Below are 111,460 nucleotides of genomic sequence, written 5' to 3'. Positions count from 1 at the left end.
GGGTGAGGACCCGGCGACGGTGATCTCCCGTATCGAGGAGCACCTGGCGCAGCTGCGGGCCGAAATCCAACAGGAGGACCCGGCCGCAGACATCCGGATGGAGCCACGGGGTACGGTCCCGGGGCTCAGCCCGGAAGGCCCGCGCGCCGCCCTGGAACTGGCCCAGCAGCTCAGCGGACACGCCGTCGAAGAGACCGTGGTCTACGCCACCGAGGCGGGACTTTTCCAGCGGGCCGGCATCGACACAGTGGTCTGCGGTCCCGGCAACATGGACCAAGGCCACACGGCCAACGAATACATCGAGCTCTCCCAGATCGCCGCGTGCGAGGGCTTTCTGCAGGCACTCTTCGCCCACCTCTCCCCAACCGAACGGACTGCCCAGCCATGAGCCATCAAACTGCCCCCAGCCTCGGTTCCGGTGACCAGGCTACCGGCCAGCGCCCGCCGGCCACCCAGGCGCTGGAACAAAAAAATGCCCGAAAAGCCGTCGTCGCCGCCTCGATCGGCAACGGACTGGAGTGGTTTGACCTGATTGTGTACGGCACGTTCGCCGTCACCATCTCCAAGTTGTTCTTCCCCACCAGCAATGAAGCCGCATCACTGCTGTTGACCTTCGCCTCGTTCGGGGTGTCCTTCATCATGCGCCCGCTGGGCGGCATCATCATCGGCCGTTACGCCGACAAGGCCGGACGCAAGGCCGGCATGCTGGTGTCCATCCTGGTGATGTTTGTTGGCACCTTACTGATTGTGGTGGCACCCACGGCCGCCGCCATCGGGGTCACCGCCAGCATCCTGGTGCTGGTCGCCCGGCTGCTCCAAGGCTTCGCCACCGGCGGGGAATTCGGCACGGCCACGGCCTACCTCATCGAATACGCGCCGAACCGGAAGGCGTTCTACGGCAGCTGGCAGGTGGCCACCCAAGGCGCCGGCATCCTGCTGGCCGGAATCTTCGGTTTTGTACTCAACTCCTACCTCAGCACCCAATCGCTCGAGTCCTGGGGCTGGCGGCTGCCGTTCATCTTCGCGCTGGCCATCGGACCCGTGGGCTGGTACATCCGGTCCAAGATGGAGGAAACCCCGGAGTTTCTCGCCACCGAAAAGTCCACTTCGCCGCTGCGGGAGACGTTCATCGGCAACGGCGGCCGGCTCTGGGCGATCGTGGGCGTTGTATCGCTGGGATCCGTGGGCGTCTACATTGCCCTCTTTATGCCCACCTACGCGATCGTGAACCTGGGGATGCCGAAATCCGTGGCCTTCCTCTCCACCCTGATCTTCGGTGTGGTCATGAGCCTGGGTTCGCCGTTCATCGGCATGCTTGCGGACAAAGTGGGGCCGGCCCGGGTGATGACCTGGGCTGCTGCCGGCACAATCGTCGTCGGCATCCCGGCGTTTATGCTCCTCATCGCCGCGCCGGCCCTGCCCACCATGGTCGTAGTGGAACTGGTGCTCTCGGTATTGGCCACCAGCTACTTTGCACCGCTGCCGGCCATTATGTCTTCGATGTTCCCGGCCCGCATCCGCTCCACAGGGCTTTCCCTCGGCTACAATATCGGCGTCACAGTCTTCGGCGGATTCGCGCCCTTTATCCTGACCTGGCTGATCGGCACCACCGGTTCCCTGCTGGTGCCCGGGTTCTACCTGGTGAGCATAGCGGTCCTCGCCGCCGTGAGCCTGACCATTGCGCGGAAGGTCTACCGCCAGGCCTGAGCACTACCCGCCCGGGCCTGGCCGGGACTATTTCGCGCCAAGGTGCAGTTATGGAATCGGAGCCGGAACCGGTTTCGGCTGCTACGCGGTTCGGCGCGGACGGGAAGAGACGATCACGTGAAAACAACACTTGCCGAGGGAGTCGGCTTCCGCTCCAAACGCGGGCCCATCCTGATAGCCCTGATGCTTTCGACCGGCCTGGTGGCGATCGACTCGACGATCGTCGCGACCGCCGTGCCCTCGATTGTGCATGACGTTGGCGGATTCACGTCCTTTCCGTGGCTCTTTTCCGCCTACCTGTTGGCCCAAGCCGTCTCGGTGCCCGTCTATGCAAAGCTCTCCGACATCGTGGGCCGCAAACCGATCATCCTGATCGGGATCGGGTTGTTCCTGCTCGGTTCGATCCTGTGCGGGCTCGCCTGGAGCATGCCGGCCCTCATTGCGTTCCGTGTGCTGCAGGGACTGGGCGCCGGGGCGGTCCAGCCGATGGCCATCACCATCGCCGGCGATATCTACACACTGACCGAACGGGCCAAGGTGCAGGGCTACCTGGCCAGCGTCTGGGCTGTCTCCTCAGTCGTGGGTCCAACGCTCGGGGGCGTGTTTTCCTCGCTGGGCATCTGGCGGGGGATCTTCCTGGTGAACATCCCGCTGTGCCTCCTGGCCGGGTGGATGCTGATCCGGTCCTTCCACGAGGACATCGAGCGGGTGAAGCACCGCGTTGACTACTTGGGGGCGGGGTTGCTGACAGTCTCGCTCAGCCTGATCATCCTCGGCGCCCTCGAGGGCGGCCAGGCGTGGGCCTGGAACTCCGCGATCAGCATCGCCGTTTTTGCCGCCGGCGCAGTCTTGTTCGCAGCGTTTATCCTCGTTGAGCGGCGGGCAGCGGAACCGGTCCTGCCGCCGTGGGTGGTATCGCGGCGTCTGCTGGCGACGACGGCGATGATCTCCTTTGGCGTCGGAGCCATCATGCTGGGCCTCACCTCCTACGTGCCGACGTTCCTCGAAGGTGCCCTCTCCACCTCCCCGATCCTGGCCGGCTTGGCGCTGGCGGCGCTCACGATTGGCTGGCCGATCAGTGCCTCCCAGTCGGGCCGGGTCTATCTTCGGATCGGGTTCCGGCGGACCGCCATGATCGGCGTCGCGGTCACGGTCATCGGCGCAGCGGTGCTTGCCCTGACCGCCTCCACACCCAGCATTCTTTTAGTCGCCATAAGTTGTTTCATCGTCGGGCTCGGTCTTGGGCTGGTCGCGACCCCAAGCCTCATTGCCGCCCAGTCAAGCGTCGAATGGAACGAGCGCGGGGTAGTCACCGGCACCAATCTCTTCGCCCGCTCGATCGGCAGCGCCATCGGAGTGGCAGTCTTCGGGGCGGTTGCCAACGCGATCTACTCCGGCACCCCGGGCGGCAGCACGGATCCGCACACCATCGTCTCGGCCTCCGGGGCAGTGTTCCTCTCGGTGCTGGTCGGGGCAGTGCTCACGGTGATCGCCGTCATCGCCATGCCGGCCACCAGCCACAACGCAGGTTCAGCCGGGCAGCACCGCCGCGCCGAGGCAATCGAAAACTAGCCGGCGGCATCGGTTGTCCCAGCTGGTCACAGGGGGCTGAAATACTGGGCCCATGATGCTCGCCGCACTGGACCTGCCCGGTGGACCCTTTACGATCCGGAAAGCCGAACCCTCCGACGTCGGCCCGATTTTGCGGCTCCTGGCGGACGACCAGCTCAGGGCCTCCACCGACTCGGTAGCGGCCGAGGCCCGGGGGCCGTACGATCGCGCCTTTCAAGCCATTGACGCCGATCCTGCGCAACTGCTGGTCGCCGTCGTGACGACTGATCGGGAGGTAGTTGGGACGATGCAGCTGACATTCATCCCCGGACTCGCCCGTGGTGGGGCGACTCGACTGCAGATTGAGGCGGTGCGGGTCCGGGCGGACCTGCGGAGCAACGGACTCGGGGGCGCCATGATCAGCTGGGCTGTCAACGAAGGCCGCCGGCGAGGCGCAAGACTGGTCCAACTCACGTCCGACGGCTCCCGGGTCGCGGCGCACCGGTTCTATCAGCGGCTTGGCTTCGAAGCGTCGCACCTCGGTTTCAAACTTATGCTCTGAGGGCCCGCTTCGAGTCTCTTAGCCGACCAGGCTCAGTACCGCCTGCGCAAACGCGTCCGGGTCCTCCTGCGGCACGTTGTGCCCAATGCCCGGAAGGACCCGGTGGCGGTAAGGGCCGGTGAAGTGCCCCCTGCCGGCTGCCGCCGCGGGGCCGCCGACTCCGTCGTCCCCGCTTTCGAGTATTACCGTTGGAACGCTGATCTGCGGCTCCCGGGCGATCAGCTCCTCAAGCCCTTGGTACCGGGGGTCGCCGTCGACCAGCCCGTAGCGGTGGCGGTAGGAGTGGATGACAACGTCGACGAAGTCGGGGTTGTGCAGGCTCGGGGCGCTCGCGGTGAAGGCCTGCCGCGCACCATCCCAGCCGGGCGACCAGGTACGCCACAACAGCCCGCACAATTCCTCGCGGTTTAGTTCCAGCCCGCGGCGCCCCCGCTCCGAGTGGAAATAGTACTGATACCAGTAGCTTCGCTCCCATTCCGGGAGGGCAGGCTCGCCGGACCGGGCAAGGTTGTGCATGTTGTAGCCGCCCACGGAGACGAGGCCGGAAACCCGTCCGGGCTCCAGGGCCGCCACGACGCAGGCCGCCCTGCCGCCCCAGTCGTAGCCTGCCACGACGGCCTGGCCGATGCTGAGGGCATCCATAAAGTCGATGAGATCCTGGCCGAGGGCGGCCTGTTGGCCCGAGCGGATGGTCGTGGGGTCGAGGAACCGGGTCGGACCGAACCCGCGGAGGTAGGGCGCGAGCACATACGCGCCCTGGCCGGCGAGGACCGGAGCGACGTCGTCGAAGGCCCTAACGTCATACGGGAATCCGTGCAGAAGGATGACCGGGGTCCCGCCCGGGTCGCCCGCGGACTCGTATCCGATGTCCAGGACGGGCGTCTGAACGCGGCCGGAGGATAAAAAGCTCATGGTGCCATTCTGGCCCCGGCGGGGCGTTGCCCCCGGAACCTGCCGTGGGCGCGCCTGCCCGCCGATGGGATCGGGGCGGAGCCCCTGCCCCGCCGGAGTTCTCCTGCTGCCCGTGGAGTTATATGCGCCCCTTGAGGATCAGGTTCCAGTACATAAACGGAAGCCCGTAGCGCTTCAGCAGCCACATGTCGCTGCGTTCCTTCGTGGTGTCGATGAACGGAATGCTGGGGGCGGGCTGCAAAGTGTAATCAAACTCCGCCAGCAGCATTTTCCCCCGCGCCGTGGTCAGCGGGCAGGAGGAGTACCCTCCGTACTGGGCGGCCGGGGCTTGCCCTTCAATGGCAGCCAGCAGGTTCTTCACCAGCACCGGGGCCTGCTTGCGGATCGCAGCGCCGGTCTTCGAGTTCGGTGTAGACCCCGCGTCGCCCAGGGCAAAAACTTCCGGGTACCGCTTGTGCTGCATGGTGTGCTTGTCAACGTCCACGTAGCCGGCGGGGTTGGCCGGGTCCGCCAGCGGGGTGCGCTTGAGCCAGTCCGGCGCAGACTGCGGCGGCACAACGTGGAGCAGGTCGTAGTGCAAGGATTCCTGGGAGCCTGCCGCATTGTCAGTAATCACTGCCACGCCAGCGGCCGGGTCCACAGAGGTCATCTCGCTGTTGAAGCGGACTTCGATGCCGTACTTGGCCACCACCCGCTCAAGCTCATCGGCGAACACCTTGACCCCGAACATACCCGGCGTCGGCAGAACCATCACGACCCGGATCTTGTCCAGCACCCCCTGCTTTTGCCAGTAATCGGCGGCCAGGTACGCGATCTTCTGCGGCGCGCCGGCGCATTTGATCGGCCCTGAGGGCTGGGTGAAAACGGCCGTTCCGGACTTCAGGTTCCTGATCATGTCCCAGGTCTTTGGTGCCAAGTCGAAGCGGTAGTTGCTGGAGACGGTCGGCGACTCCAGGGCCTGGGCCATGCCCGGAATCTTGTCCCAGTCCAACTGGATGCCGGGACAGACCACCAGATAGTCATAGGTGACGGATCCGCCGGACGCCAGTGCGACGCTTCGCCGCTCAGGGTCAATATCCGTCGCGGCGTCCTTGATCCACGCAACTCCCTGCGGCATTACGGTTGCCTGTGGACGGACCGACTCCGTCTGGCTGGCCGAACCGCCTCCCACCAGGGTCCATAACGGCTGATAGTAGTGGTGCTCGCTCGGCTCAATCAGGCCGATATCAGTCCGGCCAGCATGGCGGAGCCGGGCGGCGACACTCAGTCCCGCATTGCCGCCTCCGACGATCAGGATCTCGTGATGCATAGTCATGGATAAGACGCCTCTCTCGAACCGGGCGTCGCTTCAGCGCGGACGCCGTTCTCTTCGTGTTGCTACACACTGTGATGCCAACCACTCTATACCCTGGGGGGTATTTTTGCATAGCTTCACCAGAGGCGTGAACCGGAAGATCCTCCCGGCCTGATCCGGGGCCGCTGCGGGCGCCTACGCCTGCCTGACGATATCGACCGAGATCTCCACCGCCGGAGCGGCCCCCCTGTTCTCCAGCCAGTGAATGGTGTTCCCGTCCTCGGGCCAACCCATTCCCGGGCCATAGTCCGTGGCCGCTCCATTGCGATGGTCGGTGATGGTTCCTTGCAGGATGTAGACCATGCCGGGCCGGTCTTTATGGTCATGCACAGGGCCGAAGACGCCTCCCGGCTCGATGGTCACCATCCGCATCCGGAGCAGGCGTCCTGCCATGCCTTCGATCTCGGGCCCCAGGTCAACCGTTCCCAGCAGCTGCGCCGCAACACCTTTTGTCTTCGGTGCCGCCTGCTCTTCGCTCATGGTGCTCTCCTCTGTCCTTGCTGTTGCGCCCGCCGGCACCCGGAGTCTGCACGGCTACGGCAAGGACCTCTCGGCCCGGGCGACGGACTGTTGGCTGTATTAGCTGGTCTACTCCGAAAACGGTTCCTGCATCAAGACCGCCTGCCAAGGAAAAGGAACCGCCTCCGGCGCGTGGCCGGAGGCGGTTCCTGGGGGTGCTGTGTTGAGGACGCGCAGGGACTGCGCGAGGGTGCCTACCTCTCGTCGTCCCTGCCGTGCTTTTCGTCATCGTCGTTCCTTTTTGTGATGGAGGCGACGGCGCCGGTGTTTTCGTCGAGCAGGACCTTGCCGGTGCGCTGCTTGTGGAAGTTGAACATCTCGTTCAGCGAGCCGGCCGCGGAGTCGGCGGAAGCGTCACCGATCCGTCCGGTCTGCCAGTTGTCCTCGATGAAGCGCAGGATCGAGGTTTGATCGGTCTCGGTGTGGTCTACGAACTTCTTCTTTGCGTAGGGGGAGATGATCACGAGCGGCTGGCGTGGGCCGGGTCCGCAGCGGTCAGCGTAGCCGCCCGCCAGCGGAACTCCGCTGGCGGCGGCGTCCGTGCACCAGGCGGCGTCGTCTTCAGTGTTGGAGGAGTTCTTCACCTTGGCGGCGACATGGTCGTACCAGCCGTCCGAGTCGTCGTAGGCGAGCACCACGGCCGTATCCTCCCAGTTCTTGGAATTCTGGATCTGGTTGACGGTGCTGGTAATGAAGTTCTGCTCGTCGATGGGGTCGGAGTAGGCGGCGTGGCCGTCCTGGTACATGCCCGCCTTTAGGAAGGACACGGCGGGCATGTTGTCGGTGTTGACCACCGTGTTGAACGCCGTGAGGTCGTACTGGTGGTTGGCCTGGCCGTTGTGGCCAATTTCCGCGTCCGACGCCGGGGCGACGTGGTGCGGGTTGGCGGTGGAAGCGTAGTACTGGAACGGCTGGTGGTGCGGGGAGTAGTCCACGACGTCGGCGCCCGCGGCGTTGGTGTGGCTGGACAGGCACGATGCAGGTGTGCTCCCGGACGCCGGGGTGGTGGGCGCGAAGCCGCCCTGGAACCAGCCCCAGGACGTGCCGTTGGAGTTAAGTAGGTCGCCGATGTTCTTGCCGTCTAGGCCGGCCAGGTTGTTGGTTTTGGCGTGGCTGTTGTTGGAGCAGTCGTCGTAGACCGGGTCCGGGTCGTTGATGATGGTGCCGACGCCCTTCGCGTCCGGCCGGCGGACGGTGTAGTCGCTGGCCGCCGGTTTAACGGGCTGGCCGGCCGCCGTGTATTCGGTGGCTCCGTGGGTCTGGCCGGAGACCAGGTTCAGCGCACCCGGAGTGGACGGTCCGAAGACGGTGCTGAAGTGGTTGTCGCTCATGGCGTAGTTCTGGGCGTAGTTCCAGATGCCGGTGACGGTGTTTCCGTCGTAGTAGTCCATTGTCAGCCCGCTGCGGCCGTACTGGTTGGTGCCGCAGGCGTCCCGGCTGGTGAACTCAACAAACTTGTCCATCAAGCCGCCGTTGTATGCCTTTTGCTCGGCGCCATAGTTGTGGTCCTGGTCGCAGGTGACGGCCTGCAGGGGCGAGAGGCGGGCCGGCTGGGCAGTATTGGGGTTGTTCGGGGCTAGCAGGCCCGCGGTGGCCAGGGTGTCGATTTTCTTGGGCGTGCTCTTGGCGGCAGTGAAGGTGGCCGCCGGGGTGCCGGTGCCCTGTTGGGTTTCGCCGGGAATATTCGCGGCCTCCGGGTAGGTGGCGAAATAGTGGTCGAAGGAGACGTTTTCCTGAAAAATCACCACCACATGTTTGATCGGGGTCGCGGTTTCAGCGTGCTTATCTCCGGCCGAGGCCGGGGCGGCGCCGACGCCGATCAGGCCGGCTGCCAGCGTCGACGCGGCCAGAGCCGCGGCGCCGGTGACGGCGGCGAGGCGTTTTCGGGTGGAGCGTGCTGGATGAGGCATAGGGTGTCCATTCATTTATAGGAGGTGCAAGGGGCTTACTCGGTTGCGGTAACGGTGGCCTCGTAGCTGAGGATTTCGGTGCCGTTGCCCTCATCGCCGTTGTCGGGAGCCACCCTCATGGTGAGGTGGTCGCCGTCGGCGGTCATTTTGAACGGGTTGCGCGTCGCCGCGTGACCGGCGGTGGACCACTGCTGGAAGGGGACGTCGCGGAGTACACTGCGGGATTTGAGGTCGATCATCGCCATTCCGCCGAGTTCGTAGCTTGCGCCGGCTCCGCCGGACTGCGTGGCCTGGGGGAGGTTGGTGATCCCGCCGCAGAGCATTTTTGAGTTCGGCACGTACTGGCAGTCCTGGTAGTCGATGAAGTAGTTCGGGTTCTGCCAGCTAGCGAGCTGCCGGCCGTGCAGGTCCCATTCGGCGAAGCGTCGCGACCCCCAGGTGTTGCCGACGAGGTGGCCCGTCTGCTTGTCCATCACGATGCCGCCAAAGTGGTCCTTGACCTCGAATTGCTTGTGCACCTCGAGGCTGCTCGCGTCCACCCGGTAGACGATGGCGCTGCTGTTGGGCCGGTACTGGGCAACCGGCACCCAGACGTTGGTGCCGTCGAAGTCGATGCCGCCGGGGTGGTACATGTCGCCCTCGCCAAGGATGATGTCCTTCTGGAGGTTCCCGGCGTTGTCCATCACAAACAGGTGGCCGACGCCCTTGCCGGGCGTACGGTCAAAACCGTCCTGTGTGGCGGGCAGCTTGGTGGTCGGTTCCAGGATCTGGACAGCCGAGAGGAAAATGTGGTCCTCACTGAAGGCGATTCCTTCGGTGTGGTACGTGGGAAAGTCCAACTTCAGCTTGCCGGTCTGCTGCCAGGCTGTGGCACGGTCGACGCCGCTGAACGCCTCGGACAGTGCCGTGTCAGTTACGTGGTGGCTGCCGGCGTCGCCCCCGCCGTGCTGATCGTTGTTGCCGGCGGCCTGGGCGGCCTGGGCGGCCGCAGTGCCGCCGATTGCGGCCGCTGTCAGGACGATGGCTGCGGCTGCCGTGAGGATGCCTCGGGTGCGAGTCGTGCTCATGGGGGAGCCTTTCAAAGGGTGGATCTCAACAGGACCCGGCCAACGTACTCAGTGGTAATGAACCCATTGTGGAGTGGCGGTGAACGGCAGGGATCGACGATTGGCCAGTATCCGGGCCGTACAGCAGCCGGAAACACAAAAGCAGGAACCGGGAGTCCTTCCGGTTCCTGCTTTTGTGCCGTGCATCAGCGGCTGGAGCCGAGGGCTGCCCGCGCCTCCTGTTTGCGTTCAGCGAGTTCCTTGCGCGCCACCAGCGCCTCGTCCTGGCTGACGGCAACGAATCGGGTGGAGGTCCCGGGAGCGGCACGGGCAACCAGATCCATGTCGGCGCTGATGACGGTTCCCACCATGGCGTAGCCGCCGCCGGAGACAGCATCGCGATGCAGGATGATCGGCTGGGTACCGCCGGGAATCTGGATGGAGCCGACGGCGTAGCCGGCGTCCACAATGTTGGACGGATCGGAACCGGCCCCAAAAGGCTGCTCGCGCTCTATCCATTTCACGCCGGGGCCGGAGTACCGCAAGCCCATCCGGTCAGCCACCGGGGTCACTTTCCACTCGCCGTTCAGGAGATTGTCCAGTCCTTCGGCGGTGAGGCGGTGGTCGTACAGGCCAAGGACTATCCTGACGTCCTGTTCTTTTGCGAACCCTGGACGGAATTCTTCCGGAATCGTGTCGCCGTTGGGTACAACACCGCCGTTCAGCGGAATTCCGACCGGAACCTGGTCGCCGGCCTCCAGCTTGCGGCCATGGAAGCCGCCGATCGCGCCCAGGCTGTAGGTGGACCGGCTGCCGAGCACCTCGGGAACGTCGACGCCGCCCTGGACAGCGATGTAGTAGCGCGTCCCGCCGCGGATAACCCCAAAGCTCAGCTCATCTCCGGCGCCCAGCCGCAGCCGCGTCCACTGGGGGCGGGCTTCGCCGTTGACTTTCACCTCCACTGGAGCCCCGGTGATGGCGACGACGGCGTCCTCGCCGGTGGTCAGCACCGGGCCCAGATACGTGCATTCCAGGACTGCTTCCCGGGCGGTGTTGCCTACCAGGGCATTGCCAAGTTCGGCAGAGTACTGGTCCATGGATCCGCTCTGCGGGATGCCCACGTTGTAGTGGCCGGTGCGGCCCTGGTCCTGGACCGTGGTGGCAAGCCCGGGGTTCTTGATATCAAATGCCATTGAGGGCCCCCATAAGTTCCTGGTTGTACGCTTCGGGATGGGCCAGCGCCTTGGACACATCGAATGTCACGGGCGCCTGCCGGTAGCGGAAGGTCCCCGCCGAGATCTCGGCCTGGATGGTGTTGTATTCGGCTTCCGTGACCGGCTTGAACTTCACGATGTCGCCCGGCCGGAAGAAGACCATAAAGTCCTTGAAGTCAGCCAGTGCCTGGGCCGGATCGAAAATCGGCGCGGCGGCTACCCCGAACATCTGGTAGCCCCCGGCACCCCGCACGGAGTAGATGCAGCCGAAGCAGCCGCCGTGGCCCACCGTCAGCTTGGGCGTATCGGTGCGGGGACTCAGATACTTTGGCACTTCCAGCTGCTTGTCCTGCTCAACTAGCTGGAACAGGAACGGCAAGCCGGCGACGAATCCAACCATGGTGACAAGCCACGGCTGCTCATGATGGCGCTGGATGAATTCGGCGGCGTCCTTGAGGTTGTTGACCTTTGCTGCGTAGTCGATGTCCGTGCCGTCCGGCTCCTGATGGAAGCCTTCGCGGAACCGCCCGGCCACCTCTGCGGTGAAGGGATCGTCGTACCAGACCGGGACTTCGACGATCCGGGTTTCCAGGGCCCGATCCTCCTGATGGGACAGGTCCCCTTCAATAGTCCGGACGGTCTTTTCCAAGGTCGACGGCGGCAGGACGTCAGGATCGAACCGCACCAGCAGCGAAGCGTTGGCAGGACAGACATCCACGATGCCCGGCAATTCCATGGCTGAAAGCTTCGCGGCAATGGACATCACCTTGAAATTGGCGGCCAGGCTCATGGACTCCGAAACTTCAACGAACAGGAATTCGTCCCCGCCCCAGGTGTAGCGAGCCTCCGGTACTGCAGGTGCGGGGCTATTCATGGCGCCTCCATTAGATCGGCAACGGTTTCTATGAACTTCGAGTGGTGGCTGACCGCGGCGAATTCGGGCCTGGCCAGCAACAGCTTGTGCACCGGGATCGTGGTTTTGACCCCTTCGATCACGGTCTGGTCCAGCGCAGCCAGCATGGCCTCAATGGCGGAGTCGCGGCTTTCCGCATGGACTATCAGCTTGGCAAGCATCGAGTCGTAGTAAGGGCTGACCGTGGATCCGGCCTCGACGCCGGTGTCCACCCTGATGCCGCCGCCTGCGGCCCAGTCCAAGGCGGTGATGAGGCCGGGGCTGGGGAAGAAGTTGTTCTCCGGGTCCTCGGCGTTAATGCGGCACTCGATGGCGTGGCCGGCAAACGTGATGTCCTCCTGCCGCAAGGACATCTCACCGGTGAATGCGATCAGCAGTTGTTCGCGGATCAGATCGACGCCCGTGATTTGCTCGGTGATCGGGTGCTCAACCTGAATTCTGGTGTTCATTTCGATGAACGCAGCTTCATGATTGACCGGGTCGTAGAGGAACTCGACTGTTCCGGCGCCGCTGTAGCGGCAATCGCGGGCGAGCTCCACGGAGGATTCCCGGATTCTTTCCCGGACAGTGTCCGGGAGGTCCGGCGCCGGAGCCTCTTCAATGACCTTCTGCGAACGCCGCTGCATGGAGCAGTCCCGGTCCCCGAGATGGATGAAACGCATTCCGTCGCCGAGGATCTGTACTTCTACGTGCCGGGCGTGCTGCACAAAACGTTCCAGATAGACTGTCGGGTCCCCGAATACGGAGGCCGCTTCGCCGCGCGCGATCTCGATGGTGTCCAGGAGCTCATCTTCGCTGTGCACAAAGCGGATGCCCCGGCCGCCGCCGCCGGCGGAGGCTTTGACGACGAGCGGATAGCCGACCCTGCGGGCGACCTCCACGGCGTCGGCATTCGGCTCCAGGGGTCCGTCCGACCCCTGGAGGACCGGGACGCCGGCTTTGCGGGCGGATTCCCTCGCCAAGGACTTGTTGCCCATCATTTCGATCGCGTCGGCATCCGGCCCCACCCAGATCAGGCCAGCAGCTGCGACCTTCCGGGCGAATACCGCGTTCTCGGAGAGGAACCCGTAGCCAGGGTGGACAGCATGGCAGCCGGTCTCCAGCGCCGCAGCGATGATGGCATCCTGGTTCAGGTAGCTGGCGGGGGCAGGAGCCGGACCCACCACAATCACGTGGTCGGCGGTCCGGGCAGCCAGGGACTCGACGTCGGCTTCGCTGGCAGCCAGGACCGTCTCGATTTCCATTGCACGGGCGGTTCGGGCAATCCGCACCGCGATCTCGCCGCGGTTGGCGATCAGCAGTTTCCTCATGGCTATCCCTCCCGGATGATAACGACGGCGTCGCCCGGGTTGACCATGTCGCCTTCCTTGACTTCAAAGGATTCCAGTGTTCCGGCGACATCGGACTGGATTTCGGTGAACTGCTTCATGATCTCGATAATGCCCAGGGTTTGTCCTACCTCGATGGTGTCGCCCTCATTGGCGAAGGGCGGCTTGCCCGGACCGGGCTTGCGGTAGAAGATGCCGGGAAGCGGGGAAATGATGGTTGCCACGGGGTGCTCTCTTTCGGGAAGTTGGATACTGCGGTTCAGGCCAGGACCGCACGAACGGCGCCGGCCACTGCAACGGAGTTGGGCGCGTCGGAGTGGACGCAGACGCTGCGGAAGGTGATGTCCAGTTCGGTTCCGTCAACGGCCAGGACGGGCCGTCCGGCCAGCGCCCCGCGCACCCGCTCGGCGGCGGCGTCGGGGTCGGTCGGAGCCGGGCGGCGTTGGATCAGCAGCTCCCCGGACGGACCGTAATTGAGGTCAACGTAGAGTTCGGGCACGAACTCGACGCCCATGGCCCGGCACACGGTTTCGTGGGCCGTCCCTGCAAGTCCGAAAAAGGGGACGCCGAACTGCGAAGCGGTTCCGGCGGCGGCCTGCATCAGTTCCTCGTCGCCGGCCAGCATTCCGTACAGGGCGCCATGGGGCTTGATGTGGTTTAGTTCCAGCCCGTGCTTTGCGAGGAACGCAGCCAGGGCACCGGTCTGGTAGAGGATGATCGACTCGACTTCACCGGGGCTCATGGTCATACGGCGGCGTCCGAATCCGACCAGGTCAGGGAGGCCAGGGTGCGCACCGACGGCCACGCCGTGCTCTGCGGCCAGCGCAACGGTCCGGTTCATCACGTCCGGATCGCCCGCGTGGTAGCCGCAGGCCACATTGGCGACGTCGATGATCCGCATAAGTTCTTCGTCGTTGCCGAACTCGTGGAGGCCCACGCCTTCGCCCATGTCGGAGTTCAGCAGCACCCGGCCTGGCGGGTAAGCGGGGGTGTCGGGAGTCACATTGCTTTGCATGGGTGCAACGCTACTCAGCATCGGGGCTCACGGATATTGTGCAGCTCGCTGAATTTGATTCCCTCACTTATGCTTACCGCACTAGCCAAAGATCTTGAGCCTGCCGTTCCTGGAGGATCCTTGCGAATTTCAGACCTGGTCGGAGATCCCGACCTCAACATCCGCCTGCGTGTTCCGGGCGGCGCCGGACGGCTGGCCAGGCCCATCACCTGGTGCGCCCCTACCGAGCACATGGACCCCACGCCGTTCCTCAGCGTGAATGCCCTGGTGCTGACCAACGGGATGGGCCTGAACGTTACAGACTTCAGGATCTGGGACGCCTACGTGGAACGGCTGGTCGCCGTCCCGGTCTCCGGACTGGCGTTTGGGCTGGGCGCCGCGCACCGCGAGCTGCCGGTCGGCCTGGTCCGGGCCTGCGAGACCCATGGCTTGCCACTGCTGGAACTCCCGCCGGAAGTGCCGTTTGTGCTGATCATGCGCCACGTGGACCGGGTGATCGCCGCCGAGCGCTACGAGGAGTTGCGCAAGGGCTGGGAGCTGGCGGATGAATGCACCCGGTTGGCCGCCGACGGGCATTCCCTGGCCGAGGTTTTGGAGCGGGTGGCGGACGCCGTCGACGCCAGGGTAGCGGTGATCGATCAAAATGCCTTCGAGCTCGTTGCCGCGGGCACGGCTCATGGCGGGACCACCCGGACCGCGCTTCGGCTGCCCAGCGGTGAATCCGCTCAATTCCGGCTGGCCATTGAGGGTATCGGGAGCAATATCGTCCTGCAGCCGATCCTGGGTCCGGTGGCTGCCGTCATTGGAATGCAGCTGAGTTATACACTCGGGTCGCATTCGCCACTGCATTCCGTCGAAGCCGCGCGGTTTATGGAGGCCCTCTACGAGGATCGCGGTGATCCTTCTACCCCGCTGCGACGCTATGCCCTCGAATCCGGCTGCGATCCCGACGGCGGCTGGGACACTGTGCTGGTCGGAAGTTCCGGCGAGGTGGCGCCCGCCAGGCTTCGTGCCATCGCCTGGCGGGCCCGGGTGGGCTTGCAGGGCGCCTATGGCACGGTCAGGTTTATGGAGGAGTCCGGGCTCACCACATTGCTGCTGCAGCATCGGCACGGACCTGCTGATCTGCTCGCTGCCGTCAGTGAGTTCTTTGTGGATGCCCCGGAATTGTCCGTCATCGTCGCGGAGTCCGCGAGCCTTGGCGAACTGCCGCTGACTCTGCAGCTGGCCCGGCGTCAGATGGGGCGGCCCGGGGTCCATCACGCGCCGCCGGCCGATCTCGCCGGCATAGTGCAGGGGCTGCCCAGCCCTGGTCTGGTGGCAATGTGCCAGCGGCTTCTGGCACCCTTGGCCGCCGATGGTGGTGGCGCCCTGCACGAGACCTTCGACGCCTACCTCCGCCACAGCGGAAATTCCGCCAGGATCTGCGATGAGCTTTTTATCCACCGAAACACCCTCAGCTACAGGCTGCGGAAGATCGAGGCGCTCCTGCAGCTGGATTTGTCCGACGGAGAGGTCCGGGCCACCTGCATGCTCGCCCTCAGCATCGTTGCCTCTTTGCAGCTCGACGCAAAGCTCGTCTAGTCCGGCGACGACGGCCGCGCGGACGACCCCGCACCGTTGGCGAGTCGTTTCTGCGCTGGTTTAGGCGCTGCTTTCCCGGACGCACAAGGTCGGCACCAGCTTCACGGACTCGACGTGTGCGCCGTCGAGCACCCCCTTTAGCAGCTGCACCGCCGTACGTCCGATATCCAGCATTGGCGAGCGGACGGAGGACAGCGGAATGGGCAGCTCCGCGGCCAGTGACGTGTCATTAAAGCCGACCACTGCCACATCGGTACCGACGGTGAGGCCATGGGACCGCAGCGCTCCCATGGCCCCGATCGCGGCGAAGTCATTCACGGCGAAAAGCGCCGTCGGGCGGGGACGGCAGTGCGTCAGGATGGTCTCGGCCGCTTCACGGCCCCCGGCAGTATCGAACCGGGACCACACCACGGCGTTCCCGGGCAGCTTTCCCCCCAGCGAACGCCAGCGGTCGACGAAACCGGCCGTCCGGTCGACAGCCGTGCTGGCGTACGGCTCGCCGGCGATCACCGCGACATTCCGGTGCCCGGTCTTCCACAGGTGCTCGGCCACAAGCTCCCCGCCCAGGACGTCGTCGCAGGTAGCCGCCGGGTAGCCCGGGACGCGGCGGTTCATCAGCACAAACGGCACCTTCCGGTCGGTCAGTTCCACCAGCAGCCCAGTGTCCAAATGGGCGTCACCGATGATCAGCCCGTCCACCCGCCGGGCGAGCATGGTGTCCGTCTTGCGTCGCTGTTCCTCAGGGTCATCGCGCGAGTTCATCACAAATGTCGAATAGCCCAGTTCCGCCGCGGCCTCGTCGATGCCCTCGTACATGATTGCCAGGACAAGGTCCGAAAGCCGGGGAACGATTACGCCCATGAGCCGGGTCCGCCGTGTCCGGAGGCCAGCCGCCTGGGGGTCGGGGGAGTAGCCGCGCTTCCGCGCCAGATCACGCACCCGCTCGGCCGTCGCCACGGAGGCGGCCCCCCGCGCAACGTCAGTGCCCGAGTGCAGGATCCGGGACACCGTCGACGGGTGGATCCCGAGCTCGTTGGCAAGATCCTTCAGCGTGACGGCCCGGCCATCGCCTGCGGCTTCGTTCATTCTTTCCCCCTGGCTCGGCTCATAAAGACGTCATCACCAAGACTGCCCGAAAACGTGCGGATCCCTGCTTCGTGAGCTCTTGACGTGCCGCACATCACATTCTATAGTCATCTCACCGGCTAACCCAATCGATTGGGTACCGAGCAGGCCGGAATCAGGCTGCGCAGTGTTTACACCCTCGAAACACCCGGAAGCATTTAGCCGAAACATCGCGGCGATAACTTTTTAGCCAACTACCCAATCGATTGGGTGCGCTTCAGGCATCAGGCGCTTAACTAACGGAGTGGAAATGACTGTCACAGATCTGCAGGGCCCCCACGTGGTGCTGTTGGCCACAGGAGGAACAATTTCTTCCCGCGCGGCCGAGGCCGGGGGTGCCGCTGTGGCGTCGGACACGGGCGAGCAGGTGTTCGCCGGCATGGGGATTCCGGCCCGGCATCCGGTCCGTGTGGTGGATGTTTTCCGGAAAGGTTCGTACCTGCTGACGGTTGAGGACATGATCGCCATCTGCGCCAAGGTCCGGCAGGCCCTTGCTCACCCGCAGGTTCTGGGAATTGTGGTCACCCACGGGACGGACACCATGGAGGAGACCGCCTACCTGATGGACCTCACCCACGATGATCCCCGGCCCGTCGTCTTTACCGGAGCGCAGCACCCCGCCGACTCCCAGGCACCGGACGGTCCCGACAATCTCGCCCGCGCGATTGCAGTCGCCGGCTCCCCGCAGGCGCGTGGAAAAGGCGTACTGCTCGCCTTCGCGGGGACCATCTACCCCGCGGCGGGAGTCCGGAAGAGCCACACAACGAGGCTCGATGCCTTCGCCAACCCGGACTTCGGCACGGCAGGATCGGTATCCGGTTCAGGTGACGTCAGCCTCGACCGTGCCCGGCCCGCATACGACCCGTTTCCCTTGCCGGGAGCGGCGGCCGGTTCACCCCGCGTGGACCTCATCGCCGCTTACCCCGGGTCCGACTCGACCCTGTTGCGGGCCAGCCTCCAGGCCGGGGCGGCGGGCATAGTGCTCCAGGGGACGGGTACTGGCAATGCCAACCGCACGATGTGCCGGGCAGTAGCGGACGCCAGCGCGGCCGGCGTCGTGGTGGTGACGAGCACGAGGGTGGAGGCCGGCGCCGTTGTGCCCAGGTACGGCGACGGCGGCGGTGAAGATCTGCGTGCCGCAGGCGCCATTTCCTCCGGCCTGCTCAGGCCATCCCAGTCCCTGGTCCTGCTCAGCCTGCTGCTCAGGCTCGGTACTCCCCAGCACCGCATTGCGGACACCTTCGCCCTCCGGGGCAAGGTCCCTTGACAGTTACCGCACCGAACCAAACCCCAATAACCAAAACCCAAGAAAAAGCGCAGTGAAAGGTTGATCTCATGACTAAGGACATCCAAGTCGCGTTCGGCGTCGACGTGGACGCCGTTGCCGGAATGCTCGGTTCCTACGGCGGCGAAGACTCCCCGTGTGATATCTCCCGGGGCCTGTTCAGCGGGGAAGTCGGCGGCCCGCGCCTCATCCGTCTTTTTGAGAAGTACGGACTTCCCGCCACCTGGTTCGTGCCCGGTCACTCGATCGAGACATTCCCGGAGCTGACCCGGATGATCGTGGACGCAGGCCACGAAATCGGCGTGCACGGGTACTCGCACGAGAACCCCATCGCCATGACCCGCGAGCAGGAGACGGCCATCCTGGACCGGTCCATCGAACTCATCGAAAAGGTCTCCGGCCGCCGTCCCACAGGCTATGTCGCACCCTGGTGGGAATTCTCCGGGGTTACCAATGAGATCCTCCTGGAACGCGGGATCAAATACGACCACTCCCTGATGCACCGCGACTTTGAGCCCTATTACGTCAGGGTCGGCGACAGCTGGAAGAAGATCGACTACACCAAAGACGCCGAAACCTGGATGGAACCGCTGGTCCGGGGGCGCGAAACCGACCTCGTGGAGATCCCGGCCAACTGGTACCTCGATGACCTGCCTCCCATGATGTTCATCAAGGCATCGCCAAACTCGCACGGCTTCGTCAGCCCCCGGGACATCGAACAGATGTGGAAGGACCAGTTTGATTGGGTCTACCGCGAAATGGACCAGGCGGTCTTCACCATGACCATCCATCCGGACGTCTCCGGCCGGCCCCAGGTCCTGCTGATGCTCGAACGCCTCATCGAACACATCAACTCCCACGAGGGCGTCAGCTGGCACACATTCGACCAGATCGCGGACTCCTTCCTCACCCGCAGCCCCCGAAAGGAAAACCAGTAATGACCATCCAGCAGCCTGCCGTCGATCTGACGCAACCCGCACCCGATGAGAAGCGCCGTTTCCCGGTCTTCTCCAAGCGCCACACCACCACAGCCACCGTTCTTGCCCTGCTCGCCTGGACCGTGGCCGTCTTCGACTACGGGCTCTTCGGCACCCTCTTGCCGGCCATGCAGGAGGAGTTCGGCTGGACGGCACCCGAAGCCTACGCGATCAACACCTGGATCGCTGTCGGCACCGCAGTCGTTGCTTTCGGGATCGGACCTGTTATTGACCGGCTCGGCCGTCGCAAAGGCATGATGGTCACCGTCGGCGGCACCGCCGTCGTCTCCGGCCTGACGGCTCTGATTCCGACTGGCATCCCGTTTCTGAGCAACGGGCTGCTGGTCCTGGTCCGTTCCTTCGGTGGGCTCGGATTCTCGGAACAGGCCGTCAACGCGACGTACATGAACGAGGTCTACCAGGTGACCGAGGTCGCCGATAAGCGCAAGCGCCCCGGCTTCCACTACTCCTTCATCCAGGGCGGCTGGCCGCTGGGCTTCCTGCTCGCCAGTGCCCTCGCCCTGGCCTTCCTGCCGACCCTCGGCTGGCGTGCCCTCTACCTGATGGCCACCGTTCCGGCAGCCATCATTGTGTGGGTCATCGCCCGGAAGCTCAAGGAGACCCCCCAGTTTGAACTGCACCACAAACTGACCGAACTGGAGAAGAGCGGCAAGTCCGCCGACGCCCACTCCTTGGCCCACGCCTACGGCGTCGAACACTCTTCCGCGGCACCGCTCAAGCGGATCTGGGAGCCGCAGCTGCGCCGGAACACCATCGTGTTCTCCCTGGCCTGGATCGTAAACTTTTTCGGCATCACCATCTTCAGTGTCCTCGGCACTTCCGTCCTGAAAAACGCGAAGGGCGTGGAACTCTCCGACGCTTTCTGGATGCTCATCGTGATCAACCTGCTGGCGTACTTCGGCTACGTCTTCCACGGCTGGCTCGGGGACAAGATTGGGCGCAAGCGGACCATCATCGGCGGCTGGATCCTCTCCGGCATTTCCTTCACGATCATGCTCAGCCCCATCGCCACGAGCCCGTTCATGATCATCCTCACCTACGGCGCCGGCCTGTTCTTCCTTGTCGGCCCGTACGCTGCGATCCAGTACTTTATGGCTGAGTGCTACCCCGTCAGTTGCCGAGCCACCGGCACCGCTTTCATCGGCGCCATGAGCCAGCCGGGCACCATCATCGGCGGGGCCATCTTCACCGCAATTGCCGCCGGAAGCGGGACCGGCACCGCAGCCGTCTGGGTGGGTGCGCTGGGAACGCTGGTTTCCGGCCTCCTGATGATCGCCGCTAAGCCGCCAACGGAGGCCTTGATGGAGGACCACCCGCACGAGGTCGGAGCATGAGCGCGGGAAAGGTCGCGATAATCACCGGGGCGGCCAGCGGAATCGGACGCGCGCTTGCCGTCTACTACGCCGGACACGGGGTGCGGTCGGTTATCGGAACCTTTCCCGGCGACCCGCACGACCCGCAGGAAACCCTCCGCTTGGTGCATGCGGCAGGGGGTGCGGGCGTCATCCACGAAGTGGATGTCCGCAGCACCCCTTCCGTCGATGCGTTCGCCGAACGCGCCGTCGAGGAATACGGGCGGCTGGACTTCGCAGTGGCGAACGCCGGAATCCTCCGCAACTCGCCCCTGGGCGAGATGACCGACGAGCGCTGGCACGACATGCTCGACGTAGACCTCACCGGCGTGCTGCGAACCCTGCGGGCCGGGGCGGCGAAGATGACCGACGGCGGAGCAATGGTTGCGGTGTCGTCGATTGCCGGCGGCGTCTACGGGTGGGAGGAACATGCCCACTACGCGGCCGCCAAGGCCGGTGTGCTCGGGTTGATCCGCAGCGTGGCCGCGGAGCTGGGGCCGCGCGGCATCCGCGCCAACGCTGTCATCCCCGGGCTGATTGAGACGCCCCAGTCCCTGGACCCGGTGAACTCCCTTGGGCCCGACGGCCTGCAGCGTGCCGGACGGGAGATCCCCTGGGGCCGGGTCGGCCGGCCGGAAGAGGTTGCCAGCGTGATCGGCTTCCTGACCTCCGATGACGCTGTTTACGTTACCGGCCAGTCGCTGATCGTCGACGGCGGTCTCACCATCAAGATGCGTGCCTGAGAGGCATTGGAGGGAAAGCATGAACAACACTGACACCTCCCCTAGGGCGTCGGGCCGGGCTGTGGTGGTTACGGGCGGAGCCAGCGGCATCGGCAAGGCCATCGCCGAAGCCTTTGCCGCCAATGGAGACAGAGTGGCTGTCCTGGACCGGTCCGGCGCGGCGGGAACCATCGCCGTCGACGTCTCAGATGAAGCAAGCGTAAAAGCCGCTTTTGCGGCGGCGCGCTCGCAGCTCGGCAGCATCGACATTCTCGTCAACAGCGCGGGCCTGCTGACCGAATCACGGCTGGAAGACATGACCCTGGCCATGTGGAACGAAACGGTTTCCGTTGACCTGACCGGGGTCTTCCTCTGCTGCCGCGAAGTCGTGGGGGAGATGCGGCAACAGAAGTGGGGCCGCATCATCAACATCGCCTCCCAGCTGGCCATCAAGGGCGGAACCGGGCTCAGCCACTACAGTGCAGCCAAGGCTGGGGTGGTGGGGCTGACCAAGGCCCTGGCCCTGGAAACCGCCGGCGACAATGTGCTGGTCAACAGCATCGCCCCGGGGCCCATCGAAACGCCGTTGGTGGAAGGAATTTCAGCGGAGTGGAAAGCCGCCAAGCGTGCCGAACTCCCGTTGCTGCGCTTCGGGCTCCCGGCCGAGGTAGCTCCCACTGCGTTGCTTCTCGCGAGCGATCCGGGCGGCAACCTGTATGTCGGCCAGACGTTGGGACCAAATTCCGGCGACGTTATGCCCTAGAAAGGGAAGATTCTATGTGTGGTGCATGCGGACAAACTGTCGTAGCAGATCCCGTACTGGGCCCGGAGAGAACGATCCGGCAACACCTGATCGTCGCCCAAACGGTCAACGATGCCTGCCGGTCCTGGGCCGGGGCCTCCAAGGTGGCTGCCACCAGCGGGGGGTGGCTGGTGTCGGGGCCGACAGGTGCCATCGAAACCGTCTCGACGGTGGAAATGCTCTGGAGAGCTGTCCTGCGGGGCGCCACCGGCGCGCGGTCCCTGGAACTGCCTGACCTCTCAACCGGTCTCCCGGGACGGGATGCGGCGGACATTTCCGTACGCGTCCTGGCCCTTGGGCACCGACTATCGCAGGAACGTGCCACTGCGTCGGTCAACGGAGCCGGCCCGGGTTAAGTGCCCTAGGTGTTCTGGGCCGGGAGTTGCCGGTCTGCCTGGACTCAAGCGGGGGGAACGGAAATCCTGGGTATCCCGGACCTTGGAGGATGAAGTTCACGGCTGTCCGGGAGACCGGCTGCCCGGCCGCGACGCAGTCGACCTTGACTGAATGGTTCCGTAATTGCAGCGCCCGCTGGGACGTCTTGGGCCAGCTGTCGGGCCACCGAGGCGGGCCCGCCGGTGAGTACCTCGTCCTCTTTCGAGCTCCAGGAAGCGGCCTAAGGGATGAGAGCTTAACTGACGACGGCGGGAGGTTGAGGCCTCCCGCCGTCGTCAGTTGTTGCTGCTACAGATTGACCGTTTCGGTGTTGGCTGCGCCGTGGTTCAGGCTGAGCGTAAAGGTGTTGGGCCCGCTGGCGTGCACCGCGATGCTGCTTTTGGGCGTATTGTGGCGGACCGAGAGATCGTGCACCAGGGCGTCCAGTTCGCTGTGCATGTTGGAGCGGTCCCAGAGCTTGTGGGTGACAGAGTTGGCAGTTTCAAACGTCATTGTTCAGTGCTTCCATTCATGTTCCGGATGTCCGGCTGACGCAACGTTGCGGAGCCGCCGTGCGGCCACACCAGGAACGCCGTAGACCGTCGGGCGGCTCTGCGAGCTCACCGGTTTGGCTTCATTGCGTCCACCAGGATGGGTAAAACCGTCGCCCCTGATTCACTTCGGCGCCGGAGTCGGCGCGGTCAGCGGGCTGGCCCGGCGGGACGTTGGAGGCCCCTGCCGTGCCCTTTTATGATGCACAGTGCCGGGCTGGAGTCTCAAGCCGGATGGCCAATATTGCAGGGTGAGACTGATCACAGTGCGATCCGGCAGGGGCCGGCCAATCATCGGGAAAAAACGTGAAGCTACCAGGATTCAGCGGTGCCCTGATCATGCCCCTTCCCGGCGAGTCGGTTCGGCGGCAGCCGCGTCGTCGTCGGTGGCGGCCGGCTTAGGGGCGGCGCAGGTCATCGAGCAGGGCTTGCACGTACTCCGGACGCTCGATGTTGGCGAAGTGGCCGCAGTCCGGGACCGTGGCAGGCTGGATATGCGGGATAACGGCGGCCAGCCGGATCAGGTCCGATGCCGGCGTAAAGACATCCCGGTCGCCCCGGAGGGCCAGCACCGGGCAACTGATGCCGCGCCACTGGGAAAAATCGTAGCGGGCCGCGGCCCGGGCAGCCGCCAGGAAGCTGGCCGGTCGGGCGTCCAGGCCCAATCCGCGAATGACCTGCGGGGAGATGGCTGCGGGGTCTGCGAAGAAGGGTGCCAACAGCGGCCGCATGACCGGTGTGGTGCCGACGGCGCGGATCAGTGCGGATCCGGCCGGGCCGAGGGCCGCCATGGCCCGCATCACCGTGAGCATGCCAACAAATGCCGGGAACCGGAACAGGGACCGCAGTGGCCGCCGGGCCGCGCCGGCCACACCGAAGGTGGTGGCCGAGATGGTGGCAACGCTGGCTGTCCGCTCCGGCGACGTCGCGGCAACGTGCAAGGCCAGGAAGCCTCCCATCGAGTGTCCCACCAGGTTCCACCGCTGGTAGCCGAGCGAGTCCAGAACCTCGGTGACGGCGCGTGCCATCGCCTCGATGCTGAATCGCTCCGGCCGGCAGCCGCTCGTGGAATCTCCCCAGCCCGGCAAATCAATGAGCACCCGGTCATGGGCCGGCGCCCGGGAAAGCAGCGGCAGGAACGTCGTCCATGATCCCGCGGCCCCGTGGAGGTAGACATCCGGGGTGCCGGTTGCCGGGCGGAGACCATCGGTGCCGTGCTGGACCCTTACCGTGCAGGGGCCCAGCTCGGTCCCAAGGATGCTCCGCCGCAGCGTCGCGGCCCCCGAGGGAGCGGTTTCCTGCTGAACACTCATCGTCACCTTCTGTTTGTGGTTTCAGAAAGTGATTCGTAGCCGCAGCGGTCCCGGACCGGCGTCACGGCTGCGCCGGCCGCCACCCCGGCTAGGGCAGCCGCGACGGTCGGAGCGCACTCGGGGTGCCCGCCTGCCCGGGATCCAGGGGCACGGGGCTGATCAGCACGGCGGGTCCGCGGTGCAGCAGGCCGTCCGAAAGAGGCTGGCATCTCACCCCGCCGCGCCCGCGCATCGCCGCGTGGGCTCCCGGCGCGAGCATCTGGTCCATCCAGGCGCAGGGGTGGGCAGGCCGCCCGGCCCGGAGCCGCACCAGGTGTCCCCGCGATTCGATGGCGAATTCCCCGCCCAGCAGCGGAGCCAGCTGGGCGCCGCGGAGGACCACATTGCGCCGGGTCAGGAGCGGGTCGAAGGCGCCGGTGCCCAGCTCCGTGGCCATCGCTTCGAGAGCCTCGACCGCCATAAGGGTGACCGCGGCATCCATATGCGCGGCCTTGCCAAAGAACCGGTCGCCGACAATTCCCTTGCCGGTCACCAGCTCGGCACGGTCCGCATCGGTCGTCGGGACGTCCGCTGCGCCCTCGCGGGCCCGGCCGAAGTAGGCGTGCGCGGGGGACACGAGGAGGTGGAGGACCTCGATGTTGTACCTGTAACTTTCCATCATGGCCTCAAACTATCCTCCCGGGCAGCGGCAGGGCCCCAGTGCCGGCGGCCGGGTCGGCTGCCGCTTTGCGCGGCCCATTGTGGGAGGCGGTGCCGCGTTCACGGCAGCGGCAGGAACAGCACTGTGTAGATTCCCAGGACGGAGAGGACCACAACGCTGCCGGCGATGGCCGCCGCGCCCCTGAAATTCGGTACCATCACGGCTCCTGCGATGCCGCTGGCGTGGTGGTGGTAGCGGCGACGCTGCGTTATGGCGATGCCCAGGGCGACGATCAGGGACGCTGCCACAAGTGTGCCGGCAAACCAGCCATGGTGCGGCACCCAGCGCAGGAAGATGCACGCCGCCGTAATCAGCGTGAACGAGGTCCGCCGCCAGGCAAGGTCCGTACGCTCGGGCTGGAGCCCGGGATCGTTATGCACCGCGGCGGGCCTGGATGTCGCCATGGTTAGGCCGGCCGAACGATCACAAAGACGATCAGCACTGCAGCGACGATGGCGCCGCCGACCGCCAGGAGCGGGGTGAGCAGCGGCGCCGGGAGCGGTTCCTGCAGGCGCATGGCACGTTCGACGTTGAGCCAGCGGAAGAAGGAGCCGCCGCCGGTCAACAGTCCCAGCAGGAGCAGCAGCACGGCCACGGACTTTCGAAGTTCCGGTCCGAACAGCGCCGACGTGAACGCTTCGACGGCGATGCCGCCGGCTACCAGCGCCAGCGACGTGCGGATCCAAGCCAGGAACGTGCGCTCGTTAGCCAGCGTGAAACGGGGGTCCGGGTCGGTCCCTCCGCCCAGGGCCCGGGCCAGCAACCCGCGCCGGCTGCGGTCCGTGCCCGAACCAGCCCCGGCGGCCTCAGCCCCGGCGGCCTCAGCGCCGGTCGCGGCTGGGGCGGCGCCGGGAGCCTTGCCGGTGAGGGGAGACGGGCTGGGTGCCTCTTCGTGTGCGGTCATAGTGCCCTCAGGATGTCACCCGGACGGAAAAAGTCCCACTCGGCCGCTCCTGCGGACCCGAAGGGTGGTTGGCGGGAGGTGCCGGGCCGAGATTTCCCGGGGACGGCGGTTAACGGCAAGATGTGAGCATGGAGCACACTGACCAGCAGCCCTGGGTGAAGAACTACCAGCCGGGTGTCCCTGCGGAGATTGAATTGCCCACCGAGTCCCTCTCCGCGATGCTGGAGCGGTCCGTGGCTGAGGCAGGGACAGCACCCGCGATGGAGTTTTTCGGCCGCCGCACCAGCTACACCGAACTCGGTGAACAGGTCGACCGGGCCGCCGAGGGGCTGCGGCGGCTTGGTGTCCGCGCCGGCGACCGGGTAGCCCTGATCCTGCCGAACTGCCCGCAGCACGTGGTCGCGTTCTACGCGGTGCTGCGCCTCGGGGCTGTCGTCGTCGAGCACAACCCGCTCTACACCTCGCGGGAACTCCGGCACCAGTTTGAAGACCACCAGGCGCGCGTTGTGATCACCTGGGACAAAGCCGCTGCGGCCATCCGTGACTTCCCGTCCGACATCGAGATCGACCACGTCGTCTCCGTCAACATCCTCGCGGCGTTCCCCGCCGTCAAGCGCTTTGCCCTGCACCTGCCCGTGAAAAAGCTGCGCGAGTCCCGCGACGCGCTGACCGCACCGGCCCCGGGAACGACGCCGTGGAAGGATCTGCTGAGCCACGGCAGGCTGGATCCGGGACATCCCCGCCCCGCTGTGGATGACCTCGCCGCGATCCAGTACACCTCGGGAACCACCGGCCGCCCAAAAGGCGCGATGCTGACGCACTTCAACCTCTACTCCAACGCCTTGCAGGGCGAAGCGTGGATGCATGGGGCGCAGTACCGCAAGGAAGTGTTCTACGCGATCCTGCCCATGTTCCACGCCTTTGGCATGACGCTCTACCTGACCTACGGGATCCGCAAGCAAGGCCTGCTGGTGCTGTTCCCCAAATTCGAGCCGGAGCTGGTCCTGGCTGCGATGAAGAAGTCGCCTGCGACGGTCTACTGTGCGGTGCCGCCGATCTACGAGCGCACAGCGATGGCCGCTAAGGAGAAGGGCATCTCGCTCCGGTCCTGCAAATACTGCATCTCCGGTGCCATGAACCTGCCCGACCATGTGGTGGAACTGTGGGAGTCGGTCTCCGGCGGGCTGCTGGTTGAAGGCTACGGCATGACCGAGTCCTCACCGGTCGCGCTGGGCAACCCCTTCCACCCCACACGCCGCAACGGCACGATTGGCGTGCCGTTCCCATCGACCCTGATGAAGGTCGTCAGCCTGGATGATCCTGCCGTGGAAGTAACGCCGGGCCAGCCGGGGGAGCTGATGCTGAAAGGCCCGCAGGTGTTCCAGGGCTACTGGAACAACCCGGAAGAAACAGCGAAAACACTCACCGCCGATGGGTGGCTGCGAACCGGCGACGTCGTGACCGTGGACGAGGACGGTTTCACCACAGTCGTTGACCGGGCCAAGGAGCTCATCATCACTGGCGGATTCAACGTCTCGCCCACCGAAGCCGAGGCAGTGCTGCGCCTTCATCCGGACGTCAAGGACGCCGCCGTCGTTGGGAAGCCGCTCGAGCGGGGAGGCGAGATGGTGGTTGCCGCCGTCGAACTGGAGCCGGGGGCCACGCTCGACGAGGACGCCCTCCGCGGGCACTGCCGTGAGCACCTGGCGAGCTACAAGGTGCCCAAACGGATCGTTGCCATCCCGGACATGCCGCGGTCGATGCTCGGAAAGATCCTGCGCAAGCAGGTGCGGGAGGAGGTCTTACCGATGCTCTGACCTGCCCCCGCACCGAAGGCTTCCGCGGTCTTAGACGGTGCGCGGAGCCCGGGCCAGGTTCTCTTCCAGCTCGGCGGCATTCTGCCGCTGGCCGTAGGCAGGCCGGTCCCGCTCCACCCGCCAACTCTCGGACAACGGGCCGATATTGACCGTGTCGAAGCCGAATTCGTCATAAAGCCGGGTGACCAGATCCGCAGCCTCGGGAAAATCGCTGGCCGTGGCCAATGCGCGGCGGTTGGGCGTGCCGGCGGGCTCCCCGTCGGTGGTGATCTGCGAGAACATAATGTGGTTGAAGGCCTTGGCCACCTTGGAGGCGGGCAGGTGTTCCTGCAGGAGCCCGGACGTGGTGGCTTCCCCGTTGTCCAGTGCCGGGAAATGGCCGTCCCGTTCCCAGTAGTAGTTGTTTGTGTCGACCACGACCTTGCCCGCCAGCGGCTCCACGGGAACGGACCCAAGGTTTTTGAGCGGTACGGTTACGACGGCGAAGTCGCCCGCCGCTGCTGCCTCGGCCGGGGTCGCGGCCCGGGCGTGCGGGCCGAGTTCCGCGACGAGGTCCGTGAGGGTTTCCGGTCCGCGGGAGTTGCTGATGACGATGTCGTAGCCGAGCTGCACCGCTTTGCGCGCAATCTGGCTGCCAATGTGTCCTGCACCGATGATTCCGATTGTTGTCATGTCAGAGCCAACACCGCACGGGGGCAGGATATTTCGCTCAGCCCAGAAGGTCGTCCTCATAGCACCAGCGCCAGTCCTCACCCGGTTCGATGCTCCGCATGACGGGATGGCCGGTCGCGGTGTAATGCCGGGAGGCGTGGGTTCCGGGCGACGAATCGCAGCACCCCACGGCGCCGCAGCTCAGGCACATTCTGAGGTGGACCGGCGTTGTGCCTTCCCGGACGCACTCCGCGCAAAACGGGTTGCGCGGCGCGCCGGCGTCCGGCGCGGATGCCAGGTGATCGCACACCCCGCCGGGCTGGGCAACTCCCTCGCCACCGCCGCTGGAGAGGTCCAAGTCCTCCGCCGCAGCGTCCAGCATCGATTCCTCAACATCCAACCGGTCCAGGACCGAACTGAGGACCTCATGCGGATACGCGCCGCCGCGCCGCAGTTCCAGTACTTTCGTCCGTTCAGCGTCCAGCATGGCCAGGCGCAGATGCGCATAGCGCTGGCTCGGTGTCGCCGTCTCCGCCGACGGCCGGCCGAGCCGTTCCCAGGCGGCCAGCCCGCGCTCCTGGGTGCGGCGCTTAAGCATTGCCATGACTTCCGGAGGATCGTTCTCGGTGCCGATTTCCGCCAGCCGTTCCACCCCGGCTGCCGTGGCCAGCTGCATCAGGGACGCCTGATTCAGGGCATCTTCGCGCTGGTCCGGACCTTGGACCCCCAGCAGCCGGACCAGCGCGGGAAGGGTAAAGCCCTGCAACGCCAGGGTTCCGCCGACCACCACCATGGCCGCAAGCACCAGGACTGACCGGTGTTCCAGGTCCGCCGGCAGCACCAGCACGGCGGCGAGCGTAACAACACCGCGCATACCTGCCCAGGAGACGATGGCTGCATGTTGCCACGGCGGGGACGGATCCTTCCGGCGGATGGCAGGAATCAGCCGGGGCAGGTAGGTTACCGGGAACACCCAGACCGGACGGAGCAGCAGCACTGCCAGCAGAATCACGGCACAGCCTGCCCAGATCCGGGATGCCCCCAGTGAATCGCCCTGGACTCCGTCAATGATGGTCCGAACCTGGAGGCCGATCAGCAAGAACACGGAATTCTCGAGCAGGAACTGGGCCGTGTGCCAGTTGCTGCGCTGGCTCAGCCGCGCGGCGCCGTTGGGCATGGACGGCGACTTTGTGCCCATCACCAGGCCGGCGACGACGACGGAGAGGACGCCGGAGGCGTGGATCGCCTCCGCCGGGAGGTACGCGACAAACGGTGCCATCAGCGAAATGGAGGTGTTGATTGCGACGTTTCGGGTCCGTTTGCGCACTTGCGTCAGGACGTAAGCCGCTGCCAGCCCGGCCACCAGTCCGCCGCCGGCCGCGAGCAGAAACCCGCCGGCCACCTGCGCGGCGGAGACGGTTCCCGCAATGGCGGCGATAGCCGCCCGGAGACAGACCAAGGCGGTCGCGTCATTGACCAGCGACTCGCCTTCCAGGATCGTAACGATCCGGCGGGGCATGCCCACCTTGCGCGCGATCGCAGTGGCGGCGACGGCGTCCGGTGGCGCGACGACGGCGCCCAGGGCAATCGCTGCAGCGAGCGGAATCTCGGGGAACAGCCACCAGACAACGAAGCCCACGGCGAGCGTGCCAAAGATGACATAGCCGACCGAAAGCAGGCCGATGGCCCGCCGGTTGGAGCCAAAATCGAACAGCGAGGTCTGCAGGGCCGCGGCGTACAGCAGGGGCGGCAGCAACCCCACCAGGACAAGTTCGGGGTTCAGTTCGATGTCCGGTACGAACGGCAGGAAAGATCCGATCACTCCCGCCAGCACCAGTAACAGCGGAACGGACACATTGATTTTCCGGCCCAGTGCGCTGCCCGCGCAAACCACCGACACAAGCGCAATCAGTCCAAGAGCAACGTCCATGGAGCCATTCTGTCAGGCGCCGCCGGGGGAGAGCCTAGGTTTGGTGCCAGTCCTGCTCGAAGTCAGGGTGGTCGATGTACGGCAGGGCGAGGGCGTTCAGTGAGCGCTCCATCCATTCGAGGGACTGCGGGATCCAGCCGGCGTCCTGAGCCGGGGCGCTGACCAGGGCTGCAAGTGCCGCCTGGCGGGCTGATTCCACGATTCGGATCAGGCGTTTTTTCGCCTCGCATTCGAGCAAGAGGCGCTGTTCGTACCAGGCGCCGGATTGCGAGACGGTCCGGTCGCCGAGGAGGGTCCGCGCCACGGCCTCGTCCTCGCTGATCCGCTCAGACAAAAATTCGACAATGTCCACATCGTGAGCGTACGCGCCGTCCTTGGCCGGCAACCAGCCCCGCCCGCCGAGGCAGCTAGTTACCTGCCGGGTGGCCGGTGTCCCCGGGGCCGACGAAGCGGCACGAACCCTGATGCCGTTCGGGCAGGACGCACGTCCGGCCCGAGGGCAGGTGCACGTTGCCGCAACGGCCGGTCATGGCTACGTCCTCGCGAATGTGCGAGCTGCTGGCATCTGGCCGGTCCTGGCTGGGGTTCCCATTCGGGGGGCCACTGGGTGGATTGCCTTCTGGACTGTTCATATCTGCAGCTCCTTGGAGAGTATGCCGTGCCGGATGGGTCCGTCTCTCGAAAGGGGCGGCAAGACCAGCCTCGCACCCCCGGATTAACTCCGGGTTACCATTCGGGAAGGTGCGGGTCTCCTGGCGGGCGACGGGACCAGGTCCGGCAAAGGCGTATATTTCACAGTGAAGAGACATTGGATTTACCCGGCCAAGATGAGGTACGCCACGATGGTGCTAGGTGTAGCGCAAAACGGTGATCGGATGGACGGTACACGCGGAATTTCTCCGATCAGCGCGGCGGCACTTGCCGTCCGGCTCGGTGACATCGCCCGCGCGCTCCAGCACGAGGACGACCCCGAGTCCATGCTGGCCGGCGTGGTGCACGCGGCCCTGGAACTGGTGCCGCACGCGGCCGAGGCTTCGGTCAGTCTCGTCTCGCCCGGCCGGAAGATTGACTCGCGTGCCGCTTCCAGCGATCTTCCGCGCCGGGTGGATGCGCTCCAGAGCGAGACCGGGCAGGGGCCGTGCCTGGACGCCTCCTATGACAAACGGGTTGTCAGCGTTCCAGACCTCAGCACGGACCAGCGCTGGCCGGATTTCTCCGCGGCGGCCTTCAAGCTCGGGGCGAGAAGTATGCTCTCCTTCCAGCTATTTGTGAACGGAAACCACCTCGGAGCCCTAAACCTCTTTGGTCGGGAGGCTGGCGCCTTCGACGCCGAATCGGAGCGGATCGGGGCAATGGTGGCAGCCCATGCGGCAGTGGCGCTGGCCGGTAGCCAGCAGGTCAGCCAGCTCACCCAGGCCCTTGACACCCGGGACCTGATTGGACAGGCCAAGGGAATCCTGATGGAGCGCTATAAGATCACTGCCCAGCAGGCCTTCCTGCTCCTTTCGCGGGCCAGTTCGGAGTTGAACATCAAGCTGCGCGACGTCGCCGAGAATTTAACCGTCAGCGGGGAAATGGCAAGCAAGGGCTGAGACCGGCCGGGCCGCAATCACCCCGCAGGACGCTCACCGCGCCGGGGCTGTGTGCCGTGGAGCTAGGAGTCGTAGTTTTCCACTTGATTGGTGGGGCGGGGCTGCGCCTCATCCGGATCTTCGCCATACTGCCGCTTGGCCCGGCGCTGGCGCAGCAGGTCCCAACACTGGTCAAGGTCCTCTTCGATGCCCTTGAGGCGGGCATGCTCCGGGCCGTGTTCGTAATCCGCCGAAGATGAGGGCGCCTTCTCGCGGAGAGTCTGCTCTTCTTCCACCAGGGCTGAGATTCGCTTCAGGATGTGTTGTTCGTCCATAACGGCCTTCTTTCGGGTAGCTGTCCTTGTGCCAGAGTAGCGAGGTGTTGGTGGGCTGGCCAGAGGACCGTCGTGTGGTGGTGGTTCATCCGGATGCCCGCCGCCGCCCGGCATCCGCCGCCAGCATAATCAGCTTGCTTATGAGTTTGGGCCTTCTTAGAGTGGATGCCGTAAGGCATTAATCTCTCCGAGTGGAGGACCCGGCCCGTCCGATGGCTGCGTGGACCTCCCCGGATACCAAAGGAGGACCCATGTCAGAACACAACATTTCCGGTAAAAAGGTTGCCTTCCTGCTGACCGACGGCGTGGAGCAGGTGGAACTGACCAGTCCCTGGAACGCCGTCAAGGAGGCCGGCGGCGAGCCCACTCTCGTGGCGCCCGGCCGGGGCAAGCTTCAGGGCTATGACGGCACCGAGAAGGGTCAGGTGTTCGACGTCGACCTCACTGTTGCCGACGCAAACGCTTCCGATTTCCACGCCTTGGTGATCCCCGGCGGCGTCGTTAACGCGGACAACCTTCGGGTCGACAAGGACGCCCAGGCCTTCACTCGGGCATTCTTTGAGCAGCATAAGCCGGTGGCCTCGATTTGCCACGGGCCGTGGTTGTTGATCGACGCCGGCGTCGTGCGCGGCCGCAATGTCACGTCCTTCCACACACTCCAGAGCGACCTGAAAAACGCCGGCGCCAATTGGAGCGACCAGGAAGTGGTGGTGGACCAGGGCCTCGTGACCAGCCGGAACCCGGACGACCTCCCGGCTTTTAACGACAAGCTGCTCGAAGAGATCGCAGAGGGCGAGCACGCCGGACAGACCGCGTAGCCGGCGCCGCTCCACCAGGACAGCGTAGGGGGTTCGCTCGCTCTGCAAACGGCAGTGTTCACCCCTACCCGTAGGGACCGATTTGCGGGATGATATGGCTGCACGGTGCACCGGCCTCCGCCGCCCCAACCCTCCCTGTACCGGCCGGATCCAAGCCGCTAGGAGTCCTGGACATGACCACGTTGAACCCCTACCTGAGCTTTCGCGACAACGCGAAGGAAGCCATGACGTTTTACCAGTCCGTGTTTGGCGGTGAACTGACCATAAGCACTTTCGGCGACTACCAGATGAGTGAGAACGCCGGCGAGCAGGACAAAATCATGCACGCCAGGCTGACCGCGGGAAACGGCATGGTGCTAATGGGGGCTGACACGCCGGAAGCGATGGGCTACAAGCCGGGCAGCAGCATTTCGGTCTCACTCAGCGGTTCCGACGAGACCGAATTGCGCGGCTACTTCGACCGTCTTGCCGACGGCGGAGCGGTGACGGTGCCGATGGAGAAGTCTCCGTGGGGAGACGTCTTTGGAATGTGCACGGATAAGTACGGGACCGACTGGCTCGTCAACGTCGGCTCCGAGCCGGGACAGGCGCCGGCCGAATCTTAGGCCACCTGCCGCCCCGCCCCTCTGGCGGGGGCGTCGGGACGGGCGTATGCTCGCGCCATGGGACAGGATCCGGTGGTAGCAAACCCCTCGCTGTACCGGGTCATTTTCGAAAACGACCGGGTCCGAGTCCTCGAGTACCGCGACGTGCCCGGCGATAAGACAGTGCCCCACGGGCACCCGGACAGCGTGATGGTCACACTGAGTTCCTTCCGCCGGAGGCTCTCCGGCCAAGGTGGCGACGTCGACGTCGAAATCCCCGCCGGGGCGGCCCGCTGGCTCGCCGCTCAGGACCATTCCGGCGAGAACACCGGTGACACGGAAACCCACACCGTCTTCATTGAACTCAAAGAACCACCGCCCGGGAAGAATCCGGATGACGGGGTACCGCCGCCGCTCGGCCCATCAGGGAGCTAGCCGGCACCCGGGCCGCTGACCGCCGCAGGCTGATGCCCCGGCTACCGTCTCCGCGCGGCCGAGGGTATCCTGTATACGGCCGTTACTCCCCGTTCGAGACCCCTTTCCGGCCGAGAGAGGCATGCCATGACTGAGAAGTTACACCTCACCCCGGAGGATGAATTCCCCGAGGACCTCAGCGCAGTGGCGGACAAGGACTTGCAGGTCCTTGACAGCCAAGTTCAGCGGCAGCTGGACTACGAATACGTGGCTGAGGGCGAACCGAATCCGGAGACCGAATTCAGGCACTACGACCTCGATGAGGAGTTCAGCGAACGGGACAAGCGGCAAGGCTGAGGCGTGCTGCCTGGACGCTTACCCGACGCTGGCACGGGGCAAAAAACTAAGACGGCGTGGAAACGAAAAATGCAAAGCGGAGGCTGGCCCGCACCCGTTCAGGTTGAGGCCGCAGGCCATCTGGGCCACGTGTTCGCCTCCAGTACCCCGGCCCGGGCGGGTGCGCCGCGCACCGCCGTTGTGCTGATCCACGGTATCGGCGTCTCGCACCGCTATTTCACCCGGCTCCAGGGTCTGCTGGCGGAATCCGTTGACACCTACGCGATAGACCTTCCCGGTTTCGGAGCGACACCGCGTCCGGAGCGCACCCTCTCCGTTGAGGACCAGGCCACCTACATCCTGGGTGCCCTCGAACAGCTCGGCGTCCTGGAGTTTGTGCTCGTCGGGCACTCGATGGGCGCGCAGTTCGCCACGGCTGCGGCCCTGCAGCAGCCCCACCGGATCGCCCAGCTGGTCCTGATGGGGCCGGTAGTTGATTCGAAAAGGCGGACCGTGCTGCAGCAGGCCCTGGCGCTCAGCCGGGACAGCCTGTTTTACGAAAGCCCGTCCTCGAACGCCCTTGTCCTCACGGACTATTTCCGGTGCGGCGCCAGCTGGTACCTGAAAACGCTGCGCGTCATGATGGACTATCCGACGGAAAGGCGCATCCCCGGGGTCACTGCGCCGGTCCTTGTGATCCGCGGTGCCGACGACCCCGTGGCCTCCGTGGACTGGTGCCGCCGGTTGGCCGGACGTGCAGCGAACGGGCAGCTGCTGGAAATCGAAGGCGCCGGGCATGTGGTGCAGCACAACCGATCCGAGGACGTGGCGGCAGCCATCCTGGACTTCGCCGGGATCCGCCGTCCGGCAGAGGAAGTCCACCCGGGGCGCCCCGGATGAGCGGGGTCCTGCAGCGGGTCCAATGGTGGATCCAGGACTACCTTTACGCCGCCGGCCGGCAAGTCCGGAGCGCAGCTTCCCGGACCGGGCCGGAAGATTTCCTCAGCGGGACGGCCCGGCCCGTCGTTGTGATTCCCGGAATCTACGAGGACTGGCGCTTTATGCTGCCGCTGGTCCGGCGGCTTCACAAGGCAGGACATCCGGTGCATGTGCTGGCCCTGCTGCACCGGAACCGGCTTCCCGTGCCCAGGGCCGCGGATGCGATTGCCGGCTACATCCGGGATCGTGACCTCTCCGACGCTATGATCGTCGCCCACAGCAAAGGCGGACTGATCGGTAAATTCGTGATGATGCAGCTGGACCCCGACCGCAGGATCACGGGTATGGTGGCGGTCTGCTCGCCGTTCTCCGGCTCGCGCTACGCCTCGTTTATGCTGCTGCCGAGCCTGCGCGCCTTTTCGCCCCGGAATGCCGTGACCCTGCAGCTGTCCAGGGAGGAACGCGTGAACGAGCGCATCACCTCGGTCTACGGGCTGTTTGATCCGCATATCCCAGAAGGCAGTGTGCTTCCCGGCGCCCGGAACATCCGGCTGGACAACGCCGGCCACTTCAGGATCCTGGCTCACGAGGACACAATCCGCACTGTCCTGGACATAACAGCCGCGCCGGGGCCGGCACTAGCGGTCCGCCCCCGGGAGGCAGGGGGTTAGTCTGTCAATGGACTTATCAAATTCCGGACCCCGGACTGACCTTTCAGGGGCTTTCAGCATGCCACTTCCCAGGGCATCTCCCGAGCCGGCGGGATCGCCGCACGTTGCCGACGGCGTTCCCCCGGAGCTCTTGGTGCGGGCGCTCTCAGCCACCTCCGAGATCTCCCTGATCACGGACTCGGCTCAGAGAATCATGCATGCCAGCCGCTCCTTCAGTGCTATTACCGGCTACGCGGAGGCCGAGGTGCTGGGAAACAACTGCCGGATCCTCCAAGGTCCGGGCACCGCACCCGAGACCGCCAAGGCCATCCGCGACGCCTTGTTCCGCGGTGAGCAGTTCCGGGGCGACATCCTCAACTACCGCAAGGACGGCTCGCCGTTCTGGAACGCCCTGACCGTCACCCCGCTCTTGGATGAGGACGGCCAGGTTACCCACTTCGTCAGCGTGCAGCGCGATATCAACGCCCGGATGGCAATGCACGAACAGCTCCGGTTCCAGGCCACCCACGACCAGCTGACCGGCCTGCCTAACCGCACCGCCTTGGACGCCCACCTTGCCAAAGTGCTGGACCCCGACGATGGCGTCAGGCCGGCCGTCGCCCTCGGGCTGATCGACCTGGACCGGTTCAAGGACGTGAACAACGCCGTCGGTCACAGTGCCGGTGACGCGATCCTGGCAGCTTGGGCCGCCCGGATGCAGGCTCTCCTCCAGCCGGCGGAGTTCTTGGCGCGGATGGGAGGCGACGAATTTGTCCTCGTGGTGGAATACGCGGCCGGCGATGACACCGCCGCGGCGCTCGACGGGGTGCTCAAACGCCTCGGCCGCAGCGTTGAAGAAAGTTTTGCGGCGGCCGGCGAAAGGATTTCCCTGACCATGAGCGCGGGACTGGCGTCTTCGCCCCGCAACGGCACGGAAACGCGCACCTTGCTGCGCGGCGCCTACGCCGCCCTTAATGTGGCCAAAACCCGCGCTGGCGGACCGGAGAGCTGGTGGGAACTGGTCGCGGATGCAGCCGACGCCCGCGTGGCTCCCGGAACCCTGCCGGGCACGCGCGTCCCCGGCGGCATGCCGGTGCAACCGGGCGCCGGCAGCGGCCCCGTGAACCTCTTGAAGGAACGGCTGTTCGGCGGCGGGTTGGAAATGTTTATGCAGCCGGCCGTGGACCTCGGCGCCGGCAGCGTCTACCTTTTCGAGGCCCTGGCCCGGCTGAGGCTGGTGGATGGCAGTGTATTGCCGCCGGCAGCGTTCCTTCAGTACCTGAGCGAGGCGGAGACCGACAGGCTGTTCCGGCTTGGACTGGACCAGGCGTTGGCCTGCCTCCCGGCCTGGGACGGGGAGGGGCTTTCCGCGAAGGTCTCCGTTAACATTGCGCCATCGACCCTGTTGGATCCGGACTGCCCGACGTTTGTTGAAGAGTCGCTTCAGCGGCACGGGATCGCGCCGCAGCGGCTTGTCCTGGAACTGCTCGAAACCGGAACGACGGACTGGGACGCGGTGCACGCTCCGCTGAGCAGGCTGGTCCAGCTGGGTGTAGGCCTTGCAATGGACGATTTGGGAGCTGGCTACAGCAGCCTGAAGCGGCTGTCCATGCTGCCGTTCACGGCGGTGAAGATTGACCGGGACATGCTCACCGGACTGCATACCAGTCCGCTGGAATCACTAAGCCTAATCGCCACGCTGGTGCAAATCGGCAGGGATTTTGGCATGACGGTCGTAGCCGAAGGCCTTGAGGATCTTGGGATGACCGAGGCGGTGGCCGTGATGGGCGCGGGGTACGGCCAGGGCTACCACCTTGCCCGCCCGATGCCTGCTTCCGAGGTACCCGAATGGACCGCGGAGTTCGAATCGCGGGAATACCCCCACCAGGTCCGGACGGCTCTGGGGGCGCTGGCATACCACTGGAAATTCCTGCGCCTCGGTTCCCCGCACCCGCACAAGATTGAGGACTGTCCCTTCACGGGATACCTTGCCGCCCGCGGCGGGCGCCCGGACGACGTCGAGCGCTGGCATGCCCAGCAGCACAGGGCCGACAGCAGCTCCGGCGCCAGCCGGATGATCGTGGATTGGCTGGTCCGGGAGATCCGGCGCGGGGGCTAAACCTCGAAATGCGTCCTGGCCGGACCCTGGCCGAGCGATTCCACGACTCTGGCCGCCACAGCATGCAGCTTAACGTTGCGCGCGCTGGAAGCAGCCTTGAGCAGTTCGAAGGCCTCAGCTTGGCTGCAGCGGTTCTGGGCCATGATGATACCGACCGCGACGTCGATCCCGGTCCGTGTTTCCAGGGTCGCCTTGAGGTTCGCGGCAGTGTCGCTGTAGTGCGCAAAACGCACCGCCAGCCGCAACGCCAGGGACGTCTGGCTGACGAAGTCCTGGGCCAGGTCCATCGCCCTGCCATCGAACCTTCCGGACCGGCGTGAATACAGGTTGAGCGCGGCCCGCGTGTCGCCGTCGAGCAGGAAGGGCAACGCCAGGATCGACCGGACCCCGTGGCCGCGCATGGTCTCGGCGTACCGTGGCCAGCGCCCGCACTCCTCGAGATCCCTGATATGCACGGTTTCCTGTTCCCGGGAGGCGGTCACGCAGGGGCCGTCACCGAAGGCGTACTGGATTTCGTCCATGGACTGGGCGGCCGGGCTGCTGCTGGCAACCGTCGCTGCCTTCCGCTGCCGGAAAAGGGTAATTCCGCAGAGAATCTCGTCTCCGGGCTCCGAAAGGCTGCGTGCGGAGATCCGCGCCAATTCGCGCAGGAACTCCTCCACGTCGGAGCTGTGAAGCACCAATTCATGCAGGTGCTGGTGGGTTGAAGTTTCGTCAATTGAAGCTGCGGTCGATTCGCTGGCCACTGCCGTGCCGTTTCACTCAGGTCAACACGATCCGGACGGTCTGCGCCCCACGTGCAGCGGAGCGGCTGTGGCTGATGCAGGCGGCGGGATCGCAGAACAATCCACCGGCTTGCTGCAAAACCGTACCGGGAAATTATATACAGCCGGTGCCCGCATTCCTGACCGCGCCCGCTACCGTCCTGGGCCCTCAACGGCAAGCTCCCGGACGTACCCTAGGACATAACCCGACGTTGAAACGGAAGCTCCATGCCAGATCTCGATATCCGGGAACCGCGTTCCCTGCCCCTCACCATCGCAGACGCCGCCCACCGGCCGGTGGAAGAGGTCCTGGCGCAGCTTGGAGCAGGCGTGAGCGGCCTGAGCAGCACCGAGGCCGCCCGGCGGCTCGTGTCGCTGGGACCGAACGCGTTACGCACCCACCAGGCCAGCGGATGGTCCGTCCTGGCCCGTCAACTGCGCAGCCCCATCCTGATCCTGCTGCTTGTCACCGCCGGGCTCTCCCTGTTCCTTGGCGACGCCACGAACTCGATCGTGATCGGTGTCATCCTGCTGGTCAGCGTCGGTCTCGGGTTCAGCAATGAATTCCGGGCCGAACGCGCCGCGGAGGCCCTGCACTCCCGTGTCACCCACCGTGCCGTTGTAGTCCGCGACGCAACCGTGCAGGAAGTGAACGTCACTGCCCTGGTGCCGGGCGACGTTGTGCACCTGGCTTTGGGCGCGATCATCCCCGCCGATATCCGGCTGCTGAGCGCCAAGGACCTGCTGTGCGATGAAAGTATCCTGACCGGGGAATCGATGCCTGTCGCCAAGGACCCTGCCCCGGTCCCCGGCGCTGCGGCGCTGGGGGACCTGACCTCGTGCCTGTTTATGGGGACCGTGATCCAGGCCGGTAACTGTACCGGCGCGGTGGTCGCCACCGGCGGGCGGGCCGAATTTGGCCGGATCGCCCTGGGCCTCGGCGAGCGGCAGCCCCAGACCGAATTCCAGCTGGGCCTCCAGCGCTTTTCCTACCTGTTGCTTCAGGTCGCGATCGGCCTCACATCCCTGATCTTCATCGCAAACCTGCTCCTGCAACGGCCGTTAATCGAGTCGCTGCTGTTTTCACTCGCGATCGCCGTCGGGATCACGCCGCAGCTGCTGCCAGCCATCGTGAGCACGAGCCTTGCCACCGGAACCCAGCAGCTGGCCAAACGCAAGGTGCTGGTCAAACGCCTGGTCTGCATCGAGGACCTTGGCGACATGGACGTTTTGGTCACGGACAAGACCGGAACCCTGACGGAGGGCCGGATCAGCTTCACCGCCGCCCTGCCCGCCGGCACCGGCATCTCCGCCGGCGAGCTGCTGACCCTGGGGCTGCTTGCCACCGAAGCCGACTACACCGAATCCCAGGCCTCACCGGTGGGCCTGAATCCGTTGGACGCCGCGCTGTGGGCATCCGCAGGGGGCGCTGACTTCGCGCCCGCCCGGTACAAGCGCCTCGACGTTATCGACTTCGACCATCTGCGGCGCCGGACCAGCATACTGGTCAGCGAAGCCGGCGCCGCGCCCCGCATCGTCACCAAGGGATCCCCCGAAGACGTCCTGGCGCTCTGCGGAGATATCCCGGCCAGCGTCCAGGCGATGCTGGACGAACAGTTCAACGCCGGCTCACGGGTGGTTGCTGTCGCCACCCGTGCGGCTGACGGGCTGACGGCTATCGGTCCCGCCGACGAAAAGGACCTGGTTCTCGCCGGCTTCCTCATCTTCCTGGACCGGCCCAAGGCCGCCGCACGCGCCTCCCTGGAAAGGCTCGCGGAACTCGGCATTACGGTCAAAATCGCCACGGGCGACAACGCCAAGGTGGCGGAAAAAGTCTGCGACGAACTCGGGGTCCCCTCCGGCGGAACACTCACCGGCGCCGAAGTCGAAGCCATGTCCGATCCGGAACTGGCCTCTGCCGCGCGTGAGGCCAGCATCTTCGCCCGCGTCTCGCCCGAACAGAAGGCACGGATCATCAGGCTGCTGCGGCGCAGCGGCGGGTCGGTCGGGTTTATGGGCGACGGCGTCAACGACGCGCTGGCGCTGCACGCGGCGGACATCGGCATCTCTGTCGACAGCGCCACCGACGTAGCGAAGGATGCCGCCGACGTTGTGCTGCTGGACAAGGACCTGGGCGTCCTGGCCGAAGGAGTGATGGAAGGCCGGCGGATCTTCGCCAACACCATCAAGTACGTCCTGATGGGCACCTCCAGCAACTTCGGCAACATGTTCAGCGCCGCGACGGCCTCGGTGGTGCTGAGCTTCCTGCCGATGCTGCCGGGGCAGATCCTGCTGAACAACCTGCTCTACGACGCCGGCCAGCTCGCCATCCCGGGGGACCGGGTGGACAAGGAACAACTCGTGGCGCCGTCGCGCTGGGATATTGGCTTTATCCGCCGCTTTATGTTCGTCTTCGGCCCGATCAGTTCGCTGTTCGACTTTGCCACATTCGCCCTGATGCTGTTCGTCTTTGATGCCGTTCCCGGCGAATTCCGCGCCGGCTGGTTTATCGAATCCATCGTCACGCAGACACTGATCATCTTTGTCATCCGCACCCGGCGGGTGCCTTTCTTCCGAAGCCGGCCGTCGCTGGGCCTGGTCGGCGCCTCCCTGGGCGTAGTGGCATTCGGCGTCTACCTGCCGCTCTCGCCGCTGGCCGGCGTGCTTGGGTTCGACCCGCTGCCCGTCCCCTTTTTTCTCGCCTTGCTGGGCATGGGGGCCGTGTACCTGGTGCTGGTTGAAATGGCCAAACTCTGGTTTTATGCCCGCGCCGCGCTGCAGCGACCGCCCACGCCTGTTGGGGTGCGGCGCCGCGGCCGGACCCACCGCATCGCGCGCCGGGCTGCACGCTTCAGCATCGCAAATGCCGGCCCCTTGCTCCATAACCGGGGACCGGGGCGCCGGCGCGGCCGAATCCGGGCCCAAAGGCCCTCACACCCCGGGCGCTCCTGACAGATAGTGGGAGGAACGGCCAACCGGCTAATTTCCCAGCCTGCGGAGTGCACACCGTGATGAGGCGCCGGCCGACGTCCCGATTGGAAAGCCGCACTGATGAGCATCTTCGAAGACAGGGTCGACGCCGGCCGGCAGCTGGGAAGGCGGCTCGCGGATCTGCGGGGCCAGGACATCGTGGTCCTGGGCCTGCCCCGCGGCGGAGTCCCGGTCGCCGCCGAAGTCGCCGCCGCCCTCGATGCACCCCTTGACGTGATTGTGGTGCGGAAGCTGGGCCTTCCCTACCAGCCGGAGCTTGCCATGGGAGCGGTCGGGGAGGGCGGCGCCCGGGTGCTCGAAGACCACGTGCTGGCCCACGCCCGGGTCAGTGACGCGGAACTGCAGGCCGTTGAAGACCACGAGCGGGCGGTGCTCGAGAGCAGGGTGGCCCGGTTCCGGAAGGGCAGGACCCGGCAGGACCTTACCGGGCGTATAGCGGTGATCGTCGACGACGGCATCGCTACCGGGTCCACCGCCAGGGTCGCCTGCCGGATCGCCCGGAAGCTTGGGGCCGCGAGGGTGATCCTGGCCGTCCCGGTCGCCCCAGCCGACACCCTCCGCGCCCTGACCGAGCCCGACGAGCTGATCTGCCTCGCTACCCCGCAGCAGTTCTCCGCGGTGGGGTACCACTACCGCGATTTCTCCCCCACCGAAGACGATGAGGTGGTGCAACTGCTCGACGCCGCAGCCAAGCGACTGCAGAATTCCCCGCCGGCGTCCCGCACGCCGGCGGGGACCAGCATGGCAGCCGCCACGGAGTTCGATGCGGAAGTCGAAATCCCGTCGCGCGGGGTTCGACTCCAGGGCCAGCTGCACCTGCCGGTCCCTTCCGCTGCCGTGGTGCTGTTCGCGCACGGCAGCGGCAGCAGCCGGCACAGCCCACGGAACCGGTTCGTGGCCGGGGTGCTCCAGCAGGCGGGACTCGGCACCTTGCTGCTGGACCTGCTGACCCCGGCGGAGGAACGAAACCGCGCCAACGTCTTTGACATCGAGCTGTTGGCCCGGCGGCTGTCCTCGGCCACGGACTGGCTCGCCGGCCGGCCGGACACGGTGTCCTGCTCGCTTGGCTATTTCGGGGCCAGCACGGGTGCCGGAGCTGCGCTTTGGGCCGCCTCCGAACCAACCGCCAGGATCGGCGCCGTCGTCTCCCGCGGGGGCCGGCCCGATCTGGCCGGGCCCCGGCTCTCCGCGGTCCGGGCGCCCACCCTCCTGATTGTCGGAAGCTACGACTCCGGAGTGCTGGCGCTCAACCGCAAAGCGAAGTCCATGATGCGCTGTCCGAACCAGTTAGCCGTCGTGCAGGGCGCCACCCACCTTTTTGAGGAACCCGGTACGCTGGCGGCGGCTGCCATCCTCGCCAGGGACTGGTTCGTCGATTACCTGCTGCCAACCGAAACCAAAACCCCGGGAGCCACCAAATGAGTTACACCTACACTGCCGTCGTTCCGCTGAACTGGGAAGACACTGTGACAAAGACACGCGCCGCGCTCGCCACCCAGGGCTTCGGGATACTCTCGGAAATCGATGTGCGTGCCACCTTCGCCGCTAAACTCGGCGCGGACGCAGCGGAAGCCCTGGGGGACTACGTCATCCTCGGCGCCTGCAACCCGGTGCTCGCGAGCAAGGCGCTGGCCGCGGAGCCGGAAATGGGGGCACTGCTGCCCTGCAACGTGGTGGTGCGCCGCGGGACCGGGGCCACCGCGACGACTGTCGATGCCATCGACCCGCAAACCATGGTCCAGCTCAGCGCTACCCCGGCAGTCCGCGACGTTGCGGACGACGCCGGCACCCGCCTGCGTGCGGCCATAGCCGAACTGGCAGGAGAAGGCTGATACGGTCAGGCCCCACGCACCCCATGGCGGCCGCCGGAACGGTGCCGGAAGGCGTAGACCAGCAGCGCCACACCGGCGAGCACTAAGAACACCGGGACAAAGAACTCGCTCGCGGTAAGCAGCGCCGTAGCCTGCACGGCGAAGACGACACCCAGCACGGCCAGGACCGCGGCCGGTATCAGCGGCCACTTCATCCTCGCTGATTCTGCAGACCCGGCCCGGCCGGCTGCGGCTGCCTGCCGGGCCAGGCCGGGCCCGGCTTGGACGGGAACCAGGGAAAGTCCCGCGAATGTAGCGGCGAGGCCCAGGAAGAGCACCGCGGCCACCGGCATGCCTTGCCAGGATTGCGGGAGTGCCACCACGAGGGCAAGCGTCAGCATCACGCCGCCGGGGATGAGCGCCCACCAGTTGGAGCGCTCGCGCAGGTAAACAGCGCCGAATCCTGCGCCCATAAACAGGAAAAGGAAAGCCCCGGCCCAAGTTCCGGCCCGCCCCGGCCAAAGCTGGGTGACCAGGGTAACCGAGGCAAGGCCCAGGAATACCGAACCGGGAATGGCAGCCCACCAGTTACCCCGGCTGCGGAAGAACACAACGACAAAAACGACCCCGGCCGCCGCAAAGAAGAGCGGCCACACCAGAGCAGCGCTGTCGAGGTAGCCGAGCAGGTCCAACAAAAGTAGGAATCCGGACGCCATCAGCGCGATTCCCACGATGATGCTTGTTCGTGCTGATTTCACCGTTTGCCTCCCCGGAACACGGCGGGCGGCTGAAGGCTGCCCGGCAAGTTCGAGGCTATGCCGGCACCTTCCGACGGGGTAGGGCACAAGGTCACGGGCGCCGCACGCGGCTGGGCTGGCGGCCGAGGCCCTCGGCCCGGGACTTGATGCCCAGGAGCATACGCCGCTCCATGAGGAACTGCAGGGGTTCCAGCACTGGCCGGAGGATCAGCCCCATAGGAAGCGGGGAATAGTCGTACCGCGTCCGGGACAGCAGCCGTGTGGTGTGCGCATCGACGGGATGCAGCACAAATGACCAGCCGAGCTCCAGCCGCAGGCCTGCAGCTGCCCCGGCGGAGGAGATGATTTTTCCGGTGCGCGGGTCCATGGTTCCGCCGAGGCCCAGCACGGATCCGGGCTCCAGCCTCCGGACCGGAATCCCCGTGCCCGGGCCCAGCGGGATGACGTCGCCGACGGCGAGCCGCTGGTATTCGGGAAGGACCCGGTCCGCACTGTGCATACCAAGGCCTGCCGCGTTTTCGAGCAGGTCGTAGCTATACATGCCTCCTCGTCCCGCACCCAGCTGGACGAGCCAGGGCCAGAGGTCCGCAGCAGGAGCGTGGACGGTGACGGCACGCGTACTCTGCATCCGCGGCATCGGGACGATCTCGTCGCCGGGAAGCGCGGCAGCTGATTCCTGGGCCGTCGCCCCCCAATGCAGCAGCCGGGGCCGGACGGCGAGGACATAGCCGGCAGCGGCGGCGGCCGCGGCCAGGGCGGCCACTGGACCGCGGAACCGGAAGGAGCAGGCGAGCCGGCTCACGGGGCGCGGCCTTCCAAAGGCTTTACCGGCGGCGCCACCGCGCGATTGCGGAGGTGACGAGGAGCACCAGCAAGGGGACGCTCCACCGCCGGAATCTCCAGCCGGGCCACCGCTGCTAACCTTCAGGGCCGGAAACTGTGCCGGCGCCGGTATGCTGCCCGACGGGGCGGCTGCCCCGGTTGCGCCTGCCGACGCCGCCGGGATTCAGCTCGAGTTTCCACAGGTGCAGCACTCCCAGTACCAGGAACAGGGCAGACAACAGCACCGAGGACCAGAGGGACGCCGCCGACACTGGGAGCTTAAACAGCGGTTTGAACAGCTCCCCCAGGGCCAGGGAGAAAATGAGCGTGAAGCCGAGCAGGAACAGCGCGGGCATAAAGACCAGACCCGGCCAGCGGCCGCGGAACGTCAGGACGGCGAGGATCAGGAACGCGGGCATGATGAAGCACAGGTCAAGGACGAACACGGAATAGAGTGAATCGATCTGCTCGCGGGTGCGCATCAGCGGCAGCAGCATGGCAATCCACAGCGGATAAAAGATCAGCGGCTGCAGGAGCGCGCCCGTGGCGGAAAGCCTGCGGATGCCCGCAGGCACACGGACCCGCTTTGGCCCCTCCGCCCTGACCTCATTTGCGGTGTAGAGCACCCCCCAGAAAGACAACGCAAAGATGGCGAGATACACGAGGTAAAAGCCGTTGTAGGTCCGCTCGATGGAGTAGATGCCGTAGGCGTAGAACAGGTAGCCCAAGATTCCCAGAGCCACGAGCCGCGCCTTGGTCTGCTCCCGACGCACTGTCAGCGCCAGGACGATCAGGGCGATGCCCGCAACACCTGACATCAGGTCCTGCGATACGGCGCCGGGAAGCAGGTCCGCTGCCACGACGCCCCGGTAGATGTCCGGGAAGACCAGCCCGGCCACCGCGGCAGTGACGGTCAGCAAGCCAATGACCATCCAGAGTGCCCGGACCGGCCACTGGCTGTGGTTCATCTTCCCGCCTGGTCCTTGTCCGGGTCCTGACCGACCACCAGCACCGGGCAATGGGCATGGGCCGCGCAGGCGCCGCTGACTGATCCCATCACCTGTGCAAGGAAGCCACCGCGGCCGCGGCGGCCGACCACCAGGAGCTGGGCGTTCCGGCTCTCCGCCACGAGGACCTTGGCCGGGGCGCCGAACTTCACGGTCCGGCTCAGGCCTTCCGGCAGGTCGGTGCCAAAGGCACGCTCCAGGGCTTCGTCAACGAGCCGCTTGGCCGTCTCTTCGAGTTGGGTGGTCGTAGGGGAGCTCTCTTCGGGCAGGTGGGATGCCAGAAAGAGATCCGAGGTGCCCAGGCAGGTCACGACCGCCAAGGGCGCATCCAGGCCCCTGGCCATACGGCCGGCGAGCCGGAGCGCCGCCGTCGAGAAATCCGAACCGTCCACGCCCACGACTACGCGCTGATCACCGTTCATGGCCCCAGCCTGCTCCCGGTCTGGCGGAGTGCCTAGGGCCGAAAGTCACGGCGGCCCTGCTGGCGGTCCGTGGCCGGGCAGGTGAGGGGGACTGGATCTTCCTAGGACGCACAGGGCCTGCCACGGGGGCTGGGCAGCACTCTTTACCGCCTTTAGGGTGGAGTGACGAAGACCACCAGAGGAGATCTTGATGCGAGTTGCTGTTACCGGAGGAAGCGGAAAACTGGGACGGAGCGTAGTCCGGAGACTGAGCGAGGACGGTCATGAGGTGACCAGCCTGGACCGGGTCGGTGCCCGCGGCCGGGACTTCACCGAGGTGGACCTGCGCAACTATGGTCAGGTCGTGGATGTTTTCCTGGGCCTGGAGGACCGTCACGCCGGCTTCGACGCGGTGGTGCACCTGGCCGCCATCCCGGCTCCCGGACTCGCCCCCGACGCGGCGACGTTCGAGAACAACATGCAGTCCAGCTACAACGTGTTCCAAGCAGCCCGCCGGGCCGGGATCAAGAAAATTGTTTACGCCTCCAGCGAGACGGTATTGGGTTTGCCGTTCGACGTCGACCCTCCCTATATCCCGGTGGACGAGGAATACCCGGCGCGGCCCGAGAGTACCTACTCCTTGGTCAAGCACCTCGAAGAGCAGATGGCCATCCAGCTGACCCGCTGGGACCCGGAGCTGAGCATCACGGGCCTGCGGTTCTCCAACGTGATGGACCCGGAGGACTACGAGGAGTTTCCTTCGTTCGACCACGATGCGTCCCTGCGCAAGTGGAATCTTTGGGGTTACATTGACGGCCGGGACGGTGCGCAGGCCGTGGCGCGCGCCCTGGAGCACGGCAAGCCCGGGTTCGAGGCGTTTATCATCGCCAACGAGGACACCGTGATGGGCCGCTCCAGTGCCAGCCTCGCCGCGGAAGTGTTCCCGGACGTCACGGTGGTCAAGGAACTCGGCGAACACGAAACCATGCTCTCGATCGAGAAGGCCAAGCGGCTCCTGGGTTACGCCCCTGAGCACAGCTGGCGCGATTACCACCCCGAGCGGACCACCCCCACCGAAGACTGAATCAGCTGCATTCATTCACTTTCCACTAAGGAGTTCCATGAAATACCGCACCCTGGGCGGCAGCGGCGCCGTCGTCTCCACCTACGCGCTGGGCACCATGACCTTTGGCGCCGAGGCCACAGAGGAGCAGTCACGCACGATCCTTGACGACTACTTCGCGGCCGGCGGAAACTTCATTGACACCGCGGACGTCTACAGCTCCGGGGTCTCTGAGGAGATTGTGGGACGGTGGCTCGCGGACCGGACCGAGGTCCGGGACCGGGCCGTCGTGGCCACCAAGGGCCGGTTTCCGATGGGGGCCGCCCCCAACGACGTCGGGACCTCCCGGCGCCACCTCACCCAGGCACTAGATGCTTCGCTGCGCCGGCTCGGCGTGGAGCAGATCGACCTATACCAGCTGCATGCCTGGGATCCGATCACTCCGTTGGAGGAGACCTTAAGGTTCCTGCACGACGCCGTCAGCAGCGGCAAGATAGCCTACTACGGGTTCTCGAACTTCCTTGGCTGGCAGCTGACGAAGGCAGTGCATCTGGCGAAGGCCCTTGGCTTCAGCGCCCCGGTGACGCTGCAGCCGCAGTACAGCCTGCTGGTCCGTGAGATCGAGTCCGAGATCGTTCCTGCTTCGCTCGACGCCGGGATCGGCCTGCTGCCGTGGTCCCCGCTGGGCGGCGGCTGGCTCTCGGGCAAATACAAGAAGGACGAGCCGCCCGCGGGTGCCACCCGGCTGGGCGAAAATCCGGAACGGGGCATGGAGGCCTGGAAGGCCAGGAACGCGGACCCTCGCACCTGGGAAATCGTGGAGGCAGTGCATGAGATCGCCGGCCGGCACGAGGCCAGTGCCGCCCAGGTGGCCTTGGCCTGGCTGGCGGACCAGCCGGCCGTGACGTCGGTGATCCTGGGCGCCCGCAGCACCAAACAGCTTGCCGACAACCTCGCGGCGGCCGACCTGCGGCTGACTGAGGGCGAACTGATGCGCCTCAGCGAGGTGAGCCGCCCGCGCGTCGGAGTCTACCCGTACGGGCCGATGGCACAGGAACAGCGGAGCCGGAAGATCGAGGGCGGCCGCTAGCGTCAACGACGCGGGGTCACCGCGGGCCTATCCCACCACCGGGGATGAGCCCTCGGTGGCCCCGCGTTGTGTTGCGGGGGCCGGTGCCGGGCCGGCAGGCTGCTGGTTGCTGGACCAGATGTAACTCATTTCCTCGGAGGACTGCTCCACGATTCGGCTCATAGCCGCGTGAGCGACGTCCGCCTCGCCGCGCTGAATGGCGCTGGCTACGTCCACATGCAGCTGCAGGGCCTCGTGCTGCGGCAGATGTGGCATCAGTCCATGCTGGGTGCGGCCGGTCAAAACCTCCGTGACAAGGTTGTGCAGCTGGGAAAACATCGGATTCCCGGAGGCTCGAAGTACTGCCGCGTGAAATTCGATGTCCAGGCGCAGGAACTCGTCCTGGTCTCCCTGCTGGCCCGCGGCCCAGAGCCGGGCCGCTTCGGAAACCAGGTCGCTGCCGGTATCCCAGGAGGCGCGTTCGGCGGCCAGCCGGGCAGCATGTGGTTCGATGGCGCCGCGCAGTTCGTTCAGCGCCTGCAACTGCTCCAGCCGCTTGGAGGAGGCCAGCCGCCACCGGATCACCTGCGGATCGTAAGCGTTCCAGGACTCTTCCGGCTGGACTACAGTCCCCAGCCGCCGCCGCGATTCCAGCATCCCCTTGGAGGAAAGGACCCGCGTGGCTTCCCGAACCACCGAGCGGGACACCCCGTACTGGGCCTCAAGTTCGTCCAGGCGCAGGATCGAGTGTGGCACCAGGGTCCCCTCGGCAATGGCAAGTCCCAGATTCTGGACCAGCACGGAATGCAGGTCGGCCGGGAACTCCGCCTTTGGGGTTTTCATAAATAAATCATACCGATAAGGCGCAAGGGGTTGTTTAAGTCTGCTTTATTTCCCTAAGATCGCTTCCAGAGCAGATGTAAAGATGCATTTGCGGCCGGCTGGACAGTGACGCCCAGCCCTAAATGAACCAAGGGAGTCGTAATGAAGCGACGTTCGATCATGCAGTACGCGGCTGTCGCAGCTGCGCTGTCTCTGGGCCTCACCGCCTGTGGCGGAGCCAGCGGCAGCAGCGATGCCAAAGCGTCCGGCACCGTCCGGGTGACCCTCGCGAACCACGTCTGGACCGAAGGCATCAAGGCGGCGATTCCGGAATTCGAGAAGTCCAGCGGCCTCAAAGTTGAGCTGACCCAGCTCGGCGAAGACCAGCTTTCAGACCAGTACAACGTCAAGCTCAACGCCGGCAGCGACGAGATCGACGTTATGATGTACCGCCCCCTGCAGGAGGGCAAGGCGTTCGCGAAGAACGGTTACCTCGCCGACCTGACGTCCAAGGTCTCCGCGGACGCCAGCTGGGACTGGAAGGACTACCAGGAGGGCCCGGTCAAGGCCACTACAGCCGACGGCAAGGTCGTCGGCGTCCCGATTATCACCGAACGCGAAGTGCTCTACTACCGCAAGGACCTGCTGCAGGCCGCCGGCCTTGAGGTGCCCAAGACCATGGAAGAGCTCGAAGCGGCCGCCAAGGCCATCAAAGCCGCCACACCGGACACGGCAGGTTTTGTCGCCCGGACCGGCAAGTCCGCGGCCGTCACCCAGTTCTCCAGCTTCCTGTACAGCTTCGGCGGCGACTTCACGGATGCCAGCGGCAAATCCGCCATCAACTCCGACGCTGCCAAAAAGGCCTATGAGTACTACGGCGGCCTGATCAAGAACTACGGCCCGGCCAACGTCAGCACCGATATGAGCTGGCCCGAAGCGATGGCCATCTTCACCCAGGGCAAGGCCGCGTTCTACACCGAGGCCGACTCCCTGTACAAGAACGCCACCGACCCGGCCAAGTCCAAGGTTTCCGACACGGTCGGTTTTGCTGCGCTGCCCGCAGGCCCTGCCGGTTCCAAGCCGTACAACATCCCGTCGTGGGGCCTTGCCGTGAACCAGGCTTCAAGCAATCAGGACAACGCCTGGAAGTTCATCCAGTGGGCCACGAGCAAGGAACGCACCCTGGCCGCGCAGAAGGCCGGCGTTCCCGGACCCCGCAGTTCGGTCTGGGCCGACCCGGCCGGAACGTCCACGTACCCGAAGGATCTGGCCGAGGCTATCTCCGCGAGCGCCAAGAACGGCGTCGGCCACGACCGGCCCGAGGTCATCACGGTAGGCAAGGCCCGCGAAATTGTCGGCGGGCCGATTGTCTCCTCCATCACCGGAGCCGACGTCCCCGCTGCGGCCGATGCCGCCAACGACGACTTCCAGAAATTCCTGGATACCGAAAAGAAGTAGCACACCGGGGCGCATCTCGTACTGGTCGCCCTGCACAGCACCGGCGGAACGGCGGTCCGCTGCCGTTCCGCCGGTGCCAGCTTCTCACTTCACCCCCAACTCCTTAGGTGAACCATGTCTGTACTGAACCCTCCCCGCAGCGCACCGGCCCGCAGCGCCGGCCGCCCGCCGGGTCCGCGCGCGAACTTTTCCGCCTGGGCCAACCGGCACCGCAAGTGGCTCTTCGCGGCCCCCGCCATGATCTTCGTCGGCGTCCTGATCGTTTTCCCCCTGGCCTGGACGCTGTTCCTGAGCCTGACCGACTCCCAGGGATCCGTCCGCGCAGCCTCTGAGTTCATTGGCCTGCAGAACTACATCACGGTCCTCTCCGACGTCGACCGGTTCTGGCCCGCCGTCGGCCGCACCATGTCCTTCACCGGAGTGGCCCTGGCCTGCGAAGTGGTTCTGGGCATGTGCATCGCGTTGCTGCTGTGGCGGCCGTTCCGCGGCGAAAAGTGGGTCCGGGTGGCCATTCTCCTGCCGCTCGTCGCAACCCCGGTGGCGGTCGGCATGATGTGGCGGTTGATCTTCGATCCCAACATCGGCTTCGCCAACCAGCTTCTCGGACTGATCGGCATTCCGGCCCAGCCTTGGCTCTCCGGCCAGGACACGGCCCTTGGCACCACGATCTTTATGGACGTGTGGCAGTGGACCCCCATGGTGGTGCTGATCCTTCTCGCCGGCCTGACCTCGCTGTCCGAGGAACCCGATGAGGCCGCCAGGATGGACGGCGCCAACGCCTTCCAGCGCTTCTTTTACATCACCCTTCCGCTGATGTTGCCGACGGTGATCGTCGCCATCCTGCTGCGCGGCATCGACGCCCTCAAGACCTTCGACATCCTCTATGCCACCAAAGGCAAAGGCGGCGGTTCATTCCACGAGGTAGAGACCCTGAACGTCTACGCCTACGGGCTGAGCTTCGATTACAACCAGTACGGCCTCTCCTCCGCGGTGTTGATCCTGTTCTTTATGATCATCATCGGCACCATGTGGCTGCTCACCATGCGCAAGAAGGCGGCAAACAAATGACCGTACAGACCGAATCCAAAATCCCCGCCGCGCGGCCTGCCCCGGCTCCGCGCCGCCGGAAAGCCCGCGGCCCCCGCGCCTACAAGGTCTTCCGCGTGGTCGCCCTCGTGGCGGTGGTGTTGTTCCTGGTCGCGCCGCTGTTCTGGATGCTGCTGGCCTCATTCAAGACCAACGTGGACATCTACGACACGGGGAAGTCCTTCTTTTTCACCCCGACCACCGAGAACTACGCGAACGTGCTGGAGCGGAACAACTACTTCGTCTTTATCATCAACAGCTTCTGGGTGGCCTTCGTTTCCACCGCCTTCTCGCTGGTGCTCGGCGTCCCTGCCGCCTATGCCATGAGCCGCTTCACGATGCACCGTTCGGCCCTGGTGGTCCTGATGGCCCGCGTGATTCCGGGCGTCTCCCTGCTGGTGCCCTGGTACTACGTCTTCTCCAACCTGAAGATGGTGGGCGGATTTGAAGTGCTGATTCTGAGCCACATGTTCGTCGCGCTCCCGCTGATCGTCTACATCATGATGAGCTACTTCGATTCCCTTCCGCTGGAACTCGAGGAATCGGCCCAGGTGGACGGGCTCACCCCGATCGGAGCTTTCCGCCGCATCACCTTGCCGCTCTCCGTGGCCGGCATGGCTACTGCAGGGATCCTGTCCTTCATCTTTTCGTGGAACAACTTTATGTTTGCCCTCGTACTGTCCGGGTCCAAAACCAAGACGCTCCCGGTCGCGATCTTCGACTTCGTCTCTTACGCCTCGATCGATTGGGGCGGGCTGATGGCGGCCGCCATGGTGGTCACGATCCCGATCATGGTCATTGCCTTGTTCACGCAGAAATACATCGTCTCCGGCATGACCGCCGGCGCGACCAAAGGGTAGCGGGCACATGACACTCATCAACAGGATTGAAACCTTCCTGGTCGCGCCGCGCTGGCTGTTCGTCCGGATCGAGACTGAGTCCGGGATCGTCGGCTGGGGCGAGGCCAGCTGCGAGGGCCGCAGCGAAACGGTCCGCACCGCCGTCGACCAGCTCTCCGAGCTGCTGATCGGCAACGATGCGCTCCGGATCGAAGACCACTGGCAGGTCATGACGAAAGGTTCCTTCTACCGTGGCGGACCCATCCTCGCCAGTGCTGTGTCCGGGCTGGACCAGGCCCTGTGGGATATCGCCGGCAAGCACTTCAACACACCGGTGCACCAGCTCCTGGGCGGCCACGTCCGCGACCGGATCCGGATGTACGGCTGGGTGGGTGGTGACGAGCCCAACGAGGTGGCCGACCAGATCAGCGCGCAGCTGGAGGTCGGTCTCACCGCCGTCAAGATGAATGCCAGCGGCCGGATGAGCCCCATTGCCTCGGTGGCGGAGCTCGACGGCGTTGTCCGCCGGGTTGCCGCCGCCCGCGAGGTCCTCGGGGACCACCGCGATGTCGCTGTCGACTTCCACGGCCGCTTCAGCCTGGCCAACGCCCGGCGGGTGGCGCCGCTGCTGGAACCGTACCGGCCGTTTTTCCTGGAGGAACCGGTGGTTCCGGAGAATACCCACCTGCTGCGCGAATTCACCTCGTCGACGACGACGCCGGTCTCCACCGGAGAGCGGCTCTACAGCCGGCAGGAATTCCTGCCCGCGCTGCAGGCGGGCATCGCCGTGGCCCAGCCGGACCTCTCGCACGCGGGCGGCATCACCGAGGTCCGCAAGATTGCCTCGCTCGCCGAAATCTTCGAGGTCCAGCTGGCCCCGCACTGCCCGCTCGGTCCGCTGGCCTTGGCCGCCTGCCTGCAGGTGGGCTTCGCCACGCCCAACTTCCTGATCCAGGAACAAAGCATCGGAATCCACTACAACCAGGGCGCCGAAGTCCTGGACTATGTCCTGGACAAATCCCCGCTTAAATTCGTGGACGGGCACATCGAACGCTTGACCGGCCCGGGCCTCGGGATCGAAATCGACGAGGCAGTGGTCCGCGCCGCGGACAAACGCGGCCACGCCTGGCGCGGACCCGTCTGGCGCCACCCCGACGGAGCCTTCGCAGAATGGTGAACAACATGACCGTGAACCCCAGCAATGTCCTGACCTCCCAGAGCCTGCTGGCCGGAATCCAGGAAACCAGGCTCGTCGCCATTGTGCGCGGCACTGACGGCCGCGCCGCGGCAGCGGCGGCGCTGGCGGCCATGGAAGAGGGCTTCCGTTACGTCGAAATTGCCCTGACCACACCGGACGCGCTCGAGGCGATCAGCGCAGTCCGCGCCGCCGCGCCGGCAGGCTGCTTCGTTGGGGCCGGCACCGTGTTGACCGCGCAGGAAGTGGATGACGTGGCGGCGGCCGGTGGCCAGTTCACTGTGACCCCGGCGCTGGCCGAGTCCATCGCCGTCTCCGCGGCCCGGGGCATCCCAGTCCTGGCCGGGGCACTGACCCCGACCGAGGCCTACGAGGCCATGACCCGGGGAGCCACAGCCGTGAAGCTTTTTCCCGCCTCCATCGGCGGACCGGGCTACCTCAAAGCCCTGCGGGACCCGTTTCCCGGCATCCCGTTTATCGCCGTCGGCGGGGTGGGGCTGGAGCAGGCGTCCGGCTACTGGCAGGCGGGCGCCGTCGCCGTTGGCCTGGGCGGACCGCTCTTCGGTGACACCGGTTCAGGCGGCGAGCTGGCGCCGATGCGGGCGCGGGCCCGGGACTTTGTGGCGCTGGCCGCCGACTATGGGCTGCGCAGCACCGCGAAGGGTCCGCAGTGAGCGCTGAAGCCGGGCTGCCGGCCGTTGATTTGCTGACTTTTGGTGAATCGATGGTGTCGCTGCGCTCCGCCGGACCGCTGTCCGCTGGCGGAACCCTCGGCATGCACGTCGCCGGGGCGGAGTCGAATGTGGCCGTCGGCGCCGCACGGCTCGGCCACCGGGTGGCCTGGGCCGGCGTGCTCGGCGCCGACCCGCATGGTGAGTTCATCCTCCGGCAGTTGCGCAGCGAGGGCATCGGGGTGCACTACCGGGAGCACGGCAGCCGCGGCACCGGGGTGATGTTCCTCGAACAACGCACCGCCGACGTCAGCCGGGCCTTTTACTACCGCACCGGTTCCGCCGGATCCACGCTCTGCCGGGCCGACGTCGACGCGGCCCTCCGGACCGGTACCCGGGTCCTGCACCTCACCGGGATCACCGCAGCCCTCAGCCCGGAGGCACGGCAGGCCGTCGAGTATGCGGCCGCCCGGGCCGCCGGCGAAGGCCTGGAGGTGTCCCTCGACGTCAACTACCGGGGCAAGCTCTGGTCCCGGGAAGAGGCGCGCGCAGTCCTCACCCCGCTGGCCCGGCACGCCACCATCCTGATCGCATCCGACGATGAACTCGGCCTGGTCGCCTCCGGCCATGGGTATTCCGGCGCGGCCGACGACGCCGAAGCGGCGATGGCCGCGGAACTGCTGGCCCGGGGCGTGCGGGAGGTTGTGGTCAAGCGGGGCGCGGCCGGTGCCGGGGTCCACACCGCGGCGGGCCGCTGGGAAACGCCCGCCGTGCAGGTCACCAGCATCGACACGGTGGGAGCCGGTGACGCTTTCACTGCGGGGTACCTCTCCGCCCTGCTCGACGGCGAGGACGTCGCCGGCCGCCTGCGGCGCGGCGCCCTGACGGGCGCCTTCGCGGTCAGCACTGCCGGCGACTGGGAAGGCCTGCCCTACCGGGGCGAACTGGAACTGTTGGGGACCGCACCCAGCGGAACGACTCAACGCTAGGGCCGGCACCGCCGCCTCAACCCCCAACGTCAAACCGACTCAGAAAGCCTGGACCCACTGTGAAAATCATTGCCGCTGAAGTCTTTGTGACCAGCCCGTCCCGTAACTTCGTCACGTTGCGGATCACCACGGAGGACGGTGTGACCGGGATTGGGGATGCGACCCTGAACGGCCGCGAGCTCGCGGTGGCCGCATACCTGAAGGAACACGTTGCGCAGCTGCTGATCGGCAAGGACCCGCACCGGATCGAGGACACCTGGCAGTTCCTGTACCGGTCCTCGTACTGGCGGCGCGGTCCGGTGACGATGGCGGCGATCGCGGCGGTGGACATGGCGTTGTGGGATATCAAGGGCAAGCTCGCCGGGATGCCGGTCTACCAGCTGCTCGGCGGGGCGTCCCGTCACGGGCTGCGCGCCTACGGGCATGCCTCCGGGGCGGACCTGCCCGCGTTGTTTGATTCGGTCCGGGAACATCTGGAGCTGGGTTACAAGTCGGTGCGGATCCAGACCGCGGTGCCAGGGATCAAGGCCGTGTACGGCGTAGCGGCGCAGGCACAAGCCTCGGGGGAGCGGTATGACTATGAGCCTGCCGGTCGCGGGGCGTTCCCGGCGGAGGAGGACTGGGACACCCGAGCGTACCTGCGGCACCTGCCGACGGTGTTCGAAGCGGTGCGGAATGAATTCGGGCCGGAGCTGCCGCTGCTGCACGACGGGCACCACCGGATGACCCCGATCCAGGCCGCGAAACTGGGCAAGGCGCTGGAGCCCTATGACTTGTTCTGGCTGGAGGACTGCACCCCGGCCGAGAACCAGGAGGCCTTGCGCCTTGTCCGTTCCCACACCACAACGCCGCTGGCGATCGGGGAAATCTTCAATACCGTCTTTGACTTCCAGACGCTGATCAAGGAACAGCTGATCGACTATGTCCGGGCCGCCTCGACGCACTTCGGCGGGATCTCGCCACTGAAGAAGGTGATGGATTTCGCCGCGCAGTACCAGATCAAGTCCGGTTTCCACGGGCCGACGGATATTTCCCCGGTGGGTTTCGCCGCGCAGCTGCATGTGGGCCTGGCGATCCACAACTACGGCATCCAGGAATACATGCAGCACTCGGACAAAACGAACGAGGTCTTCGAACAATCCATGACCTTCGTGGACGGGTACCTGCACCCCGGCGACACGCCCGGCATCGGCGTGGAGTTCAATGAGGAAGCCGCCGCGGCCTACCCCTACCAGCAGGCCTACCTGCCCTACAACCGCCTCGTCGACGGAACGGTCCACGACTGGTAATCGTGGGTCCGACGGATACGCCGGTCTCCTGTAGTGTCGTGGCAACTACTGTATGGGGGTGCGGTTAGATGTCACAGTTGACGTTCCGCTGGTCCCGTCGATTGTGGATCCTGGCGGCACTCTTCGCTGTTGCCGGGATAGTCGCGGTTCCCGCTGCCACCATCCTGCAGCACATGTTCGAGAGCGCCATCGGGCGGACGACAGTGGACGCAGGGGCCGACGGTGCTGAGCGCACCGTCTACTGGCGTGAGTACCCCGGTGTCGCCGGCGTCGATTCCCGGCAGATCCTGGACGGCCCCACACCGCAGGAGGGCTTCGACGCGGGGCAGGCCATGGTTGCCGAGATCAGGGCCGCCCTGTCGGAGGAATTCCAGCTTGAATGGTCCCCTGCGGGCGACGAAGCCGGCGGCAGTCCGTTTCAGCGGCCGATCGAGAATAACTACGGAGGCCAATCACTCCTTACTAACGTGAACGGTCCCGAATCCCAGAGCACCACAGTGCCGCAGGCGTGGGAAGAAAAGCAGCGGGCAATTGGCATCATCGGGGAGGTCAGTGGCCGGTACGGCTATGGGACGCCGACAACCAACGCCCTGGAGGGCTGGTCTGCAGCGGACCGGACCCGGGACCTTGGCGGTCTGACCCCGGAGGAGCAGGTTATTGTTTCCGGGGTGGCGCTTGGGCGGGCAGGTCAGTGGCTGTCCTTCAGGTTTCAGGACCTTTCAAAGGACACCAGCGGCACCTTCAAGGAACGGCTCCAGCAGCCCGAAGGATCGCCGTGGCAGCTCAATACGCTGGCGCTGGGGTACGGGGCCAACGGCCTTTTGGCAGCGGAGGACCGCGCCGAATTTGAATCCCGGCTTGAGCCCTTTCGGAGGCTTACCCCGCCTGAGCCGCTGGGAAGCTGAGCCTGCCGGGGCGAGGCGGCAGGCTCAGCCATTTTGAGCGGCTCCAGTTCAGGACTGTGGCGTCAGCACACTCTTGGGCAGGCGGTGCACCGTGACTGCCCCCACGGGGGTGAACGGGTGGAGCGGGTCCGGCGCCGATGATCCCGTCGGTCCGCCGAGACGGGAGTCGCCGACTGCACTGAGCACGGCGTAGGCGTCTTCCCGCTCCCAGCCGTGGTCCTTGACGAGGAAGTGGAACATGTCTTCGTAGCCGCGGGTGATGCTTTCCTGGACTGGGTTGCCCAGGCCGACGAAGATCCATTCCTCACCGGTCTCGATCCGGGGGGCGCGGAGGTTCATGTCTTTTGCCAGCTCAATGCTGATCACGGCTGTTCCCTCGGCCTCGATGGCCACGAATGACGACTCGCCTTCGGCCATCAGGGCATGGATGTCTCCGATCGAGAGGTACGCGCCTTCCACCATGACCGGCAGATACACCTTCGAGCCTGGCCGGCACCCGGTGAGGTCCATGTTCCCGCCGCCGGCGAAGCTTGGCATGACTGTGGAGTTTTCCCCCTCTGCCGGTGCTGTGCCGATGCAGCCGATCATCGGCCGGGCATCGAAGACGTGCCGGTCGGTTACGTGCACTCCGTCAGCGTCGATCGGGATCCGCCTGGTGAACATCTCTCGGCCCATCACGTGGCGCAGTGCCCCCGTTCCCGGCAGGCTGACGGACCAGCCGCAGTCGTTGAGCAGGATCTCGTGAATCGTGACGATCAGGGCGTCGCCCGGCTCCGCTCCGTCCACGAAGACCGGTCCGGTGACGGGATTGATGCCAACGGTGAGCCGGTCAAGGTCGTGATGAACGTGCAGTTCCGCGTAGACGGCGTCGCTGGTCTCGAACGCGATCCGTTCACCGGTTCCGGGGGCGATTCGCAGCGCAGGTTCTTCCCTTCCGGAGAACGAGAACTTCCCTTGGGATTTGTCGAGGAAATGTTCAGCGCTGGCGGTCATCGCTGGGACTCCGTTGCGCTCATGGACAACTCCGGCGCGCCGTTGTTCTCTTCGCTGAGGTCAGGTGTCCGGCCGGTGTATTTGTAGTATGCGAAGACTCCGGCTCCTACTGCGAGCCAGATGGCGCCGCCGATTTTTGCCTCCGGAGCCGCGTTGAGCAGCACATAGCCAATGATCAGGAAGCCCAGGACCGGCACCAGAAGATGGAGCACATAGTTTTTCGACTTCTGATGCACGATGTAGTGAAAAATGACCGACAGGTGCAGGAGCATAAAACCGAAAAGTGCGCCGAAGTTCACCAGCGCGGAGATGACGTCAATCTGTCCCACAAAGAACAAGACGAGGACCGCCGAGATGGCGGACACCAGGATGATGGCGTTGCGGGGAACCTGCCGGCTGTCAATCCGGGACAGGAACCGGGGCAGTTGACGGTCGCGGCTCATCGAGTACAGCAGCCGCGAGGTGGCGGCCTGTGCGGCCATGGCGTTCGCCACTCCGATAGCGAGGACGTTCACCACAAAGAACGCCGTCATCCAGCCGCTGTTCGAGGCGGCCGCGACGATCGTAAAGAAGGCATTGCCGACCTCGTCATCGTTGAATGATTCCCGGCCGCCTGCCAGGGCGCTGGCCAGCCAGGTCTGCAGGATGAACAGGAACGCCACCAGGAACAGCGCCATGATCATGGCCCGTCCGGCAGCGTTGCGGCCGCCGGTGGCTTCCTCAGACATGGTGGAAATGCCGTCAAACCCGAGGAAACTCAAGACCGCTATGGACAGGGCCGAGGCGATCAGCGGACCCGTCACCTTGGTTGCGTCCCAGATCGGGTTCATGGTCAGTTCGGCGCCCGGAACAGCGTTTGTGGCCAGGGCATTAACGGCGATCACGACGAAAATGACGACAAAGATGAGTTCAATTGCCAGGAAGATGCGGTTCATCCGTTTGATCGAGCTGATGCCGAGCAGATTAACGACGGTGTTGACCGCCACAAAGATCAGCGCCCATAGCCAGCGCGGGGAGTCAGGAAAGATGCCCACCATCGACTCGGCAGCAAAAACGTACAGGAGCGTCGGGACGAGGAGATAGTCCAGCAGGATTGCCCACCCGGCAAAAAACCCGGCGGTGGGATGTAGCCCGCGCCCCACGTAGGAGAACACCGAACCGGCGAGCGGGATGGACTTGGCCATCTGCTGATAGGCAAGGGCAGTGAAGATCATGGCGATAAGTCCAATAGCGTAAACCAGCGGGACCATACCGCCGGCCGCGTTATAGACAACGCCGAAAATAGCCCACGGGGCGATCGGGACCATAAAAACGAGTCCATAGACGAGCAAGTCAGCGGTGGACACCGACCGTTTCAGTTCCTGCTTGTAGCCGAACGCTTCGAGCTGCTGTTGGGCGCTGAGTTCAGGGGAGCTGGATGAATTTGCCATCGGGTACTTTCTGGGAGGGGAGTGGCGGAGGCGGTGCTAGGAGTGGCGAGGCTGATCATGGCGGGCCAGGTGGGCGGCGATTACTCGCTGGAATTCCTCGGGTTGTTCCAGATGGGTGCAGTGGCTTGCCCCGGGGAAGACGTGGCTGTCCACCTTCGGAATATTGGTGATGAATGGGGCCCATGTGGCAGGGGTTGCTTCGTCGAATTCACCGGCGACAATCAGCGTTGGGGCCCTCACAAGGTGCAACCGGTCGATGACGCTCCAGTCGCGGAGCGTTCCGATGACGTGGAACTCATTGGGGCCGTTCATGGTGTGGTAGACCGTCGGTTCGGCTTCCATTTGAGCCACGCTTTGCTCAAAATCGGCGGGAAGCGGCGAGATGCGGCAGACGTGGCGCTCGTAGAAGGCCATGGTCGCCGCCAAATATTCCGGGGAAGTCAACGTGCCCGCCTTCTCGTGGAGAGCCAGCGCATCCCGGACCTCGCGGGGCAGGTCCTTCCTGAGCTCCGCGGCGGCCTTCGCCCATAGCTCCATCGAAGCCGGCGAATTGCAGATGGAAAGACTTGCCAGGCCCGAGGGCTGCCGCACCGCGATTTCGGCACCCAGCATGCCGCCCCAGGACTGCCCCAACAGGTGGAAGCTGCCGATGCGGAAGTACTCCAGCAGGTTGTGGAACTCGTCAACAAAGAGTTCCGGTACCCAAAAACCGTCGTGCGCATCTGGTAGGTGCGAACTGTTTCCGCAGCCGAGCTGGTCGTAGAGGATGACTGTGCGCCCGGTGGCCGTTAACGCCTCAAGGTTCTTGAGGTAGTTGTGCGCCATGCCCGGTCCGCCGTGAAGCACGATGAGCGGAAGCGCGCCGGGTACGGGAAGATCAGGGGCGAAGACTGCTGTCCAGGTCTCCCATTGGCCGAAGGGAACCCGGTGGGTTGTGAGGCTTGTCACGTGCGATCCTTTGGTCGGGCGTGAGCATTATCCTTGCGCATAAATGGTCTAATTCCAAGACCTTTTAGAAATATGTATAGGTTTGTCCCATGGCCAAGAGCAAAGATGACGGTCCCGAAAGGACGCTGGACACACCTCTGGCCGCGTCGTCCCGGGCGGATGAAATTACCGACCGGCTCATCACGGCGATCGCCGTCGGGGAGTATCTGCCGGGCGCGCGCCTGCCGTCAGAACGCGACCTCGCGGAGTCGCTCCACGTTGGAAGAATGACGGTCCGGACCGCAATCGGACGACTCGTTGACCAGGGCCTGCTCGCCACCCAACGCGGCCGCGCAGGGGGATCCTTTGTTCGGGAACAGTGGACTGATGCGTCGAACGCGTCAGTACAAAGGACACTCACGTCTCGCTGGGAATCGCTGCGTGACACGTGCGAAGCCATGGTCCAGCTCCACGGAGCGATCGCCCGGGCCGCGGCTGAAAACAGAAATGCGGCTGATGCGGCGGTCCTGCGCGAACGACTTGACGCTTACCGTGCCGCCGAGTCGGGCCGCGCCTCGCAAAAGGCGGACGCTCGGCTCCATCTGGCTATAGCGGAGGCCTCCCACAACCTGACGCTGACCCGCATCCTCCTGGAACTTGAGGCCCAGATCGGGCTCGGCGCACCAGCCCACCTTTGGGGTTTCCCCGAGGGAATGCAGGAAATGGAGCTCCGGGCGCTAGCCGATCATGAGCGGCTGGTGGAGGCCATCTGCGGGCAGCGCCCGGCAGAGGCAGCGACCATCGGCGTGATGCACGCGCGGATCGATATTGAACTGCTGGAGGCGGCGCTGACGAGGGCCGGAGCTGAGGCGGGAAGCTGAGCGTCGGGTTGCCGTCCGCAACTGGAGCGGACGGCAACCCTGCGCCAGGACTAGTGAATGATTTCCCGGGTCATGCCGAAAGGGACCAGGTCGGACAGCTCCGCCGTGTAGTGGCCGGGCTTGTGCCGGGTGATCAGGATGCCCTGGGTCCCGGTGGCCATCGCGATCTGCTGCAGTCCGAGGACGGCGGCGTTAAGGCGCTCGTCCAGGATGTGGCGGTTCTCGACCTGGATCTCAATGGAGTCGGTGGTGGTGATCATTGCACTGTCTTTCGTGTGTACTTCTCGTTGGCCCCAATGATTGAAAGGACAGTAACGTCATACTTGTGGGCGCGTCAAATCCCCGCGCGCCGGTGTTGGTGCCCGTGATCACGCGGGGAACAGTGAAAGGTGCTCGTGGACACAGTGGATGCTGCCGTCCTCTGAGCGGTGGAAAACGATGGTTTCCCGTTCGTCGCTGGCAAAGCGTCCTCCCGTGTGATCGGTCTGGACGGTAGTGGCCACGCGATGCGAAAACACTGCTGTGGCTCCCAGCAGCTGAATGTTCTGCTCGGTGCTGCGGCACTCCAATACCCGCCAGCCGGATTCGAGCCAACTGTGCCAGAGGTCCCGGTAGGCGGACCGGGAGGAAGGACTTTCCGCTTCCGGGTGGAAGATGAAGGTCGCGTCGGCGCTGAAGGCGGCGAAGTAGGCGTCGGTGTCGCAGGCTGCAAACGCTGCGACAAGGCGATCCGCTGCGTCCTGGACCTCCGTGCGGCTGAGGTCCCGGCCGCCGGGCAGCTGCGGCGCCGGTGGCGCGGCAGCCAGCGGCCGTGCCACGGCGCGGATCGGGGCGCCGTCCGCGCCGGGAATGCTGAGCGGAAAGAGGAAGACCTCGACGGCGGCGCCGGCCTCGAGGGTGCTCTGGACCTGTTCGAGCCCGGTGAGGTTTTCCACAATGATGCAGCCGTTCCCGGCCAGGATGTTGTGGGCCGGAAACCCGTGGTCGGCTGCCCCAGTATCGTGGCCGGCGTGCGGGGTGCGATCCACGCTCAGGGCATCGAGGCCCACTGCCCGATAGCCGCGGTCGATGATCAGCTGCGCCGCGGCGGCGTCCAGCCAGGGGTGCTCCAGGTACTCTGCAGTTCCCCAGGCCCCGGCGAACCCGGTCCGCAGCAGCAGGATCCATTGCGGACCGCCGTCGTCGGGTTCGCCGTCGCCCGGTTCGTCGTTGTTCGCCGGGGCGATGCCCGCGAGGTGCGCCGCGGTAATGGGTGCGCCGCGATCCACACCGCGGAGATCCACCAGTTCAGCGGCGCCGCTGAAGAGGCCCAGCGGCAGCTCGTCCAGGGCTTCCCACTCGTCACTGACGTGCCGGGGTGCATCTGCGTGGGTTCCGGAGTGGGTTCCGATGGCGAGCGAGAGGACATTTGCGCCGTCTGCGTCAACGGTCAGCGCACTTTCAATCCGGACGTCAGGGTCGCCCGGGTAGACGGGCATCCCGGTGCGCAGGGGCACGCTAAGATCCATCCAGGTCATGACCCGGCCACCAGTTCCGGCTCACGGCCACTGCGCTGGTGCGGCACGGTTGCATCGATGCCGCCAGCGCCGCCGGTACCGTCGGCACCGTCGTCGAAAGCGGCCGGAACGATGTTCCCGTCTGCGTCCAGCACCGGCCGGACCGCGGTGTCCTTCGAGGGGATCCAGCGGGGCCCGGCGGCCGGGAACACCTCGCGCGGTTCCGGGAAGATCCACAGCATGCCGAGGTAGAGGACGGCGGCGAGCGCCAGCGATGCCGGCAGGCTGATGTCAACGCCGCCCGCCAGGTTGCCCAGCGGCCCCTGGAACTGGCCGGGCATGTTGACCATGCTCAGGCCGACCGCGGCGCTGACAAGCCAGGCACCCATGCCGCGTGGGTTCCACCCGTGGTTGAACCAATACCGGCCGCCGGTCTGGCGGCGGTTGAAGACCTGGAGGGCGTCTGCGTCGTACCAGCCGCGGCGGGTGATGAAGCCGATGATCATAACGACCATCCAGGGAGCGGTGCACGTGACGATCAGGGTGGCGAAGGTCGAGATGCTCTGGACCAGGTTGAAGGCGAAGCGGCCGACGAAGATGAAGACGATGGCCAGGACGCCGATGAACAGGGTGGCCTGCACCCGGTTGAAGCGCGGGAAGACGCTGCTGAAGTCCAGGCCGGTTCCGTAGAGGGAGGTGGCGCCGGTGGACATGCCGCCGATGAGGGCGATGGCGCAGAGCGGCACAAAGTACCAGGCCGGGGAGACTGCCAGTAGTCCGCCGACGTAATTCGGAGCCGCCGGGTCCATGAACTCCGGTGCCTTGGCGGCAATGATGGAGGCTGTCGCGAGCCCGAAGACAAACGGCACCAGGGTGGCCAGCTGCGCGAGGAGCGCGGCCCCCATCACCCGGCGTTTGGGTGTGTCGGTGGGGATGTAACGTGCCCAGTCTCCCAGGAAGGCACCGAAGGAGATCGGGTTGGACATCACGATCAGTGCTGCGCCGATGAAGGCGGGGATGAAGCCCGCGATGCCGACGCCGTCGAACCCGGTTCCGAAGGCGCCCTCGAAGTTCAGGTTGAGGTCGCCGGCGAAGGCGATGAAACCAACGACGAAGAGCAGCGTGGCCGCGGTGACGGCAATCTTGTTGACGAGCAACATGAACTTAAACCCATAGACGCAGACGGCGAGCACCAGCACACCGAAGACCCCGTACGCGACGGCGAAGGAACCCATCTCCTGCGGGAGGCCAACCAGTCGGTTCAAGCCGCCCACCAGGGCATCGCCGGAACTCCAGACGGAGATCGAAAAGAATGCCATGGCTGTCAGGAGTGAGAGGAATGATCCAACCACCCGGCCGTGAACCCCCAGATGGGCGGAGGAGGACACAGCGTTGTTGGTTCCGTTGGTAGGCCCGAAGACAGCCATCGGCGCCAGCAGGAGGGCACCGATCACCAGCCCCGTGACTGTTGCGGCGAGGCCCTGCCAGAAGGAGAGTCCAAACAGAATGGGGAACGCACCCAGGAACGCTGTCGCGAAGGTGTTGGCACCGCCGAACGACACCCTGAACAGGTCAAGGGGGCTTGCGTTGCGGTCCTTCTCCGGAATCCGCTCAATGCCGTAGGTTTCCACTTCGGTGACTTTGCCCCGGGTTTGTCTCCTGCGGGCGGCGGTGTGCTGTGCCTCGGACATGGTGTTCTCCATCCAGCGTAAATTCCTGCGTGAGTTGCTCAATAAGCATCACAAGTTGCTGATTAAGCTACAAGTGATGATTAAACTACAGTGTGAAGCGGCTCACAGCAAGGACCGGCCGGCATCTGTCGAAAACCTGCGGCTGGCGCAGGCGGCCGTGCTGCTACGCCAGCAGAGTGAATCCGGCCGACGGAAAGCGGACCCCGTTCACCTGCAGCTGCAGTAAGTGGTCCCCGGAATGGTGGACCCTGGTGGTCATCTGGCGGAAGGCGTGACGCTTTGAGAAGGTCCGGGACTCGCCTGGCCCGAGGACGGCAGTTCCGAGCTTAAAGACTTTCCCGGCGAGGGATCCATTGGCCTTGGCGTAGTGCACCACGTAATCGACGGCGAGCCGGGCTTCCGCGGTCCCGGTGTTGGCGAGCTCGAAGGCAAAGCCGAGTTCGCCGGGAAGTTCGACGACGGTGCGGTCCAGGCGCAGCGGTGTCACCGCGAGCGAGGCAGGCGCAAACCCCAACAGCTCGAGCGCCCCGGGATGGGCCTTCTTCACGAGGGTTCGCAGTCCATGGCGGACCACCCTGGAGGTGTCCGCGTCGGGTGCGGCCATCCATCGGCGGGCGGTGGCAACTACCTCCTCGGGGGCGTGCCGGGCCAGATCGTTCAGGTGGTTGGCTACCGAGCGACGGACGTCCTCGACCGGGTCCCGGTAGAGGGATTCGAGGATTGGCAAGGTGGCGGCGGGGTGCTCGATGATCGCCGGAACGCGCACTGCCCAGGGCAGGTAGGCCCGGGTGCCTTCGGTGGCGAGGCGTCGGACGTGCCAATCCGGGTGCGAGGTCCAGGTCTGAATGACGGGCAGTGCCCGCTCCAGGTCGGCGGCAAGAAGCCGCCGGATCGCGAATTCGCTGCTGAGCCGCGGAGTCAGCTCGGCAAGCAGGGCCAGGCAGTCCGCGAAATCGCCCGGGCCCGTCCTGGCCAGGGCGAGGGTGGCCGCTGTCTCGCCCACGGGCCAGATCATCCAGCCGGTGAAGTCCGGCTCCGCGAGTGCCCGGCGGAAGATGGCCGCCGTTGCCTGGTAGCCGCCGGGCAGGTCGGTGAGCAGCGCGCGGCTGAGGTGATCGGTGCGTTCGCGCAGGCTCAGTTCGTCGAGGTGCCCGGCTGCTTCGGCCAGGCGGGGGAGGCGGATGGCCGGGCCGGCCGCGGCGAGGATGCGCTCCAGCGAGCCGACCACGCTGTTGTTGATTAGTTCATTCATGGCGCCCATCGCTTTAGGCTACCGGCGACCGGGCCGGCGGGTCCCCAGCGCAGTTAAACGGAGGAGAACCCGGAGTCGGGATATTCTGCACGGACGGAATGTCCACGAACAGTGCAGGGCGGATGCAGGAATGTCAAAGGAAATCACGGGAAAGTCGCCCGGACGGTGGCGGGTCTTCCACGACAAATTTGTGGTCGAAGAACGCTACCTGAGCGTGCAGGACCGACAAAGCCTCTATCGGACCGCCGTCGGCCTCGTAGTGTGTGGCGCCGTGCTGTTCGCCGCAATCCTTGCCGGTGTCCTCCTTCATGGCGGCCTCACGGCGGGCGACGAACCTGTCCGGTCCGGGCTCGTGGCCCTCCGCTCCGAACCACTTACAACGATCATGATCATCCTCGCTGTCATCTTCGGCCCCGTTGCCCTGCCGGTCATCGTCCTGGTGGTGACGGTGGCCTGGGGGCTGTTCGCCAAGCACGCCTGGCGCCCGATGCTCCTTGCCGGCGCCATGCTCACCGGCGTGATCCTTGCCCAGATCATCGGGCGCATTGTCGAACGACAGCGCCCGCCCGTAGACCTGATGCTCTTCGGCGCCGACTTCACGTTTTCCTTCCCGTCCGGGCACGTTCTCGGCGCCTGCGACTTCCTCCTTGTCAGCACCTTTTTGATCTTCTCCCGCCGACCCGGCCGTGCAGGCGCCGGATGGGGCTTTATCCTGGCCGGCGTCGGGATCTTCTTTGCCGCGATCAGCAGGCTCTATCTGGGCTATCACTGGTTGACTGACGCGCTGGCCTCGCTCTCCATCTCGTTGGTGGTCCTCGGCGGGGTGATCGCCCTGGACACCTGGCGCACTGCCCGCGTTCACGGGGAACCCGTCACCGGAACGCTTTCCAAAACCGACACCAGCCAGGGTTGACTCCGGACCGCTGCCGCGTCGTCCGGGGCACTGAGCCGAAGCCCGTGGCGCGGCGATTCGGAGCGGCGTAAAATCAGTCAACTGCCTGAAACGACAAAGAGGAACCGGCCGATGAATGCTTCCGCCAAGGGCTTGGCCGCCCTGCTGCCGCCGCGCTTCACCCTCGGAGTGGCGACCGCGGCTTTCCAGATCGAAGGCGCCCTGGATGAGGACGGTCGCGGCCCCTCGGGCTGGGACGTGTTCGCCGCCAAGCCCGGATCGATCGTGGAGGACCACAGCCCCGCGATAGCCTGCGACCACTACCACCGGATGCCGGAAGACGTGGCCCTGATGAAGGAGCTCGGGATCGATTCATATCGGTTCTCCTTGTCCTGGTCACGCGTCCAGCCCGGCGGAAGTGGCCCGGTCAACCCGGCAGGCCTCGCCTTCTACGACCGGTTGATTGACCTGCTGCTGGCCAACGGGATCGCACCGATGGCCACGCTGTATCACTGGGATACGCCGCTGGAGCTCGATGACGCCGGCGGCTGGATGAACCGCGACACGGCCTACCGGCTGGGAGACTTTGCCGCGATCGCGGCGGCCGCCTACGGGGACCGGGTGTCCCGTTGGGTAACCGTCAACGAGCCGGCCACCGTCAGTACCAACGGCTACATGCTGGGGCTGCACGCTCCCGGGGAAGCCCTGATGCTAAAGGCGCTGCCCAGCGTCCACCACCAGTTGTTGGGCCATGGCTTGGCGCTCCAGGCACTCCGGGCAGCCAAGGTGCCGGGCGAGATCGGGATCACGAACGTCTATTCGCCGATGGTGCCTGCATCTATCAACCCGCTGGACAAGATCGGCGCCGGGCTGATGGACATGGCCCAGAACCGGCTCTACGCGGACCCCGTGCTGCTGGGCAAGTACCCCGACGCCGTTCGGACCGCCGCATTCTTCTCCTCCTTCGACCCGTCCAGCGAAGACATGGCGTTGATCTCGCAGCCGCTGGACTTTTACGGGCTCAACTACTACATGCCCACCCGGGTGGCGGCCGGACCGGGCGATGGCGCAGTGCCCAAGGGGATGGCGGAGGCGATGGGGGATGACCTGGGCGGCTCGGCGTCCGGCTCCCCGTTCCACATCACATCGTTCCCGGACACCGAGACCACCGCCTACGGGTGGCCCATCAAACCGGAATACATGGGAGTCGCGCTCGCGGAAATGGCCAGGCGATACCCCGACCTTCCGCCGGTCTTCATCACCGAGGGCGGGGCAAGCTTTGAAGACCTCGAAATCCGGGACCCGGAGGGACGGCTCGTCATCCCGGACGAACGCCGCGTGTGCTACCTGGCGGACCACATTGCGGCTGCCATTGAGGCGACGTCTCCCGGCGGTGCGGCGGAGTCGATCGACCTGCGTGGGTACTACGTGTGGTCGCTGATGGACAACTTCGAATGGTCCGGCGGGTTTAAGCAGCAGTTCGGGCTGCTGCACGTGGACAGCGGGACCCAGACGCGCACAAAGAAGGCATCGTACTACTGGCTCCAGGAAGTGCTCTCGGCCCGGAACAGGGCCGCCAGCCCGGTGGTTCCCGGCGCGGAGGCAGTGCCGGCTTAGAGAATGCCCAGGTCCTGCAGGCCCTTCGCCATGCCGGCACCGTCCGGGGAGTAGATCCACGGAACCTTGGAACCGGTATGGTCCCCGGTGTTCGAATGGCCGCCGGCGAAGACGGCCTCGCTGGCGGAGAGCTGGCGGACGCCGATGGCGGCCACACACTCGCCGTGCTGCCGGGCGAAGTGCGAATAGATCGCTTCGTCGTGCTGCCCGTTGTCGCCGAAGAGCAACCAGCGCAGGTTCGGAAATTCCTGGGCCAGCTGTTCAAGGTTGCAGCGTTTGTGCTCGGGGCCGCTGCGGAACCATCGGTCGTGGGTGAGGCCCCAGTCCGTGAGCAGCAGGGCACCGGAAGGGTACATGTTCCTGGTGATGAACCGCGCCAGCGTGGGGGCCGCGTTCCATGGCCCGGTAGAGAGGTAAATCACCGGAGCGTCCGGGTGCTCCAACGTGAGCCTATCCATCAGCACCGCCATGCCCGGTGTCGCCATCCGGGCGCGTTCATTGAGCACAAAGGTGTTCCAAAGCGCGAGGAACGGCCGGGGGAGCGCGGTGACCATAATGGTGTCATCGATGTCGGATACGATTCCAAGCTTGGTATCCGGGGAAATGACGAAGATCTTCGCTGTGGCCGGCTCGGTCCCTTCGGCGCGCAGCACGGCAGTGTGCCACCCCGGGGCCAACTCCACCTGCACCACGGTATCCACCAGCCCGCCGCGATCCGCCTGCACGCGGGCAGTCACCCCGCCGATCTCGATCTCCACCGTGGAATACTGCACCGGCACGGAGGTAAACGCCCGCCAGCCGCGGATGTTCTGGTTTCCGTTCCGGGCAGCCTGTGCCGCCCGGCTCCCGGGGTTGAGCGTGCTGGTCAGGACCACCCGGCCGAGCACCCGGACCCAGCTCGTCGACCCGTAGCCTTGGTAGGCGACCGTCTTGGGGGCAAAATTCCAGCGCCGGGCAGTCTTCAATCGCAGACTGTTGAAAGTGTCTGAGACCGTGTGCGCCAAGCGAAAAACCCTGGTGCCGGAGACCTGTTGCCGCCCGGAGGTGTGGTGTGAGGCCAATTCCATGCCTCAACCCTCTCACAGGGGCCCGATTCGCCGGGGGTGGAAGCGCCGCGGTCTCATCGACGGTCAGCAAATGGTCCAGCAGCCCGGCGCTTTGCACGGAGCGCGCGGCGGTCGCCGAGTTCGGTGGTCCAAGCCAAACCAGTGTGGCACTGTAGGTCCCATGGCTCGCATAGAGGACTACGCACTTGTTGGCGATCTCCACACCGGAGCCCTGATCAGTACCGAGGGTTCCATTGACTGGCTCTGCCTGCCGCGCTTCGACTCGCCGGCATGCTTCAGCGCGCTGCTGGACTCGCCCGAGGCGGGGCGCTGGCTGCTGGCCCCGGAGGGTGGCGGTGAATGCACCCGAAGGAGCTACCGCGAGGGCACCCTCGTCCTGGAAACAGAGTGGGTGACGCCGACCGGGACGGCGAAGGTCATCGACTTTATGCCGCCCCGCGACGGGGCGGCGGACATTGTGCGCATTGTTGTGGGCGTCAGCGGCACCGTCCGGATGCGCGGCGAGCTGGTGCTGCGCTTCGACTACGGCCACATCGTCCCGTGGGTTCGGCGCGACGAGCGTGGGATCAGCGCCGTCGCCGGCCCCGATGCGGCTTACCTGGTGACCGAGGCGCCGCTGCGGGGCGAACGTATGCAGACCATCAGCGACTTTACCGTCCAGGCCGGGGAGAGGGTACCGTTCGTCCTGACCTGGACGCCGGGACACCTGGGGCGGCCCCGCGCGGTGGACCCGGAACAGGCGCTGGCCTCGACGGAGTCCTTCTGGCAGCGCTGGTCTGCCCGGTGCACGGTTACCGGACCCTACCGTGAAGTTGTGCAGCGCTCACTGATCACCCTGAAGGCGCTGACATATGCCCCCACGGGAGGAATTGTGGCGGCCGTGACCACTTCGCTGCCGGAGGAGCTCGGCGGCGAGCGAAACTGGGACTACCGCTATTGCTGGCTCCGTGATGCCACTCTGACCCTCCAGGCGTTGCTCGCGGCGGGGTATACGGACGAGGCAGCCGCCTGGCGCGAATGGCTGCTGCGGGCGGTGGCGGGAAGCCCGCAGGAACTCCAGATCATGTACGGCATCCACGGCGAGCGCCGGCTGCCCGAAACGGAGCTGCCGTGGTTGCGCGGGTATGAGGGCTCAGCGCCGGTCCGGACCGGAAACGGGGCGGCGGGACAGTTGCAGCTTGATGTCTGGGGCGAGGTGCTGGATGGCCTCTCCCTGACCCGCACCTCGCTGCTGGCCGGCACCGATGACTCCTGGGACGTGCAGCTCGCACTGATGGACCACCTCGAGAGTGTCTGGCGGGAGCCCGACAACGGACTCTGGGAGATGCGCGGGCCACGAAGGCATTTTACCCACTCCAAGGTGATGGCCTGGGTGGCGGCCGACCGGATGGTCAACGGCGTCCGGGAGTTCGGCCTGCCCGGACCCGCGGACCGCTGGGAGGAACTCCGGGACACCATCCATGCCGACGTGATGGCCAATGGCTTTGATGCTGGACGAAACACCTTTGTCCAGTCGTACGGACGGCCCGAGCTCGACGCGAGCCTGTTGCTCATCCCGCGCGTCGGGTTCCTGTCTCCGGATGACCCGCGCGTGATCGGGACAATTGATGCCATCCAGCGGGAGCTGACCCACGACGGTTTTGTGCGCCGCTACAAGCCGGAGGAATCCCGGGACGGGCTGCCCGGCGGGGAAGGGGTATTCCTCGCCTGTTCCTTCTGGCTGGTCGAGGCGCTTGTGGGGGCGGGTCGACACCACGAGGCGCGGGAACTGTTCGAACGCCTGCTGGCGCTGCGCAACGACGTCGGACTCCTGAGTGAGGAATGGAGCCTCGAGGACGGGCGGCAGTTGGGAAATACGCCGCAGGCGTTCAGCCACTTTGCCCTCGTGATGAGCGCCCTGATCCTGCAGGACGATGGCCTGCCGGCGGCGCCAGCCCGCATCCCGGCCAGTGATCCGGGCCGATGAGTTGGCCGTGCATGGCCCCCGGGTTGAGCCGGACAGCTTTTCATCCATCGCTTAGATAAGTACACTTACTATATATCCCGGCGTTGGGATAGAGGATTATTAGGAGAGTGCGATGGCTGGATATTTTGAGGTCGTGGACGCGCCTGACGGCGGCTACCGGATTCGAATGCTTGACGGCGCGGGCAGCCTGATGGCTGTTTCGGTCACTTTCCCCACGAAGAGGGCTGCCGTGGCGGGCATCGCTCAGGCCCGTGAAATCGCCGGCACAGGACTTATCCGGGACCGCAGTGCCGGGCGGCTGGCAGCGCAGGCCGTGCCATTTGGCAAGGTGCCCCGCAGGAGCGCGGGCGGCACCAGCCGCGGAACCGTGCTCTCCGGCGGATCGCTGGCTGCGGGAAAGCGAGCGCGGGCTCATCACTGAATCAGGTCCCGAGGCCCGCCGTGGCCAGGACGCCTCAGTTCCCCTGACTTCTGCCGCGCGCCGTGGCGCCGGCAAGGCCGCCGTACTGTTCGACGTCGACGGCACTTTGGTCGATTCCTCGTACCTCCACACCCTGTCCTGGTGGCAGGCTTTCCGGCAGGCAGGATACGAGGTGCCGATGGCGGACATCCATCGCCTGATCGGGATGGGTGGGGACAGGATCCTCGGCAAGCTCCTGCCGGCTGACCGGGACACCACCGAGGACGGCACCATCATGTCCTCCCATGCCGCAGTGTTTTCCACCTTTTGGCCCGCTTTGCGTCCGCTGGAGGGAGCGCGCGAGCTACTGGCGGCCTGCCACGACGGCGGCCTGGCCGTGGCGCTGGCATCCTCGGCCCGGGAGCGCGACCTCGAAGTGCTGCGAACCACGATTGGTGCCGACGCCTTCATCGACGCCGCCACCAGCTCTGCAGACGCGAAGGAGAGCAAACCGGCCCCTGACATCCTCGTGGCCGCGCTCCGGGCCGTTGACGTGCTGGCCTCGGACGCCGTTTACGTGGGCGATGCGGTCTGGGATATTTACGCCGCCCGGGAACTCGGGATCCCGGCCATCGGGCTCACCTGCGGCGGCACCGGTGAAGCCGAACTCCGGGACGCCGGCGCCGTCGAAGTCCATTCAAGCCCCCGGGCACTGCTGGAAAATCTTGCCGGCAGTGCGATCGGTCAGCTGGCAGCCCGTACCCGGCGGAGCTAGCGGCAAAGACGGCCGGCGGCCGGTTACAGTATGTCCATGGATCCGACAGAGGGCACAGTCTCCGACCCGCGGCGCCGCTTCCGGCCGGCCCGGTTCGCCGCGCCGCTTGCGGGCCTGGCGCTGCTGACGGTAGGCCTGGTCTTGATCCTGCAGCCGGTGCAGCAGGAGAGTTTCGGCTGGTTCGCCTACGCCCCGCTGTCCCAGCGGACTTTCACCCCCCAGGCCCTGACGATCATGGACGCCGGGAAATGGGCTGGCCTCGCGCTGATCGGACTTGGCGTCGCCACGTTCGCGTTCTGGTTTGGCTACCGTGCCGGACAGCGCTCCGGCAGGAAGGGCGCCGGCCGGCCCCTCACGCGGTGACACATGGCAGCAATGTTTGCCCGGATCACTGCCGTGAAACGCCAACCCGGCATACGCTGGACTGATGACACGACATCAGTTGCCCGGTCGGATCGCCATCGTCACCGGCGCCGGCTCGGGGATCGGGCGGGCCGTCGCCCGACTTATGCTCGCCGACGGGTACCGGGTGGTGCTGGCCGGACGCCGGGAAGCACAACTGCTTGAGACCGGGGCAGGTCATGCCCAGGCACTGACTGTTCCGTGCGATGTTACGGTGCCGGAGGACGTCGAACGGCTGTTCGCGGCCGCCCTTGGGCGCTGGGGACGGGTGGACGTGTTGTTCAACAACGCCGGCGTTTTCGGCCCTGCCGCATCCGTGGACGAGATCAGCATCGCGGACTGGGACGCCACCGTGGCAGTTAACCTGACCGGCTCCCTGTTGTGCGCCGCTGCCGCCGTCCGGGCCATGAAGGCACAGACGCCGCGGGGCGGCCGGATCATCAACAACGGCTCCATCGCCGCGCATTCGCCCCGGCCCCGGACGGTGGCGTACACGGTCACCAAACACGCCCTGACCGGGCTGACCAAAAGCATTGAATTGGATGGCCGTGGTTTTGGCATCACCTGCGGGCAGATCGACATCGGCAATACGGCCACGGAACTGATGGACACCATCGGAGTCGGCTCAGGAGCCGTCCAGGCCGACGGCAGCAGCCGTGTGGAGCCGACGTTCCCGGTCGACGACGCGGCGCGTGCAGTGCTGCTGATGGCCGGGATGCCGCCGTCCGCCAGCGTCGGATCCCTGGTGGTCACCGCCGCCGGGATGCCGTTCATCGGGCGCGGTTAGCAGCGAAAAAAGCGGCCCCCCTAGAGTGGCAGCAGTCCGGATAGGTCCGCACGGAGCCCTGACGCTGCCACCTGCCCGGCGGCGACGGCCTCTGCCCAGCTCAATTGCCCGCTGACCATCGCCAGCCAGGTGGCGGCGTCGCACTCGATAACGTTCGGCGGAGTACCTCGGGTATGCCGCGGGCCCGCCACGCACTGCGTGACACCGAACGGCGGAACCCGCACCTCCACGGAGTTTCCCGGTGCCCGCGCGGTGACCTCCTCCAGGCAGTAGCGGACCGCCGTTGCGAGGGTGCTGCGGGGGACGGGAGGGCCGGCGTCCTGGCCGGCGGGTGCGGAAACCTCCGGTGCCGGCGGGTTGGCTGCCTGCCACACGGCGAGGGCTGCGCGGCCCTCCTCGATGGCGATCCGGCGTCGGGCGACGGCCATGGCTAGTCCAGCAGCGCCGAGACGGCGTTGCCGAGGCGGATTTTGCCGACCGGGCGGCCGCCGCCGAGAACGGGGGAGACCACCTTGTCCAGGACGCTGGCCACTTCCGGCACGTCAACGGCGCCGGCGGCTGCGAGCAGGGTCAAGCCGACGAGCGTGGTGGCCCGGATGTTGCCGTCGAGGACCTTGAGGGCCACTGCGGCCCCGGTCGGGGTGGCCATCACCAGCACACCCTCAGCGCCGATCTTGGCGAGGATGCCCAGATCGTCCATAACGATCGTGTTCGGCTCGCCCGTGCCCTGCACCGCCCACGGATAATCAAGCATCGACGTGGCGATCGTGGCGGCGCGGGCGTTGGAGTTCTTGTCCCCGGGGGCCTTGGCCAGTTTGGAGAAGGCCCGGGCCAGCCCGGTCAGGGAGACGGCCGCCACCGGGGCGCCGCACCCGTCAATGCCGAGGTGGGCGATGCTTTCGCCGCAGTATTCCTCGATTACCGACCTGATGCTTTGCTGCAGCGGGTGATTTGGTTCAAGGTAGCTGTGCGTGTCCCAGCCGTTTTCGGTGCAGGCCCAAAGAAAAGCCGCGTGCTTTCCGGAGCAGTTGAACGCGAGTTTGGACATGCCCCGCCCGGAGCGGACCAGCCAGTTCCGGGCGTCCTCATCCTCGGGCCAGGCGGCCGGGCACTGGAGCTGCTCTTCGGTGACCCCCGCCGCCTTGAGCATGCCCTCGACGACGTCCATGTGATCCAGCGAGCCGACATGGCTGCCGCAGGCGATAGCTGCCTGCGCGCCGCGCAGCGGAACGCCGGACTGCATGGACGCGATGGCCTGCAACGGTTTGAGCGTGGACCTGGCGAAGATCGGAGTGGTGATGTCGCCCAGCTCGGTGACGATGGTGCCGTCACCGGCGATCAGCACGGCGGAGCCGATGTGCCGGGACTCCACGAAGCCGCTGCGCTCAACGACGGCCAGTTCGACGGCGGACTCGACGGTAAACGTGGCATGCGAATTCAAGGGCATGGAGCAAGTCTAAGGTGCCCGGCGGGGATACCTGCGCTATTCCGCGGTCACCATCAGCGACTGCCAGCCAGACGCGCCGTCCGGAACCGGATCGGCACGTTTATCCGTCTGGACTTCGCCGAGGCCGTCGGTGGCGCGGGCCTTGATGTAGTGCGGCCCCGGTGTCGCTTCCCAATCCAGGGACCACTGCCGCCAGCTGATGAGTGAGGCCTCCCCGGCGAGGGTTGCCTCGATCCAGGGGCCGTTGTCTATCTGCACCTCAACCTTGGTGATGCCACGTGTCTGGGCCCAGGCGGTGCCGCCGATCGCGACTCGTCCGGCCGGTACCTTCGCAAAGGACTTCGGGACTTCCACCCGGGCCATGGTCTTGATGGGGCCCCGCTCGGACCAGCCGCGCTGGGTCCAGTACGCCTTGTTGTCCGCGAAACGGGTGACTTCCAGGTCCACCACCCATTTGGTGGCGGAGACAAAACCGTACAGCCCGGGGACGACCATCCGCACCGGGTAGCCGTGTTCCAGCGGCAGGGCTGTACCGTTCATGCCGATCGCCAGCATGGCGTCCCGGTCGTCCTGCAGGACCTCCAGCGGAGTCGAGGCGCTAAAGCCGTCGATTGAAGTGGAGAGCACCATGTCGGCACCCTCTTTGGGCCCGGCCATAGCGAGTGCATCCCGGATGGGCATGCCCAACCATTTGGCATTACCGGCCAGGTTCCCGCCCACCGGGTTGGAAACGCAGGTCAAAGTGACGTGCGATTCGATCAGCTTCGCGTCCAGCAGGTCCTGGAAGCTGAGCCTGATTTCCCGGTCCACGAGGCCATGGATGCGCAGCTCCCAGTCCTGGGCGTTGATTTCCGGCACACTCAGCGCCGTGTCGATGCGGTAAAAGTCCGTGTTGGGCGTCAGCCACGGCGTGACCCCGGCTGCCCTGGACTGGACGCCGGCGGGGACGGCGGCGGCGGGTTCCGCCGGGGCGGGGAGCTGGAGGGATTCGCGGGCCTTCGCCACGTTGCTGCGGGCCGAGCTGAGCAGGCGCCCGCCGGTCGCGGCGATGGCGGAGGCTGCGGCGGTTACCCCGGTCGCGGCGAAGAAAGCGCGGCGGCTGGTGGCGGGGCGTTCGGGTTCCTTGGCTGCGATGTCGGCCGCCCGGTCCGGCCACTGCTGCATCCGCCACAGCCGGGTCACGAGGATCCGGAGCGCGATGAGTCCTGCAACGGTGCCGATCAGGGCGGGAATCGCGTCGACCGGCCGCACCCCGGCCCGGGTCACGACGCTGGCGACGATGACCGCGCCCATCAGCAGAACGCCGGCGACGCCGAGTGCCCACCTGTGGTAGGCCACAACGCCCAGGACACAGGCGAGCACCAGGATGGAAACCGCCATACCGACGAATAGCGCGAGCTTGTCATTGGTGCCGAAGGTGGCGATCGCGAAATCCTTCATCCACGACGGCGTGAAGTCGATGAAAGTCGAGCCGAGTGCGATCAGCGGCGTCGCCCGCGCCGTGAAGAACGCGCCGATGAGTTCCGCTACGGACAGGACGACGGCGGCTGCAGCGACGCCGGCCAGCGCGGCCAGGCCGGTGGGGCCGGACAACGCCTTCGCCGGGGTGCGAACGACCGGCTGCTTCCGCCGGGCGTTCGCTGTGCCGGGTTCATCCGCGCGGAGTCTGTGCGTGCTGGGCTTGTCCATACCGGAAATTCGTAGCGGCCTCTGCACCGGATGGCCCGCCGTCCCAGGAGGGACATGTCCGCCGGGTGGGCGCGGGGATGGGCATGTTGGCATTATGTCCAGTGGGCACGGCCGGGGCTGGGCATGTGCTGCGGCGGTCACAGCTTAGGAGCCTGCACGGTCCACAACGTACTCTTGGGAACTGTGAAGGTACTTGTCATCGGCCCCGGCGGCCGCGAACACGCCATTGTCCGATCCTTGCTTGCCGACCCTGTTGTGTCCGAGGTCCACGCGGCCCCGGGCAACGCCGGCATCAGCAAGCTGGTCCCCACCTACACCATTGACGCGAGTGATCCCGCCGCCGTCGCGGCGCTGGCCGCCAGGCTCACAGTGGATCTGGTGGTGGTCGGCCCCGAGGCGCCTCTTGCCGCCGGAGTCGCCGATGCCGTCCGTGCCGCGGGCATCCCCGTCTTCGGTCCCGGCAAAGACGCAGCCCAGCTCGAGGCCTCCAAAGCCTTTGCCAAGGAAGTGATGGCCGAGGCGGGCGTCCCCACCGCCATGGCCCGGGTGGCGTCCAACGCCGGTGAAGCCGCGGACGCCCTCGATATCTTTGGCGCCCCCTACGTTGTTAAGGATGATGGACTCGCCGCGGGAAAGGGTGTTGTTGTCACCAGCAACCGGGAGGAGGCCCTCGCCCACGCGCAGAGCTGCTTCGATGCCGGCGGCACCGTTGTGATCGAGGAGTTCCTCGACGGCCCGGAGGTGTCCGTCTTTGTCCTCTGCGACGGCGTGAACACCGTGGCGCTGTCCCCGGCACAGGATTTCAAACGGATCTTCGACAACGACGAAGGACCCAACACCGGCGGAATGGGCGCCTATACCCCGCTGGAATGGGCGCCGGAAGGCCTCGTCCAGGAAGTCCTGGACCGCGTTGCCCAGCCTACGGTCAACCAGATGGCGCACCGCGGCACCCCGTTCGTCGGCGTGCTGTTTGTCGGCCTGGCCCTGACCTCCCGCGGTACCCGCGTGATCGAATTCAACGTACGCTTCGGCGATCCGGAGACCCAGGCCGTCCTGGCCCGCCTCAAGACGCCCCTGGGCGGGCTGCTGATGGCGGCCGCCAAGGGCGAATTGGATAAGGTCCAGCCGCTGCGCTGGTCCAAGGAAACCGCAGTCGCCGTCGTCGTCGCTGCCGAAAACTACCCGAACGAGCCGCGCACCGGCGACCGGATCCGGGGGCTCAAAAAAGTCGAGTCGATCGAGGGTGTCCACGTGATCCACGCCGGCACCCGGCTTGACGACGAAGGCAAAGTTGTGTCCGCCGGCGGGCGGGTGCTGGCAGTAGTAGCTCTCGGCGCGGACCTGGTGGAGGCGCGGGAACGCGCGTACGACGGCGTCGAACTGGTCCAGCTGGAGGGCAGCCAGTTCCGCACGGATATCGGCGGCAAAGCGGCCCGCGGTGAGATTAGCGTTCAGAACCGCGGAACCTCCGCAGCCCAGAAAGCGAAGGCTTGAGCATGAGCACCTCCGAATCCGGCGTGCCGGAAGCCGCCGAACCCGCGCCGTCCGCCCCGGGCGGCGGCCTGGACACCGCCGCGGTGGATCTTCCCGGCTGGAAGCACATCTACTCGGGGAAGGTCCGCGACCTCTACGTTCCGGCGGACGGGTCCATCACGGAGCGCATCGGCCAGGACTGCGTGCTGGTCGTCGCCAGCGACCGCATCAGCGCCTACGATCACGTCCTTGCCAGCGAGATCCCGGATAAGGGCCGCATTTTGACCCAGCTGAGCCTGTGGTGGTTCGAGCAGCTCGGCGTGGAGCACCATGTGCTCGCGTCAACTGTCGAGGCCGGGGTGCCGGCCGCCGTGGAGGGCCGCGCGATGATCTGTAAAAAACTGCAGATGTTCCCGGTCGAATGCATCGCCCGCGGTTACCTCACCGGCTCGGGACTCGAGGAATACCGGCGGTCCCGCACGGTGTGCAGCATTCCCCTGCCCGAGGGGCTGGTGGACGGATCCCGGCTCGAGGAGGCTATCTTCACCCCCTCAGCGAAGGCCGAGGTCGGGGAGCATGATGAGAACATCACCTACGACGCCGTTGTGGAAACCGTGGGCGCCGACGCCGCCTCCTCGCTGCGCGAGCTGACGCTGGCGATCTACACAAAGGCCGAGGCAATTGCCCGTCAGCGCGGCATCGTCCTCGCCGACACCAAGGTGGAATTCGGCGTCGACACGAGTTCCGGCGTCGTCACCCTCGGCGATGAGGTGCTCACCCCGGATTCCTCACGGTTCTGGGATGCCGCCACCTACCAGCCCGGCCAAGCCCAGCCGTCCTATGACAAGCAGTACGTCCGTGACTGGCTGACCTCGTCGGAATCCGGTTGGGACCGCTCCTCGGACGCACCGCCGCCGCCGCTGCCCGCGGACGTTGTGGTCCGGACCCGTGGCCGCTACGTCGAGGCCTACGAAAAGCTCACCGGCCGGACGTTCGCCTAGGCCTCCGCGGGCGCGCGGTGCTGGGTCCCGGCCAAGGCAGCGGCCTGAGCGCGGCGCTGGGCCAGCCGGATTTCCAGCACGGCGTCCATCGCCTGCTGGACCCGGTCCGAGGCGCCGGCGGCGCTGAACTCCTTCTGGGCTTCCTCGAGGTAGACCAGTGCTTCCTCGGCTTCGGCCGCGGCCTTGAGCGCTTTGCCGAGCAGCAGCGAGACCTCGCCCGCGGTGTGCTTAGCGAGCGCGTCCTTGTCGGCGTGGATGTCGCGCAGTTTCCGGACTGCGGCCACGATGTCCCCGGTCAGGTAGAGCCAGCGGGCCCGGATAAAAGCGACTTCAAGTTCGTCAGTTTTGTTGCCGCCCACAATTGAGAGCGCCAGCTCGGCGCGCTCGATCGAGCTCAGGGTTTCCGGCTCGACAATGCCGGAGGACAGCCGGACGGCCGCGGAAGCTTTGTTAAACCGCGCCCAGAGGTCGATGTCGTTGGCGGGGGAGAGCAACCGGGAGGCACGTTCGTGGTGCCTGATGCCCTCGGTGTAGTCATGGCGCATAAATGCCACGTTGCCGATCACCCAGGCTACTTCGCCGGCCAGTTGGGTCATGGAGTGGTCATCCATCTGCCCGTTCATGGCCCGGCAGTATTCCCAGGCCTCGTCCAGCCGCCCGCTCTCGGCCAGCGCACCGATGAGGGCGCGCAGCGCGCCGATGATCAGGGTCGAGCCCTTGGGCAGCTGTGCGCAGAGCCGCACCGCTTCCTGGGCGTGTCCGACGGCGGCAGCCAGCTGCCCTTGACCCTGTGAGGCTGCGGCGAGCATCTGCCTTGCCCGCACGCCCAGGCCTGCCGACTCGGCGGCCATCGGGTGATCCAGCAGGCGCTGGACGATGTCCGTGCACTCCTGCCACTGACCCTGTTTGATCAAGCATTCGGCCTGCATATAGGTCATGTTCCACCAGGCGCTGGTGTTTTTGGCTTCCAGGGCGATCTGGGCTGCGGCGGCTGCATGGGTGGCCGCCAGCGGATAATCCCGCAGGTCCCAGGCCTGGCGGGCGTACAGTCCGGAGAGCACGTATTCGGCGTCGCTGACGGATACGGGCTGGCTCCAGGCTTCCAGCGCCTTAGGTGCCAGTTCCAGCCGCCGGGCGAGTTCCTCGATCACGTCCGCGGTCGGTTCGCGGCGGCCGGTCTCCAAGAGGGAGATATAGCTGGGAGAGTACAGATTGCGGCCCAGTTCCGCCTGCGTCAGGCCACGCTCGAGCCGTTCCGCTCGGAGCTTCTCACCGAATCCGTTCCCCACGGATACCTCCTCATTCCGGACACTCTTTGTACTAAATGCTTGACAGGCTCTGTGGAAAACATTTTACAATGTATGTCAACAAGGGTAGTGCTGACTTGGTAAGGACCCCAACTCGTATTGAGGAACTCTATGTTGAAGAAAATTGCTGCCGGCGCCATCCTGGCGGGCGCACTGGCATTCACCGCCGCCGCTCCGGCAGTTCTGTCTGCCGGTTTCGCCGCTGGGACCAGCGTCACGGCAGTTGGCAACTGGCCTGACCCGATGAATGCACCGCAGGCCGTGGGTAACTGGCCAGATCCGATGGTCTACTCGACCAACGTCGGCAACTGGCCCGATCCGATGTAGCCAGCGGCACTTCGATGGCTCCGGGGCACGATGTCCCGGAGCCATTGTTTTGTCACCCGATCCCCGTCACCCGCCCCCGGTCGGGTTTCACATTCCGGACACATACAACAAGAGGGCCTTCCAGTTGGAAGACCCTCTTGTTTATTGGTCGGGATGACAGGATTTGAACCTGCGACCTCGTCGTCCCGAACGACGCGCGCTACCAAGCTGCGCCACATCCCGATCCGTTACTTCAAAAGCAACTTCACAAGACTATCCGATGGTGGCCCCGGATGCGAAATCGAACCGCGGGTCTCGTTGCGCCGAAGGGCTAGACCAGCGAATCCTTCCAGGCACCGTGGAGCCGGGCAAAGCGTCCGCCGCCGCCGATTAGCTCCGCCGGGGTGCCGTCCTCGACTACCCGCCCGTCCTGGACCACCAGCACCCGGTCGGCGGTTTCCACCGTGGACAGGCGGTGCGCGATGATAAGGGCGGTCCGGCCGGAGTCCGTCCCGGCCCCCTGCAGCAGACCCGCGAGGCCGGCCTGCACGAGGCGTTCGGAGGGGATGTCCAGCGAAGACGTGGCCTCGTCCAGGATCAGCACGGCAGGGCGGGCCAGGAACGCCCGGGCGAAGCTGATCAGTTGGCGCTGACCGGCCGAAACCCGGCCGCCGCGTTTGTTGACGTCCGTGTCGTAGCCTTCCGGAAGCGCCAGGATGAAATCGTGCGCGCCTACCGCCCTGGCGGCGGCTTCGATCTCATCCCGGGAGGCCGTGGGACGCCCCAGGGCGATATTGTCCGCCACGGAGCCGCTGAACAGGAACGCCTCCTGGGTGACCATCACGACGTTGCGCCGCAGGTCCGCCGTCGTCAGCTCCCGCAGATCCACGCCGTCTAGCGTCAGGGAGCCCGCGGAGACGTCGTAGAAGCGGGCGATCAGCTTAGCAAGGGTGGATTTTCCGGCACCGGTTTGGCCCACCAGGGCCACCGTCTGGCCGGCAGGAATATGCAGATCCAGGGTGGGAATGATGAGGGGCCCGGTGCCGTAGCGGAACTCGGCGCCGTTGAAGTCGATGGTGCCCTTGGCCCGGTGCAGGGCCACCGGGTTTTTGGGCGGCCGGACGGTGGGGACCTCCTCGAGCAGCCCGGAGACCTTCTCCAGCGCCGCCTGGGCGCTCTGGAAGGAGTTGTAGAACATGGCCATCTGGTCCACCGGCTGGAAGAAGCGTTTAGTGGACAGGATCAGGGCCAGCAGCACACCGACGGCAAGGTCTCCGCCGAGCACCCGGAAACCGCCGAGCAGCAGGACGACGGCGACGCAGACATTGCCGATCAGCACCAGGCCGGGCTGGAAGATGCCGCTGAGATTGATGGACCGGACCGTGACCTGGCGGTAGTCCTCGGAGAGTTCGGCATACCGTGCGGCGTTGTCGCGTTCCTTCCGAAAGGCCTTGACCGCCCGGATTCCGGTCATGGTTTCGACAAAATGGACAATCAGGCGGGCCGAGACGGCGCGGGATTCACGGAATGCGATCTGAGAGTGTTTCTGGTACCAGCGGGCCAGCAAGAACATCGGCAGCCCTGCGGCCAGAATCAGCAGGCCGCTGCGCCAGTCGAGGGCGAACACCGTCACCGCGGTGAAGAGCATAAACAGGATCCCCGAGGACAGGGAGCTGATTCCGGAATCCAGGAGTTCGCGCAGCGCCTCAAGGTCCGAGGTCTGGCGGGCGATGATGCGCCCCGAGGTGTACTTTTCGTGGAATTCGAGGCTGAGCCGCTGGGTGTGCCGGAAGACCCGGACCCGGAGGTCGAGCAACATCGCCTGGCTCAGCCGTGCGGTCGAGGTCACGTACACGGCGGTGAGGCCCGCCGTCGCAACGGCGGCTGCGAGGTAGGCTGCGCCGGTGAACAGGAGCGGAAGGTTGTCGCCCGCAGTCAGGGCCGGCAGGGCTCCGTCGATGCCGAATGCGATCAGCGCCGGCCCGGCGACCCGTGCGGCCTGGGACAGCACCACGGCGGCAATGGTCAGCCAGAACCGCCGTCGGACCGGGCGGATCAGCGAACCAAGCAGGACCAGGGACCGGCGGCGCACCGTCTTGCTCTCGGTCCTGGACAGGTGCGCGTTGTCCTCGTTCGCGGTGCCGAAAGTTGTGCTGCTCATCGGGAAACCTCCTCTTCGTTGAGGCTTGTCAGGTCCGAGTCCACCAGATCGGAGTCCAGGTCCCGGGGCTCCGGGTCGAGGCTGGCGATCACATGCCGGTAGTGGCGGTTCGCCGCGAGCAGTTCGGTGTGGGTTCCGACGGCGGCGATCCCGCCGTCCTCCAGCAGCGCCACCCGGTCCGCCAGCGCCACGGTGGACGGCCGGTGGGCCACGATCAGGGTGGTGGTGTCGGCGAGCACCTCGCGCAACCGGGTCTCGACTCGTTCCTCGGTGTTGACGTCAAGGGCAGAGAGCGGGTCGTCCAGGACCAGGACCTTTGGCCCGGCAGCGATGGCGCGGGCCAGGGCGAGCCGCTGCCGCTGGCCGCCGGAGAGGCTGAGCCCCTCCTCGCCGATCAGGGTGTCGAGCCCGTCCGGCAGCGAGTATACGAAGTGGGCCTGGGCGACGTCGAGGGCCTCCGCGAGGGCCTCCTCGCGGCGCTCGGCCGTGTGGTTTTCCGGTGCGCCGAGCATCACGTTGTCACGGACCGAGCTGGAGAACAAGGTGGTGTCCTCGAAGGCGACGGCGACAACCGTGCGTAGCTCCTCGACGCTGAATTCGCGCAGATCGACCCCGTCGATGGTGATGGAACCGGCGGTGACGTCGTGCAGCCGGGGCACCAGCTGGAGCAAGGCGCTTTTGCCGCTGCCCGTGATCCCCACCAGTGCCATCGTTTCGCCGGGCCTGATGTCAAGATTGATGTTCCGGAGGATCGGTTTGTCCGGGGCGTCCTCATAGGCGAACCCGGCGCTGTTGAAGCGCAGGGCGCCGGTCAGGGCCTCGGGGCGGCGGGGATGTTCGGGACTGGTGATGGTGTTCACCGAGTCCATCACCTCAAAGTGCCGGTCCACGGCCGTCTTGGCGGTCAGGGCCATGGCCAGAAGCAAGCCGCTGAACTCCACCGGAGTGGCGATGACGGCAGCGGTGGCGAAGAACGCCACCAGGGCGCCGATGCTCAGCGCGCCGGTGGAGGCGAGCATAAGACCGGCGACGAGGCCGGCGCCGAGGGCGAGCTCGGGCAGCAGGGTGACCACCAGGCTGAAGGTAGCCAGGTGCTTGGCCTTAACTATCTCCGTCTGGCGGAGGCCTTCGGCCTGCTCGTTGAAATTCTCCAACGCCTCGCGGCTGCGGCCGAATGCCTTGAGCACCCGGATCCCGTGGACCGATTCCTCGACAGTGGTGGCGAGGTCGCCGGCCTGGTCCGCGCTGCGGCGCGCCACCTTGCTGAAGCGGGTGCGGAAACGGAAACCGTTGATCATAAGCGGCACTGCGGCGGCGAGGAAAATCAGGGCCAGCTGCCAGCTCATCGTGAACATCACCACAACGCCGATCACCACCGTCAGGGTGGTGACCACGAGCATAATGGCGCCGAAGGCCATCCAACGGCGCAGGAAGTTCAGGTCCGTCATGGCGCGGGAGAGCAGCTGACCGGAGCCCCAGCGTTCGTGGAAGGAAACTGTCAGATCCTGCAGATGGTCGTAGAGGGACACCCGCATTCGGGTCTCAACAGTGGTGGCCGGGTTGATCACGAATTGCCGCCGCAGGGCTACCAGGCCGGCTTCAGCTATGCCCAGGCCCAGAATAACGAGGGAAGCGATCCAGACTGCGTCCGCACTCCCGCCGGGCCGGAGGGACTGGTTGATCAGCACCCGCAGCACCTGGGGGATGGCCAGAGCCACCAGGCTTGCCAGCAAGGCGGAAAGCAGGCCCAGGGCCAGCCGCGGAATAATCGGCTGAACGTGGGGGTAAAGGCGGCTGATGGAGGAGAAAAATGAGGTCTGCTGGGCCATGCCTGACTTCTTCACACGCGACGGCAGCGGGCCGGCGCAACTGGATGTAGTTTCCTGTAGCAACTACCCTAGGCCATTGCGTGAGCCGGTTCACATGGACACCGGCGGAGGGCAGGATTTCGTCCAGTAATTACGTTCCGCAATGCTCGGACGGTGCTTGGCCCGTCAGGGACATGTCCACCCGTGGCTGCTGAAAGTGGACATCAACCCCGCTGCCCCACCGGACATGTCCACTTCCGGGCGCGGAGAGCGGACACAATCCGCGCTTCCCTCGGCGCATGTCCACTCCTGCGCGCGAAGGGTGGACATATGCCCATTATGTCCAGCCGGGAAGGCTGCCGGCGGGCATGTCCACTGCGCGGCGGAGGCTCGGGCTCAGGGCTGCGCAGTAAGCGTCAGCAACACGGCTTCAGGCTTGCAGGCGATCCGGACCGGGGCAAAGCGCGAGGTGCCGATACCGCCGGAGACGTTTACCGGCGTCGTGCGTCCCTTGCTGTTCCAGTCATGCAGGCCCTTGGCGCGCCAGGTCGGGAGGTCGCAGTTGACGACGAGGGCACCGAACCCCGGCAGGCAGATCTGGCCGCCATGGGTATGCCCGGCCAGCAGGAGATCGGCGCCGTCCTCGGTGAAGTGGTCCAGGACGCGCTGGTATGGGGCGTGGATGACCGCGACCCGGAGGTGCGGTTTGGCATCCTGGCCCCTAGTGCCGCGGGGCCAGCCGGCGTACCGTTCAAGGCCCAGGTGCGGATCGTCGACGCCGGAGAAGTCAAGACGCAAGCCTTTGACCACCAGGGACTGGCAGCGGTTGGTCAAGTCCAGCCAGCCGCCCATCCCAAAGCCCGAACGCAGCCGTGGCCAATCCAGTTTGGTCGGCCCCTTGGGGCTCGAGGAGGGTCCCAGGAAATACGACGCCGGGTTCTTCAGCCGCGGGGCGAAGTAATCATTGGACCCCGGGACGAAGACTCCGGGAAACTTCAGCAGCGGACGCAGCGAGTCCAAAAGCGGGTCCACCGCGTTGACGTGGCTGAGGTTGTCGCCGGTGTTCACCACCAGGTCCGGTTCCAGGCCGGCCAGCGAGGACAGCCACGCTGCCTTGCGGTGCTGTCCGGGGACAAAGTGGATATCGCTCAGGTGCAGCACACGGATGGGACCGTACCCGGCCGGGAGGATCGGCAGGGTCTCTTCGCGCACAACAAACTGGTTCTTTTCCCAGAGCCCGTACCCGGCGGCGACGGCGCCGGTGGCGGCTCCGGTCGCGGCGGACACGGCCAGGCCGCGTCCGATGCGTCGGGCGCGGCCGGTTAACTGGTTTTGGGCCGTCACGGCTTGGGCGCGGCAGCGTTGCCCGGCTGCTCAGCGGGCGCCGACGGGGCGGGGGCCGCAGCCGGTGTGGACGGAGCCGGGGCAGGAGCGGGGGCAGACGGTGCCGGCGTCGACTGTGTGCTCGGCCGGGGCGCCGGTGCCGGGCCGGTCACCATGTTCGACGGCGGCGCCGTGAACGGGTTGGTGCCGTAGGCCGGGGCCACCTGGGTCATGTAGTTCGAGAACTGCGGACCCGCAATCATATACCCGTCGATTGCCTGGTAAAACTTGCCGTTGAACGTGAGGTTGCGTCCCGGCCGGTCCTGGCCGCCGAGTGCGTCTCCGAACCACGATGCCGTCGCCAGGCCGGAGGTGTAGCCGACCACCCAGGTGGAGTTGTTGGGGTCGTTGGTGCCGGTCTTGGCCGCGATCGGGAAGCTGGTCCGGGTGGAGATCCGGGGCTGGATCAGCGAGCCGGAGCCGCGGTTGAGGACTTCCTGCAGCGCGTAGCTCACGCCGCGGGCGACTTCCGGTTTGATCGCGTCGCGGCAGCTGGGGGCCTGTGCCGGCATGGCTGCACCGGTCGCGTCAGTTACCGACTCAATGGCGATCGGCTCGCAGTACTTGCCGTCGTTGGCGAAGGTCGCGAACGCGCTGGCCATGGTCAGCGGCGAGGTCTGGGTGGCGCCGATCAGGTTGGACAAGGTCGTCATGGGCACCGGCTCGTTGGTCTGGCCGGCGTGGATGCCGACGGCGTCGACGATCTTTTGGATGCCGCAGAGGTCCACTTGTGCCGCGGTGGCGAAGGTCATCGTGTTGATGGAGTTCGCCAGGCCGTCAACGACTGTCATGTTCTTGTAGTAATTCTCTTCGGCGTTCTGCAGGTCGGGGGCTGCGCCGAGGCCCACCTCCGCCGTGTTGTAAGCCCCTTCCACCGGAGTGGGGCAGGTGTTCCGCCACCTGTAGTTCAACGGGTACCTGCGTACGGCGCCGTTGAGGACGGTGTTCATGGACCGGCCCTCGTCGAGCCATTCGGCAAAGGTGAACGGCTTCATCGTGGAACCGGGCTGGAAGCCGCCCAGTCCGCCGAGGTCGTTGCCCTTGGCATCCTTCATGTCAACGTTGAAATTGATCACGTTGTTGAATTTGCCTTCGGCCTCCAGGAACTGCGTGTTCTGGGCCATTGAGATGATCTTTCCGGAACCGGGCTGCACGGAGACCAGGGAGGCGCCCCATTTATCCGGGTTCGCCCCGGCGGAGCCGTCAACCTGGGCCTGGGCCACGGCCTGGGCGTTCGGGTCCAGCGTCGTTTTGATGGTCAGGCCACCGCGGAAGACCTTCCGGACCCGGGCATCGGCGTCGGCGCCATAGGCCGGGTTGTTGAGCAGCAAGTGCAGCACGTAGTCGCAGAAATAGGGGGCGGTCGCCGAATAGGCACAGCCCTGGCGCGCCGGCGTAACCTTCGTTTCGACCGGAGTGGCGACGGCGCTGTCGTAGTCCGCCTGCTGGATCTTGCCCTGCGTGAGCATCGCCTTGAGCACCAGGTCGCGGCGGACCTTGGCGTTCTCCGGGTTGGTAATCGGATCGTAGAACGACGGACTGTTAACCAAGCCGGCCAGCAACGCAGCCTGCGGGAGGCTGAGGTCCTTGGCGGTGGTGCTGAAGAAGAACTTCGAAGCGGCTTCGATTCCGTACGCATCCCGGTTGAAGAAGACGATGTTGAGGTAGCCCTCGAGGATCTGTTCCTTGGTGAACTTTTTTTCCAGGGCGATGGCGAGCTTCATTTCCCGCAGTTTGTCACCGACGCCCTTGTTCACGCCGTTGAGGAGGACTTGGTCGCCCTTGCCCTCGGCCTCGAGTGAGGAGTTGATGACGTTGTTGACGTACTGCTGCGTGATGGTCGACGCGCCCTGCTTGTTGCCGCGCGCGGTGCTGACGAGGGCGCGCATGATGCCGGTGGTGTCCACGCCGCCGTGCTCATAGAAACGGCTGTCCTCGATGGCGATGACCGCGTCCTTGACGAACGGCGACATCTGGTCGAGGGAAACTTTGGTGCGGTTTTCCGCGAAGAGGCTTGCGATCACACTGCCGTCGGAGGCCAGGATCGTCGTCGACTGGCTGGGCGGGTCCACCTGCAGTTCGGCTGGCAGAGTCTCGAAGAACTTGATCGATCCGCTGGCCGAACTGCCGGTAACGGCGGCCGCGGGGACCAGCAGTCCCGCCACCAGGACACCGCAAACGGCGCTCACGCCCAGGAAAAGAAGGATCTTTCCGAGGGTGGTGGCCGTGTCAAATAGAGGGTTCTTACCAGTCGCCATGTTTTCCACTTTACCGGCAAGGACTAGGCTTTAGCTCATGACCAAATGGGAGTACGCCACGATTCCGCTCATTATCCACGCCACGAAGCAGATTCTGGACCAGTGGGGTGACGACGGCTGGGAACTTGTCCAGGTAGTCCCGGGCCCCGAGGGCAACGGCCTGGTTGCGTACCTGAAGCGGGAGAAGCAGTAGCCATGAGCACCACACCATCCGCCGCTCCGGGCGCCCCGGCGGTCTCCGGATCGCGGGCCCACAGCACCGCCGTCACCGGCGCGCCGTCCGCCGTCGAGCAGCGCCTTGCCGAGCTCGGACTGACCCTGCCTGACGTGGCCGCCCCGGTGGCGGCCTACGTTCCCGCGGTGATCTCGGGCAACCACGTCTACACCTCCGGCCAGTTGCCGTTTATCGGCGGCAAACTGGAGGAGACCGGCAAGGTGTCCTCCGGTGCCGAAGGCGCCTCGGACGAGGCCACGGTTTCCCCGGAAGCTGCCAAGCAGTATGCCGCCGTGTGTGCAGTCAACGCACTCGCCGCCGTCAAAAGCGTCATCGGCGACCTTGACCGCATCACCCGGATTGTCAAAGTTGTCGGATTCGTAGCCTCCGACCCGTCCTTCACGGGCCAGCCCGGCGTTATCAACGGCGCATCCGAACTCCTCGGCAAGGTCCTCGGCGACGCCGGCCAGCATGCAAGGTCCGCCGTCGGCGTTGCCGTCCTCCCGCTCGACTCGCCGGTAGAAGTCGAACTGATCGCTGAATTCGCGTAGAGGTCAGTTCCCTTGCCTCAGTTAGCCCGACGCCTCTTTGCCCTTCCCCCCGATCTTGAGGGGGCCGCCCGCAGCTGGATTGAACACGGCGAGCGGACCCCCCGCGCGCCGCGCTTTGCGTCCTCGGTGGTGCTGCTGCGTGATTCGCCCACCGGGCTGGAGACCTGGCTGGGATACCGTCCCGGCTCGTCGCCGTTGGGTGTCCTCGCTTTCCCGGGCGGTTCGTTGGAGGCCTCCGACCACGACGCCGTCGGCTGGCTTGGCCCCTCGCCGCAGTATTGGGCGGACTTTATGGGGACAGCCGACGTCGGACTGGCGCGCCGCCACGTGGTGGGCGCCATCCGCGAACTGTTCGAGGAAACCGGCATCCTGCTGGCCGGGACCGACCTCTCCACCACGGTGGAGGCGACGTCCACGGCAGAATGGATGCGGGCGCGCGTGGCGGTGGCGGAGCAGGAGAAGTCCTTCACCGAGGTGCTCGCCAAGCGGGGGCTCTCCGTGCGGACGGACCTGTTGAGGCCGCTGGTGAACTGGCTGAGTCCGGACTTCGCCCACCGCCGGTTCAACACCCGCTACTTTGCGGCCACTGTGCCGGTGAACCAGCAGCCGTCGTTGCTGGCGAGCAAGGGTGTCTGGGGCCGGTGGGTCTGCGTCCGAAAGGTCGTTGACGGACGGAACACCCCGGCACTGGGCGATGAGGTTGGGCAGGAGAACACAGTGGGGCGGACGCTCGGCCAGCTTCTGGTGCCCGGCTCGGAGATCATGCTGGAGAAGATGGCTGCCGCGAACGGCTGCATCGCGTACCTGAGCTACAAACGCAAGGCCCACGTCTACCAGCCGAAACTGATCGATGAAGACGGCCGGCTAATGCTCGAGGTCGAGGCGGCCAAAACCGTCGTCGGCGAACCCCAACGCGAACGCTGACGCACCGCCTCACGTCAACCCGGTGCTGCCGCTGGACATGCGCTGCGGACACACGGCCGGGCCACTGGACATGTCCTGCGCCAGCTCGGACCGTTGGGCATGGTGGTGTTGTGCGCAGTCTTGGCCGCCAGGGATGGGCATGTCCCGCGGGTGCGGCCGGGAATGGGCATGTCCCGCCGCGCAGATGGCCGTGCCCCCTTAACCGCCGAAGGCCGGCTCCGTTGTTACGGGCCGGCCTTCGGTGTGTTGCCAAACAGGCCTAACGGGAACGCTGGCGGAGGCGCTGCATGTCGAGGATCACAACGGCGCGGGCTTCCAGCCGCAGCCAGCCGCGCTGGACGAATTCCGCGAGGGCCTTGTTGACCGTTTCGCGGGACGCGCCGACCAGCTGCGCGAGCTCTTCCTGGGTGAGTTCGTGGGCCACCAGGACGCCGTCGGTCGCGGGGCGGCCAAAGCGGTCAGCGAGGTCCAGCAACGCCTTGGCGACGCGGCCCGGAACGTCAGAGAAGACCAGGTCGGAGAGGGAATCGTTAGTGCGGCGAAGGCGTCGGGCCAGGGCCTGCAGCAGCTGGGCCGAAACCTCCGGGCGGGTGCGAAGGAGGGCGTTGAGGCTCTCGTTTTTCAGCCCTGCCAGCCGCGTTTCCGAGACGGCCGTGGCCGTGGCGGTCCGCGGGCTCGGATCGAACAGTGCCATTTCGCCGAAGAGCTCGCCCGGGCCGAGGATCGCGAGCAGTGACTCCCGGCCGTCCGGGGACGTGCGTCCGAGCTTAACCTTGCCGGAGACGATGAAGTAGAGCTGGTCGCCCTGGTCGCCTTCCCGGAATACCGAAGCTCCGCGTGAGAGGTCCACCTCGGTGAGTTCGTCCGTCAGCAGACGGAACGCCTCGTCGTCGAGCGTGGCGAAAAGGGGGGCGCGGCGCAATACCTCGATATCCATAAAATCTCCTGACTAGGTGTGTCGGCTGGGGCGCTTCCGCTATTCTTTCAGAATTTTGGCGCGTCTGTGACGTAGTTGGCACTGAGACGCGCCAAATATCCGGCCGGAGGAAACCCGGAGCCCGCCAAAGGCCCGACTGGTGGTCGGTAAACTGTCAGCCCCCACCGGTAGAATTGGGGCTTACCTGCCTGTAAGGAGCGTCGGTGTTCGGCTTGACCATCTTGGACCTCGTATTGATCCTGACGCTGCTGTCCTACCTGTTCCACGGCCTGCGCAGCGGTTTCCTCGTCACTGTCGGCGGCATCGCCGGATTTGCTGCGGGCGCCGTGGCGGCGTTTGTGTCCGTCCCGATCGTCAGCGGTCTGGTGGCGGACAGCGGCTGGCGCCTCACGGCGATCATCGCCACCGCGGTGCTGCTGATGGTCCTGGGCCACGGGCTGGGCACCGCAATCGGCCGCCGGATCCGCAGCATCGTGCGGATCAGCCCGCTGCGCTCCGTCGACCGGTTGGCCGGCGGCGGCGTTAATGTGGTGGTCGCCGCCCTTGTGATGTCGATGCTGGCCTTCAGCATCGGTGCGCTCGGTGTTCCCTTTGTTTCCCAGCCGCTGGCCGAGTCCAAGGTGATCCGCTTCATCGACGGCGTGACCCCCGTGCCGGTAAAGACTTCGATGGCCCAGCTCCGCTCCGCTGTGATCGGCGAGGGCATTCCGACTCTTTTCGAGGGAATAGGCCAAGGCCAGCCGGTAGCTGTCCCGGATGCCAGCACCGATACTCCGGCCCTGAACAACGCGGCGGCCTCCGTGCTGAAGATCACGGGGACTGCCTACCAGTGCGGACAAAACCAGACCGGAACGGGCTTTGTGGTCTCGCCCGGCCGGGTGGTGACGAATGCCCATGTGGTGGCCGGCGTACCGGAACCGGTCGTTGAGATCCCCGGCGGCGGGGCGTTGCCCGGCCGTGTGGTGTACTTCGACAGCCGGCACGACCTCGCCGTGGTGGCCGTGGACGGACTGCGGTCGGCCGTGCTGCCCCTCGGCGCTGAACTGCCCGCCGGCAGCCCGGCCGCGTTTGCCGGGTACCCCCACGGCGGTCCGTTCCAGTCCAAACCCGCCACCGTACAGGACATTACGACGGTGCTGGTCCCGGACATCTACGGCAACAACCCCGCACCGGAAGACGTCTACCGGCTCGCCGGGGATGTCCAGCCGGGCAACTCGGGCGGCCCGCTGCTGACCACCGACGGCCGGGTCGCCGGGGTGATTTTTGCCAAGGCCACGGGGGATACCTCGCTCGGTTACGCCATCACAATGTCCGATCTGGGACCGGTTGCCGCCCAAGCTCCAGGTCTCGGCAGTGCCGTCTCGCCGGGCCAGTGCATCCAGAAATAGTGCGCTAGAGCCAGTCGAGGCTTTGGCCGTGCGGTCCGGTGATCGCCACCGGTGCACCATTGTGCAGCAGCAGGAACCGGCCGCGGAGCCGGGCCTCGTCCATCTCCGGGACCACGCTGGAACCATCCGCCTGGACGATGACGGTGTGGCCCTCGTTGGAGAGCCAGTGGCAGCCTCGTTCGGCGGTGAGCCGGGACATGGTGGCCCGGAACCGGTCGCGGGATTCCGCATCAAGGTAGGCCATCACCGCGCTGTGGAAGACCACAAGTGTGGCGTCCGACGGCGCCCGCGCCGCGAGGGCGAGGAGCTGGTCGTTGAGGTCCCCGGAGACCAGGAGGGGCGGGGCGGAGCGCGCAATGGCGATCGCCCGGCGCAGGCGCTCACGGCGGAAGTCCTGCTCGGGCCAGATCAGCGCCTCCAGCCACGCGACGTCCCCGGGATTCCTGACGTCCAGGGGATTAAGGTCGATCCCCGCCCGCCACACGACGTGCGGCAGGTCCGCCGGAAGCGGCGCCGGCCCGGTGACGGTGCATCCCAGAACGGGGTAGCTACCGGGCGTGGCGCCCGCCGGGGACAGCCGCACGACGCTGGCGCCGGCGTCGAACGCGTAACCGTAGCGGTCCGGATAAAGTGCGAGCCCGGCTGAGGCGCCGACTTCGATCAGCGCGAGCGGGCGCCCGTTGCCGGACGCGGCGGCCTGCGCCAGGGAAGGGAGCAAAGTGGCGCAACGCCCGGCCTCATTGGTTTGGGTTGCGCGGCTGAGCACTGTCCGCGAAACGTCATCCCAGCGGGCGTCCAGGAATGCCCGGAATTCCGGGTAGGGGCTGATCCGGGCGCCGAGGAACCGGGCCGCGGCCAGCATCAGCAGCGGCTGGCGCTTGTTGTACGGCCACTGATCGATCCGCCGAATCAGCTCCGGGTCCGCAGCGATGCCCACGGACCATTCGGCGTAGCACTCGGAATTGCCGGGCGCGTCCACGGTGCCGAAGTGCCGGTACCACTCCCCGGTGGGGGACTCCGCAGGATCCGGTTCCCGGCCGGCGGTGCCGACGGCGGCCATGCTCAGTTCCGGCCGGCCCGCAGCCCGGCGAGGTACTCGACGGCGAACCGGTAGCCCAATATCCCGGCGCCGGCGATCACGGCTGCGCTGATGCCCGAGAGGTACGAGTGGTGCCGGAATTCCTCGCGTGCGTGGACGTTCGTGATGTGGACCTCGACGGCGGGCAGCTGCACGGCGGAGATGGCGTCCCGGATCGCCACGGAGGTGTGGGTGTAGGCGCCGGCGTTGATGACAATGCCGACTGCCTTGCCGCGGGCGGCGTGGATGGCATCCACGAGTGCACCCTCATGGTTGGACTGGAAGCACTCGACGTCCAGGCCGTGCGCCGCGCCGGCGTCCTTGGCGAGCTGCTCGACGTCGGCCAGGGTTGCCGTGCCGTATTTCTCGGGCTCGCGGGTGCCGAGCAGGTTCAGGTTGGGCCCGTTAAGGACCAGGATGGTGCCGCGGCCGGCGCCGTCGGTGGTGGCTTCGCTCATGCCTGCCAATCTATCGCGTTGTACCGTGCAGAACGCTGATGTTGCCCGCGAAGTACCCAAACGCGGACAGTCCGGCGGCGCCCCGGGTCAGTGGGGTGGCGGGTCGGCGGCGCCCCGGGTCAGTGGGGTTGCGGGTCGGCGGCGCCCCGGGTCAGTGGGGTTGCGGCGAGCCGCTCTATCCGCCGCAGGGCCAGGGCGCAGACCGGGAGGTAGGCAGCTGCCCACCAGGGGACGGTGAAAGTGATAAGGGAGCCGCCGTCCTGCGGGATGACCCGGTGCCCGGTGGCCGGAATCCCCGCAACGGACCACGACCAGGACCGTCCGGCCTCAAAAGCTGTCACGGTGTACGGCAGCGCCGGACCCAGGACGGTTCGAACCTTTCCGCGGCTGCCGAGCCCAAGTGCCGTGGAAGCTGACCCGGCCGGGGCAGGCTCGACGGCTCTGACTGACGGTCCCCACTCCGGCCACTGCCTGATGTCCGTGAGCAGCGACCACACCACGTCCGGTGACGCTGCGACCCGGCGCGATACGGCCAACGTCACCTGGGCCGTCCGAGGACCGATAACGCGGCGCGGCGGCCGCTGACGAGCGCGCCGTTGATGGATGCCGCGTCCCGGTAGTCACCGCAGATGATCGGCCCGGCCAGGTCTTCCACCGGCCCCGGGGACCGCAGCGGCGGTGGTTGCAGCGGCAGGGCGCGGGGGACCTCGTGCCTTGCCACAAGCTCCCAGCCGGCCGTGGCGGAGCCGAAAATCTCGCCGGCATGGCGGCGGACTTCGTCGTCAGCCGGAACCGGGCGGCCCGGGCCGAACAGTGCTGACGTCTGGATCAGATGCCGACCGGCGGGTGCGTAGCTCGGCGCCGCGTTTGAAATGACGGCAGCGTTGACCAGCGGGCCGCCGGGGTTGCCGCGGCCGTCAACGCAGAGCATGTTCACGTCGCTGGGTGCCGAGTCGGCGGCAAACCAGTGCGTGAGCACACCTTTCATGGCCGGCGCAGGGCTCCCCGCCAACCTGGCGGCGTCCACTGGATCGGTGGCAAGAACAACGTGGCGGGCCCGGATGGCCGAATCCGCGGCGGTGACCAGGGTTCCTTTCCCGTCCGGCGTGATCGACTCCACCCGGGTCGAGGTCCGTACCGGGACGCTCAGAGCGGCCGCCAACTGCCGCGGGAGCGCATGCATACCGTCCCGCGGCAGTCCCGGCACCCCCGCCGCAAAGACCCGCAGCAGTTCCAGGGCAAAGGCGTTGGAGGTGCTGCCCTCGTCCTCCAGCAGCACGCCGGCAAGGAATTGGTCCACCACCGTGCGCAGGCCGCCGGAGCATCCGGCCCGGTCCAGGGCTTCCCGCAGCGCAACATCCTTGCCCCGCCGCCGGGGACCGGCAAATGCCGGCGCCGCCCACCGCAGCAGTCCCGCGACGGAGCGGGGGCCAAGGAGGCCGCTGCGCAGGGTCTGGAGGAGCAGGCGGGGCTCGTGCACCGGGTGGGCCAGGACCGTCAATGAGTCCTGCCGGCGGACGCGGATGCCGGCACCGAAGGCCTGAAGCCCCAGCGCCTCGACGTCGACCCAGCGCCGGACCGCCGGGTAGGCGGGATTCAATACCTGAAAGCCACGGTCAACGAGGAACCCGTCGATCCGGTCCGTCCGGATTCTGCCGCCGACGTCATCGGCGGCTTCCCAGACCAGTACCCCGCGCCCGGCCGCCTCCAATTCTCGGGCGCACTGCAACCCGGCGAGGCCGGCGCCCACCACCAACACATCACACGAATCCGTCATCGCTGCACGTTCCGGCACCGCGCAGCCCCCGCCGGAGCCTTGCTCACTTTCTTAGTGACTGCGCGATCTGGGCCATCACGGTGTTGTCAGCCAGGGTGGTGGCGTCGCCGACTTCGCGGCCTTCCGCGACGTCCTTGAGCAGGCGGCGCATGATCTTCCCGGATCGGGTCTTGGGCAGCTCCGGCACCACCAGGATGGTCTTGGGTTTGGCAATCGGCCCGATCTCCTTGCTGACGTGGTTCCGGAGTTCCTGCACTATCGCGTCCCCGGTGTCCACGGCGTCCCCGCGCAGGATCACGAAAGCGACGACCGATTGGCCGGTGGTCTCGTCCGCTGCACCCACGACGGCGGCCTCCGCCACCGCAGGGTGGCTGACCAGCGCCGATTCGATCTCGGCGGTGGAGAGGCGGTGGCCGGAAATGTTCATCACGTCATCGACCCGGCCCAGCAGCCAGATGTCGCCGTCCTCGTCTTTCTTGGCCCCGTCGCCGGCGAAGTACATCGTCTCAAAACGCGACCAGTACGTTTCCTTGAAGCGCTCCGGGTCGCCCCAGATGCCGCGCAGCATGGCCGGCCACGGCTCGCGGATCACGAGGTAGCCGCCGGAGCCGTTGGGCACGGACTCGCCGGCCTCGTCCACGACGTCCACGGCGATGCCGGGCAGCGGGACCTGGGCGGAGCCGGGCTTGGTCGCTGTCACCCCCGGCAGCGGTGCGATCATCTGCGCGCCGGTTTCGGTCTGCCACCAGGTGTCCACGATCGGCGCCGGGTTTTCCTTGCGCTCACCGTTCTTGCCGGCGTTGGCACCGATGACCTCGCGGTACCACATCCACGCTTCGGGGTTGATGGGTTCACCGACGGAGCCCAGGACGCGGATCGAGGACAGGTCCGACTTGGCCGGGATCTCCTTGCCCCACTTCATGAAGGTCCGGATGGCGGTGGGGGCGGTGTAAAGGATGGAGACCTTGTACTTCTCCACGATCTCCCACCAGCGGCCCTGGTGCGGGGAGTCCGGGGTGCCTTCGTAGATGACCTGGGTGGCGCCGTTAATGAGCGGGGCGTAGGCGACGTAGGAGTGCCCGGTGATCCAGCCGACGTCGGCGGTGCACCAGTACACGTCGGTGTCGGGTTTGAGGTCGAAGACGGCTTTGTGGGTGTAGGCGCCCTGGGCGAGGTAGCCGCCGGTGGTGTGCAGGATGCCCTTGGGCTTGCCGGTGGTGCCAGAGGTGTAAAGGATAAACAGCGGGTGCTCGGAATCGTGCCCGACGGCGGTGTGCTCGGCGGAGGCTGTCCCGACCGTGTCGTCCCACCAGTGGTCCCGGCCCTCATGCCAATCGACGTCCTGGCCATTGCGCTTTACGACTATGACGTTTTGCACCGTGTGGCCGTCGCCGGATCCTTCGTGGGAGAGGGCTTCGTCGACGGCGGGTTTGAGGGCGCTGGGCTTGCCGCGGCGGTAGGTGCCGTCCGCAGTGACGACCAGTTTGGCTTCGGCGTCGTCAATCCTGGACCGGAGCGCCTCAGCGGAGAAGCCGCCGAACACCACCGAGTGGATGGCACCGATCCGGGCACAGGCCAACAGCGTAATGACGGCCTCGGGAATCATCGGCAGGTACACCGCGACGCGGTCACCCTTGGCGACGCCGAGGGATTCGAAGGCGTTGGCGGCCTTCTTGACCTCCTCGGTGAGCTGGGCGTACGTGTAGGTGCGGGTATCGCCGGGTTCGCCTTCGAAGTAGATCGCTACCCGGTCGCCGTGGCCGTTTTCAACGTGACGGTCCAGCGCGTTATAGGCCGCGTTGATCTCGCCGCCGACGAACCACTTGGCGAACGGCGGTGTGCTCCAGTCCAGGGCCTGGGTGAAGTCCTTGGACCAGGTCAGCAGCTCGCGGGCCTGCTTCGCCCAGAACGCGGGCCGGTCGGCGTCGGCCTCGGCGTAGTCAGCGGCGGTCACCACGGCATGCGCAGCAAATTCGGCGGAGGGGGCGAACTTACGGTTCTCCTGGGACAGGTTTTCGAAGGCATCGCCTTGCGGTACTTGCGTCGTCGTGGAGCCGGGGGTCTGCTGGGACATGGTGAACCTCATCATTCATCGATCCTTGCTGCGCGGCTCCGCCGTTCCGCCGCACTGCCGGGCCGCATACACGACGTCGGGTGGCGGCTGGTCACGGACGTGCCGCAGAGAGCTGTTCCGAAATACACCCTAACGCCTGCGCCGCTCCGGACGTGTGCCGCGTCACACGCTGAACCGTGAGCGGTGTTTGTTAAGCGCCGAATGGCGGGGAAGGCGACCGTTGGGGCGGGGCTTCCGAGCCCGGTTCCGAAGCCCCGTCCGCGGCTCGTCAGCTAGTGATCGGCCGGACACTTGACTAGGCTGAGATGAAGTTGTGACATCCGATGGAGGCGACGGGACCGCTTGCGGTCCGTGCTCGGCCTGCCGTTAGGCGGCGCTGTCCAGGGCGCCGCCACGCTAAGGAGAACCGAATGAACGAGCAAACAAACAGCCAGCAAAAGCCGCCCGCCCAAGGCCAGGGCCACGGTGGCGGTGACCGCTCCGGCGGCTACGGCGAAGCACCCCGATTCACCGTGGACAAGGCAAACGGGAAAGTGGCGGGCAAGAAAAACGCGGCGGTCCTCGGACCGTTCACAGTCCGTGATCTCACTGTTTTCGGCTCGACACTGGTTCTCTTTGTTGCCTCCCTGATCCCCATGTTTGCGGACCGCTACAACCTGTGGAACCTTGGCAGCCTGTTTTTCCTGGGGCTCGGAATCCTGCTGCCGGTGACTGTTGCCGCCCTGTTCGCGGCGCGCCGGCTCAGCCCGGAGTCGAAGATCCGGATCGGCTCCCTTTCGGTCGACCAGTTCGGTTCCGTGGTGGCATCTTTTGCTGTCGCGTTCTTCTTCCTCGCCGTCGCTGGCGACTACGTCCCCACCATGCTGCTGGCACTCGTGGGCGCCCTCGGGCTTTTCGTGGCCACAGTGCTGGGCCGACTGCTTCCGGTCTTGGCCGGAGATTTCCTGGGCCGGGCAGAAGTGCCTGCCCACGTAGTGGCCCGCGAGTCAGCAGTCCCCTTCCGCAAGCCCCGGGCACCCAAGGAGCCCATGGCCCCCGGGCAAGCCACGGATGAGACGACGCCAAAAGCCAGCGGCGCCGGCGCTGTTGCCGGCTGGGCGAAGCGGATGACCTCCGGCGGGCAGTCTGCCGCCCCTGAGCCGGCCGCGGCGCCAGCCCCGGTTCAGGAGGCACCCGTGCAGTCTGCGATGAACGCCCCGCATGCCGGTTCCCCGGCAACCCAGGTCGCTGCTGTCGTGGCGGCGGCACCGTCGGCCACGGCGCAGACCCAAGCCGCCGGCGCTGTGCCCCCGGCCGCAACTTCCGCCGCCGGGGCCCAGGCGCCGGAAGCGCAAGCCGCGGACGCGCAGACCAGCGCGCAGACCAGCGCGCCGGCCAGCGCGCCGGCCGCGGCTGAGGAAACCCGTCCCGCGGAGGTCCCCGCAGCATCCAGCGCCAGCATGCCCACCACAGTGAACCCGCAGGTGCGCCAGGCGGAGCCAATCGGAGCCACAGTCGACCCGGACAGCCGCCCCGAGGCCTACGGAGACCAGCCTGTCCATGAAGCATTCTGGTTTGCCGTTGCCCAGCCGCGTACTGCAGTGGACGAGCACAGCGGCGCAGCCGCTTTTGTGATTGAACCAGGCGGCTGGGTCCTCGCCCTGGAGGACCGGGGCGACGAATTCCTGGTCCAGCACACCGACGGCCGGGTCGGTCTGCTCCGCGACCTGAGCAACATCGAACGCGGTTAGCCAGCCCCGTGGCCACTGAGCCCAGCAACCGTTACGCCGGCGGCGTCGTGCCGGGCAACGGTGCCCCCGCCAAGATCTCCCGCACCACCAGCGCACGCCCGCGCGCGACGGGGGAATCGCTGCTGGCGTTGAAGCGCCGCGCCCGGCGGATCAACAAGGCGCTGGCCGAACAGTACCCCTACGCCCACGCCGAACTCGACTTCCGCAATCCGTTTGAACTGGTCGTGGCCACGGTGCTGTCCGCTCAGACCACGGATGTCACGGTCAACCAGATCACGCCCCTGTTGTTCGCCCGTTACCCGGACGCGCGGAGCCTGGCGGAGGCGGACCCGGCCGAGCTGGAGGCCATCGTCAAACCCACCGGGTTCTTCCGTGCGAAGTCCCGGAACCTGATGGCGCTGGCCACCCGGCTCGTGGATGAGTACGACGGTGTGGTGCCCGGCCGGCTCGCGGACCTGGTGACGCTCCCCGGCGTCGGGCGGAAGACCGCGAACGTGGTGCTGGGTAACGCCTTTGGTATCCCGGGGATCACCGTGGACACGCACTTTGGCCGTCTCGCCAGGCGTTTCGGCTGGACCGAGTCCGATGACCCGGTACGGATCGAGTCCGATGTTGCGGAATTGTTCGAGCCCCGCGACTGGACGATGCTCTCGCACCGGGTCGTGTTCCACGGCCGGCGGGTGTGCCATTCCCGAAAACCGGCGTGCGGCGCCTGTGCTGCCGCGAACTGGTGTCCCAGCTATGGCATGGGGGAAACCGACCCCGAGAAAGCCCGGAAGCTGCTGAAGTACGAGCTGGCCCCTGGCCAGGAGGAGCTGCTCGCCAAGCTCCTGGCCGAGACGCACCGCGCCGCGGAAATCCGGATGGAATCCCAGAGGAAACCGCTGTGACCGCCCGCCAGGACCTGATTGATCTGGTGGCCGCTGTGGCGGCAGGGACGGCGCTGCCGCCCGATCCGCGCTGGCAGGAACTCGTTGTCGGCCCCGGCGATCGGGTACGCCGCGCGGCCGTGCTGATGCTTTTTGGCTCGCTGGACGATGTCCCGGCCACCTCGGTCAAACTCCTGGCCCCGGCGGATCTGGATGTGCTCCTGCTGCAGCGTGCCCAGACCCTGGATGACCATCCGGGGCAGGTCGCTTTCCCCGGCGGCGGTATTGACCCCGGCGAGTCCGTCACCGCGGCCGCACTGCGGGAAGCCGAGGAAGAAACAGGACTGGATCCGGCCGGCGTCGAAGTCCTCGGCGTGATGCCCGAACTTGCCCTTCCCCGCGGTAATTTCCTGGTGACGCCGGTCTTGGGCTGGTGGGCTTCCCAGTCGCCAGTTCGAGTGGTGGACTACGGCGAGTCCGCCCAGGTATTCCGGGTTCCGGTCAGGGACCTGCTGGATCCGGACAACCGCGTGATGGCCACCGTGTCCCGGGCCGGGCAAACCTTCCAGAGTCCTGCCTTCACAGTCAACGATGTTGTGGTTTGGGGCTTCACCGGAATGATCCTCAACCAGCTCTTCGATCAGCTGGGGTGGGCGGTCCCCTGGGACAGCGACAGCCTGCTCAGCGTCGATGCGTGGAGCAGGCTTTACGGCTGAGGCAGTTCTTCCGCTTCGGTCGCCGGGCCGCGCCTGCTGGCCCGGGACCTGTCGACGATCAGCCCGGTCGCGGCGTTCTCCCGCACAGCGGTGATGCCCGCGGCGGCGCTCTTGACGGTGTTGAACAGCGGTGACACAGCGACCACCGTTCCGTCCGGGGCCGTCAGCTTGAAGAAATACTTCTTCCCGCTCGCCTCGGCGATCTCAAGAATTCCCGCCAAGGTGGCGCCTCCCCAAAAATATGCTCCATCGCACGGCCGGCGGATTGTCCGATCGGTTACCGGCCTCCTCCGAGGGTAGCCGCGTCCCCGAGTGCCCCACAACGCTACCGGCGGGTACTTTACGCAGGGTGACCCGGGCGGACTATTTGGCGTTGTCGTACGAGTCCACAACCGCGACGCTCACCGGGAATTCGACGGGTATCCGGCCGAAGAGCAGTTCCTTGGCGGTGTTCGCAGCCTCTTCGATAGCGCGGATGCAGTCGGCTACCGCGGCATCGGGGCAGTGGACCATCACCTCGTCGTGCAAAAAGAAGACCAGCTCCCCGGCGGGGCCACCGTCCGCGCGCATGGCGCGGAGCCGGCGTCGCAGTTCTGCCAGCCAGCAGGCAGCCCAGTCCGCCGCGGAGCCCTGCACGACAAAATTGCGGGTGAACCTTCCGCGTGAGCGGGCGATCGATTCGGCCCGGCGCTGCTCCTCGGCGCTGGTCGAATGCTGGCTTTGCCGCCAGTGCTCAGAGGGTGGCGGGCTGCTGCGGCCCAGACGGGAGGTGACAGTCCTGCCGGCTTCACCTTCGCGGGCGGCCTGCTCCACAAAGCCGACGGCCCGCGGATAGGTGCGGGTCAGCTGCGGCATCAGGCGCCCGGACTCACCGGTAGTGGCCCCGTAGATTGCGCCAAGCAACGCCACTTTGGCTTTGGCGCGGTCGCCGCCGAAACCCTGCGCAGCGATGCCGGCATACAGGTCCTTATCGCGCGCGGCCTCGGCCATCCTGGCATCCTGTGCCAGCGCCACGAGCACCCTGGGTTCAAGCTGGGAGGCGTCGGCGACGATCAGTTTGCACCCGGGATCGGCATGGACGGCTCCCCGGATCTGGCGCGGAATCTGCAGCGCGCCGCCGCCGCGCGAAGCCCATCGGCCGGAGACCACCGCGCCTACGACGTACTCCGGCTGGAACCGGCCGTTCTTGACCCAGGCATCCAGCCAAGTCCAGCCGTTGGCGGCGTGCAGGCGGGAGAGTTTCTTGAACGCAAGCAGCGGCTCGATCGCCGGGTGCGTCAATTCCTGCAGTTCCCACTGCCTGGTGGTCTTCACCTCGATGCCGTTCCGGTGCAGCGCCCGCATAAGTTCCTGCGGGGAATCCGGATTGAGCGACGGGGAATTCAGCAGCAGCCGCAACTCTACGGCGAGCGACTCCAGCTTGGCCGGGCGGTGGCCCAGCGGGGGCCGGGGGCCGAGATAGTCCGCCAGGATTTGCTCGTGCAGTTCCGCACGCCACGGCACTCCGGTGTGCTGCATTTCCGCCGCGATCAAGGCGCCGGCGGACTCGGCGGCGAGCAACAGCTGGAGGCGCTGCTTGCGGTGGTCGGCGGGGCGTTCAACGCCGGTCCCGCCTAATTGGGCCAGCGCGTGCTGCTGGGCAGCGTATTCGGCGCGGAGTTCCTCGAGGCTATGGCGCGGCTTATGACGCACGCCGGGGTCATCGAACAAGGCACCTTGGTCGGCTGGCGGGGGCGGCGGCTGGAGCGCCCGCGGCAGCTCCAGCTCATCGTCCTGGGTCAACTTTTCGGCGTTCTGCGCATACCCGGTGTGGGCGGTGAACTCCGAATGCGCCAGGATCGCACCGCACAACGCGAGGTCGTAGCAACGTTCCAGTTCGACGCCGGCCGCCAGCAGAACGGGGTACCAGTTCTGTGTACGGTGCCAGATCCAGCGTGGCCGCCGCTGTTCCAGTTCACGCACGACGCCGGCCAAGCCGGCTGCGCTGACGACCCGCGGTTCGGGTTTGTCCGGGTGCGGGGCACCGTCCGCGGTGAGTTCCTGGAGGGCTGCGCCGTCAGCGTGGGCGGCAAGCAGCAGGTACATAGTCACAATTCTGCCCTGCCGGGCGCAGTCCCGTGTTCACTGAGCCGCAGAGCCCGGTTGTCCACATAGCCGCCGGCGCGGGTTACTGCGGCTCCGGGGGACCGGAAGAGTAGCCGCATGAGCAGGCACCAGCGATCACGTTCCGGTCCCGGGACCCAAGCCGGCGCGGCGGGGCCCGGGCGGTGGCTGCCCCACGAGTCGTCGGAGACTGTGCTGGTCACCGGGTCCGAGGTGCTGCGCGGTGAGGTGGAGCGCGTTGTGGCGGCGTCCGGCGGCCAGTTGCGGACGGTGCCGGACATCAGGGCGGCGGCGCCCTTTTGGGACACGGCTGCGGTGGTGCTGCTCGGCAGCGACGTTCGGGAGTTGCCGCCGCGCGGACGGTCCCCGGCGGTGCTGGTTGGCCTCAGCGAGGATGGCGACAGCCTGTGGCAGCTCGCCGCCGCGCTCGGCGTCGATCGGGTCGCCGTGCTGCCCGATGCGGCGGCCTGGCTCGCTGAGTACCTGAGCCGGTCCCGCACCCCGGACCCGGGCGGGCTCGTCCTCGGGATCGTCGGGGGCTGTGGCGGCGGCGGCGCCAGCACCGCAGCGGTGTGGCTGGCGCATGCTGCGGCCCGGCAGGGTATCCGTGTCCTGCTCGTGGACGGCGACCCCTGGGGCGGCGGCCTGGAGCTTGCGCTCTCCGCCGAGGAAACACCGGGCCTGCGCTGGCCGGATCTGGCCGATGCCAGTGGCACGATCGATCCCAGACAGCTCGCCGATTCACTGCCCCAGGCGGGCGGATTTCACTTCCTTTCCTGGCCTGGGAACAGGGAAGGCCACAGCGGGGTGGCCCAGGCCGTGGCGGCGGGCGTGCTGGACGGGGCCAGGCGCGGCTTCGAGCTCGTTGTGGTCGACGTCGGCCGGGGTGCCGAGACGCTGCGGACGTTCGCCTGGGACTGCGACCGGCTGATTGTGGTCCTGCCGGCGCTGCTGCGGGCGGCCGTGGCGACGGCCCGGCTCCTGCAGGAACTTCCCGCAGTCGAGACGTCGCTGGTGGTGCGGGGAAGACCCGGGGCCTGCCTGGACGCGGAACTGATTGCAGAGTCCGTCGCGTTGCCCCTGGCCGGGATCATGCCGGACGTTAGAAACGCCACGGCCGCCACGGAGCTCGGGCGGCTGCTGGACATCGGGCGGCAGCGAAACGTTCGAAGGTTTGCCGGCGCGGTCCTGGACTTCGGCACTGGAGGGGCCGGGTGAGTGCCCACTCGGCGGCCGGGCCGCCGGACGTAACGGTCGGCTTTGGCGCCCCGAACTCCCGGCCCGCGGCCCGCGCCATTGTTGATGCCCGGCTGTTGGAGTCCGTGCGCGAAACGGTAATGTCCGACGCCGGCCCGGTGACCCCGTCGCGCGTGGCGGCCGCCGTGCAGGCGAGCGGGCGACTGCTGGGGACCGCCGGTGCGCTGGCGGCGGTCGAGGGGATCAGCGCGGAACTCAATGGCCTCGGGCCCCTGCAGGTGCTGGTCCGGGACCCGGCCGTGACAGATATCTTCGTCAACGGTCCTGGCTCCGTTTGGCTGGACCGAGGCGGCGGACTGGAAAGGGCGCCGGTCGCGTTCTCCAGCGAGGGACAGGTCCGGGCCCTCGCGGCGCGGCTGGTATCGGTGGGCGGGCGACGTCTGGACGAGGGCTCACCGTGCGTGGACGTCAGGCTCGACGGCGGCTTCAGGGTTCATGCCGTCCTTCCGCCGATATCCACGACGGGGACACTGCTGAGCATCAGGATCAGGCGCGAGCAGGTCTTCTCGATGGCTGAACTGCGGCAGAACGGGATGTTCGGGTCATTGGTGCAGACCGTGCTCGAACGTATGGTGAAACGCCGTCTGAGCTTCCTGATCAGCGGCGCCACGGGCTCCGGGAAGACAACACTCCTGGCCACCCTCCTGGGCCTGTGTCCCCCGGGCGAGCGGCTGGTCCTGATTGAGGACGCCGCAGAGCTCAACCCGCTCCACCCGCACGTCGTGTCGCTGGAGGCACGCCACGGCAACCTTGAAGGCGGCGGCGGCGTGGATTTGGGCGAGCTCGTTCGGCAGTCACTGCGGATGCGACCGGACCGCTTGGTGGTGGGGGAGTGCCGGGGAGCCGAGGTGCGCGAATTGCTGGCTGCGATGAACACCGGCCACACTGGCGGCGGAGGAACAATTCACGCGAACACCGCGGCCGGCGTTCCCGCGAGGTTGACTGCGTTGGGGGCGCTCGCCGGGATGTCCCAGGAGGCAGTGCGTCTGCAGGCAGCCAGCGCGATCGATGCCGTCATCCATCTGGAACGGCTGGGCCACGGGCGCAGCGTGGCCTGCATCGCGGTGATGGAAGACGGACCGGGCGGCTTGGTGGTCGGCTCCGCGCTGGAGATTTTCGCCGGACGGCCCAGGCCTGGGCCGGGCTGGCCGCTGCTGTTGCTGCGCCTCGGATTGGATGCCGACGCAATCGAAACCGGCGGCTTTGACACCGGCAGCTTGGCAGGGCTGAATTCGGCGGGATCTGTCGGGACGGCCGAAAGCGTACTGGGCACCGGCACGGGCAGGGGGCCGGAGTGACAGCCGTCTTGGCTGGCGTGCTGGCCGCCGCGGTGTACCTGGCGGTTTCGGCGCGTCGAGCGCCGCGTCGACGTATTCGTGCCGCGTTGGCCGGGTCACAGGTTGCTCGCGCCGGCTCCGAAGCGGCCCCCAGCGCAGGACCCCGCTGGCGGCGCCGGTACGAGCCGACAACGCCGATGACTCTACTCGTCCAGCAACTGGCGGCGTTGTTGAAGGGTGGACGTCCTCCCTCGCGGTTGTGGGAAGAGCTCTGGCTTCTGCTGGTGGGCGAAGCCGACGTATCCTCGGCCGGTGCCAGAACGCCGGTCCGGCCGTCCGGGCTGGCGCCAGGATCCGTGCGGATGCTGGCCGCAGCCCGCGCCGCGGCGATGCGGGGAGCTCCAGTCGGGGCAGCAATCCGCTCAGCCGTTGCGGCCACCTCCGCGGGTACCGGCGACGGGAGGACGTGGCGAGGACGTAACGGCCAGAGCGTACGCGAGCGACGCGTCTGGTTTCAGCTGGCAGCGTGCCTTGACGCGGCCGAAGCCACAGGCTCCCCGCTGGCTGACGTGCTAACGCGTTTCGCCGCCCAGCTTGAAGCTGAAAACGACGCCGGTGCCGCCCGCCAGACGGCGTTGGCCGGGCCGCGCGCGACGGTGCGGTTGCTGACGTGGCTTCCGTTTCTCGGCCTTTGCTTAGGCTCGCTGCTGGGAGCGGATCCCGTCGGGGTGCTGCTGGGAACCCCGTTGGGCGCGGCGGTCCTCGCGACCGGGCTGACCCTCACCGCGGCCGGACGGATCTGGTCGGCGCGGCTGGTCCGTGCGGCTGAACGGCTGCGGCCGTGACAGTCGGCGCGCCCAGTCTTGCAGTGGTGGCATTTCTGGCCGCTGCTGCCGTTATGGTCCATGCCAACCGAAGCCTGCCCAGGCGGAGACTCCAGCGCCAGATGAAGCACGCGTCCGATGCCCGGAACCCGGGCCGCCCCCAAGACGGCACCGAAAAACCCGCGGAATCAGCCGGGCAGGGACTCGACGACGTGGCCATGATGCTGGAACTGATCGGCGCGATGCTCGAAGCGGGCGCCGGTCTCGGCCGCGCACTGGCGCTGCTGGCCGGATTGGCAACGCCGGAAATTCGTGATCCACTGCGCCCGGTCGTCGCCGCGCTCGCGATCGGCGCCGATTGGGATACGGCCTGGCGCAGTTCGGAGCTCCTGTCACCGGGACTTCTGGCCGTGCGTGATGCGCTGGGATTCGCCGCGCTCACCGGCGCCCCGTCCTCCGCCATCCTCTATGCCCAGGCCGCACGCATGCGGCGCGAACAGTTCCGAGCCGCAGAAAAACGGGCCGCCGCACTCGGGGTGAAGCTTGTTGTGCCGCTCGGGCTGTGTTCGCTGCCGGCCTTCATCTGCCTTGGCGTCATCCCGGTGCTGCTGTCGATGCTCCCAGGCTGACCCGGCGCCGGACCTCGGGGCATGCTTTAGCCTTCCTCCACTGCCCGCACCCGGTTGAGGTTTTCCACTTGGCGGGATGAGCCCCTTCCGCCTCCGCGTCCGGCCCGGAAGAGTCGAAGAACAACCGGCGGTCCCGCCGGAGCCAAGGAAAGGAAAGCTCATGTTACTTGAACACACTGCGTCCGCCGGCACCCGCAAAGCGCAGCAAATCAAGCGTGAATCGGAGGGCGCCGAGATCCACGAGATCTATCCGGGCGCCAGTATTGCTGCCCCGCGCCGGGCGCGGAGGCTGCGGAAGCTGTTCGGCTCCGAGGCGGGGATGGCAACGGCAGAATATGCGATTGCTACGCTCGCCGCCGTGGGGTTTGCCGGCATTCTCGTGTTTATTATGCGCAGTGACGAGGTGCGGGGTTTTCTGTTGAACCTCATCCGCACGGCGCTCGCCCTGCCATGAGCCGCACGTGGCCGGCGGCGCGGATGACTCGGGCTGTGATGCCCGCACCTCCGGCCGGACACACACGCCGGACGGCGGCGGATGGCGTCACGTGCCGCGGTGCGGTGACTGCGGAATTCGCGGTGGCGCTACCCGCCGTAGTGCTCCTGCTGGCCCTCCTGCTGGCCGGTTCAGCGGCGGGTGTGACCCAACTGCGGCTGGAGGAAGCGGCCCGGGCCGGTGCCCGGGCGCTGGCCCGGGGTGAGGACGCCGCCAGCGTCGACGTGATCGTCCGCCGGCTCGCGGGCGCCTCAGCTGCGTCAGCGGTGGCGTCCGACGGCGAATGGCTCAGCGTCACGGTCTCCGGCAAGGTTCCGGGCGCCGTTGGCGCGCTGCTGCCGTGGACCCTCACGGCCCGCGCCTGGACCCGGGGTGAAACGTCCGCGCCGGCAGCTGCAGCCCAGGAGCCACGGCGGTGGATTCTTCCGCTGGAGAGTGTGGCAGTATGAACCGCGCGGACAGCCGGGGGATGCCGCCGGGCGGTCACCCGCCGGCCGTGCGGGACCCGGCGGGGACCGGACACAACGAGCGTGGTGCAGGCACAGTGCTGGCACTAGGACTGGGACTGTTGGTCATTCTCGCCGCCATGTCGCTCCTGTTGCTCGCACAGTCCGCAACGATGGGATCCAGGGCGGCTACTGCCGCCGATCTTGCGGCCCTCGCCGCCGCGGATACTGCCCGGGGCATTTCTCCGGGCGAACCCTGTGCCGTCGCCGCGGAAGTCGCACACCGCAATGGGGCCCGGGTCCTTAGCTGCGTGCAAGGCGGCGGGAACACGGTCCAGGTCCGCACCGAACTCGAGGTTCGTCTGCCGCTGGGTGTGGCCACCGGACTCGCCCGGGCGGGGCCACCCCCGTGAGCCGGGACCAGCCCCGTGAGCCGGGGCCAGCCCCGTGAGCCGGGGCCACAGTGGCCGGACTACGCCTGCAGTGGCCGGACTAGGCCTGCAGCGGCGTCGGGGAGTGGTCCGGCTGTCCTGCCTGCATCCGATCCGTCGCATCCTCGAGCAGCACGTCGATCAAAGTGACGGCGGCGTCCTTGTCGAGGGGATTGTTCTTGTTGCCGCACTTGGGCGACTGAACACACGACGGGCAGCCGGATTCGCATTCGCAGGCCTTGATCGCGTCGCGGGTGGCGGCGAGCCAGGTCCGGGCCTTGTCGTATCCGCGTTCCGCGAAGCCCGCACCGCCGGGGTGGCCGTCGTATACAAAGATGGTCGGCACCCCGGTGTCTGCGTGGATGGCCGTAGACACCCCGCCGATGTCCCAGCGGTCGCTGGAGGCAACCAGGGGCAGCAGCCCAATGGCGGCGTGTTCTGCAGCGTGCAGGGCGCCCGGGAACTGGGCCTCTATCAGCCCCGCGCCGGTCAGGGAGCGGTTGTCCATGACGAACCAGACTGCCTTGGTGAACAGGTCCCGGGCACCGAGCTGCAGTGGCTCCTCACCAAGGATTTCATTGGAAATCAGCGCCTTGCGCTGGAAGGAGACCACCTGTGTTGTCACTTTCACATCCCCGAAATGCACTGCCACATCGCCCCACTCGGTGGTGCGCTGTGTTTCGAGCACCTCGATCTGGGTCACGTCCCGGGCGGTGGTGTAATAGTCCGGGTTCGCCCGCCGGACCATCACGCAGTGGTCGTCCTCGTTCAGGTCTTCCACGACGTAGCTCTCGCCCTGGTGGACGTAGATGGCGCCGGTATGGGCCTGGTAGTGCGTCTGCGGCGAATCCATGGTCCCCAGCAGGGACCCGGTGTCCGCATCCACGATGCTTACCGGGCCGCCGCCGTCAGCCCTCAGGTTCACCATGCCGGCCGCGCTTTGCGGATGGGTCCAGAACCACCCCGCGGGACGGCGGCGCAGATAACCCCGGTCCACCAGCTGGTCCAGCAACTTCTCGGCTGTGGCACCGAACAGGCCCAGCTCGGCGTACCCCAGCGGCAGTTCGGCGGCGGCGGCGCACAGGTGCGGGCCCAAAACATAGGGATTGGAGGGATCAAAGACGGTGGCCTCGACCGAGGCGTCGAAGATCGCTTCGGGATGGTTGACCAGGTAAGTGTCCAGCGGGTCATCGCTCGCGACGAAGGCGGCGATGGCGTCCTGGCCGGCCCGGCCGGCCCGGCCGATCTGCTGGAACAAGGAGGCGCGGGTTCCCGGCCAGCCGGCAACTAGCACGGCATCGAGCCCGGAGATGTCGATGCCGAGTTCCAGTGCCGAGGTGCTGGAGACGCCCAGCAGCTCGCCGGACCGCAGTGATTTTTCCAGCGCCCGGCGCTCCTCCGGCAGGTACCCCGAGCGGTACGCGGCGACCCGGGGCGGCAGGCTGGGATCGACCTCGTCCAGCAGACGCTTGGTAATGCTGGCAATCGTTTCGGCCCCGCGCCGGGATTTAATGAACGCAATGGTCCGCACCCGCGAAGACACCAGATTGGCCAGCAGGTCAGCGGTTTCCGCCACGGCAGTGCGTCGCTCCTTGGCGCCGTTCTCGCCGCGGACTTCGGTCAGTGCGGGCTCCCAGAACGCGACGGTGGTGGCACCATGGGGTGACGAATCCTCGGACACGGCACGGACCGGAGCGCCGATGAGCCGGCCGAAGGAAGTCCCGGGCTCGGACGCCGTTGCGGAGGCGGCGATAAACACCGGCCCGGGTCCGTCGGGGCTGTAGTAGGCGCAGATACGGCGCAGCCGGCGCATCAGATTGGCCACGTGGGATCCAAAGACGCCGCGGTAGCTGTGGGCCTCGTCCACAATCACGTAGCGCAGCCGGCGGAAGAACCGTGCCCACCAGGCGTGGTTGGGGAGGATCCCGAAGTGCAGCATGTCCGGGTTGGCCAGGATGAAGTTCGCGTGGTCGCGGATCCAGCGTCGGGAGGCAGGGTCGGTGTCGCCGTCGTACGTCTCTGCCCGGAC

Annotated in this window: 109 protein-coding genes and 1 tRNA gene (2 of these 110 cut by a window edge); 58 read left to right on the top strand and 52 right to left on the bottom strand. The window is 66.4% G+C overall.

What is annotated here, in order from left to right; genetic code table 11:
• From argE to QI450_RS14320, 4 genes are all read left to right on the top strand, one after another.
• On the top strand, positions 1-388 hold the final stretch of the coding sequence (gene argE / locus QI450_RS14335) for an acetylornithine deacetylase (protein WP_226775383.1). The gene continues 857 nt to the left of window position 1, outside the view; only the last 388 of its 1,245 coding nucleotides appear in the window; the start codon falls outside the window, past its left edge; the stop codon is at positions 386-388.
• Complete coding sequence (locus QI450_RS14330) at positions 385-1,707, top strand: MFS transporter (RefSeq protein WP_226775384.1); 1,323 nt, start codon at positions 385-387, stop codon at positions 1,705-1,707. Before argE ends, QI450_RS14330 begins: the two co-directional genes overlap by 4 nt.
• A gap of 117 nt (positions 1,708-1,824) precedes the next feature.
• Positions 1,825-3,279: an MFS transporter gene (locus QI450_RS14325; protein WP_226775385.1), complete on the top strand. Its 1,455-nt coding sequence runs from the start codon at positions 1,825-1,827 to the stop codon at positions 3,277-3,279.
• A 52-nt stretch (positions 3,280-3,331) separates the two neighbouring features.
• Complete coding sequence (locus tag QI450_RS14320; protein ID WP_309485694.1) at positions 3,332-3,820, top strand: GNAT family N-acetyltransferase; 489 nt, start codon at positions 3,332-3,334, stop codon at positions 3,818-3,820.
• An 18-nt stretch (positions 3,821-3,838) separates the two neighbouring features.
• Here the strand turns inward: QI450_RS14320 and QI450_RS14315 are convergent, their stop codons facing one another.
• From QI450_RS14315 to pxpA, 10 genes are all read right to left on the bottom strand, one after another.
• On the bottom strand, positions 3,839-4,732 hold the full coding sequence (locus QI450_RS14315; RefSeq protein WP_226775386.1) for an alpha/beta hydrolase: 894 nt from the start codon (positions 4,730-4,732) through the stop codon (positions 3,839-3,841).
• 118 nt (positions 4,733-4,850) lie between these two features.
• Positions 4,851-6,047 carry an FAD/NAD(P)-binding oxidoreductase gene (locus QI450_RS14310; protein ID WP_226775387.1) on the bottom strand — a complete coding sequence of 399 codons (1,197 nt, stop codon included), beginning with the start codon at positions 6,045-6,047 and terminating at the stop codon, positions 4,851-4,853.
• A gap of 174 nt (positions 6,048-6,221) precedes the next feature.
• Positions 6,222-6,566 (bottom strand): cupin domain-containing protein, encoded by a 345-nt coding sequence (locus QI450_RS14305; RefSeq protein WP_226775388.1) that lies wholly within the window; start codon positions 6,564-6,566, stop codon positions 6,222-6,224.
• Between the two features lie 233 nt (positions 6,567-6,799).
• On the bottom strand, positions 6,800-8,515 hold the full coding sequence (locus QI450_RS14300; RefSeq protein ID WP_226775389.1) for an alkaline phosphatase family protein: 1,716 nt from the start codon (positions 8,513-8,515) through the stop codon (positions 6,800-6,802).
• Between the two features lie 35 nt (positions 8,516-8,550).
• On the bottom strand, positions 8,551-9,582 hold the full coding sequence (locus QI450_RS14295; protein ID WP_226775390.1) for a DUF6454 family protein: 1,032 nt from the start codon (positions 9,580-9,582) through the stop codon (positions 8,551-8,553).
• Between the two features lie 185 nt (positions 9,583-9,767).
• The gene (locus tag QI450_RS14290; RefSeq protein ID WP_226775391.1) at positions 9,768-10,754 is read right to left on the bottom strand and encodes a biotin-dependent carboxyltransferase family protein; all 987 of its coding nucleotides are present in this window, start codon (positions 10,752-10,754) and stop codon (positions 9,768-9,770) included.
• On the bottom strand, positions 10,744-11,649 hold the full coding sequence (locus QI450_RS14285) for an allophanate hydrolase subunit 1 (protein WP_226775392.1): 906 nt from the start codon (positions 11,647-11,649) through the stop codon (positions 10,744-10,746). Before QI450_RS14285 ends, QI450_RS14290 begins: the two co-directional genes overlap by 11 nt.
• Positions 11,646-12,998, bottom strand: coding sequence for an acetyl-CoA carboxylase biotin carboxylase subunit (locus QI450_RS14280; RefSeq protein WP_226775393.1), 1,353 nt, complete (start codon positions 12,996-12,998; stop codon positions 11,646-11,648). The genes QI450_RS14285 and QI450_RS14280 overlap by 4 nt, the downstream gene beginning before the upstream one ends.
• Positions 12,999-13,000: 2 nt before the next feature.
• A complete protein-coding gene (locus QI450_RS14275; protein ID WP_226775394.1) occupies positions 13,001-13,240 on the bottom strand; it encodes an acetyl-CoA carboxylase in 240 nt (79 codons plus the stop codon).
• 35 nt (positions 13,241-13,275) lie between these two features.
• Entirely contained in the window at positions 13,276-14,031 is a 756-nt protein-coding gene (gene pxpA, locus QI450_RS14270) for a 5-oxoprolinase subunit PxpA (RefSeq protein ID WP_226775395.1), read from the bottom strand.
• A 120-nt stretch (positions 14,032-14,151) separates the two neighbouring features.
• Here pxpA and QI450_RS14265 point away from each other — a divergent pair, with 120 nt between their 5' ends.
• Positions 14,152-15,615, top strand: a complete 1,464-nt coding sequence (locus QI450_RS14265) for a PucR family transcriptional regulator (RefSeq protein ID WP_226775396.1) — start codon at positions 14,152-14,154, stop codon at positions 15,613-15,615.
• A 60-nt stretch (positions 15,616-15,675) separates the two neighbouring features.
• On the opposite strand, the gene QI450_RS14260 is transcribed toward QI450_RS14265, so the two are convergent.
• Positions 15,676-16,701, bottom strand: coding sequence for a LacI family DNA-binding transcriptional regulator (locus QI450_RS14260; protein WP_226775397.1), 1,026 nt, complete (start codon positions 16,699-16,701; stop codon positions 15,676-15,678).
• A 289-nt stretch (positions 16,702-16,990) separates the two neighbouring features.
• Here QI450_RS14260 and QI450_RS14255 point away from each other — a divergent pair, with 289 nt between their 5' ends.
• The 6 genes from QI450_RS14255 to QI450_RS14230 all read left to right on the top strand — a co-directional run bounded on the left by QI450_RS14255 (position 16,991) and on the right by QI450_RS14230 (position 22,255).
• A complete protein-coding gene (locus QI450_RS14255) occupies positions 16,991-18,007 on the top strand; it encodes an asparaginase (protein WP_226775398.1) in 1,017 nt (338 codons plus the stop codon).
• Between the two features lie 68 nt (positions 18,008-18,075).
• On the top strand, positions 18,076-18,963 hold the full coding sequence (locus tag QI450_RS14250; protein ID WP_226775399.1) for a polysaccharide deacetylase: 888 nt from the start codon (positions 18,076-18,078) through the stop codon (positions 18,961-18,963).
• Positions 18,963-20,357 (top strand): MFS transporter, encoded by a 1,395-nt coding sequence (locus QI450_RS14245; protein WP_226775400.1) that lies wholly within the window; start codon positions 18,963-18,965, stop codon positions 20,355-20,357. Before QI450_RS14250 ends, QI450_RS14245 begins: the two co-directional genes overlap by 1 nt.
• Positions 20,354-21,118, top strand: a complete 765-nt coding sequence (locus tag QI450_RS14240) for an SDR family oxidoreductase (RefSeq protein ID WP_226775401.1) — start codon at positions 20,354-20,356, stop codon at positions 21,116-21,118. The genes QI450_RS14245 and QI450_RS14240 overlap by 4 nt, the downstream gene beginning before the upstream one ends.
• 19 nt (positions 21,119-21,137) lie before the next feature.
• The gene (locus QI450_RS14235; protein ID WP_226775402.1) at positions 21,138-21,860 is read left to right on the top strand and encodes an SDR family NAD(P)-dependent oxidoreductase; all 723 of its coding nucleotides are present in this window, start codon (positions 21,138-21,140) and stop codon (positions 21,858-21,860) included.
• Between the two features lie 14 nt (positions 21,861-21,874).
• Entirely contained in the window at positions 21,875-22,255 is a 381-nt protein-coding gene (locus QI450_RS14230) for a hypothetical protein (protein WP_282358786.1), read from the top strand.
• A 328-nt stretch (positions 22,256-22,583) separates the two neighbouring features.
• Here QI450_RS14230 and QI450_RS14225 read toward each other — a convergent pair whose 3' ends face one another.
• The 5 genes from QI450_RS14225 to QI450_RS14205 all read right to left on the bottom strand — a co-directional run bounded on the left by QI450_RS14225 (position 22,584) and on the right by QI450_RS14205 (position 25,742).
• Positions 22,584-22,787, bottom strand: coding sequence for a hypothetical protein (locus tag QI450_RS14225; protein ID WP_226775403.1), 204 nt, complete (start codon positions 22,785-22,787; stop codon positions 22,584-22,586).
• A 436-nt stretch (positions 22,788-23,223) separates the two neighbouring features.
• Positions 23,224-24,138, bottom strand: a complete 915-nt coding sequence (locus QI450_RS14220) for an alpha/beta hydrolase (protein WP_226775404.1) — start codon at positions 24,136-24,138, stop codon at positions 23,224-23,226.
• 88 nt (positions 24,139-24,226) lie between these two features.
• Entirely contained in the window at positions 24,227-24,799 is a 573-nt protein-coding gene (locus QI450_RS14215) for a molybdenum cofactor biosysynthesis protein (protein ID WP_282468034.1), read from the bottom strand.
• A gap of 98 nt (positions 24,800-24,897) precedes the next feature.
• Positions 24,898-25,242 (bottom strand): DUF202 domain-containing protein, encoded by a 345-nt coding sequence (locus QI450_RS14210; protein ID WP_226775406.1) that lies wholly within the window; start codon positions 25,240-25,242, stop codon positions 24,898-24,900.
• 2 nt (positions 25,243-25,244) lie between these two features.
• A complete protein-coding gene (locus QI450_RS14205) occupies positions 25,245-25,742 on the bottom strand; it encodes a DUF202 domain-containing protein (RefSeq protein ID WP_309485695.1) in 498 nt (165 codons plus the stop codon).
• Positions 25,743-25,870: 128 nt separating this feature from the next.
• Here QI450_RS14205 and QI450_RS14200 point away from each other — a divergent pair, with 128 nt between their 5' ends.
• Positions 25,871-27,559, top strand: a complete 1,689-nt coding sequence (locus tag QI450_RS14200) for a long-chain-fatty-acid--CoA ligase (RefSeq protein ID WP_226775407.1) — start codon at positions 25,871-25,873, stop codon at positions 27,557-27,559.
• Between the two features lie 30 nt (positions 27,560-27,589).
• On the opposite strand, the gene QI450_RS14195 is transcribed toward QI450_RS14200, so the two are convergent.
• The 3 genes from QI450_RS14195 to QI450_RS14185 are packed head-to-tail and all read right to left on the bottom strand — an operon-like array spanning position 27,590 to position 30,492.
• Positions 27,590-28,291, bottom strand: coding sequence for an NAD(P)-binding domain-containing protein (locus QI450_RS14195; protein WP_226775408.1), 702 nt, complete (start codon positions 28,289-28,291; stop codon positions 27,590-27,592).
• Positions 28,269-30,140, bottom strand: coding sequence for a Na+/H+ antiporter (locus QI450_RS14190; RefSeq protein WP_226775409.1), 1,872 nt, complete (start codon positions 30,138-30,140; stop codon positions 28,269-28,271). The genes QI450_RS14195 and QI450_RS14190 overlap by 23 nt, the downstream gene beginning before the upstream one ends.
• A 34-nt stretch (positions 30,141-30,174) precedes the next feature.
• Positions 30,175-30,492 (bottom strand): DUF6221 family protein, encoded by a 318-nt coding sequence (locus QI450_RS14185; RefSeq protein ID WP_226775410.1) that lies wholly within the window; start codon positions 30,490-30,492, stop codon positions 30,175-30,177.
• A gap of 523 nt (positions 30,493-31,015) precedes the next feature.
• On the opposite strand from QI450_RS14185, the gene QI450_RS14180 reads away from it, so the two are divergent.
• A complete protein-coding gene (locus QI450_RS14180) occupies positions 31,016-31,732 on the top strand; it encodes a GAF and ANTAR domain-containing protein (protein WP_226775411.1) in 717 nt (238 codons plus the stop codon).
• A gap of 62 nt (positions 31,733-31,794) precedes the next feature.
• Here the strand turns inward: QI450_RS14180 and QI450_RS14175 are convergent, their stop codons facing one another.
• Complete coding sequence (locus QI450_RS14175) at positions 31,795-32,046, bottom strand: DUF2630 family protein (protein ID WP_226775412.1); 252 nt, start codon at positions 32,044-32,046, stop codon at positions 31,795-31,797.
• Between the two features lie 251 nt (positions 32,047-32,297).
• On the opposite strand from QI450_RS14175, the gene QI450_RS14170 reads away from it, so the two are divergent.
• The 7 genes from QI450_RS14170 to QI450_RS14140 all read left to right on the top strand — a co-directional run bounded on the left by QI450_RS14170 (position 32,298) and on the right by QI450_RS14140 (position 37,906).
• A complete protein-coding gene (locus QI450_RS14170; protein ID WP_226775413.1) occupies positions 32,298-32,864 on the top strand; it encodes a type 1 glutamine amidotransferase domain-containing protein in 567 nt (188 codons plus the stop codon).
• Positions 32,865-33,037: 173 nt separating this feature from the next.
• Complete coding sequence (locus QI450_RS14165) at positions 33,038-33,469, top strand: VOC family protein (protein WP_226775414.1); 432 nt, start codon at positions 33,038-33,040, stop codon at positions 33,467-33,469.
• A gap of 57 nt (positions 33,470-33,526) precedes the next feature.
• Positions 33,527-33,883, top strand: coding sequence for a cytoplasmic protein (locus tag QI450_RS14160; RefSeq protein WP_226775415.1), 357 nt, complete (start codon positions 33,527-33,529; stop codon positions 33,881-33,883).
• Positions 33,884-34,009: 126 nt separating this feature from the next.
• The gene (locus tag QI450_RS14155) at positions 34,010-34,219 is read left to right on the top strand and encodes a hypothetical protein (protein ID WP_226775416.1); all 210 of its coding nucleotides are present in this window, start codon (positions 34,010-34,012) and stop codon (positions 34,217-34,219) included.
• A 69-nt stretch (positions 34,220-34,288) separates the two neighbouring features.
• Positions 34,289-35,098, top strand: coding sequence for an alpha/beta hydrolase (locus QI450_RS14150; protein WP_226775417.1), 810 nt, complete (start codon positions 34,289-34,291; stop codon positions 35,096-35,098).
• On the top strand, positions 35,095-35,808 hold the full coding sequence (locus tag QI450_RS14145; RefSeq protein ID WP_226775418.1) for an alpha/beta hydrolase: 714 nt from the start codon (positions 35,095-35,097) through the stop codon (positions 35,806-35,808). The genes QI450_RS14150 and QI450_RS14145 overlap by 4 nt, the downstream gene beginning before the upstream one ends.
• Before the next feature lie 58 nt (positions 35,809-35,866).
• Positions 35,867-37,906 carry an EAL domain-containing protein gene (locus QI450_RS14140; protein WP_226775419.1) on the top strand — a complete coding sequence of 680 codons (2,040 nt, stop codon included), beginning with the start codon at positions 35,867-35,869 and terminating at the stop codon, positions 37,904-37,906.
• On the opposite strand, the gene QI450_RS14135 is transcribed toward QI450_RS14140, so the two are convergent.
• Positions 37,903-38,652 (bottom strand): GAF and ANTAR domain-containing protein, encoded by a 750-nt coding sequence (locus QI450_RS14135; protein ID WP_226775420.1) that lies wholly within the window; start codon positions 38,650-38,652, stop codon positions 37,903-37,905. The two genes, QI450_RS14140 and QI450_RS14135, sit on opposite strands and share 4 nt — an antisense overlap.
• 246 nt (positions 38,653-38,898) lie before the next feature.
• On the opposite strand from QI450_RS14135, the gene mgtA reads away from it, so the two are divergent.
• The 3 genes from mgtA (at position 38,899) to QI450_RS14120 (ending at position 43,493) form a co-directional block, all read left to right on the top strand.
• Positions 38,899-41,622 carry a magnesium-translocating P-type ATPase gene (mgtA, locus tag QI450_RS14130; protein ID WP_226775421.1) on the top strand — a complete coding sequence of 908 codons (2,724 nt, stop codon included), beginning with the start codon at positions 38,899-38,901 and terminating at the stop codon, positions 41,620-41,622.
• A gap of 99 nt (positions 41,623-41,721) precedes the next feature.
• Positions 41,722-43,083 carry a phosphoribosyltransferase family protein gene (locus QI450_RS14125; protein ID WP_226775422.1) on the top strand — a complete coding sequence of 454 codons (1,362 nt, stop codon included), beginning with the start codon at positions 41,722-41,724 and terminating at the stop codon, positions 43,081-43,083.
• Positions 43,080-43,493: a DUF302 domain-containing protein gene (locus QI450_RS14120; RefSeq protein ID WP_226775423.1), complete on the top strand. Its 414-nt coding sequence runs from the start codon at positions 43,080-43,082 to the stop codon at positions 43,491-43,493. Before QI450_RS14125 ends, QI450_RS14120 begins: the two co-directional genes overlap by 4 nt.
• A 5-nt stretch (positions 43,494-43,498) precedes the next feature.
• On the opposite strand, the gene QI450_RS14115 is transcribed toward QI450_RS14120, so the two are convergent.
• The 4 genes from QI450_RS14115 to QI450_RS14100 all read right to left on the bottom strand — a co-directional run bounded on the left by QI450_RS14115 (position 43,499) and on the right by QI450_RS14100 (position 46,481).
• Positions 43,499-44,230 carry a hypothetical protein gene (locus QI450_RS14115; RefSeq protein WP_226775424.1) on the bottom strand — a complete coding sequence of 244 codons (732 nt, stop codon included), beginning with the start codon at positions 44,228-44,230 and terminating at the stop codon, positions 43,499-43,501.
• Between the two features lie 91 nt (positions 44,231-44,321).
• The gene (locus QI450_RS14110; RefSeq protein WP_226775425.1) at positions 44,322-45,032 is read right to left on the bottom strand and encodes an SRPBCC family protein; all 711 of its coding nucleotides are present in this window, start codon (positions 45,030-45,032) and stop codon (positions 44,322-44,324) included.
• A gap of 115 nt (positions 45,033-45,147) precedes the next feature.
• A complete protein-coding gene (locus QI450_RS14105) occupies positions 45,148-46,020 on the bottom strand; it encodes a hypothetical protein (protein WP_226775426.1) in 873 nt (290 codons plus the stop codon).
• Entirely contained in the window at positions 46,017-46,481 is a 465-nt protein-coding gene (locus QI450_RS14100) for a universal stress protein (RefSeq protein ID WP_226775427.1), read from the bottom strand. Before QI450_RS14100 ends, QI450_RS14105 begins: the two co-directional genes overlap by 4 nt.
• Positions 46,482-46,671: 190 nt before the next feature.
• Between QI450_RS14100 and QI450_RS14095 the strand changes: the two genes are divergently transcribed.
• Positions 46,672-47,544 (top strand): NAD(P)-dependent oxidoreductase, encoded by an 873-nt coding sequence (locus QI450_RS14095; protein ID WP_226775428.1) that lies wholly within the window; start codon positions 46,672-46,674, stop codon positions 47,542-47,544.
• Between the two features lie 37 nt (positions 47,545-47,581).
• Positions 47,582-48,613: an aldo/keto reductase gene (locus QI450_RS14090; RefSeq protein ID WP_226775429.1), complete on the top strand. Its 1,032-nt coding sequence runs from the start codon at positions 47,582-47,584 to the stop codon at positions 48,611-48,613.
• Positions 48,614-48,640: 27 nt separating this feature from the next.
• On the opposite strand, the gene QI450_RS14085 is transcribed toward QI450_RS14090, so the two are convergent.
• Positions 48,641-49,435 (bottom strand): FCD domain-containing protein, encoded by a 795-nt coding sequence (locus QI450_RS14085; protein ID WP_226775430.1) that lies wholly within the window; start codon positions 49,433-49,435, stop codon positions 48,641-48,643.
• Positions 49,436-49,576: 141 nt separating this feature from the next.
• Between QI450_RS14085 and QI450_RS14080 the strand changes: the two genes are divergently transcribed.
• From QI450_RS14080 to QI450_RS14045, 8 genes are all read left to right on the top strand, one after another.
• Positions 49,577-50,872 (top strand): sugar ABC transporter substrate-binding protein, encoded by a 1,296-nt coding sequence (locus tag QI450_RS14080; protein WP_226775431.1) that lies wholly within the window; start codon positions 49,577-49,579, stop codon positions 50,870-50,872.
• Between the two features lie 114 nt (positions 50,873-50,986).
• Positions 50,987-51,940 carry a sugar ABC transporter permease gene (locus QI450_RS14075; RefSeq protein ID WP_226775432.1) on the top strand — a complete coding sequence of 318 codons (954 nt, stop codon included), beginning with the start codon at positions 50,987-50,989 and terminating at the stop codon, positions 51,938-51,940.
• A complete protein-coding gene (locus QI450_RS14070) occupies positions 51,937-52,818 on the top strand; it encodes a carbohydrate ABC transporter permease (protein WP_226775433.1) in 882 nt (293 codons plus the stop codon). The genes QI450_RS14075 and QI450_RS14070 overlap by 4 nt, the downstream gene beginning before the upstream one ends.
• Positions 52,819-52,825: 7 nt before the next feature.
• Positions 52,826-53,974 (top strand): galactonate dehydratase, encoded by a 1,149-nt coding sequence (gene dgoD / locus QI450_RS14065; RefSeq protein ID WP_226775434.1) that lies wholly within the window; start codon positions 52,826-52,828, stop codon positions 53,972-53,974.
• Positions 53,975-53,979: 5 nt separating this feature from the next.
• Positions 53,980-54,666 carry a bifunctional 4-hydroxy-2-oxoglutarate aldolase/2-dehydro-3-deoxy-phosphogluconate aldolase gene (locus QI450_RS14060; protein ID WP_226775435.1) on the top strand — a complete coding sequence of 229 codons (687 nt, stop codon included), beginning with the start codon at positions 53,980-53,982 and terminating at the stop codon, positions 54,664-54,666.
• Complete coding sequence (locus QI450_RS14055) at positions 54,663-55,652, top strand: sugar kinase (protein WP_226775436.1); 990 nt, start codon at positions 54,663-54,665, stop codon at positions 55,650-55,652. The genes QI450_RS14060 and QI450_RS14055 overlap by 4 nt, the downstream gene beginning before the upstream one ends.
• Before the next feature lie 59 nt (positions 55,653-55,711).
• Positions 55,712-56,941, top strand: a complete 1,230-nt coding sequence (manD, locus tag QI450_RS14050) for a D-mannonate dehydratase ManD (protein ID WP_226775437.1) — start codon at positions 55,712-55,714, stop codon at positions 56,939-56,941.
• 68 nt (positions 56,942-57,009) lie between these two features.
• Entirely contained in the window at positions 57,010-57,846 is an 837-nt protein-coding gene (locus QI450_RS14045) for a hypothetical protein (RefSeq protein ID WP_226775438.1), read from the top strand.
• Between the two features lie 48 nt (positions 57,847-57,894).
• Here the strand turns inward: QI450_RS14045 and QI450_RS14040 are convergent, their stop codons facing one another.
• From QI450_RS14040 to QI450_RS14030, 3 genes are read right to left on the bottom strand one after another with little or no spacing between them, the layout of a single operon-like run.
• The gene (locus QI450_RS14040; RefSeq protein WP_226775439.1) at positions 57,895-58,839 is read right to left on the bottom strand and encodes an acetamidase/formamidase family protein; all 945 of its coding nucleotides are present in this window, start codon (positions 58,837-58,839) and stop codon (positions 57,895-57,897) included.
• On the bottom strand, positions 58,836-60,269 hold the full coding sequence (locus tag QI450_RS14035) for an APC family permease (RefSeq protein ID WP_226775440.1): 1,434 nt from the start codon (positions 60,267-60,269) through the stop codon (positions 58,836-58,838). Before QI450_RS14035 ends, QI450_RS14040 begins: the two co-directional genes overlap by 4 nt.
• 36 nt (positions 60,270-60,305) lie before the next feature.
• Entirely contained in the window at positions 60,306-61,217 is a 912-nt protein-coding gene (locus QI450_RS14030) for a proline iminopeptidase-family hydrolase (protein WP_226775441.1), read from the bottom strand.
• A gap of 89 nt (positions 61,218-61,306) precedes the next feature.
• On the opposite strand from QI450_RS14030, the gene QI450_RS14025 reads away from it, so the two are divergent.
• On the top strand, positions 61,307-62,077 hold the full coding sequence (locus QI450_RS14025) for a GntR family transcriptional regulator (protein ID WP_226775442.1): 771 nt from the start codon (positions 61,307-61,309) through the stop codon (positions 62,075-62,077).
• A 50-nt stretch (positions 62,078-62,127) separates the two neighbouring features.
• On the opposite strand, the gene QI450_RS14020 is transcribed toward QI450_RS14025, so the two are convergent.
• The 4 genes from QI450_RS14020 to QI450_RS14005 all read right to left on the bottom strand — a co-directional run bounded on the left by QI450_RS14020 (position 62,128) and on the right by QI450_RS14005 (position 66,525).
• Positions 62,128-62,337 carry a hypothetical protein gene (locus QI450_RS14020; RefSeq protein ID WP_226775443.1) on the bottom strand — a complete coding sequence of 70 codons (210 nt, stop codon included), beginning with the start codon at positions 62,335-62,337 and terminating at the stop codon, positions 62,128-62,130.
• 108 nt (positions 62,338-62,445) lie between these two features.
• Positions 62,446-63,573 (bottom strand): cyclase family protein, encoded by a 1,128-nt coding sequence (locus QI450_RS14015; protein WP_282468033.1) that lies wholly within the window; start codon positions 63,571-63,573, stop codon positions 62,446-62,448.
• A gap of 17 nt (positions 63,574-63,590) precedes the next feature.
• Positions 63,591-65,264 (bottom strand): cytosine permease, encoded by a 1,674-nt coding sequence (locus tag QI450_RS14010; protein ID WP_226775444.1) that lies wholly within the window; start codon positions 65,262-65,264, stop codon positions 63,591-63,593.
• A gap of 163 nt (positions 65,265-65,427) precedes the next feature.
• Entirely contained in the window at positions 65,428-66,525 is a 1,098-nt protein-coding gene (locus QI450_RS14005) for a DNA alkylation repair protein (protein WP_226775445.1), read from the bottom strand.
• A 121-nt stretch (positions 66,526-66,646) separates the two neighbouring features.
• Here QI450_RS14005 and QI450_RS14000 point away from each other — a divergent pair, with 121 nt between their 5' ends.
• Positions 66,647-67,429 (top strand): phosphatase PAP2 family protein, encoded by a 783-nt coding sequence (locus QI450_RS14000; RefSeq protein ID WP_226775446.1) that lies wholly within the window; start codon positions 66,647-66,649, stop codon positions 67,427-67,429.
• A gap of 111 nt (positions 67,430-67,540) precedes the next feature.
• Positions 67,541-69,025 carry a family 1 glycosylhydrolase gene (locus QI450_RS13995; protein WP_226775447.1) on the top strand — a complete coding sequence of 495 codons (1,485 nt, stop codon included), beginning with the start codon at positions 67,541-67,543 and terminating at the stop codon, positions 69,023-69,025.
• On the opposite strand, the gene QI450_RS13990 is transcribed toward QI450_RS13995, so the two are convergent.
• On the bottom strand, positions 69,022-69,990 hold the full coding sequence (locus tag QI450_RS13990; protein ID WP_226775448.1) for a phosphatase domain-containing protein: 969 nt from the start codon (positions 69,988-69,990) through the stop codon (positions 69,022-69,024). The two genes, QI450_RS13995 and QI450_RS13990, sit on opposite strands and share 4 nt — an antisense overlap.
• A 262-nt stretch (positions 69,991-70,252) precedes the next feature.
• On the opposite strand from QI450_RS13990, the gene QI450_RS13985 reads away from it, so the two are divergent.
• The 5 genes from QI450_RS13985 (at position 70,253) to QI450_RS13965 (ending at position 74,422) form a co-directional block, all read left to right on the top strand.
• On the top strand, positions 70,253-72,058 hold the full coding sequence (locus QI450_RS13985) for a glycoside hydrolase family 15 protein (protein ID WP_226775449.1): 1,806 nt from the start codon (positions 70,253-70,255) through the stop codon (positions 72,056-72,058).
• A gap of 112 nt (positions 72,059-72,170) precedes the next feature.
• A complete protein-coding gene (locus QI450_RS13980; RefSeq protein ID WP_226775450.1) occupies positions 72,171-72,479 on the top strand; it encodes a hypothetical protein in 309 nt (102 codons plus the stop codon).
• Positions 72,480-72,522: 43 nt separating this feature from the next.
• Complete coding sequence (locus QI450_RS13975; RefSeq protein WP_226775506.1) at positions 72,523-73,233, top strand: HAD family hydrolase; 711 nt, start codon at positions 72,523-72,525, stop codon at positions 73,231-73,233.
• Positions 73,234-73,269: 36 nt separating this feature from the next.
• Positions 73,270-73,596, top strand: coding sequence for a hypothetical protein (locus tag QI450_RS13970; RefSeq protein WP_226775451.1), 327 nt, complete (start codon positions 73,270-73,272; stop codon positions 73,594-73,596).
• A 64-nt stretch (positions 73,597-73,660) separates the two neighbouring features.
• Positions 73,661-74,422 carry an SDR family oxidoreductase gene (locus QI450_RS13965; RefSeq protein WP_226775452.1) on the top strand — a complete coding sequence of 254 codons (762 nt, stop codon included), beginning with the start codon at positions 73,661-73,663 and terminating at the stop codon, positions 74,420-74,422.
• A 20-nt stretch (positions 74,423-74,442) separates the two neighbouring features.
• Here QI450_RS13965 and QI450_RS13960 read toward each other — a convergent pair whose 3' ends face one another.
• The 3 genes from QI450_RS13960 to QI450_RS13950 are packed head-to-tail and all read right to left on the bottom strand — an operon-like array spanning position 74,443 to position 77,558.
• A complete protein-coding gene (locus QI450_RS13960; RefSeq protein ID WP_226775453.1) occupies positions 74,443-74,850 on the bottom strand; it encodes a sterol carrier family protein in 408 nt (135 codons plus the stop codon).
• A gap of 2 nt (positions 74,851-74,852) precedes the next feature.
• Positions 74,853-75,869: an asparaginase gene (locus tag QI450_RS13955; RefSeq protein WP_226775454.1), complete on the bottom strand. Its 1,017-nt coding sequence runs from the start codon at positions 75,867-75,869 to the stop codon at positions 74,853-74,855.
• A gap of 36 nt (positions 75,870-75,905) precedes the next feature.
• Entirely contained in the window at positions 75,906-77,558 is a 1,653-nt protein-coding gene (locus tag QI450_RS13950) for a molybdopterin-dependent oxidoreductase (protein WP_282468032.1), read from the bottom strand.
• Positions 77,559-77,741: 183 nt separating this feature from the next.
• Between QI450_RS13950 and purD the strand changes: the two genes are divergently transcribed.
• Together purD and QI450_RS13940 are read left to right on the top strand one after the other, a co-directional pair.
• Positions 77,742-79,052, top strand: coding sequence for a phosphoribosylamine--glycine ligase (gene purD, locus QI450_RS13945; protein WP_226775507.1), 1,311 nt, complete (start codon positions 77,742-77,744; stop codon positions 79,050-79,052).
• A 2-nt stretch (positions 79,053-79,054) separates the two neighbouring features.
• A complete protein-coding gene (locus QI450_RS13940; RefSeq protein WP_226775456.1) occupies positions 79,055-80,032 on the top strand; it encodes a phosphoribosylaminoimidazolesuccinocarboxamide synthase in 978 nt (325 codons plus the stop codon).
• On the opposite strand, the gene QI450_RS13935 is transcribed toward QI450_RS13940, so the two are convergent.
• Complete coding sequence (locus QI450_RS13935; protein WP_226775457.1) at positions 80,029-81,321, bottom strand: helix-turn-helix transcriptional regulator; 1,293 nt, start codon at positions 81,319-81,321, stop codon at positions 80,029-80,031. The two genes, QI450_RS13940 and QI450_RS13935, sit on opposite strands and share 4 nt — an antisense overlap.
• Positions 81,322-81,450: 129 nt before the next feature.
• On the opposite strand from QI450_RS13935, the gene QI450_RS13930 reads away from it, so the two are divergent.
• Positions 81,451-81,666 carry a hypothetical protein gene (locus QI450_RS13930; protein ID WP_226775458.1) on the top strand — a complete coding sequence of 72 codons (216 nt, stop codon included), beginning with the start codon at positions 81,451-81,453 and terminating at the stop codon, positions 81,664-81,666.
• A 145-nt stretch (positions 81,667-81,811) separates the two neighbouring features.
• On the opposite strand, the gene QI450_RS13925 is transcribed toward QI450_RS13930, so the two are convergent.
• The 5 genes from QI450_RS13925 to QI450_RS13905 form a co-directional block, all read right to left on the bottom strand.
• Positions 81,812-81,888: transfer RNA gene (locus QI450_RS13925), tRNA-Pro, on the bottom strand.
• 88 nt (positions 81,889-81,976) lie between these two features.
• The gene (locus QI450_RS13920) at positions 81,977-83,806 is read right to left on the bottom strand and encodes an ABC transporter ATP-binding protein (RefSeq protein ID WP_226775459.1); all 1,830 of its coding nucleotides are present in this window, start codon (positions 83,804-83,806) and stop codon (positions 81,977-81,979) included.
• A complete protein-coding gene (locus QI450_RS13915; RefSeq protein WP_226775460.1) occupies positions 83,803-85,635 on the bottom strand; it encodes an ABC transporter ATP-binding protein in 1,833 nt (610 codons plus the stop codon). The genes QI450_RS13920 and QI450_RS13915 overlap by 4 nt, the downstream gene beginning before the upstream one ends.
• A 375-nt stretch (positions 85,636-86,010) precedes the next feature.
• Positions 86,011-86,958: a metallophosphoesterase gene (locus QI450_RS13910; protein ID WP_226775461.1), complete on the bottom strand. Its 948-nt coding sequence runs from the start codon at positions 86,956-86,958 to the stop codon at positions 86,011-86,013.
• Entirely contained in the window at positions 86,955-89,255 is a 2,301-nt protein-coding gene (locus QI450_RS13905) for a transglycosylase domain-containing protein (protein ID WP_226775462.1), read from the bottom strand. The genes QI450_RS13910 and QI450_RS13905 overlap by 4 nt, the downstream gene beginning before the upstream one ends.
• A gap of 37 nt (positions 89,256-89,292) precedes the next feature.
• On the opposite strand from QI450_RS13905, the gene QI450_RS13900 reads away from it, so the two are divergent.
• From QI450_RS13900 to QI450_RS13890, 3 genes are read left to right on the top strand one after another with little or no spacing between them, the layout of a single operon-like run.
• Entirely contained in the window at positions 89,293-89,448 is a 156-nt protein-coding gene (locus QI450_RS13900) for a DUF4177 domain-containing protein (RefSeq protein ID WP_144671455.1), read from the top strand.
• Between the two features lie 2 nt (positions 89,449-89,450).
• On the top strand, positions 89,451-90,020 hold the full coding sequence (locus tag QI450_RS13895; protein WP_226775463.1) for a RidA family protein: 570 nt from the start codon (positions 89,451-89,453) through the stop codon (positions 90,018-90,020).
• A 12-nt stretch (positions 90,021-90,032) separates the two neighbouring features.
• Positions 90,033-90,944 (top strand): NUDIX hydrolase, encoded by a 912-nt coding sequence (locus QI450_RS13890; protein WP_226775464.1) that lies wholly within the window; start codon positions 90,033-90,035, stop codon positions 90,942-90,944.
• Between the two features lie 259 nt (positions 90,945-91,203).
• On the opposite strand, the gene QI450_RS13885 is transcribed toward QI450_RS13890, so the two are convergent.
• Positions 91,204-91,881 (bottom strand): Crp/Fnr family transcriptional regulator, encoded by a 678-nt coding sequence (locus QI450_RS13885; protein WP_011693220.1) that lies wholly within the window; start codon positions 91,879-91,881, stop codon positions 91,204-91,206.
• A 203-nt stretch (positions 91,882-92,084) separates the two neighbouring features.
• On the opposite strand from QI450_RS13885, the gene QI450_RS13880 reads away from it, so the two are divergent.
• Positions 92,085-93,269 (top strand): MarP family serine protease, encoded by a 1,185-nt coding sequence (locus tag QI450_RS13880; RefSeq protein WP_226775465.1) that lies wholly within the window; start codon positions 92,085-92,087, stop codon positions 93,267-93,269.
• Between the two features lie 4 nt (positions 93,270-93,273).
• Here QI450_RS13880 and QI450_RS13875 read toward each other — a convergent pair whose 3' ends face one another.
• The 5 genes from QI450_RS13875 to acs all read right to left on the bottom strand — a co-directional run bounded on the left by QI450_RS13875 (position 93,274) and on the right by acs (position 98,656).
• Entirely contained in the window at positions 93,274-94,329 is a 1,056-nt protein-coding gene (locus tag QI450_RS13875; protein WP_226775466.1) for a DUF2332 domain-containing protein, read from the bottom strand.
• Positions 94,330-94,331: 2 nt separating this feature from the next.
• Positions 94,332-94,805 (bottom strand): type II 3-dehydroquinate dehydratase, encoded by a 474-nt coding sequence (gene aroQ / locus QI450_RS13870; RefSeq protein WP_226775467.1) that lies wholly within the window; start codon positions 94,803-94,805, stop codon positions 94,332-94,334.
• 119 nt (positions 94,806-94,924) lie between these two features.
• The gene (locus QI450_RS13865; protein WP_226775468.1) at positions 94,925-95,347 is read right to left on the bottom strand and encodes an SRPBCC family protein; all 423 of its coding nucleotides are present in this window, start codon (positions 95,345-95,347) and stop codon (positions 94,925-94,927) included.
• On the bottom strand, positions 95,344-96,582 hold the full coding sequence (locus tag QI450_RS13860) for an NAD(P)/FAD-dependent oxidoreductase (RefSeq protein WP_226775469.1): 1,239 nt from the start codon (positions 96,580-96,582) through the stop codon (positions 95,344-95,346). The genes QI450_RS13865 and QI450_RS13860 overlap by 4 nt, the downstream gene beginning before the upstream one ends.
• A 43-nt stretch (positions 96,583-96,625) precedes the next feature.
• The gene (gene acs / locus QI450_RS13855; protein ID WP_226775508.1) at positions 96,626-98,656 is read right to left on the bottom strand and encodes an acetate--CoA ligase; all 2,031 of its coding nucleotides are present in this window, start codon (positions 98,654-98,656) and stop codon (positions 96,626-96,628) included.
• 410 nt (positions 98,657-99,066) lie between these two features.
• Between acs and QI450_RS13850 the strand changes: the two genes are divergently transcribed.
• The 3 genes from QI450_RS13850 (at position 99,067) to QI450_RS13840 (ending at position 101,971) form a co-directional block, all read left to right on the top strand.
• On the top strand, positions 99,067-100,386 hold the full coding sequence (locus QI450_RS13850; RefSeq protein ID WP_226775470.1) for a hypothetical protein: 1,320 nt from the start codon (positions 99,067-99,069) through the stop codon (positions 100,384-100,386).
• 74 nt (positions 100,387-100,460) lie between these two features.
• The gene (gene nth / locus QI450_RS13845) at positions 100,461-101,276 is read left to right on the top strand and encodes an endonuclease III (RefSeq protein WP_226775509.1); all 816 of its coding nucleotides are present in this window, start codon (positions 100,461-100,463) and stop codon (positions 101,274-101,276) included.
• Entirely contained in the window at positions 101,273-101,971 is a 699-nt protein-coding gene (locus QI450_RS13840) for a CoA pyrophosphatase (RefSeq protein ID WP_226775471.1), read from the top strand. The genes nth and QI450_RS13840 overlap by 4 nt, the downstream gene beginning before the upstream one ends.
• Here the strand turns inward: QI450_RS13840 and QI450_RS13835 are convergent.
• Both QI450_RS13835 and QI450_RS13830 read right to left on the bottom strand, forming a co-directional pair.
• Positions 101,962-102,192, bottom strand: coding sequence for a YegP family protein (locus QI450_RS13835; RefSeq protein WP_226775472.1), 231 nt, complete (start codon positions 102,190-102,192; stop codon positions 101,962-101,964). The two genes, QI450_RS13840 and QI450_RS13835, sit on opposite strands and share 10 nt — an antisense overlap.
• A gap of 142 nt (positions 102,193-102,334) precedes the next feature.
• A complete protein-coding gene (locus QI450_RS13830; RefSeq protein WP_226775510.1) occupies positions 102,335-104,056 on the bottom strand; it encodes a bifunctional 3'-5' exonuclease/DNA polymerase in 1,722 nt (573 codons plus the stop codon).
• A 117-nt stretch (positions 104,057-104,173) separates the two neighbouring features.
• On the opposite strand from QI450_RS13830, the gene ssd reads away from it, so the two are divergent.
• The 7 genes from ssd to QI450_RS13795 all read left to right on the top strand — a co-directional run bounded on the left by ssd (position 104,174) and on the right by QI450_RS13795 (position 109,413).
• A complete protein-coding gene (ssd, locus tag QI450_RS13825; protein WP_226775473.1) occupies positions 104,174-105,292 on the top strand; it encodes a septum site-determining protein Ssd in 1,119 nt (372 codons plus the stop codon).
• A gap of 77 nt (positions 105,293-105,369) precedes the next feature.
• The gene (locus tag QI450_RS13820) at positions 105,370-106,629 is read left to right on the top strand and encodes a TadA family conjugal transfer-associated ATPase (protein WP_226775511.1); all 1,260 of its coding nucleotides are present in this window, start codon (positions 105,370-105,372) and stop codon (positions 106,627-106,629) included.
• A 176-nt stretch (positions 106,630-106,805) separates the two neighbouring features.
• A complete protein-coding gene (locus QI450_RS13815) occupies positions 106,806-107,453 on the top strand; it encodes a hypothetical protein (protein ID WP_226775474.1) in 648 nt (215 codons plus the stop codon).
• 101 nt (positions 107,454-107,554) lie between these two features.
• Positions 107,555-108,061, top strand: coding sequence for a type II secretion system F family protein (locus QI450_RS13810; RefSeq protein WP_309485696.1), 507 nt, complete (start codon positions 107,555-107,557; stop codon positions 108,059-108,061).
• A gap of 160 nt (positions 108,062-108,221) precedes the next feature.
• Entirely contained in the window at positions 108,222-108,515 is a 294-nt protein-coding gene (locus QI450_RS13805) for a DUF4244 domain-containing protein (protein WP_226775475.1), read from the top strand.
• 38 nt (positions 108,516-108,553) lie between these two features.
• Complete coding sequence (locus tag QI450_RS13800; protein WP_282468173.1) at positions 108,554-109,003, top strand: TadE family type IV pilus minor pilin; 450 nt, start codon at positions 108,554-108,556, stop codon at positions 109,001-109,003.
• Positions 109,000-109,413, top strand: coding sequence for an Rv3654c family TadE-like protein (locus tag QI450_RS13795; protein ID WP_309485697.1), 414 nt, complete (start codon positions 109,000-109,002; stop codon positions 109,411-109,413). The genes QI450_RS13800 and QI450_RS13795 overlap by 4 nt, the downstream gene beginning before the upstream one ends.
• A 79-nt stretch (positions 109,414-109,492) precedes the next feature.
• Here the strand turns inward: QI450_RS13795 and QI450_RS13790 are convergent, their stop codons facing one another.
• Positions 109,493-111,460, bottom strand: the 3' portion of a protein-coding gene (locus QI450_RS13790) for a DEAD/DEAH box helicase (protein ID WP_226775476.1). 420 nt of this gene lie beyond the right edge of the window; only the last 1,968 of its 2,388 coding nucleotides appear in the window; its start codon lies beyond the right edge, outside the window; its stop codon occupies positions 109,493-109,495.

It is taken from the genome of Arthrobacter sp. EM1, assembly GCF_029964055.1.
Classification (GTDB): domain Bacteria; phylum Actinomycetota; class Actinomycetes; order Actinomycetales; family Micrococcaceae; genus Arthrobacter.
This window is presented reverse-complemented; position numbering and strand designations above follow the sequence as displayed.

What these genes read in the sequence shown, in the direction of transcription:
- QI450_RS14140 (WP_226775419.1), top strand. Translation starts at nt 35,867, where the DNA reads ATGCCACTTCCCAGGGCATCTCCCGAGCCGGCGGGATCGCCGCACGTT.
- QI450_RS13805 (WP_226775475.1), top strand. Translation starts at nt 108,222, where the DNA reads ATGTTACTTGAACACACTGCGTCCGCCGGCACCCGCAAAGCGCAGCAA.
- QI450_RS13920 (WP_226775459.1), bottom strand. Translation starts at nt 83,806, where the DNA reads ATGAGCAGCACAACTTTCGGCACCGCGAACGAGGACAACGCGCACCTG.
- QI450_RS14280 (WP_226775393.1), bottom strand. Translation starts at nt 12,998, where the DNA reads ATGAGGAAACTGCTGATCGCCAACCGCGGCGAGATCGCGGTGCGGATT.
- QI450_RS14005 (WP_226775445.1), bottom strand. Translation starts at nt 66,525, where the DNA reads ATGGGCGCCATGAATGAACTAATCAACAACAGCGTGGTCGGCTCGCTG.
- QI450_RS14100 (WP_226775427.1), bottom strand. Translation starts at nt 46,481, where the DNA reads ATGAACGGTGATCAGCGCGTAGTCGTGGGCGTGGACGGTTCGGATTTC.
- QI450_RS13850 (WP_226775470.1), top strand. Translation starts at nt 99,067, where the DNA reads ATGAACGAGCAAACAAACAGCCAGCAAAAGCCGCCCGCCCAAGGCCAG.
- QI450_RS13985 (WP_226775449.1), top strand. Translation starts at nt 70,253, where the DNA reads ATGGCTCGCATAGAGGACTACGCACTTGTTGGCGATCTCCACACCGGA.
- QI450_RS13995 (WP_226775447.1), top strand. Translation starts at nt 67,541, where the DNA reads ATGAATGCTTCCGCCAAGGGCTTGGCCGCCCTGCTGCCGCCGCGCTTC.
- QI450_RS14175 (WP_226775412.1), bottom strand. Translation starts at nt 32,046, where the DNA reads ATGGACGAACAACACATCCTGAAGCGAATCTCAGCCCTGGTGGAAGAA.
- QI450_RS14285 (WP_226775392.1), bottom strand. Translation starts at nt 11,649, where the DNA reads ATGAATAGCCCCGCACCTGCAGTACCGGAGGCTCGCTACACCTGGGGC.
- QI450_RS13810 (WP_309485696.1), top strand. Translation starts at nt 107,555, where the DNA reads ATGAAGCACGCGTCCGATGCCCGGAACCCGGGCCGCCCCCAAGACGGC.
- QI450_RS13815 (WP_226775474.1), top strand. Translation starts at nt 106,806, where the DNA reads ATGACTCTACTCGTCCAGCAACTGGCGGCGTTGTTGAAGGGTGGACGT.
- QI450_RS14170 (WP_226775413.1), top strand. Translation starts at nt 32,298, where the DNA reads ATGTCAGAACACAACATTTCCGGTAAAAAGGTTGCCTTCCTGCTGACC.
- QI450_RS13960 (WP_226775453.1), bottom strand. Translation starts at nt 74,850, where the DNA reads ATGGCCGTCGCCCGACGCCGGATCGCCATCGAGGAGGGCCGCGCAGCC.
- QI450_RS14260 (WP_226775397.1), bottom strand. Translation starts at nt 16,701, where the DNA reads ATGAACGAAGCCGCAGGCGATGGCCGGGCCGTCACGCTGAAGGATCTT.
- QI450_RS14045 (WP_226775438.1), top strand. Translation starts at nt 57,010, where the DNA reads ATGTCACAGTTGACGTTCCGCTGGTCCCGTCGATTGTGGATCCTGGCG.
- QI450_RS14165 (WP_226775414.1), top strand. Translation starts at nt 33,038, where the DNA reads ATGACCACGTTGAACCCCTACCTGAGCTTTCGCGACAACGCGAAGGAA.
- QI450_RS13800 (WP_282468173.1), top strand. Translation starts at nt 108,554, where the DNA reads ATGCCCGCACCTCCGGCCGGACACACACGCCGGACGGCGGCGGATGGC.
- aroQ (WP_226775467.1), bottom strand. Translation starts at nt 94,805, where the DNA reads ATGAGCGAAGCCACCACCGACGGCGCCGGCCGCGGCACCATCCTGGTC.
- QI450_RS13795 (WP_309485697.1), top strand. Translation starts at nt 109,000, where the DNA reads ATGAACCGCGCGGACAGCCGGGGGATGCCGCCGGGCGGTCACCCGCCG.
- ssd (WP_226775473.1), top strand. Translation starts at nt 104,174, where the DNA reads ATGAGCAGGCACCAGCGATCACGTTCCGGTCCCGGGACCCAAGCCGGC.
- dgoD (WP_226775434.1), top strand. Translation starts at nt 52,826, where the DNA reads ATGACACTCATCAACAGGATTGAAACCTTCCTGGTCGCGCCGCGCTGG.
- QI450_RS14125 (WP_226775422.1), top strand. Translation starts at nt 41,722, where the DNA reads ATGAGCATCTTCGAAGACAGGGTCGACGCCGGCCGGCAGCTGGGAAGG.
- QI450_RS13955 (WP_226775454.1), bottom strand. Translation starts at nt 75,869, where the DNA reads ATGCCCTTGAATTCGCATGCCACGTTTACCGTCGAGTCCGCCGTCGAA.
- QI450_RS14305 (WP_226775388.1), bottom strand. Translation starts at nt 6,566, where the DNA reads ATGAGCGAAGAGCAGGCGGCACCGAAGACAAAAGGTGTTGCGGCGCAG.
- QI450_RS14290 (WP_226775391.1), bottom strand. Translation starts at nt 10,754, where the DNA reads ATGGCATTTGATATCAAGAACCCCGGGCTTGCCACCACGGTCCAGGAC.
- QI450_RS13930 (WP_226775458.1), top strand. Translation starts at nt 81,451, where the DNA reads ATGTTGAAGAAAATTGCTGCCGGCGCCATCCTGGCGGGCGCACTGGCA.
- QI450_RS14060 (WP_226775435.1), top strand. Translation starts at nt 53,980, where the DNA reads ATGACCGTGAACCCCAGCAATGTCCTGACCTCCCAGAGCCTGCTGGCC.
- QI450_RS14040 (WP_226775439.1), bottom strand. Translation starts at nt 58,839, where the DNA reads ATGACCGCCAGCGCTGAACATTTCCTCGACAAATCCCAAGGGAAGTTC.
- QI450_RS14080 (WP_226775431.1), top strand. Translation starts at nt 49,577, where the DNA reads ATGAAGCGACGTTCGATCATGCAGTACGCGGCTGTCGCAGCTGCGCTG.
- QI450_RS14205 (WP_309485695.1), bottom strand. Translation starts at nt 25,742, where the DNA reads ATGACCGCACACGAAGAGGCACCCAGCCCGTCTCCCCTCACCGGCAAG.
- QI450_RS14120 (WP_226775423.1), top strand. Translation starts at nt 43,080, where the DNA reads ATGAGTTACACCTACACTGCCGTCGTTCCGCTGAACTGGGAAGACACT.
- QI450_RS14195 (WP_226775408.1), bottom strand. Translation starts at nt 28,291, where the DNA reads ATGAGGACGACCTTCTGGGCTGAGCGAAATATCCTGCCCCCGTGCGGT.
- QI450_RS14210 (WP_226775406.1), bottom strand. Translation starts at nt 25,242, where the DNA reads ATGGCGACATCCAGGCCCGCCGCGGTGCATAACGATCCCGGGCTCCAG.
- QI450_RS14240 (WP_226775401.1), top strand. Translation starts at nt 20,354, where the DNA reads ATGAGCGCGGGAAAGGTCGCGATAATCACCGGGGCGGCCAGCGGAATC.
- QI450_RS13900 (WP_144671455.1), top strand. Translation starts at nt 89,293, where the DNA reads ATGACCAAATGGGAGTACGCCACGATTCCGCTCATTATCCACGCCACG.
- QI450_RS13895 (WP_226775463.1), top strand. Translation starts at nt 89,451, where the DNA reads ATGAGCACCACACCATCCGCCGCTCCGGGCGCCCCGGCGGTCTCCGGA.
- QI450_RS13885 (WP_011693220.1), bottom strand. Translation starts at nt 91,881, where the DNA reads ATGGATATCGAGGTATTGCGCCGCGCCCCCCTTTTCGCCACGCTCGAC.
- QI450_RS13860 (WP_226775469.1), bottom strand. Translation starts at nt 96,582, where the DNA reads ATGACGGATTCGTGTGATGTGTTGGTGGTGGGCGCCGGCCTCGCCGGG.
- QI450_RS14315 (WP_226775386.1), bottom strand. Translation starts at nt 4,732, where the DNA reads ATGAGCTTTTTATCCTCCGGCCGCGTTCAGACGCCCGTCCTGGACATC.
- QI450_RS13915 (WP_226775460.1), bottom strand. Translation starts at nt 85,635, where the DNA reads ATGGCCCAGCAGACCTCATTTTTCTCCTCCATCAGCCGCCTTTACCCC.
- QI450_RS14000 (WP_226775446.1), top strand. Translation starts at nt 66,647, where the DNA reads ATGTCAAAGGAAATCACGGGAAAGTCGCCCGGACGGTGGCGGGTCTTC.
- QI450_RS14225 (WP_226775403.1), bottom strand. Translation starts at nt 22,787, where the DNA reads ATGACGTTTGAAACTGCCAACTCTGTCACCCACAAGCTCTGGGACCGC.
- QI450_RS14090 (WP_226775429.1), top strand. Translation starts at nt 47,582, where the DNA reads ATGAAATACCGCACCCTGGGCGGCAGCGGCGCCGTCGTCTCCACCTAC.
- QI450_RS13875 (WP_226775466.1), bottom strand. Translation starts at nt 94,329, where the DNA reads ATGGCCGCCGTCGGCACCGCCGGCCGGGAACCGGATCCTGCGGAGTCC.
- QI450_RS14160 (WP_226775415.1), top strand. Translation starts at nt 33,527, where the DNA reads ATGGGACAGGATCCGGTGGTAGCAAACCCCTCGCTGTACCGGGTCATT.
- QI450_RS14010 (WP_226775444.1), bottom strand. Translation starts at nt 65,264, where the DNA reads ATGTCCGAGGCACAGCACACCGCCGCCCGCAGGAGACAAACCCGGGGC.
- QI450_RS14255 (WP_226775398.1), top strand. Translation starts at nt 16,991, where the DNA reads ATGACTGTCACAGATCTGCAGGGCCCCCACGTGGTGCTGTTGGCCACA.
- QI450_RS14200 (WP_226775407.1), top strand. Translation starts at nt 25,871, where the DNA reads ATGGAGCACACTGACCAGCAGCCCTGGGTGAAGAACTACCAGCCGGGT.
- QI450_RS14085 (WP_226775430.1), bottom strand. Translation starts at nt 49,435, where the DNA reads ATGAAAACCCCAAAGGCGGAGTTCCCGGCCGACCTGCATTCCGTGCTG.
- QI450_RS13830 (WP_226775510.1), bottom strand. Translation starts at nt 104,056, where the DNA reads ATGTACCTGCTGCTTGCCGCCCACGCTGACGGCGCAGCCCTCCAGGAA.
- QI450_RS14300 (WP_226775389.1), bottom strand. Translation starts at nt 8,515, where the DNA reads ATGCCTCATCCAGCACGCTCCACCCGAAAACGCCTCGCCGCCGTCACC.
- QI450_RS14235 (WP_226775402.1), top strand. Translation starts at nt 21,138, where the DNA reads ATGAACAACACTGACACCTCCCCTAGGGCGTCGGGCCGGGCTGTGGTG.
- QI450_RS14250 (WP_226775399.1), top strand. Translation starts at nt 18,076, where the DNA reads ATGACTAAGGACATCCAAGTCGCGTTCGGCGTCGACGTGGACGCCGTT.
- mgtA (WP_226775421.1), top strand. Translation starts at nt 38,899, where the DNA reads ATGCCAGATCTCGATATCCGGGAACCGCGTTCCCTGCCCCTCACCATC.
- QI450_RS13905 (WP_226775462.1), bottom strand. Translation starts at nt 89,255, where the DNA reads ATGGCGACTGGTAAGAACCCTCTATTTGACACGGCCACCACCCTCGGA.
- QI450_RS14035 (WP_226775440.1), bottom strand. Translation starts at nt 60,269, where the DNA reads ATGGCAAATTCATCCAGCTCCCCTGAACTCAGCGCCCAACAGCAGCTC.
- QI450_RS14245 (WP_226775400.1), top strand. Translation starts at nt 18,963, where the DNA reads ATGACCATCCAGCAGCCTGCCGTCGATCTGACGCAACCCGCACCCGAT.
- QI450_RS14220 (WP_226775404.1), bottom strand. Translation starts at nt 24,138, where the DNA reads ATGAGTGTTCAGCAGGAAACCGCTCCCTCGGGGGCCGCGACGCTGCGG.
- pxpA (WP_226775395.1), bottom strand. Translation starts at nt 14,031, where the DNA reads ATGCAAAGCAATGTGACTCCCGACACCCCCGCTTACCCGCCAGGCCGG.
- QI450_RS14095 (WP_226775428.1), top strand. Translation starts at nt 46,672, where the DNA reads ATGCGAGTTGCTGTTACCGGAGGAAGCGGAAAACTGGGACGGAGCGTA.
- QI450_RS14310 (WP_226775387.1), bottom strand. Translation starts at nt 6,047, where the DNA reads ATGACTATGCATCACGAGATCCTGATCGTCGGAGGCGGCAATGCGGGA.
- QI450_RS14295 (WP_226775390.1), bottom strand. Translation starts at nt 9,582, where the DNA reads ATGAGCACGACTCGCACCCGAGGCATCCTCACGGCAGCCGCAGCCATC.
- QI450_RS14330 (WP_226775384.1), top strand. Translation starts at nt 385, where the DNA reads ATGAGCCATCAAACTGCCCCCAGCCTCGGTTCCGGTGACCAGGCTACC.
- QI450_RS13980 (WP_226775450.1), top strand. Translation starts at nt 72,171, where the DNA reads ATGGCTGGATATTTTGAGGTCGTGGACGCGCCTGACGGCGGCTACCGG.
- QI450_RS14155 (WP_226775416.1), top strand. Translation starts at nt 34,010, where the DNA reads ATGACTGAGAAGTTACACCTCACCCCGGAGGATGAATTCCCCGAGGAC.
- QI450_RS14070 (WP_226775433.1), top strand. Translation starts at nt 51,937, where the DNA reads ATGACCGTACAGACCGAATCCAAAATCCCCGCCGCGCGGCCTGCCCCG.
- QI450_RS13940 (WP_226775456.1), top strand. Translation starts at nt 79,055, where the DNA reads ATGAGCACCTCCGAATCCGGCGTGCCGGAAGCCGCCGAACCCGCGCCG.
- QI450_RS13965 (WP_226775452.1), top strand. Translation starts at nt 73,661, where the DNA reads ATGACACGACATCAGTTGCCCGGTCGGATCGCCATCGTCACCGGCGCC.
- QI450_RS14230 (WP_282358786.1), top strand. Translation starts at nt 21,875, where the DNA reads ATGTGTGGTGCATGCGGACAAACTGTCGTAGCAGATCCCGTACTGGGC.
- acs (WP_226775508.1), bottom strand. Translation starts at nt 98,656, where the DNA reads ATGTCCCAGCAGACCCCCGGCTCCACGACGACGCAAGTACCGCAAGGC.
- QI450_RS14145 (WP_226775418.1), top strand. Translation starts at nt 35,095, where the DNA reads ATGAGCGGGGTCCTGCAGCGGGTCCAATGGTGGATCCAGGACTACCTT.
- QI450_RS14215 (WP_282468034.1), bottom strand. Translation starts at nt 24,799, where the DNA reads ATGATGGAAAGTTACAGGTACAACATCGAGGTCCTCCACCTCCTCGTG.
- QI450_RS14190 (WP_226775409.1), bottom strand. Translation starts at nt 30,140, where the DNA reads ATGGACGTTGCTCTTGGACTGATTGCGCTTGTGTCGGTGGTTTGCGCG.
- QI450_RS14020 (WP_226775443.1), bottom strand. Translation starts at nt 62,337, where the DNA reads ATGATCACCACCACCGACTCCATTGAGATCCAGGTCGAGAACCGCCAC.
- QI450_RS14075 (WP_226775432.1), top strand. Translation starts at nt 50,987, where the DNA reads ATGTCTGTACTGAACCCTCCCCGCAGCGCACCGGCCCGCAGCGCCGGC.
- QI450_RS14320 (WP_309485694.1), top strand. Translation starts at nt 3,332, where the DNA reads ATGATGCTCGCCGCACTGGACCTGCCCGGTGGACCCTTTACGATCCGG.
- QI450_RS14150 (WP_226775417.1), top strand. Translation starts at nt 34,289, where the DNA reads ATGCAAAGCGGAGGCTGGCCCGCACCCGTTCAGGTTGAGGCCGCAGGC.
- QI450_RS14180 (WP_226775411.1), top strand. Translation starts at nt 31,016, where the DNA reads ATGGACGGTACACGCGGAATTTCTCCGATCAGCGCGGCGGCACTTGCC.
- QI450_RS13950 (WP_282468032.1), bottom strand. Translation starts at nt 77,558, where the DNA reads ATGGACAAGCCCAGCACGCACAGACTCCGCGCGGATGAACCCGGCACA.
- QI450_RS14025 (WP_226775442.1), top strand. Translation starts at nt 61,307, where the DNA reads ATGGCCAAGAGCAAAGATGACGGTCCCGAAAGGACGCTGGACACACCT.
- QI450_RS13970 (WP_226775451.1), top strand. Translation starts at nt 73,270, where the DNA reads ATGGATCCGACAGAGGGCACAGTCTCCGACCCGCGGCGCCGCTTCCGG.
- QI450_RS14105 (WP_226775426.1), bottom strand. Translation starts at nt 46,020, where the DNA reads ATGAACCACAGCCAGTGGCCGGTCCGGGCACTCTGGATGGTCATTGGC.